The organism is Paenibacillus phytohabitans (assembly GCF_013141775.1).
GTDB classification, from domain to species: domain Bacteria; phylum Bacillota; class Bacilli; order Paenibacillales; family Paenibacillaceae; genus Paenibacillus_AQ; species Paenibacillus_AQ phytohabitans.
The window spans coordinates 173015-273697 of sequence record NZ_WHOB01000012.1 but is presented as its reverse complement, the minus strand read 5'-3'; the positions used below and the strand labels follow the sequence as shown (position 1 = coordinate 273697).

The 100683-nt window shown below is 49.6% G+C and carries 63 protein-coding genes; 55 read left to right on the top strand and 8 right to left on the bottom strand.

The window, feature by feature from the left end; all coding sequences use genetic code 11:
- Nucleotides 1–289 precede the first annotated feature (289 nt).
- On the top strand, nt 290–1840 hold the full coding sequence (locus tag GC101_RS01510; RefSeq protein WP_171715829.1) for a right-handed parallel beta-helix repeat-containing protein: 1551 nt from the start codon (nt 290–292) through the stop codon (nt 1838–1840).
- Nucleotides 1837–2646: an AAA family ATPase gene (locus GC101_RS01505; protein ID WP_171715828.1), complete on the top strand. Its 810-nt coding sequence runs from the start codon at nt 1837–1839 to the stop codon at nt 2644–2646. Before GC101_RS01510 ends, GC101_RS01505 begins: the two co-directional genes overlap by 4 nt.
- 43 nt (nt 2647–2689) lie before the next feature.
- Here GC101_RS01505 and GC101_RS01500 read toward each other — a convergent pair whose 3' ends face one another.
- A complete protein-coding gene (locus tag GC101_RS01500) occupies nt 2690–3619 on the bottom strand; it encodes a glycosyltransferase 61 family protein (protein WP_171715827.1) in 930 nt (309 codons plus the stop codon).
- A 723-nt stretch (nt 3620–4342) separates the two neighbouring features.
- Between GC101_RS01500 and GC101_RS01495 the strand changes: the two genes are divergently transcribed.
- From GC101_RS01495 to GC101_RS01430, 14 genes are all read left to right on the top strand, one after another.
- Complete coding sequence (locus tag GC101_RS01495) at nt 4343–5356, top strand: LacI family DNA-binding transcriptional regulator (protein WP_171715826.1); 1014 nt, start codon at nt 4343–4345, stop codon at nt 5354–5356.
- A gap of 21 nt (nt 5357–5377) precedes the next feature.
- Nucleotides 5378–6295 carry a ribokinase gene (gene rbsK / locus GC101_RS01490; RefSeq protein WP_171715825.1) on the top strand — a complete coding sequence of 306 codons (918 nt, stop codon included), beginning with the start codon at nt 5378–5380 and terminating at the stop codon, nt 6293–6295.
- A 151-nt stretch (nt 6296–6446) separates the two neighbouring features.
- Nucleotides 6447–7958 carry a sugar ABC transporter ATP-binding protein gene (locus tag GC101_RS01485; protein ID WP_171715824.1) on the top strand — a complete coding sequence of 504 codons (1512 nt, stop codon included), beginning with the start codon at nt 6447–6449 and terminating at the stop codon, nt 7956–7958.
- Nucleotides 7955–8917 (top strand): ABC transporter permease, encoded by a 963-nt coding sequence (locus GC101_RS01480; RefSeq protein ID WP_042213995.1) that lies wholly within the window; start codon nt 7955–7957, stop codon nt 8915–8917. The genes GC101_RS01485 and GC101_RS01480 overlap by 4 nt, the downstream gene beginning before the upstream one ends.
- Nucleotides 8914–9858 carry an ABC transporter permease gene (locus tag GC101_RS01475; RefSeq protein ID WP_171715823.1) on the top strand — a complete coding sequence of 315 codons (945 nt, stop codon included), beginning with the start codon at nt 8914–8916 and terminating at the stop codon, nt 9856–9858. The genes GC101_RS01480 and GC101_RS01475 overlap by 4 nt, the downstream gene beginning before the upstream one ends.
- 5 nt (nt 9859–9863) lie before the next feature.
- On the top strand, nt 9864–10901 hold the full coding sequence (locus GC101_RS01470) for an autoinducer 2 ABC transporter substrate-binding protein (protein ID WP_171715822.1): 1038 nt from the start codon (nt 9864–9866) through the stop codon (nt 10899–10901).
- Nucleotides 10902–10927: 26 nt separating this feature from the next.
- A complete protein-coding gene (locus GC101_RS01465; RefSeq protein WP_171715821.1) occupies nt 10928–11437 on the top strand; it encodes an ureidoglycolate lyase in 510 nt (169 codons plus the stop codon).
- Between the two features lie 70 nt (nt 11438–11507).
- A complete protein-coding gene (locus tag GC101_RS01460) occupies nt 11508–12821 on the top strand; it encodes a M20 family metallopeptidase (protein ID WP_246354112.1) in 1314 nt (437 codons plus the stop codon).
- Between the two features lie 65 nt (nt 12822–12886).
- Entirely contained in the window at nt 12887–13621 is a 735-nt protein-coding gene (locus GC101_RS01455) for a glutamine amidotransferase (RefSeq protein WP_171715820.1), read from the top strand.
- 197 nt (nt 13622–13818) lie between these two features.
- The gene (locus GC101_RS01450) at nt 13819–14769 is read left to right on the top strand and encodes an ABC transporter permease (RefSeq protein ID WP_171715819.1); all 951 of its coding nucleotides are present in this window, start codon (nt 13819–13821) and stop codon (nt 14767–14769) included.
- A complete protein-coding gene (locus tag GC101_RS01445; protein WP_246354110.1) occupies nt 14763–15659 on the top strand; it encodes a carbohydrate ABC transporter permease in 897 nt (298 codons plus the stop codon). The genes GC101_RS01450 and GC101_RS01445 overlap by 7 nt, the downstream gene beginning before the upstream one ends.
- A gap of 118 nt (nt 15660–15777) precedes the next feature.
- Nucleotides 15778–17385, top strand: coding sequence for an extracellular solute-binding protein (locus GC101_RS01440; protein WP_171715818.1), 1608 nt, complete (start codon nt 15778–15780; stop codon nt 17383–17385).
- A 118-nt stretch (nt 17386–17503) separates the two neighbouring features.
- A complete protein-coding gene (locus tag GC101_RS01435; protein WP_171715817.1) occupies nt 17504–18946 on the top strand; it encodes a response regulator in 1443 nt (480 codons plus the stop codon).
- Nucleotides 18947–18966: 20 nt separating this feature from the next.
- Nucleotides 18967–20817, top strand: a complete 1851-nt coding sequence (locus GC101_RS01430) for a sensor histidine kinase (RefSeq protein WP_171715816.1) — start codon at nt 18967–18969, stop codon at nt 20815–20817.
- A 451-nt stretch (nt 20818–21268) separates the two neighbouring features.
- Here the strand turns inward: GC101_RS01430 and GC101_RS01425 are convergent, their stop codons facing one another.
- A complete protein-coding gene (locus GC101_RS01425; protein ID WP_171715815.1) occupies nt 21269–21487 on the bottom strand; it encodes a hypothetical protein in 219 nt (72 codons plus the stop codon).
- 225 nt (nt 21488–21712) lie between these two features.
- Between GC101_RS01425 and GC101_RS01420 the strand changes: the two genes are divergently transcribed.
- The 4 genes from GC101_RS01420 to GC101_RS01405 all read left to right on the top strand — a co-directional run bounded on the left by GC101_RS01420 (nt 21713) and on the right by GC101_RS01405 (nt 32216).
- Entirely contained in the window at nt 21713–24802 is a 3090-nt protein-coding gene (locus GC101_RS01420) for a family 43 glycosylhydrolase (RefSeq protein ID WP_171715814.1), read from the top strand.
- Nucleotides 24803–24823: 21 nt separating this feature from the next.
- The gene (locus GC101_RS01415; protein ID WP_343049547.1) at nt 24824–29377 is read left to right on the top strand and encodes a glycosyl hydrolase 115 family protein; all 4554 of its coding nucleotides are present in this window, start codon (nt 24824–24826) and stop codon (nt 29375–29377) included.
- A gap of 2 nt (nt 29378–29379) precedes the next feature.
- Nucleotides 29380–31092, top strand: coding sequence for a hypothetical protein (locus tag GC101_RS01410; protein ID WP_171715813.1), 1713 nt, complete (start codon nt 29380–29382; stop codon nt 31090–31092).
- Between the two features lie 278 nt (nt 31093–31370).
- The gene (locus tag GC101_RS01405) at nt 31371–32216 is read left to right on the top strand and encodes a DNA-binding protein (protein WP_171715812.1); all 846 of its coding nucleotides are present in this window, start codon (nt 31371–31373) and stop codon (nt 32214–32216) included.
- A 273-nt stretch (nt 32217–32489) separates the two neighbouring features.
- Here the strand turns inward: GC101_RS01405 and GC101_RS01400 are convergent, their stop codons facing one another.
- Together GC101_RS01400 and GC101_RS01395 are read right to left on the bottom strand one after the other, a co-directional pair.
- Nucleotides 32490–33368 (bottom strand): carbohydrate ABC transporter permease, encoded by an 879-nt coding sequence (locus GC101_RS01400; protein ID WP_171715811.1) that lies wholly within the window; start codon nt 33366–33368, stop codon nt 32490–32492.
- A gap of 32 nt (nt 33369–33400) precedes the next feature.
- Nucleotides 33401–34336, bottom strand: a complete 936-nt coding sequence (locus GC101_RS01395; RefSeq protein ID WP_171715837.1) for an ABC transporter permease — start codon at nt 34334–34336, stop codon at nt 33401–33403.
- A 139-nt stretch (nt 34337–34475) separates the two neighbouring features.
- Between GC101_RS01395 and GC101_RS01390 the strand changes: the two genes are divergently transcribed.
- The 5 genes from GC101_RS01390 (at nt 34476) to GC101_RS01370 (ending at nt 44029) form a co-directional block, all read left to right on the top strand.
- Nucleotides 34476–36239, top strand: a complete 1764-nt coding sequence (locus tag GC101_RS01390) for a cache domain-containing sensor histidine kinase (RefSeq protein ID WP_171715810.1) — start codon at nt 34476–34478, stop codon at nt 36237–36239.
- Nucleotides 36217–37827 (top strand): response regulator, encoded by a 1611-nt coding sequence (locus tag GC101_RS01385; protein ID WP_246354120.1) that lies wholly within the window; start codon nt 36217–36219, stop codon nt 37825–37827. Before GC101_RS01390 ends, GC101_RS01385 begins: the two co-directional genes overlap by 23 nt.
- Before the next feature lie 111 nt (nt 37828–37938).
- On the top strand, nt 37939–39666 hold the full coding sequence (locus GC101_RS01380) for an extracellular solute-binding protein (RefSeq protein ID WP_171715808.1): 1728 nt from the start codon (nt 37939–37941) through the stop codon (nt 39664–39666).
- A 167-nt stretch (nt 39667–39833) separates the two neighbouring features.
- Complete coding sequence (locus GC101_RS01375; protein WP_171715807.1) at nt 39834–40979, top strand: hypothetical protein; 1146 nt, start codon at nt 39834–39836, stop codon at nt 40977–40979.
- A gap of 32 nt (nt 40980–41011) precedes the next feature.
- Entirely contained in the window at nt 41012–44029 is a 3018-nt protein-coding gene (locus GC101_RS01370; protein WP_171715806.1) for a beta-xylosidase family glycoside hydrolase, read from the top strand.
- A gap of 182 nt (nt 44030–44211) precedes the next feature.
- On the opposite strand, the gene GC101_RS01365 is transcribed toward GC101_RS01370, so the two are convergent.
- Nucleotides 44212–45492 carry an MFS transporter gene (locus tag GC101_RS01365; protein ID WP_171715805.1) on the bottom strand — a complete coding sequence of 427 codons (1281 nt, stop codon included), beginning with the start codon at nt 45490–45492 and terminating at the stop codon, nt 44212–44214.
- Nucleotides 45489–46151: a TetR/AcrR family transcriptional regulator gene (locus tag GC101_RS01360; protein WP_171715804.1), complete on the bottom strand. Its 663-nt coding sequence runs from the start codon at nt 46149–46151 to the stop codon at nt 45489–45491. The genes GC101_RS01365 and GC101_RS01360 overlap by 4 nt, the downstream gene beginning before the upstream one ends.
- A gap of 268 nt (nt 46152–46419) precedes the next feature.
- On the opposite strand from GC101_RS01360, the gene fabD reads away from it, so the two are divergent.
- From fabD to GC101_RS01320, 8 genes are all read left to right on the top strand, one after another.
- Nucleotides 46420–47649: an ACP S-malonyltransferase gene (gene fabD, locus GC101_RS01355; protein WP_171715803.1), complete on the top strand. Its 1230-nt coding sequence runs from the start codon at nt 46420–46422 to the stop codon at nt 47647–47649.
- Nucleotides 47633–50218, top strand: a complete 2586-nt coding sequence (locus tag GC101_RS01350; protein WP_171715802.1) for a non-ribosomal peptide synthetase — start codon at nt 47633–47635, stop codon at nt 50216–50218. The genes fabD and GC101_RS01350 overlap by 17 nt, the downstream gene beginning before the upstream one ends.
- A gap of 21 nt (nt 50219–50239) precedes the next feature.
- The gene (locus tag GC101_RS01345) at nt 50240–62092 is read left to right on the top strand and encodes a non-ribosomal peptide synthetase (protein ID WP_171715801.1); all 11853 of its coding nucleotides are present in this window, start codon (nt 50240–50242) and stop codon (nt 62090–62092) included.
- 23 nt (nt 62093–62115) lie between these two features.
- On the top strand, nt 62116–69084 hold the full coding sequence (locus GC101_RS01340; RefSeq protein ID WP_171715800.1) for a non-ribosomal peptide synthetase: 6969 nt from the start codon (nt 62116–62118) through the stop codon (nt 69082–69084).
- A gap of 86 nt (nt 69085–69170) precedes the next feature.
- The gene (locus GC101_RS01335) at nt 69171–70424 is read left to right on the top strand and encodes a macrolide family glycosyltransferase (protein WP_171715799.1); all 1254 of its coding nucleotides are present in this window, start codon (nt 69171–69173) and stop codon (nt 70422–70424) included.
- Nucleotides 70412–71659 (top strand): macrolide family glycosyltransferase, encoded by a 1248-nt coding sequence (locus tag GC101_RS01330; protein WP_171715798.1) that lies wholly within the window; start codon nt 70412–70414, stop codon nt 71657–71659. The genes GC101_RS01335 and GC101_RS01330 overlap by 13 nt, the downstream gene beginning before the upstream one ends.
- A gap of 120 nt (nt 71660–71779) precedes the next feature.
- On the top strand, nt 71780–72052 hold the full coding sequence (locus GC101_RS35925; RefSeq protein WP_246354109.1) for a hypothetical protein: 273 nt from the start codon (nt 71780–71782) through the stop codon (nt 72050–72052).
- A 330-nt stretch (nt 72053–72382) separates the two neighbouring features.
- A complete protein-coding gene (locus GC101_RS01320) occupies nt 72383–72685 on the top strand; it encodes a MazG-like family protein (protein WP_216626417.1) in 303 nt (100 codons plus the stop codon).
- Nucleotides 72686–72784: 99 nt separating this feature from the next.
- On the opposite strand, the gene GC101_RS01315 is transcribed toward GC101_RS01320, so the two are convergent.
- Nucleotides 72785–74389, bottom strand: coding sequence for a M4 family metallopeptidase (locus GC101_RS01315; protein WP_171715797.1), 1605 nt, complete (start codon nt 74387–74389; stop codon nt 72785–72787).
- 703 nt (nt 74390–75092) lie between these two features.
- Between GC101_RS01315 and licT the strand changes: the two genes are divergently transcribed.
- The 5 genes from licT (at nt 75093) to GC101_RS01290 (ending at nt 81975) form a co-directional block, all read left to right on the top strand.
- A complete protein-coding gene (licT, locus tag GC101_RS01310; RefSeq protein ID WP_171715796.1) occupies nt 75093–75950 on the top strand; it encodes a BglG family transcription antiterminator LicT in 858 nt (285 codons plus the stop codon).
- A gap of 246 nt (nt 75951–76196) precedes the next feature.
- Nucleotides 76197–78038 (top strand): beta-glucoside-specific PTS transporter subunit IIABC, encoded by a 1842-nt coding sequence (locus tag GC101_RS01305; RefSeq protein ID WP_171715795.1) that lies wholly within the window; start codon nt 76197–76199, stop codon nt 78036–78038.
- 34 nt (nt 78039–78072) lie between these two features.
- Nucleotides 78073–79806, top strand: a complete 1734-nt coding sequence (locus GC101_RS01300) for a carboxylesterase family protein (protein WP_171715794.1) — start codon at nt 78073–78075, stop codon at nt 79804–79806.
- 200 nt (nt 79807–80006) lie between these two features.
- Nucleotides 80007–81029: an AraC family transcriptional regulator gene (locus GC101_RS01295; RefSeq protein WP_171715793.1), complete on the top strand. Its 1023-nt coding sequence runs from the start codon at nt 80007–80009 to the stop codon at nt 81027–81029.
- Nucleotides 81030–81126: 97 nt separating this feature from the next.
- The gene (locus tag GC101_RS01290) at nt 81127–81975 is read left to right on the top strand and encodes an aldo/keto reductase (protein ID WP_171715835.1); all 849 of its coding nucleotides are present in this window, start codon (nt 81127–81129) and stop codon (nt 81973–81975) included.
- A gap of 118 nt (nt 81976–82093) precedes the next feature.
- Here the strand turns inward: GC101_RS01290 and GC101_RS01285 are convergent, their stop codons facing one another.
- Complete coding sequence (locus GC101_RS01285) at nt 82094–83026, bottom strand: AraC family transcriptional regulator (RefSeq protein WP_171715792.1); 933 nt, start codon at nt 83024–83026, stop codon at nt 82094–82096.
- Nucleotides 83027–83193: 167 nt separating this feature from the next.
- Between GC101_RS01285 and GC101_RS01280 the strand changes: the two genes are divergently transcribed.
- From GC101_RS01280 to GC101_RS01200, 17 genes are all read left to right on the top strand, one after another.
- A complete protein-coding gene (locus GC101_RS01280) occupies nt 83194–84360 on the top strand; it encodes an MFS transporter (RefSeq protein ID WP_171715791.1) in 1167 nt (388 codons plus the stop codon).
- Nucleotides 84361–84396: 36 nt separating this feature from the next.
- The gene (locus tag GC101_RS01275) at nt 84397–85128 is read left to right on the top strand and encodes a flavodoxin (RefSeq protein WP_171715790.1); all 732 of its coding nucleotides are present in this window, start codon (nt 84397–84399) and stop codon (nt 85126–85128) included.
- A gap of 21 nt (nt 85129–85149) precedes the next feature.
- A complete protein-coding gene (locus tag GC101_RS01270; protein WP_171715789.1) occupies nt 85150–85941 on the top strand; it encodes a stalk domain-containing protein in 792 nt (263 codons plus the stop codon).
- Between the two features lie 17 nt (nt 85942–85958).
- Nucleotides 85959–86597: an NAD(P)H-binding protein gene (locus GC101_RS01265; RefSeq protein WP_171715788.1), complete on the top strand. Its 639-nt coding sequence runs from the start codon at nt 85959–85961 to the stop codon at nt 86595–86597.
- Nucleotides 86598–86653: 56 nt separating this feature from the next.
- Complete coding sequence (locus GC101_RS01260; RefSeq protein WP_216626416.1) at nt 86654–87586, top strand: FAD:protein FMN transferase; 933 nt, start codon at nt 86654–86656, stop codon at nt 87584–87586.
- Between the two features lie 36 nt (nt 87587–87622).
- The gene (locus GC101_RS01255) at nt 87623–88606 is read left to right on the top strand and encodes an aldo/keto reductase (RefSeq protein WP_171715786.1); all 984 of its coding nucleotides are present in this window, start codon (nt 87623–87625) and stop codon (nt 88604–88606) included.
- Nucleotides 88607–88640: 34 nt separating this feature from the next.
- The gene (locus GC101_RS01250; RefSeq protein ID WP_171715785.1) at nt 88641–89003 is read left to right on the top strand and encodes a nuclear transport factor 2 family protein; all 363 of its coding nucleotides are present in this window, start codon (nt 88641–88643) and stop codon (nt 89001–89003) included.
- 25 nt (nt 89004–89028) lie between these two features.
- Complete coding sequence (locus GC101_RS01245; protein ID WP_171715784.1) at nt 89029–89703, top strand: response regulator transcription factor; 675 nt, start codon at nt 89029–89031, stop codon at nt 89701–89703.
- Entirely contained in the window at nt 89681–91135 is a 1455-nt protein-coding gene (locus GC101_RS01240) for a sensor histidine kinase (protein ID WP_171715783.1), read from the top strand. Before GC101_RS01245 ends, GC101_RS01240 begins: the two co-directional genes overlap by 23 nt.
- Before the next feature lie 146 nt (nt 91136–91281).
- Nucleotides 91282–91989: a flavodoxin gene (locus GC101_RS01235; protein WP_216626415.1), complete on the top strand. Its 708-nt coding sequence runs from the start codon at nt 91282–91284 to the stop codon at nt 91987–91989.
- A gap of 21 nt (nt 91990–92010) precedes the next feature.
- Nucleotides 92011–92688, top strand: coding sequence for a DUF4405 domain-containing protein (locus GC101_RS01230; protein WP_171715782.1), 678 nt, complete (start codon nt 92011–92013; stop codon nt 92686–92688).
- A 16-nt stretch (nt 92689–92704) separates the two neighbouring features.
- Nucleotides 92705–93448, top strand: coding sequence for a flavodoxin (locus GC101_RS01225; protein WP_171715781.1), 744 nt, complete (start codon nt 92705–92707; stop codon nt 93446–93448).
- Between the two features lie 14 nt (nt 93449–93462).
- Nucleotides 93463–94734 (top strand): prolyl oligopeptidase family serine peptidase, encoded by a 1272-nt coding sequence (locus tag GC101_RS01220; protein WP_171715780.1) that lies wholly within the window; start codon nt 93463–93465, stop codon nt 94732–94734.
- Between the two features lie 167 nt (nt 94735–94901).
- Nucleotides 94902–95750 (top strand): aldo/keto reductase, encoded by an 849-nt coding sequence (locus tag GC101_RS01215; protein ID WP_171715779.1) that lies wholly within the window; start codon nt 94902–94904, stop codon nt 95748–95750.
- 148 nt (nt 95751–95898) lie between these two features.
- Entirely contained in the window at nt 95899–96948 is a 1050-nt protein-coding gene (locus GC101_RS01210) for an alpha/beta hydrolase (RefSeq protein ID WP_216626414.1), read from the top strand.
- Between the two features lie 393 nt (nt 96949–97341).
- A complete protein-coding gene (locus tag GC101_RS01205; RefSeq protein ID WP_171715778.1) occupies nt 97342–98967 on the top strand; it encodes a carboxylesterase/lipase family protein in 1626 nt (541 codons plus the stop codon).
- A 479-nt stretch (nt 98968–99446) separates the two neighbouring features.
- Nucleotides 99447–100544, top strand: coding sequence for an alpha/beta hydrolase (locus GC101_RS01200; protein WP_216626413.1), 1098 nt, complete (start codon nt 99447–99449; stop codon nt 100542–100544).
- Nucleotides 100545–100683 lie beyond the last annotated feature (139 nt).

The window sequence follows — 100683 nt, the reverse complement described above, 5'->3', positions numbered from 1 at the left end:
GTAGACGGATTATTCTTGTATTTCATACAACAATCCTTACGAATACCCTGCTGTTTACGAATCAAAGTTGTAAAACGTACAACATTTATGTCTACCTCTACATGCGATCTATGCAGATGTCTCTCGAATTATACGCACACAGATCCTATCCGGGTCTGTTTTTTTGCTATATAGCCCTTTTTATAGAATACGACTCTCTTGGTTTGTCTTGATTAGGGTTATCAATTATGATAATCAATGGAATGAATTACCGCAATTATATAGAAGTGTAGTTGAGAGGACGGCGAATATGCTCAGAAACTTCCGGCGATCCGCCATTTTACTTTGTTTGCTTATGATCTGGGGATGTTCCGGCAGCCAGAATCCACCGCTGCCGGATACAACCTCCCCAATCTCTTCCATTCCGCCCATCTCACCAGCTTCGCCAACTGTAAATACAGATCCGGAGGATGCCGCTAATACCTACTACGTATCTATAGTTGGAGATAACACTAACCCGGGAACAATAGATTCGCCCTGGAAGACGCTTCAGTATGCTGCCGATCATGCCGGTCCGGGGAGTTACGTCTATATTCGCGGAGGCGTGTATCATCAGAAGCTGCGCATCTCAAGAGGAGGCTCAGCGGCGGCGGGACCTATCGTGTTCGCCGGTTATCCCAATGAGACAGCAGTCCTTGACGGGGCAGGTCTGCCGGTTAACGGGCTGGAGGGACTTATCGAGATCGGTCAGGCGGGCTATGTAACCATTAGGGAACTGGAAATTCGCAATTATAAGACGTCAACCAGAGGTGAGGTGCCTGCAGGCATCTATATTCACGGCTCAGGGAAGGACATCTCGTTACTGAATAACCGCATTCATTCCATCGCCAATACCGCCATTCCTGAGGGGGACGAGCTTTCCGGCAGAGATGCCCACGGGATAGCGGTGTACGGTACTGAAACAGACGCAGCCCTGGTTGGCCTGACCATTGACGGCAATGAAGTGTATGATTTGGTCCTCGGTTCCAGTGAAGCGCTGGCTGTGAATGGCAATGTGGATGCTTTTGCGATTACGAACAATATCATTCATGACAATGACAACATCGGGATTGACCTGATCGGCTTTGAAGGCACGGCCGGGGACATGGCGGTAGATCAGGCTAGGAACGGAGCGGTACGAGGTAATGTAGTCTACGGGATTTCATCCAATACTAATCCGTCATACGGCGCTTCTGTGCCGAACGGCAGCAATGCAGCGGGCGGAATATACATCGACGGGGGCAGGTCAATTCTTGTCGCGGAGAATCGCGTATACGACAATGACATTGGGATTGAGCTTGCTTCCGAGCATAAGGGACGGCTAACCAGCAGCATCACGGTACAAGACAACCTGATCTACCGCAATCGCCTGACCGGCATTGCAATGGGCGGTTATGACGGAGCGCGCGGTGGCACCAGCGATAGTACGGTTGTATCCAATACGCTGTACAAGAATGACCTCTTGGGCGACGGCAATGGACAATTGTATCTGCAAGCGAACTTAAGCGGCAATACGATTAGTAAGAATATTATTGTAGCTGGAGATTCCAGCGTCTTCATCAGCAACGAATACACGAGCAACCGGAATAACACGGTGGATGGTAATCTTTATTACGCTGAGGCTGGAGCAGATGAGGCGTACTGGGTCTGGAAAAAGAAACCCTACACCGGCTTCACCGCTTACCAGCGCGGCACAGGGAACGATTCCGGCTCACGATTTGCCGAGCCACTGTTCAAAGATGCCGCCCGTGATGATTTCCGGCTGGAGCCGGGTTCTCCGGGAGCCGATGGCGGAGCAACAGAGGAAGGAGCACAGCCATGATTTATTTGCGGAGCTTTAAGCTGTCTGATGAAATCGAGCGCAATCCCAACATCTACCCTGACCATGTTTTTAAGCATATCGCCGGAGAGGTGCTGTTGTTTGACCGGATCACGGTGCTCTATGGCAATAACGGCAGCGGCAAATCCACGTTACTTAATGTAATTTCGGGCAAGCTGGAGATTCCGGGAGCCGAAAGAATGACCAGCTATGGGCATAGTATTTATGCTCAGCGGTTTATGGAGAGAAGCAGCTATCAGCTCGGGCAGGATGAGCAAGAGCGTGCAATCAGGCGGCTCCCAGAAGGAAGCCGGTATCTGAAATCAGAGGATATTTTATATGAGGTCAAGAAGATCCAACAAGCCTCCGTCCTGCGTGAGGGACTGTTATATGAGCAGATGAACAAAGGAATGAGCAAAGAACAGGCAGCAGAATATGAAGCAACCTATGCGTTTAAGAAGAAGCTGGACGACATTCAGTTCTCACAAGAGAAATACTCGAATGGCGAAACATCCATGCAATTTTTCGAGGAGCATCTGCTGCCCGGGCAATTGTACTTACTGGACGAGCCGGAAACATCACTGTCTCCAGCCAATCAGATAAAAATGGCCGAGCAAATCAATGAGCTGGCGCGTTATTTGGACAGCCAATTCATCATTGCTACTCATTCACCCTATGTTCTAGGCACACTACAGGCAAAAATATACAATCTCGATGCAAAACCGCTTCAGACAGCAGAATGGTTTGAGCTGGACAATGTCCAATTCTTTTATCAGTTTTTCAATAAGCATAAGCAGTTGTTTGAATGAGAGTGGAATTTGTAATGACGGTCTGCTTCACCTGAACGGCTGCTCATGCGCCTTGCTTGTTCAGTCCTGCCATACCGAGTGTTTGCTCCAGCCGGTCCAAATCCACCGTGAAGTCTGCAAGTCCCGGAAAACGGTCATGTGCCGTACCCTCATCTTGTCCGTACATCATGTAGTAGTCAAGTTTGTTGTGGTTGCTGATCATCCAGTAAGTAGGCACTACATGCCGGAGATGAAAAATTTCGATAACAACGGTTCCCTTCATGCAGAAAGCAAGATTGGCCAGTCCGGCACCATGCGGCGATACTATCGCTTTGGCACAAGCAAAGAGCTGAACCTGCTGGGCCACGGTCCAATCCTCCAGACAAATAGGAACAAATCCGTACGCCTCCAAATACCGGATGACTTCATTCTCGTTAATGAACCGGCGGGCAGAAGCTTGGCCCCGGGAAATGAAAATACGGCTTGGTGATTGGGGTGTTGTGCCGCTTCCGGGCAGCATAAACCTCTGGAGGGTAGCAGTGGTCCAAGGCGGATAATGGGAATTCATCATCAGGGAAGGAACTACCAGCCGCTCGGCCTGAATTTCCCGGTCATCGGCGGCGTGAATTACGGACGATTCCGGTACGTCAAACATAGCTAAGGTCTCTTCCACGAAAGCCCCATAAGGATTCGGATTCATGATGAGGGTTTGAAAAGATATATTTAGAGTCCTGAGCATCCCCAGCCGCGGCAGCACATCATATAACCAGTGAAAATAGTTATGACTCCCGCAAAAAGTCAATGCAGCAGCCGTTCCAGGGACCTCCTGAAGCTCCCGGGCCTTCCGCCGCTGCAAAGCCGGATGTTCTTCCGGCGTTAGCATTCTGTGTAGTTGTCCATCGTATTCGGGGGACAGGTCGAAAATCAGTTTGCTGTCTGATGTCAGGATAGATCCAGATCGTCCCCACACACGCCCGCTCGGAATACATGCCACATATCCGCCTCCGGGTTGAAGGGTATAGGGTTGCAGGTAAGGGTGAACTTCCTGTTCAAGTGTGTTGGGGGCCCTGTATTCAGCGGCTCCTCCAAATTCAAAAGGTACAACCCTTTCCCCGGCTCCAGATGGAGCGGAAGCTGCCCATTCCCACACATCCCGGTAGAACCCGGACTCTCTCAGGCTTGTGCCTGCCGGCTTCTCGTTTCCGCAGATTTCTTCCACTGATCATCCCGCCATTCCCTTTAATCTCATGAAGTTATTTTATGCGGGCCTAGCTTAACGGGCGCGAAGACAGGAAAAAAAAGGCGGACATTCCCTAAGAAATGTGGGGGGGATATTTGCGTAAACGTTTTTACAAATATGTGGTTCCCAACTTCACCCGCTTGAAATTTAAATTCCACAAAATCCGCTCAAACCCATCCATTCAAAATCGAAGGCTGCAAAACCCGAATATGTCATATTAAATAACACCAAAAAGAGATTATTTCCATTATAAAGAAATTTTTAATCACATACCTAACGCATTCATGTTATAAATGACATTTGTAAGCGTTTTTATTTTAAAATTTTAAGTATTTCCTATTGTAATCTATGAATTCCTGTACTAAAATGAACCTAGAAATTGCGAAAACGTTTTTGCAAATAAATATAAACTCACTGATTATAACGTTGATATAAAGGTTTAATTCTTGCGTAAACGTTATGACAGAAAGGAAAATTATGGCGGATAAAGAACTTACCATCAAAGATGTGGCCAGACTTGCGGGCGTCTCGGTGGCCACTGTCTCAAGAGTAATGAATGGCCGGGATCGTGTAAGTGATGCAACCCGCAAAAAAATCCTGAAGATGATCGAAGAGCTTAATTTCGTTCCGAATACGATGGCTGCGTCCATGGTCAACAAGAAGACCCATATGATTGCAGTGGTCGTCCCGGAAATCCAGAATCCGTTCTATACGGCAGTCATTGGCGGAACCGTGGAAGCAGCCAAGAAAGAGGGCTTCTCCACACTCGTTGTTTCTACATATAACGATGAGGCGGAGGAGGAAGAGTTCTTCGAAGGTTTTCTGGGACGCAATGTTGATGGCATTATTCTTATCGGTACGCACAAAGAGGCCGGATTCTATCGCAACATCCGCAAGCCTACCATCCTGGTGGACCGGTTTATCAACGATTGCGGGCATGACGGTGTTCTGATTGATAATTTCCGCGGGGCTTATGAGGCGGTCAGGCATTTTGTGGACTATGGCCATGAACGTATCGCAATTATCGACGGAGCGCATGACTTCAATGACGGCAAAGACAGATATTGGGGTTATCATCAGGCTCTGCATGAGAAAGGCATCACTCCAGATTCCAATTATCATAAGCAAGGCCGGTGGCTTGAGGAAGACGGATACAGGTTTACGATAGAGCTTATGCAGGCTGAACGGCCGCCGACAGCAATTTTTGCTACCAATAATGTGATCTGTACAGGGGTTATTAAAGCCATCCGGGATTTGAATCTGCGGATTGGTGAAGATATTTCTTTAATTGGTTTTGACGAGAACGAACTCGCCCAGTTTGTCCAGCCCCAAGTGACTGTTGTGGGCAGGCCGATGAGAGAGATGGGGCTGCACGCGACGGAAATGCTTATTCAGAAGATCAAGATGCCGACAAACGGGGCGTCCAAGCTAAAAAAAGTGATACTGGATGTGGAGCTGATCAAGCGGGGTTCCGTTAAAAAGCTAAAGTAGAGTAGCACGGGAGGAAGAGGTATGGCCAACATTCTTGTCGTAGGCAGCATGAATATGGATATTGTGACCCGGGTAGATCGGCTTCCTGTTCCCGGTGAAACGTTACATGGTATGGGGACTGGCTTTCATGCAGGAGGGAAAGGAGGCAATCAAGCCTGTGCCGCAGCGAGATCCGGGGCCAAGGTAGCAATGGCGGGAGGAGTAGGCTCCGACGCCTTCGGCATAGAGATATGCCGGAAGCTTGAAGATGAGGGGATCGATATCACAGCCATTGCCCGCAGGCCGGAAACGACCGGAATCGCACTCATTACCACGGATTCCTCAGGGGAGAACAATATTATCCTGTCGCCGGGAGCTAACTATAGTTATGGCGGAGACGATCTGGAAGCTCTGGATCTGTCCCCCTATGATGTGATCCTCCTGCAGAATGAAATTCCCGGCTCCGTGAATCGCAGGATAATCGATAGGGCTGAAGCTGCAGGCGTCCCCGTATGCATGAACCCGGCTCCGGTAACCGGATTTGACCGTGACCAGCTCAGAGGAATCCGCTTACTGATTATGAACGAAACCGAAGCGGAGGTACTGAGCGGGATGCAGATTGTAAGCTTCAAGGAGGCATGCAGCGCGGGCCGGTTGTTATTGCAGGATGGAATTCCGCAATTGATTATTACACTGGGCAGCCAAGGGGCTGTATACATGGATGGTGACGGGAAGATCCTTGAGATCCCCGCCTATCCGGTTGAAGCCGTGGATACAACAGCCGCAGGGGATACATTTATCGGAGCATTCGTTGCCGCCTACTACGGGGACAACGAATTGGCAGACAGTCTGCAATATGCAGCTGCTGCTGCTGCGTTAACCGTCTCCGCTACCGGAGCTCAAAGCTCTATTCCTGCCAAAGAACAGGTTTATGCTTTTCTTGAACAGGCCGGCTCCTAGTCGAAGATATCTGTAATTTACCGTAGGAATATAGATTTTCTTCGTGAAAAAGGGTTCTACGTACCCGGATGCTTTCGTGAATTAACGCTTCTAATTGTTAAAGGATCTATAAAACCATGTTTCAGTATCGAAAGAAAAAGGGGGTCTTAGCATGACTCGTCCAGTATTGACCATGGAGGGAATCAGTAAGGAATTCCCGGGTGTAAAAGCTTTGGCAGATGTCGGTTTCGAGCTGTATCCAGGCGAAGTCCACGCACTTATGGGTGAGAACGGTGCCGGTAAATCGACGCTGATGAAAATTCTCTCCGGTGTATATCCGCCAACTGGGGGAACCGTCAGGTTAAAAGGCGCGGAAGCTGTCTTCGGCAGCCCGCTGGATGCCCAGCGCCAAGGCGTATCCATCATCCATCAGGAGTTCAACCTGTTTACGAATCTGTCCGCAGCGGAGAATATATTCATCGACCGGCCGGAAATGGCGGGACGGTTCGGCCGGATCAAGTGGTCCAGAATGGTTGAAGAAGCCCAGGCACTGGTCGATTCCATCGGAGGCGGGGACATTGATGTCCGTGAAGAGGTGCGGCATCTCGGTGTGCATAGCCAGCAGGTGGTTGAGATTGCCAAGGCGCTGTCCTTCAAGGCAGATGTGCTGATTATGGACGAGCCGTCGGCGGCATTACCCGAGAATGAAGTGAAGAAGATGTTCGAAGTCATCCGCCGGCTGCGTTCGCAGGGTGTAGCCATCGTGTATGTCTCCCACCGGATGAAGGAGATCTTTGAAATCGCAGATAAAGTCACCGTTCTAAGAGACGGCCGCAAAGTTGCTACTCAGCCTATCGGGGAAGTCACGGAACAGAGCTTAATTCAGATGATGGTGGGTAAAGAGGTCCAGCAGCTGTATCCTGTCCGCAAGCAGCCGCACGGGAAAGAGGTAGTGCTGAAGGTACAAGAGCTGTCCTTGGATGCCAGCCACAAGATATCGTTCGAGCTGAGAAAAGGAGAGATTGTGGGACTGTTCGGTATTCCGGGGTCAGGCTCGCATACGGTTGCCGAGCGTCTATTCGGATTGAAGCGGGGAACCGGGGAGATCGAAATTAATGGACGACCCGTTAAAATTACAAGTCCCAGTGATGCCAAAGCTAAAAAACTGGCCTATGTCCCCCCTGACCGGCACCGCCAAGGCATCATTAAGCCGATGTCGATCAGGCAAAATATATCCTTCGCCATGCTGCCTGAGCTGTCCAAAGGACTGGTTCTGGACCGCAATGCCATTCAGCATGTGAGCGCGGAGTATATGGGGAAGCTGCGGATCAAGGCGCCGGATGATAGCCAGACCGTGGATTTCTTAAGCGGAGGCAATCAGCAGAAGGTTGTGATCGGCAAATGGCTTGCAGCCCATCCGGACATTCTCATTCTTGAAGAACCGACGCGGGGCGTAGATGTGGGTGCCAAAGCGGAAATATACAGCATTATTCACGAGCTCGCCCGTGAAGGGTTAAGCATCCTGCTTATTTCTTCCGAAATGCCGGAGGTTATCGGACTCAGTGACCGGGTGCTGGTGATGTACCAGGGGGATATTGTGCATGAATTTGCCCATGGCGAAGCGGATCAGGAGCAGCTGCTGCAGCGGGCATCACATCCGCGCGGGAAGGGAGGCGCCTTATGAAACGCATTTCTAATATACATGAAGCACCTATCATGATATTCACGGTCCTAGTCATCGTGCTTTTCTCCATCATTACACCGGACTTCTTCGCCATTAATAATCTCAAGCTTATTCTGGATCAGAATACGACCATGTTTATTGTGGCCATCGGAATGACCATGGTCATTCTGCTGGGAGGCATGGATTTATCTGTAGGCTCTGTCCTGGCTGTGACGGCAACTTCAGTCGGGCTGTTTCTAAGTAAAGGTGTCCCCCCCATAATAGCAGCCCTGCTTGGTGTAGTTATCGGTGTGCTTTGCGGAATGGTGAACGGATATTTTATCGCTGTAAGGAAAATCCCCGACATTATTGTCACTTTGGCTACCATGTATATTTTCCGGGGAGTCGCTGTTGGGATAAGCGGCGGAACGTGGATGAACAATTTCCCGGACAGCTTCCGCTTTTTCGGTCAAGGGATAGTGCTGGGGATTTCGTTTCCGCTGATTATAGCCCTGCTGCTGATCGCCGTATTTATCTATTTGCTGAAATACACCCGTGGAGGAAGAAGAATATATTCCGTCGGAGGCAACAGCTCCGCAGCCAAGCTGGCGGGCATTAATGTGGCCGGTACCAAGTTCAAAGTATATGTGTTAACCGGAATGCTGGTCGGAATCGCCTCCGTTATCTTTGCAGCCAAGGTAGGGAGTGTTCAGGCATCGACCGCAGGCAACAGCCTATCCTTCGAAGTCATGGCCGCTGTGCTGATTGGCGGAGGCAGCATCTTTGGTGGCGTAGGCACCATCGGCGGAACGATGCTCGGCGTACTCTTCATGGGCATCGTCAAGAATGGCCTGATTATTGCGAAGGTATCTCCGTTCTGGGTAGATGCAACGACCGGGTTCCTGATCATCCTGGCTATCGTTATCAATACGCTGCAGCGGGCTCGACAAAATAAAGGGAAAGAAGGGGATCTGGTATGAAAGCCTGGACAAGCCGTCTGCCGCTCAAATCGAATACGCTGCTCGTTCAGCTATCCCTGCTGCTGTTCATTCTAATCCTGTTCAACTTCCTTTCCCCCTATTTCTTATCTGTCACCAACTTTATGAATGTGCTGAACCAGATGGTGGAGGTCGGGCTTATCGCCATACCGATGACGCTGATCATTATATCCGGTGCGATGGATCTGTCGGTCGGGTCGATTCTTGCTTTCTCTGCTGTCACGATGGGAGTTGCCTTTGAGCGCGGCTTCAACATCTGGATATGCGTCATATTCGGCCTGCTGGCGGGTCTGATGTGCGGAGCCGTTAACGGTTATCTTATTGCAAGGCATAGGATGCAGGCAATTGTCGTCACCATCGGGATGCTGGTTATGCTCCGGGGTCTGGTCTATGTCATCAATGAAGGCAGACCGATCAGCGGCTATCCCGATTCCTTCTACTTCCTTGGACAGCATTACATTGCCGGCATTCCATTTAATGCAATTGTGCTGGTCGTGTTGTTCCTGATTGCCAGCTTTGTTATGAAGAAAACGAAGTACGGCACCTATATTTACGGAATCGGCAATAACGAAGAGGTTGTACGCTATTCCGGTATTCCGGTAGTCCGTATCCGTTTTGCACTCTTTATGCTCAGCGGGTTATTCTCTGCACTGGCGGGTGTATTCCTGGTATCACGGCTGGCAAGCGCCGAAGCGACATCGGGTACCAATATAGAGCTGGATGTCATCACAGCTACTCTGATAGGCGGCACTCATATTTTTGGAGGGAGGGGAAGTCTTACCGGCACATTCGTCGGTCTGCTGATTATTGTGTTCTTGCGTAACGGTCTGAATTTGCTGGGCGTTTCGGTGCTGTATCAGGCAGTCATTTTAGGAGCCCTGCTGCTGCTTGCGGTAGGAAATAAAAAAATTAGTGGAGAGTGAACCCTATGAAAAAAATGACATTAGCGTTACTGACTGGCGTACTTGCTTTGAGCTTGACTGCTTGTGGAAATGCGGGGAATTCTCAAGCGGATACCGGGTCCCAGGGCAACAATGGGGCTGCGGCTTCCGGCACTAGAACCTACTTCATCAACCCGAAATCGATCGGGCCCGCTTACTGGGCTGCTGCGGAGAAAGGGGCCAAGCAGGCGGCTGAGGATATGGGGGTTGAGGTTGTATTCAATGCACCAACCGAGGCGGATTCGTCCAAACAGATTAACATGATTCAGGACATGCTGACCCGCAAGGTAAGCGGAATCGGGGTATCTCCGAATGATGCCAAGGCGGTGGGGCCTGTCTTCAAGAAAGCGGCTGACCAGGATGTGAAGATCGTCACCTGGGACAGCGATGCGCCGGATACCGACCGTCAATATTATGTTGCCCCGGCCACGGACGAAGAGGTCGGAGAACTGCTGGCTAAGACAATCGGGGAAGAGATGGGCGGCAAAGGGCAGGTTGCCTTCATGGTGGCAGGTCTCGGCTCCCAGAATCAGATTGCCAAATCTGATGCGGCCAAAGCCTATTTCGCAGCTAACTATCCTGACATCGAACTGGTAACAACGGTATCCAGCGACGATGACCAGCAGAAGGCCTATGCCAATGCGCAGAACTTAATCCAGACCTATCCGGATCTCAGCGGGATTATCGGGTTCGCGGGCGGTGAACCGCCGGCAGCAGCTGAGGTCGTTGAACAGGCGGTGAAGGCGGGCACCATTGAGCAGGGGCAGATCGCCATTACAGGCATTGCTGTTCCAAGTGTTGTGAAGAACTATATCTCTAACGGCACGATCAAAACAGATATTATCTGGGACCCGGCCAAGCTTGCCTATACTACCGTTTATATTCTGGATCAGCTGGCCCAGGGCAATGAAATTAAGGACGGGATGGAAATCCCGACCGTGGGCGCTGTCAAAGTGGACGGACAGAACGTATTCATCGGCACGCTTGAAGTCACCAGTGAGAATGTGGACAGCTTTGACTTCTAGTCAAAGCGGGAATGGAGGCGGCTTAAATGGAGCACAAAGTCATTATTGAAGATTTGACGGGCACCGCGTTTGCCCCGTATGGCAAAGTTATTGATCTGCCCGCAGATGAGCCGTCCAAGACAGGTGACGGCTGGAACTGCTGGAGTTATATTCAGATGCTGGACGTGTCGGAGCCCATCGGCTTCGGCCTGGTTGAAACACAGCAGCGCGCGTTCGAGGTTACTGCGATGGAGCGGCATGTAAGCCGTGAAGAGCTGCTGCTCACCTTCGACCGGGAGATTATTCAGCCTGTTGCCTGCTGCAACGACATCGACGACCCGGAGGAGCAGCCTGATCCTAGGGCGGTGAAATGCTTCCGCATTAAGCCGGGACAAGCGATTGTCATCGGCCGCGGAGTCTGGCACAGCCCGGCCTATCCGGTGTCCGAAGATGCCCGTTATCTCTTCGCCATCGAGAAGAAGAAGGACAAATTCGGAGATGAGATGGTCAATCCGTGGGTGGATTTCATCGGCGGTGACACCATCCGGTTTGCATAAACGTTAAGACTACAGCTGACGCCGTTCCGCCGGGAACCTTCCCGGTGAAGACGGCCAAGAAGGAGCAGAGATGATGAATCAGGAACAGCAGGTCATGGAATGGATTGAGGATCATCAGGAGGAAATTCTTGAATTTTTACAGCAGCTGATCCAAATTCCCAGCGTCAACCCTTGGTTCTTCGATGAACCGGGGCCATCCAGGGAGAAGGAGGTTCAGGAATTTATCTCCCGTAAGCTGGAGAGCCTTGGTGCAGAGACCGAGATGTGGGAGCCGGATGCGGATGAGCTGAAGCAGTATGAAGGAATGGCGGGTTATTACCCGGGACGTGATTTCACCGGCAGACCGAATCTGGCAGCTACGTTTGGAAAAGGAACACCGGGTAAGTCATTGTTGTTGTTCGGTCATATCGATGTTGTTATGGCCGGCTCGAAATGGACGGTTGATCCGTTCGAAGGCACCATCATTGACGGCAAAATGTATGGGCGCGGTACTGTAGATATGAAGGGCGGCGTTGCCGCAATGATTATGGCAGTCGAGGCTGTTCTCCGCAGCGGATTGAAGCTTAAGGGACCAGTCGTTGTAGGAACTGTAGTAGACGAAGAAGCGGGCGGCATGGGCGCACTTGATTTCATCCATCATGGCTACCGGGCCGATGCCTGCATCTTGACGGAACCGACCTCGCTGACGATTGCTCCGCTGTGCAGAGGAATTCTGTGGGGCAAAATCAGGATTCAGGGCCGCAGCGGCCATATCGAAATGCCGCAGGCAGACTGGAAAGACGGCGGTGCAGTGGACGCCATCAAGAAAGCGCGCTATATCCTGGATGCGTTCGACCGGCTGAATGAAGAGTGGGCAGTAAGCAAGACTCATCCTTATTTATCGATTCCGTGCCAGGTGCATGTGGCCCAGCTTAATGCAGGTGAATATCCGACCTCCTTTGCAAATGAGGCAGAGATTGTCTTTAATGCACAATACCTGCCGTCCGAGCGCGACGAGAAGCTGGTTGGAGGGAATGTGAAACGGGAATTGACGGACTTCCTGCGCCAGGCTGCCCTGCAGGATCCATGGCTGAGTGAGCATCTGCCGGAAATCGAGTGGATGGTCGACGCGGACTGTGCGGAAACGGATGTAGCCCATCCGTTCGTGCAGACCTGTGTCCAGTCGCTGCAGGCGATTGGCGAGACAGGCACGATTGAAGGGCTCGGCTTCCACACCGATATGGGCTGGCCGGTTAATGTAGGCATTCCGACAATTAACTTCGGGCCCGGTGATCCCAGCCTGGCTCATCACAGCGACGAATTCACCCCCGTTCATGAAGTAGTCCAGGCTGTCAAAATGATGGCCAAGACGATTATCGACTGGTGCGGAACAGAGAAGGCTTAAGTATGCAATTTACAGGCGTTCAGGCCTTATTGATAATATGAGGAATATGGAGGTGCCATCATAATATGAAGATTTTGTTTGTTGGAGAATCATGGGTAGTGCATATGATTCATACCAAGGGGTATGACAGCTTTACATCCACCAAGTATGAAGAAGGGGCAACATACCTGCTGTCCTGTCTGCGCAAAGAAGGTATTGAGGTAACCTATATGCCCGCACATGAAGTACAAGTCCGATTCCCCCAGTCACTGGAAGAACTTAAAGCGTATGATGCCATCGTGATCAGCGATGTAGGAGCGAACACATTCCTGCTGCAGAACCCGACCTTCTATCAGATGCAGATCATACCAAACGCTCTGGACAATATTAAGCAGTATGTAGAAGAAGGCGGCGGGTTGCTGATGGTCGGCGGTTACCTGACATTTATGGGGATTGAGGGTAAGGCGAACTACACGAATACGGTTCTGGCTGAGGTGCTGCCGGTTATTATGCAGAGCGGTGACGACCGGGTGGAAATGCCGTCCGGATTCTCTCCTGTAATCGCCAAAGAACATCCGCTTGCAGACTACGGCGAATGGCCGAAGCTGCTGGGATACAACAAGCTGGCGGCCAAGCCGGATGCTGAAGAGCTGCTGAGCCATAACGGCGATGCCATTCTTACCGTTGGCACGTACGGCAAAGGCAGAACCGCTGCCTTTGCCAGCGACTGCTCGCCGCACTGGGGCTCCACAGAATTTATGGAATGGGAGCACTATTCAGCGTTCTGGGCTAACCTTGTCAAGTCGTTGAAGCAGGGTTGAAATCAGATTTTGACGAGAGAATTCAATGTACAGCAAGAACAGCGTCTTCCGTAACCGGAGGATGCTGTTTTTTTATATTACTTTTAGCCTTTTAAGTTATTACCAAATTCATTTAAGGGAGTACATTTTCTTATTTGCCCCGGAAGCTATAATGAAGGACATGAGAGCTCCTTAATACAGCCGGAGGGATGAGAGAAATGAAAGCGGTTTTATACAATCAGCGAAATCATGTCGGAATAAACAAGAGAAATAATTTTTGGTTCAGAATAAAAAGAGATGCCATCCTGTATGCCCTGTTGCTGGTGCCTCTGTCGTACATTGCCATTTTTAAATATGCTCCCATCTATGGCTTGATTATGGCATTCCAGGATTACAACATCTTCGCAGGAATAAGGGGGAGCGAGTGGGTTGGACTCGATGTGTTCCGGTTTATTTTCCAGCAGGACAGCTTCTATCGTGCACTGAAGAATACGTTGGTGCTGAATGTTCTGGATCTGATCGCGGGATTTCCGGCACCGATTCTGCTGGCCATTCTTCTGAATGAAGTAAGGCAGGCCAGATTCAAGAAATTAACCCAGACGGTCCTGTATCTGCCGCACTTTATGTCCTGGGTGATCATTGGGGGGATTGTATACCTGATGTTCTCGAACAGCGGGATGGTCAATCACTTCATAGCTGCCCTCGGACTAGAGAAGATTGAGTTTCTGTCGCAGAAAGTCCCCTGGCTGATCACCTACATCTTCGTTGGTGTCTGGCAGAATATCGGCTGGGGGACGATCATCTATCTGGCGGCGATCACCGGGATCAATAAGGAATTGTATGAGGCCTCCGATATGGACGGGTGCAGCAGGCTCCGCAAAATGTGGCATATTACTCTGCCCGGCATTAAGCCGACGATCAACATTCTGCTGATCCTTCAGATTGGGCGGATGGTGTCCATCGGGTTCGACCGCCCCTTCGTGATGGGGAATTCACTGGTCAGTGAATATTCCGATGTAATCAGTACCTTCGTGTATAGAGTCGGCATCAGCTCGGGAGACTTCTCCCAGGCAACAGCGGTAGGCTTATTCCAATCCGTGGTCGGTCTGACCCTGCTCATAGGCGCCAACTATATCGCGAAGAAATTAGGTGAGGATGGAATATGGTGAAGCTGATGAAGAACGTGCGTCCAGGGAAAAAAATGAGTGTAGCCGATGTTGCGATTATAGTATTCATTGTGGCCTTGTCCTTCACATGTATTGTTCCGTTCTTATATATGATTGCGCTTTCGCTAAGCTCTAACGAAGCGATTGTAGCCCAGAAGGTAGGGTTGTGGCCGGTTGGCTTCACTACAGAAACGTACAAAACGATCTTGAGCGATATGGATATGCTGTACACGCTGGGATATAGTATTGTGCTTACCATTTTCTTCACCGTCGTGTGTATGTTCCTGACCATTTGCGCGGCATATCCGTTAACGAAGAAGCGGCTGTGGGGAAGAAATTTCATTCTGTCAGCCCTCGTCTTCACGATGTATTTCAGCGGCGGACTGATTCCTTCCTATATTCTGGTTAAAAACCTCGGTATGATGAACACGGTATGGAGTCTGATTCTGCCGGGCGCCATGAGTGTCTTCAACCTGATCATACTGAAAACGTTCTTCACCTCGCTTCCTGAGAGTCTGGAGGAATCAGCGTCCATTGACGGGTGTTCGGATCTGGGCATTCTCATCCGGATTGTGCTTCCGCTCTCGCTGCCTTCCATTGCCACATTAAGCCTTTTCTATGCTGTGGACCGGTGGAATGGCTTCCAGGATGCCTTGTTCTATATTACGAAGAAGGAGCTGTACCCTATGCAGCTCAAGCTGTACCAGATCATTTCGGCCAATCAGCAGCTGGATAGCCAGCAGGGGGGAGAAGGAAGTATAGGCTCTTTCATTGTGCCTGAATCCCTGAAAGCAGCGAGCGTGATGTTTACAACCGTTCCGATTCTATTGATCTATCCCAAACTGCAGAAGTATTTCGTAGACGGTGTGATGACAGGGGCGATCAAGGGCTGATAGAACAACATATTAGATCAAAGGAGGGGATTCCAGGACAGTTGAATGATAAATGTAAAGCTAAGGGTTTACAGCATGAACGATTTCAATAAACAGGGGCATGAAAGGGTGGTTTATAGTGAAGACGGACATGAAGAAAATAGCAGCAGTTCTGTGTAGTACAGCTCTTCTGGCCAGTGTTGCGGCAGGCTGTGGAGGCAATGACAACAAGAGCGGGGAGACATCATCGTCAGAGGCATCAACGACTGCATCTGGCGCCCCTTCCGGTGCTCCGGTAACCTTGACGGTAGAAGTGTTCGACCGCGGGGTTCAGGGACAGCCGGATTTGAACAACAACAAATGGACCCAATACGTTAATGAGAAATTCGGCAAGCCCAATAACGCCATTGTAGAATTTGTTCCTGTCCCCCGCTCCCAGGAAGTCGACAAGCTGAATGTGTTAATGGCCGCGAACCAGGCTCCTGATATTTCCTTCACCTACGACGGGACCCTGGTCACCCGCTTCGCCAAAAGCAAGGGACTCTATACGCTGGACGAATTGCTGGAACAGCACGGCCAGCAATTGAAGTCGTACCTGGGTGACAAGGTGCTCTCCTACGGAAAATATGACGGCAAACAGGTCTCCATCCCGGGCAAGCGGACCCTGCTGGCCTGGAACGGAATGTTCATCCGCAAGGATTGGCTGGATAAGCTGGGCCTGCCGGTTCCGACGAACCGGGACGAATTGTATGAGACGCTGGTAGCCTTCCGTGACAAGAACCCCGGTAATGTTGACGGCGTCATCCCTTGGGCTACAGCGGCTGCCGGGATGAACTACACCTTCGGCAACCTGGTGCAATCGTTCTGGAAGACCATGCCGGAGGAGGAATTCATCACCACGACTAACTGGCTGAAGCCCGGTAACAAGGAGGCTTACCAATGGCTGAACAAGCTGTACAATGAGAAGCTGATCAGCCCCGATTTTGCCCTGGACAAAACAACCAAGCAGGCGGATGCTGATGTAACCAACGGCAAGGTAGGCTTCTATGCCGCCAACTGGGATTATCCGATGACACAAAAAATCCGTGTTCCGCTGATGCAAAATTCACCGGAGGCCAACTATGTTCCGATTGATACCTTCAAGAATGACGAAGGCAAATACCTCAAAGAGGTATATAATGAGAATGGTATATTCTCCTTCATTCCCAAGAGCAGCAAGAACGCGGAGCTGGCGATTAAATATCTGAACTGGATGGCTGATCCGGAAGTGATGTTCTTCCTGCAGTTCGGTGATGAGGGCGTTAACCACAAGATGGTAGACGGCATCCCTCACGGGATTGCACAGACCGGCGAGAAAATGCAAATGAGCAATTTGAATATGGATTATACGATGATTGTAAACGGCGCTGAGCTGGGCGATACCGAAAAGAATGTCAGAACCTATGCGGCAGCGCTGGCAGCTGGGGACAAGAGTTATGAGAAGCTGGCGATTGACTCCTATGCAATCAATACAACGGACGGCTATAGCAGCTACAACTATGGCATACCGAACGAAGCCAATATCAAGTACGGCAAAACGCTGGGCGACATGAACAAGCAAATGATTGACAGGGTGATCGTTGCCAAGCCTTCAGAGTTCGACGCCCTGTACGAGAAGCTGGTGAAAGAATATATGGACGCCGGCGGGAAAGCTGTTCAAGAGGAGAATGTGAAGAATTACAGAGAGAGCCAAGCCGCCAAAAAATAAGCTCATCATATTCGGATAAGCCATTGAGAGTTTCATCATGGTTTATCCGAATTTCGGTTGCTATTCCCGGACAATTTCACTATTATTCAGAGGAATCCATAGGTTCAGGAGGCTACCCATGTACAAGGTCATGATTGTAGATGATGAGTCGTGGGCGATAAGAGGAATACAGAACGCCTTCGACTGGGAGAAGTATGGCTTTGAAATTGCAGGACAATATACAAGCGCTTACAAAGCGTGGGAGGCCATACGCACACAGCAGCCGGACTTGGTGTTTACGGATATCCGGATGCCGGATATCTCCGGGCTGGAACTGATGAAGCGGGCCAAAGCTCAAGGGCTGAACATTGAGTTTGTCATCGTAAGCGGATATGGGGAATTTGAATACGCCCAGGAAGCGATACGCCACGGGGCGCTCGATTATTTCCTGAAGCCTCTGGATGTCGATATGGCGGATACATTCATTGCGAAGCTGGCCGCTCACTTCTCCCGGAGAAGCGCAACGCGCAATCACCTTCTTCTGGATGCGCTGACCTCGGGGGATGAGACCGAGATCAGGCGATTCCTGCCGCTTCCGGCCAGCATGGCTGTATGCTATTACCAAGTGTTTGCGGTCTATTTGCGGAGTGATATTAAGGGTATCAGGAAGCTGTTGTCTCCGGAGGGCAGGAACATAACTGCCGTGGAGGTTGAAGCCGGGTCCCGGAAGCTGCTGGTCGTGCAGATGGCTGAGCATCTGAGCAGCTTGGAGTGGACCCCGTATGAAGGGGTGCTGACAGAGACGGGAATCCAAAGTGTGGGCATCAGCAGCATCAGCAGCCAGCTTCAGCAGGTGAGCAAACTTATCAAAGAAGCTGACCTGTCCGCCTCGCATATTTTTCTGGAGCAGACTTCAGCAGCCGTTCACTATGAGCCGAAGCTTCATCTCATGAAACCTTGTATTGATGGACTCTATACCATCATTCACGGGAATTCGCTTGACGATATGGATGTGTACATTACAGGACTGCAGAAATACTTCAGGAACCATCTTCTGGGCATGGGTGAGGTGGTCTACTTATGGAATCAGGCTGTCGGGATGCTTATAAACACGTATGCTGAGGAACTGAGGGACATGGAGCTGGAATTCCTCAATTATTCCGAGATCAAGGAACGGTTCGAAGACTTTGCGTCTCTGTGCAGCTTCTTGCATGACGTCCTTACGGTCATCCGGCATGGCAGCAGCCGTTCCTTGCAGGAAGGGGATATCCTATCCTGCTTCAACCGGATGGTCGCCTATATCGACCGGAACTTTGAGCAGAAGTTGTATCTGAAGGATTTGTCTGTCCAGTTCTTCATTAATCAGGTGTATTGCTGCCAGTTGTTCAAGAACAATCTGGGCAGAACCTTCTCCGAATATGTGGCAGAGCTGAGGATCAGGAAAGCCCGGGAGCTGCTGAAGCATACGGACCTGTCCATTGAGCAAATTGCCGTTAAGTCGGGGTATGTGGATTATTATTATTTCAATAAAGTGTTCAAGAAGCATTGCGGGATGACGCCCACCAAATTCAGAAAAAGCTAATCGGATCGGAGCGGTAAGCCATGAAGACCAGTAAAGTGAAATTAAAACATCAGATATGGCTTATCTTTTTTTTCTCGATCGTTATATTTACCGTCATGGAGATCTATTTCTTCCATAGCTTCTCTAATTTAACCCAGAAGCGGGCTGCCACTTACGGCAACCAGATGATTGAACAGACCCGCCACAAGATTGATACGGTGTTCAATGATATCCGGGTCAGCACCGGAATTGCAGTCAACAGCAAGCTAATTCAGGAATTCTCCGTGGAGGTTGATGACTACAAAAGAGCGTTCGACAGCGGTCCGTATGCACTGGATCTTATGGAATACATGAGATCCTTCAATTCCTATGTGAACGGCATCATCATTAACGACATCAAGGGAAGGCGGCTGCACAGTCTGGACTCGGCAAGCGGCGATATTTTTTTCATCAACCCCTATGATACTTTTATTCAGAAATATAAGGATGACCCTGTGCTGCGGGAGCAGGGGATGTTCACCACGATTCTGAAAGACGAACGGACAGGTACGGAACAGTTCTTCTATATCGCGCCGATTGTGGAGAATATTGGGGGAGTCTATTTCTCCCAGATTACAGGTTACTGCACCGTGATGGTCAATATGGACAAGCTGCAGGGGCTGGTGGAAAATACAGAATTAACAGCCAATTCCACCTTGTACATACTGAATAACCGGGACGAAGTAATCGCCTCCACGAATTCTAATGCCCGCGGTACCTTGTTCAGGGATGTGCTGTCTATGGATAAGGATATCCTGCTTAATGGTGTAAAAGAAACCATCGACGGGGAGGAGATTCTCGTTCAGGTCAAGGGTCTGGAGGAGGCTGACGGATGGCGGGTTGTTAGTATGATTCCGGTGCGTGAACTGACTGCGGACATGGCCCCGATGCGGAAGGTTAGTATTATCGTCGGCATTGGCATTATTCTAACCATGCTCTTAACCGGCAGCTTCTTCATGAACAATCTGATGCGCCCGCTGATGGGACTTGTGATGGATATGAAGAGGGTGGGGAGACGGGACATGGGCTTCCGTATTAAAGTCCGGTTCACCAATGAGGTGGGCTTGCTGGCCCGTGACATTAACCGGATGATGGATGAAATGGAGGAAATGGCCAGAGACATGTTTGGTACCCAGGCCAGACTCTATGAATCCGAGCTGAGCCAGAAGCAGGCGGAATTCTCTGCCCTGCAGAGCCAGATTAATCCTCACTTCCTCTATAATACGCTTAATTGTATCAGCAGCATCGGATTGGAATACGGAAGCAGGGAGATTGCGCAAATTACATTCTGCATGTCTAAAATCTTCCGGTACAGCATCAAGAAGGATAATCTTGTACAGATCCGGGAAGAAGTGGACTGTATTCAGGCCTATATGAAGATTATCTTAATCCGCTACGAGAATAAATTCTCCATGGAGCTTGATGTGGAGGACAGGCTGCTATCTATGAAGACGCCCAAGATGATCCTCCAGCCTATAGTGGAGAATTCCGTCTACCACGGACTGGAGCGGATGGACGAAGGTGGACGGCTTCTTGTTACAGGAAGCATCGATGCGAATGGAGATGTGTGCTTCTGTGTTACAGATACAGGGAAGGGAATGGAACCGGAAGTACTAGCCGCCCTCCAGGCCAAGCTGGACACGGATTCCCCGGCGCGGGCATCAGACGGACAACCGGTACAAGGTATTGGGATCACCAATATTCATAACAGGCTCCGGCTGCTGTTCGGAGAAGGTTACGGGATCACTATAGAAAGCCGGTTCGGGCATGGAACCACAGTGACCGTGAAGATTCCGCAGCTGGCGTACGACCGCGATACGATTGAAGAGTTTAGACAATCTGAGGGAATGTGAGCTATGACGACGCCGATCCTGCGGACAGAATAATCCCGTCCGTAATTCGTAAGATCCGACTGGATTCCCAAGGTTCCCCCTGGAGGACATCAGACAGATCTTTACCGGGAAGGGCAGATAGGCTAATCGAATGTGCAACCAGGACACTTCCTTAAATCGGGAGGTGTCTTTTTGGATTGCATAGCTTCAGAAGCTGGCAACAGTATGGACAAGGATGTGGCAGCGCCTGTCGTCGCCGGAAATAGTTGGATTAACTACACTTGCTCATGAACAGAGGTGTCCTTCACAGGGAACAGTTGGAAAAATAGCACTTAATAGGCGGCAAATCGAGCAGAGTAGAGGAAATCTCTGGAATTAAATGACGTTTTTCCAACTAATTCTCTCAGATGCTGCAAACCGTCCAAATTAAGATACGTTTATCCAACTAATCATTTATTCCATATAAGAGGCACTAAAGAAATAAACAAAAAGCAAAAGAAACGGAGGGGAAATTTGGAACTGTAGGAGCGGTAGCGACCGCCTGAAAGCTTTCCGCAGGAAAGCTAGCATCGGAAGCAGCAGCAGTCACCGGATTTCCACCGCGAAGAGCCGTATTTATCAAGAAATCTGGTGACAACAGCGGCCGGAAGTCCAAATGTTCACCGCAGTGACGACGAAGCTTCAAGTTCAATACTTAAGTGCCTCTTATATAACCTCAGATTCACCCTCCGGTTGATTTTATGGTTTCCTGCCACAGTGAAGGCACTTTTTCTAAAACGGTTACAAAAACCATTTAAGATAGTACATTTTTTAAAAGTTCTCCAGAAGGTAGAATGAGGACGCTAACCCGAAAAATCTAAACAAGAGGGAGATGAAAAAAATGAAAGCGTTTTTATCTATCGAAGGAGGGCTGCACATGCCTGGCAAAAAATCCAGAGTGCTGCTGCTGTGTCTCGCACTGCTGCTGATGCTGCCACAATGGGGCGGGGTGGCTGCTGCGGAAGAGTCAACGCCAGCTTCACCGGGGCCGGCCGCTGTACAAGGAGGGAATAACGTGTCCGATTTCTACAATGTTATTATGCAGACGGGAGCCGATCCCTGGGTATACCAGCATACGGACGGCTATTATTACAACGTATTCGTCAATGCCAGCGGGATCATGATCCGCAGGGCGAAGACCATCACCGGCATTGAAGCAGGTGAACGGAGCCTGGCCTGGACACCGGTTAAGGGGACCCAGTATAGCTCCAATGTGTGGGCGCCGGAAATGCACTATCTCAAAGATACGGACGGAGCGTACAAATGGTATATCTACTTCGCGGCCGACAACGGAACCAACGCCAACCACCGTATGTACGTGCTGGAGAACGCCAGTGCAGATCCGCTGAGCGGAACCTGGGAGTTCAAAGGTAAAATCACCGATCCCACCGACCGCTGGGCGATCGACGGCACGGTGCTGACGGTGGGTGAGCAACACTATTTCATCTGGTCCGGCTGGGAGGATACGGACGGAAGCTTCCAGAATCTATACATCGCCCGGATGAGCGATCCGCGGACCATAAGCTCGCAGCGGGTACTGATATCTACGCCTGAACATGATTGGGAGACGTCCCCGGGCAGAATCAATGAAGGCCCGCAGATCACTATAAAGGGCGACACCATTAATCTGATCTATTCTGCCAACGGAAGCTGGACAGACAGCTACTGCCTCGGGCTGATTACCGCCAAACTCAGTGATGATCCGCTTAATCCGGGCTCCTGGATTAAGCGCGAGCAGCCGGTCTTCACCAGTGCGAATGGCGTGTACGGCCCGGGCCACCACAGTATCGTCACCTCTCCAGACGGTACAGAGGACTGGATTATCTACCATACCGCCCGCTGGCCGGGCTCAGGCTGGACCCGCAATGTCCGTGCGCAGAAGTTCACCTGGAATGAAGACCATACGCCGAACCTGGGAGAACCCGTCAATCCAAACAGTCCGCTTGCAGTGCCTTCGGGTGAGCCGGTGCGGACGCGGTATGAAGCGGAAGCAGCTCTATTGGTGCAAGATCCGGCTGGTGAATCTTCCCCGGCTGTCCGTCGGGAAGCCTCCGCTTCCGGCGGGGTGAAAGTCGCCAACATCAGCAGCGCCAATGATTATGCCCAGTTTACAGTAAACGCACCGGAGGCGGGATTTTATGTGCTGTCTGTGCGTAATGCCAATGGCTCACCGGGTGCGGGAGATGCCTCCCATATCCTGTCGGTCAACGGTGGTTCCGGAGCCGCTATGAACATCGTCTATTCGGGTGATAACCGCTGGGGAGCCTCCACGGCGAAAGTCTATCTTCAGCAAGGCGACAACCTCCTCCGTTTCTCGAAAGGGAACAATGTGGCTGAGATCGACAGTATGGACGTATTCCGGCTTGATACGGCGGAGCTTCTATTTGAAGCTCCCGGGTTCACGCTAGGCTTGGGGGAAACCCGCAGCTTGCCACTGTATACGGTAACAGGCACTACCTATTCCGCTGTTAACACGGGAGTTGTCCTCAGCTCTTCTGATACGAAGGTGGCTGTTATTGACGGCGGGAATCAGATTAAGGCTGCCGGAGCAGGAAATGCCATCATTACCGCTTCATACAACGGGAAAATGGCCACAGCCACAGTTAATGTTGCTGCTGAATCTAGATCTGTACATTCCGTAGTCTTCAGCGGGTTGAAGCCCATTCTGACCAGCGGGCTGACCAGCTTACCCCTTCAGCTAACAGCACATTACAACAACTATGAAGTACAGAATGTGACACAGAATGCCCAGTATACCAGCAGCGATCCCGAAGTGGCCCGGATAGATTCTAATCCAGTCACCCGTTCAGTATACGCGGTTAAACCGGGTACAGCCCTCATTACAGCCGCATATAGCGGCAAGCAGGTTACCTTCCGCTTAAAGGTAATTGCAGCATCGGATGCGGTTCAAGTAACTTCAGTAGTGAGGACTCCTTCTGGAGTAAGCCCCACGCTGCCCGGCGTTGTGGATGTTGTCTACAACAACGAGCCGAAGCAGGCCGCTGTCGTCAGCCGGGAGCTGACAGGACTTGATTTCAGTTCAATTGGCACCGTTCAGGTGCCTGTTACCCTGAAGCTGGCCGGACGTGAGTTCTTCTCCACCGTTTCCGTAGAAGTTGTTCCGGGTTACGGTCTGGATGAGATTGTGAATCAGCTTCGCAGCAAGCTGGTCAATTTCTCCTATCCTTTGGGCGACGGGCTAGGTAACTATAGTCAATCCAAGTATAACGCCTTCGTGGCCGAAGTGGATCACGCGGAGGAACTGGCCGAGGACGCGGATTTGACCAAAATGCAGTTTGACGGGGAGCTTAATAAGCTTGCTGAAGCAGAAGCGGCCCTGTTAGCTTCGCTTAACACTACACAGGATGGTGTGTTCTATAACGCTTACCGGGATTTCTCCGGCGACACGGCGGGCAAATACCCTTACGGCATTGTCAGCGAAGCTCTCACTGGCGGTGCTGCCGCCACTGTGCAGGAGGAAGGCGGGAATAAATTCCTGCGGCTGACAACTGCAGCTACAGCGGGTAAGGTCAATCTGTTCCTGCCGTATATAGGTGAAGTCAAGGCCGGTACGAATCAGCGCGTCGTCATCGAATACCGCGTCAGATTAAACAGCAGCTTCCAGTACGCCAATGGAGCCATGGTGAGAAACGACAGCGGTACCAGCAATTATTCCATGGTCACGGCGTTTGATACGGGTAAAATCATCGTGCAGAATGGAGCCTCTACTAAGGTTAAGGTTAAAGACTTCAGTCTGAGCACATGGTACAAAATCAAAATGGTGGCTAACTGGGATGCCAAGACTTATACCGTCTATATTAACGATGCTCCGGTTCCGGTGGCCACGGACTTCAGCTTCCGCCATACCGGCGGCAGCAAGCTGACCGGCCAGCTGTTCGGCATCGACGGCTACGCTAATGCCTCCATCGACTTCGACGATTTTAAAGTCAGGGTTACCGGAGATTAACCAATAATGGGGTGAGCTGAAGTGATCCGATATTCAAAACGTTTGTTTGCAATGATGATCACAATCGTACTTTTGGCCGGGGGGATGCCCGCCTATGCTGCCAATACTCCGCTTTCAGAGGACGGAGGAATGCTATCTGAAGCGGGGAAGGCCGGCGATTTCCCATTAGCGGCTAACGGAACGGCCGCGGCCCTCTGGGTTGACGCCGGGGAGAAAGCTCCGGTCAGACGCGTGGTGAATGACTTGAAGGAGGATATCAAGCGGGTCACCCGTCTGGACGCCCATGTGAATAGCGGGGCCGCCTTGCCCCAGGGCCCCGTCGTGATCGTGGGCACACTGGCTGACAGTGCTCAGATCCAGGCGCTTATTACCGAGGGGAAGATCAGCGCAGCTGAAGTAAGCACAATTAAAAACAAATGGGAAGCCTACCTGATCAAGGTGGTAGACGGCAATACGCTGGTCATCGCCGGATCGGATTCCCGTGGAGCCATCTTTGGCGTATACGAGCTCTCGGAACGGATGGGGGTAGACCCGTGGTATTTTTTCGCGGACACTGCAATCCAAACCAAGGATGAGGTATATATAGCGGCCAATACTTCGGTTACTGATATGCCGGATGTGCAGTACCGGGGCGTATTCCTCAATGATGAGGAAAAGCTCAGCCGCTGGGCCAAAGAGGTCTTCCAAGACCCGGACACGATGGGGCCGCAGACGTATGCCAGAATTTTCGAGCTCATTTTGCGGCTGAAGGGCAATTACCTCTGGGCGGCCATGCATGTCAATTCAATCAACAATGTTCCGGGCAATATGGAGCTGGTGCAGGAATACGGCATCGTGCTCGGCTCCAGTCATCCCGATATGCTGCTGCGGACGAACACCCACGAGTGGGATGAGTGGAAAAAGAGCTATGCTGCCCGGAAGGGGGTTAACCCCGACACGATCCAGTACGATTACACCGTGAGCAAGGAGGCCGTGCTTCAGTACTGGCGGGAAAATATTGAACGCCATCAGGACACCGAGGCGCAGTGGACGCTAGGGATGAGGGGAATCCATGACGAGGCTTTCAATGTAAAGAATCTCATGGAGCCTGCTTTTAATTACCTGGGCGGTGATTTGGATGAGCGCAAAGCTGCCCTTATGAATGAGATCATCCGGGAACAGCAGAAGCTGCTTCGGGAGATACTGGGCCAGGATAAATACGAGAATGCCTTCCAGGCGTTTATCCCTTACAAGGAAGTTTTGCCGATCTATAATCATCCCAGATTTGATCTGCCGGGGAATGTGACCGTGATCTGGTGCGATGATAATCACGGGATCATGCGGAGTGTTCCGGAGGCCGAAGAACGTGCGCGCAAAGGCGGACACGGTCTATACTATCATGTCTCTTACTGGGCACCTGTTGACCAGAGCTATCTATGGCTCAATTCAATCCCTCTGGCCTTGATCGGCGAGGAGCTCAGCAAGTCGTGGGATCATCAGATCCGCAAGTCCTGGATCCTCAATGTGGGCGATATCAAGCCGCAGGAGGCCGAGATGACCTTCTTCATCCGTTACGGGTGGGACACAGAGAAGTACAAGAACCGCGCAGATCAATTTCTGAAGGACTGGGCTTCCGAACATTTTGGCAGTGCGTACAGTGACGAGACCGCTGATATTTTGGGCTCCTTCTACCAGCACACCAATGTCCGCAAGCTTGAGCATATGAAGGTGGGCCTGTTCAACCAGACGGACTATGGAGATGAGAGCTCCAGGCGCATGGCAGTATATCAGGACTTGTTCAACCGTACCGCCGCTATCTACAATGCGTTGCCTGAGGCGCAGAAGCTGAGCTTCTATGAACTGGTGCAATCCAAAATAAACTGGGCCTATTACGTCAACAAAGCCTACTATTATGCGGATCGAAGTAATCTCGCTTCTGATCAGGGCAGGATGGCTTCCGCTGATACGTTCCTCAAGCTCTCTCAGGAGGCCGATCTGGCAAAAAAAGACGAGATTGCGCGCTATAGTTCGATGGCAGAGGGCAAATGGAAGGGATTCATCGATCCCGAGATTGCGCCGCCTCCGGTCATTAATCAGCTTCCGCCCGGCACACCGGCGCTGGTGCTGGGCGACCCGTCCATGGGGGTGGTCGTGCAGGGTGAGGTAATGCCACAGGCGGACTCCGCTCTGGTCTTCTCCCCATACAACCAGGATGGCAAGTTCGTTCTAGTCTTCAACAAAGGAGCCGGCAGCATCAGCTGGACGGCCGCCGCCGATCAGCCTTGGATACAGCTATCTGCTGCGGCAGGAACCGTAAACGACGAGACCCGGCTCTGGGTGACCGTGGATCAGATGGAAGCCCACCAGGGCGCAACCGCAGCAATTACGATTACCGATACTGCCGCAGGCACGAATAAGACCATTCAGGTGGTCATTGAGAATCCGGCAGTGCCCCTGTCCGCCATCCAGGGCTACGCGGAGGCTGACGGCTATGTCTCGATCGAAGCCGAGCATTACAGCCGCTTGAATCCGAAGGGCGGTAAGACCTGGAAGATCGTCCCTGATCTGGGGCGTGCTTTTGGCGGTGATGTCGTGCGTGCCTCTGCTCCTGACCTGAGTGCCGTAGAGGAGAGTGCAATTCTCTCATCTGCTCCCAGCCTGGAGTATGACATTAATCTGACCTCATCAGGCCAGTTCCCGCTGGAGATCTACCGGATTCCCACGCTCAATTCCAAGGGGAAGGTACGCTTTGCAGTATCTGTAGATAACGAAGCCCCGATGGTTGTGGAATCGGCCGCCGCCGATGAGGGTCAGGGCACCGTCTGGGTGAGCAACATTTTCCATATGATCGAGAAGCATGTGGTGAATCTGCCCGCTCTGTCAGCGGGACAACACACTATTAAGCTGTGGATGGTAGATAACTTTATCATGGTTGACAAAATGGTGCTCTACACCGGTCCGGAGGGTATTATTCCAACTGAGCTGGGTCCTGACGAGAGTTACAACCACGAATACAACACATCCTTCAGCTCCGGCACTGATCTTCTGCCTTGGACCCTGGCGGCAGCGCAGGCGAAGAATATCCCGGCCGGCTGGGGCGGGGGAGCTTTTGTAGAAGCGGATGGAAAGGTGGGCATTGAAGCCGATTACGCCATGGAGCATGTGCTTGAAGCCGAAGATCAGATTACCGCGGATATGAAGGCGTACACCGTCTCTAAGCGGGATAAGGCCCAGGCGGCAGGGAAGCTTCCCAATGCCTGGCGCCTGACTCAATCAGACACCGGCATGGCCATGCGCCTTCCCGATCTGGGCGCACAGAGGTCAGAAGATGCCGAATTCCCTGTATATAGTCCGGAATTGACGTACACCATCCATTTCAGCAACACGGGTACGTACAATGTCTGGGTCCGCTGGCGGTATGTTGACAACGCTTCCGACTCCATCCGCGGCGGGCTGGACGGCACGCTTGGCAACTTCCCGGCAGATGTATTCTTCAGCAATAATCTGGATGAGAAGTGGCACTGGAAAAACGTGGGTAAGGTTACCGCCGCCACAGCGGGCGAACATGACTTCAGCCTGTGGATGCGCGAGGACGGTCTGTATATCGACCGTATCTACCTGACGAAGAGCGGCGAAACGCCGACCGACACCCTCTGGACGCCCTCCCTCCGTACGGAGAGTACTGTAGGCCAGAGACTCCAGACAGCTGTGAACGCGAAGCGCACTGCAATGTCAGGGATCTCTTATCCCTTAGGTGACGCTCCCGGTCATTACAGTCAGGCGGCATACGCCTCCTTAATGAGCGCGCTTGCGGCGGCGGATGCCTTGGCCATGAGCGGTACAGCTTCGCAGCAGCAAGCGGATGAAGCCCTGAATGCCATTACTGCCGCTGAGACAGCGCTGGATAACTCTCTCCTCCTTACAGGGGGTGGCGTGACCTATAATGTATACCGGGATTTCTCGGTTGATACGGCGGGCAAATATCCTTACGGCTTTAACGTAGAGGGGATGACTAATGGTGCTACGGCCACTGTGCAGGAGGAGAATGGGAATAAATTCCTGCGGTTGACCACAGCTTCTGCTTCCGGCAAGGCTGACCTGTTCCTGCCCTATACAGGTGAGGTCAAGGCTGCTGCGAATCAGCGTATCGTTATCGAATACCGTGCCAGAGTCAACAGCAGCTTCCCGTACGCCAATGGCGCCATGGTGAGAAATGACAGCGGGAGCAGCAATTACTCTATGGTCACGGCGTTTGATACGGGTAAAATTGTTGTGCAGAATGGAGCCTCCAGCAAGGTTAAGGTGAAAGACTTCAACCTTAACACCTGGTATAAAATTAAAATGGTGGCTAACTGGAACGCCAAGACTTATACCGTCTATATTAACGATGCTGCGGCTCCGGTGGCCACAGACTTCAGCTTTCGCCATACCGGCGGCAGCAAGCTGACCGGCCAGCGCTTCGGTATCGACGGCTACGCCAATGCCTCTATCGATTTCGACGACTTCAAGGTTTACATTACTAACATTAACACTACTAATGCCCGGCCGGAATCGAAGGATCAACCAATTGAAGCGGCGGGAGTCATGGAGGGATAGATATGTCAACTCCGTTATATGAGAAATTCGAGCCTTTACGAAATGCTAAGCTTGTTCTGGGATATCTGACATCCATGGTAGATGAAAAGGAAGATAACCTTCCGTACTGGCTGGTGCTGCCTCATAAAAAACCAGCTGAAGCCGCTCATTGCCGGGTGGATGATGCCGAGCTGGTCGGCTCATGGTATGAAGCCATTGACGCCGTCCGCAAAATGCTGAAAACGGAAGAGGGAGCAGAGGTTCAGTCCTCCTTTTCCCGCCATCTCATGAAGTCCTGGGGAGAGCACGGGCTTCGCTTTCATGAGCCATACCCCTGGACCCATACGAATCACAGCTCATTTCATGAAATGGGCTATATTCTTCCGGCGCTGAACCGGATGGTGGAGAACAATCCTCTGGACCCGGAGCCGGATAAGAGGGCGTCCGAGCTTGTAAGAGGGCTCCGCTCCCTGGTCATCGAAAGAAAGGTCCGTACCTTCTGGTCAGGCGATTATGAGGAAAAGGAGCCGGTGTACGAATTCCCCAATGACGTGTATTTGAAAGACGGCGGGTTCGATCTGTCCCGGCATACCGGGCGGGGGGAGCAGGCAATCCGCAATGCTATTATTCTTCACTCCCTGGTGCGCAGATATGAGATCGCCGGAGACGGGGTAGCGCTTGATCTGGCGGTCGGCATTGCCAACCACCTCTTAGGACCTTCACGGTATTTTAATTACAAAATGGAGTTTTTCGGCCATGTCCATTCCGCGGGCTGGGTGGCCTCGGGTCTGGTCCGTCTTGGACGTATCACAGGGACCGGGCAGTATATTGCCGCAGGCAAAGGGATATATGATTATATCCGTTCCCTGTCCTCCTCCTTCGGCTGGGTGCCCGAATATGCCCAGTGGCATCCCCAGCATGAAGAGCACTGTGAAACCTGCTGCATCAAGGATATGATTGAATGCGCCAATGAATTGATTCTGGCCGGGTACGAGGAATACTGGGGTGATATGACCCTGTTTGCACGGAACCAGCTGGTGGAGAACCAGGTCAAGGTATCTTCCTATGTAGTGACAGACAATACCCTGCCTGACGGGGAGGGAGTCACCTACAGGGAGATTGACAAGAGAATGATTGGCGGCTTCACCGGCGGTTCCCTCGTTAACTCCATCTCATTGTCCAAATTCCGCTCTATTGCGGGCTGCTGCGTCGGCATGGCTCCGGTGGCACTGGAGATCGTATGGAATCGGGCCGTGGAATTCTGTGATGGGAGAGTACTCGTCAATATCCCCGTGGATAAGGAGACGGAGGAATCGACGGTAAGCATGAATTACCCCGATACAGGCTATATTTCCATCAGGCCCAAGATGCGCTGTGATGTAGCGGTACGGTTGTACGACTGGATGGGGCAGGACCTCAGCACGAAGATTAATGGAGTAGAATGCGCAGCCTCAAGGGAGGGTAATCTGGCGGTATTCCGCAATGTAGCTGCGGGAGATATTGTCGAGCTGGAGCATCCTGTCGAAACGGCGGTGGTCCAAGAAACGGTGCGGGGCAAAGAGTATTCGGTATCCTGGAGAGGCTGTGACGTCATCGATATGCTTCCGCGCGGAGAGCACTTGAGACTGTACCAGCGGGATTTACAGCTACCGAAAACCTATCCGTCTGCGGTAGATGTTCACTTCACCGGAGCCGCCAATTATGGTCCTACCCAGCAGGCGCAGGACAAAAAGTAACGGCAGCCACAGATACAAGTTTACAAAGTTACAAACAGAAGCCACAGCCGGAAAAAGCAATGTCCCGGTTGTGGCTTTTTTGTTCCGTTTCATTGCAGAGGAGTTGAATGCCTTTCTTGCATTTAATGCAGGTGAAATGTGTCACAATTGTTAATTATATGGGTTATTATGGTAAAATAATATAGGTTTAGGGGATTTTTTATGCAAAATAATTGACCGTAGGAAGAACGAGGTCTATAATCTGGTATATAATGGAATGTAAAGGAGTGAAATAGAAATTGCTACAACTGGATGGGATGGATTCAGATTCTTTAACAAATATGATTAAAGTCTCGTTTTCATGGGAAAACTGGGCAGCAATCATCGAAATTTCAGACAAGCTCTTTGAACTCGCGGCCATTACATATGACTCCACACAGCAACATAGCGCCAACAGCAAAAACGGAAAAAGACACATAGCCTATTACTTTGGTTACAGTTCGTGCATGAAAGGGATTGCTTATCAGAAATTAGGTGATTATTCTGAGTCAAGGAAATGCATCAGCCGATATGCAGACTTGAGCTGGATTAAAGAATTAAACGAAGAGGGGCTTGCAGAGGTCGAATACTATAAGAATATTGCTGTAGCAAACACCTACGTTCTGGATCTGCTTGAAGGAAAAACGAATGTTCTGTCTGACTATGTGGAATTTATCCTCAAGAGTGATAAAGAAGAACTTCTGGCAGGCTTAATCACAGTGTTAGAATCCGCAATTAAATATAATTACCCTATCGATTGGGTGCTTGAAGAATTTAAGGAGCAAGTCGAAGAAATAGGCAGCAAAGAGAAACGGGAAGATGTAAGGTACTATATAGATTACATCTATTTACAATCCATTTATTTATATAAGAGGGAAAAAATTGTCGATGCCATAAACCTAATATTGGATAATTTGATATTAAGTGATAATCTTGAAGACGGGACAGGCTTTAGGAAGACGACTGCATTTTATGAACTCGTCAGGCCCTATGCTTCAACCTCACAACTAGAGAGACACCGTAGGATCATGCAAAATATCTTAGAGAGGGAGTTTTTAAAAGATGAAAAGAACATGCTTGTTATTAACAGTCGCATTGTTGATTAGTTCTGTCGTAATCTCAACTTCCGCAAGTGCAGCAGATAGTAGCAGTCCAAATGTAAATACGGCATCTAACCTTATTACCATTAATAATCACGGGGCAGGACACTGATCTGAGCTTTGTCAAAAGAAATAACTTAAACGCAGAAAAACCCGCGCCGAGCGCGGGTTTTTCTGCGTTTAAGGGAACAAATATCTCATATAAGCTAAACATGCTGAGCTGATGAACGTAGAGGAAATCCGACTGATTATTTGCTGTAGAACCAGGACTGGCTCATCTTACTCCTTAACGGCACCAAGCACGATGCCCTTGACGAAAAAGCGCTGGAGAAAAGGATAGACCAGCAGGATGGGCAGCATGGCGATGAAGATTTGCGCGGATTTGACGCTACGGTTGGAGAGCGTTTGCAGATCCTCGAAGCGGATGCCGGTCTTGCTGAAGTCCTGCACAACGACGATGGTCTGCAGCAGCGTGGCGAGGGGCCAGCGGTCGGGCGAGGTCATATAGAGCATACCGTCAAACCAGGCATTCCAATGGCCGACAAGGGTGAATAGGGACAGGGTGGCGATGGCCGGGAGCGATACGGGCAGATAAATTCTGGACATAATCTGGAAGGAGGTTGCACCGTCCATAATCGCGGCTTCATCCAGGTCGCGCGGCAATGCCCGGAAGAAATTCATCATCAGGATGATATTCCATACATTGACCAGGCCCGGGAGGATGAAGATCCAGAAGGAGTTGATCAGATTGATCTTCTCCATCAGGATATAATGCGGGACGAGCCCGGCGTCGAAGATCATAATAATCAGAAAGAACCATACATAGAAGCTGCGTCCGCGGAATTCCTTGGAATTCCGCGAGAGGGGGAAGGCGGCCAGCACCGTTACGCACATGGCCAGTATCGTGCCGACAGCGCTGCGCAGCACCGAGATTTTAAGTGCCGACAGGAAATTACTATTCTCGAAGGTACGCAGATATCCATCCAAAGAGAAATCCACGGGGATCAGTCCGACCAGGTTGGAATCTGCTGCCGATTTACCGCTGAGGGACACCGCAAAGATATGGAGCAGCGGCAGCACGCAGACCACGGATATCAGCACAAGAAAAGCGATATTGAACAGATAGAATATGCGGTAGGTCGGGTTTTTATGGTACATGAGGCCTTTCCTCCTTCAAATTGACAAGCATGTCAGAAAATCCGGTAATTTGCCCACTTGTAGGCTGAATAGTAGCCTCCTCCAATCATGATAAAGCCGATTACTGACTTGAACAGGCCGACGGCGGTGGACAGGCTATATTGGCCTTCCTGGAAAGAACGGTAGACATACGTATCGATAATATCGCCCTTGTCCAGCACCAGGGAATTGATCAGATTATAGATCTGGTCGAAGTTGGCGTTCAGCATGTTACCCAGCGACAGGGTGAAGACCACAACGATGATCGGCAGCATCGAGGGGAGCGTGATGTAGAGAGTCTGCTTCATGCGGCCCGCCCCGTCAATCTCTGCCGCTTCGTAGAGCGCGGGATTGATGCCGGACAGCGAGGCCAGGAAGACGATGGCGCTGAAGCCGAATTCCTTCCACAAGTCGCTCAGAATGACAGTGAAGCGGAACCAGTTCCCTTCACTGAGGAACATCACGGGCTGCATGTGGAAGAAGCTGAGCAGCTGGTTCACAATCCCTTCCAGGGACAAGAGATCAAGGAGAATGCCGCCCAGAATCACCCATGACATGAAATGGGGCAGATAGACCAGGGTTTGAACCGAACGCTTAAGCCCCGTCTGGCGGATTTCGTTGAGCAGAAGGGCGAATATCACCGGAACTACGAGCCCGAAGGCGATTTTGAGACAGGAGATAATCAGTGTGTTGAGAATGACCTGCCGGGAATCATGCATCGAGAAAATCAGCTCGAAATTGCTCCAGCCCACCCACGAAGAGCCGGAAATGCCCTTCCAGGGCTTGAAGTCCTGAAAAGCAATGATGATGCCCGGCATAGGGGCATATTTGAATATCAGCGCGACGAGCACTGCTGGCACCAGCATAAGATGCAGCCTCCATGTGGCGGCAAACTGCCTGGCTATTGTGCCGGTTCCGGGATTGGCCTTGGGAGCGGCATTGGCCGCCATATCTGTGCCTGGCTTCATACGGGTCTCCTCCTAAATGTCCGCCGCTTGCGGATTCTACAACCATATTAGGCTTGACAATCCTGAACTGTACAGATATAGATATTTAAGGTAACTGTCAATTTGTTAAGGGGGTGCTGCCATGCGAAGATACCGGCCGGTATTTGTCAAAATCACTGCTGTTATTTTTATGCTGATTTTGCCAATGGCTCTGCTCTATACGTATTTCAGTGAGAAGAGTCTTGAAGTCATCGATGGACAGATTACAGATAACAACGAAAGCCGCTTGTTTTTCCTGAAGAATCAGATTGAGTCGAACATCGACCGCTTGTCCTTATCCTCCAGTGTGCTGACGAGAGATTCCTCCATTACGGATTTGCAGCTCAATCTGCTTACCGAGGATTATTATCAGACGCTATACTACCAGACACAGGTCAAGGAAAAGCTGCTGCTGCAGAGTCTTTCCAGCAACTGGCGCAACGATCTGTCCGTCTATTTGCCGGAGAGCCGGCGACGTATATCCACCAATCCGGGCGACACGTTCGACATGAAGGAGATGAAGCTGTCTCCCGCGGGTGTATGGAGGCTGCATCCGGGCACCGGTGCGGTGAATCCGTATTATCAGATGTTCGTCTGGGACCCTTATCTTTCGCAGGAGCAGAACCAGGAGCCCGTTGCTGTATTCGAGGTACGGTTCACGGTCGACAATATCCGGCGGATGCTGGGTGACTACAAGCAGGATAATCCGGGCAAAGCTTTTCTGCTCACGGCTTACGGTACAGCTTACGGTGCCGTATCGGCAGACGATGCGGCCGCAAGGGAAACCGGGCGCCGGCTGCTCAAAGATCCGCTGGAGGAATCCGGACACCGGAGCCTGGAAATCGGCGGGGAGGATACTTTTATCAGCTATGCGTATCTCTCTTCCCTGGATGCCTATCTGGTGGATTATGTCCCGCTTGATGTTATTCACGCACCGGTTGTGCAGAGCCGCAGAATGTTCTATCTCAGCTTTGTCGTCTTGGCCCTGCTGGCGCTTATTGCCTCTTATCTGCTGTACCAGCATGTGCAGAAGCCGGTGTCAGAGGTGGTCAAAGGCTTGCGGAGCTTTGAGCGGGGCAATTATTCCTTTCGCATAAGAAAGCGCTTTAATAACGAATTTGACTACATGCGCCTGCGGTTCAATGAGATGGCCGAGCAGACCCAGCATTTGATCAATGACGTCTATGAGGAGCAGAACCGTTCCAGGCTCGCAACACTGAAGCAGCTGCAGTCCCAGATTCATCCCCACTTTCTGTACAATTGCCTCTCCTTCATCGCCGCCTGCGCCAAGGCAGGGGAAACGGAAACGATCCGTGAGATGGTCTATCATCTGGGTGATTATTACCGCTATACGACACGGGTGGAGAACCAGCGTCCGCTCCTGGAGGAAGAGGTACAACAGGCCAGGAACTATCTGCATATCTACGCCTTCAGACTGGAGCGTCTGGATTTCGGGCTGAATATTCCGCCGGACATGCTGGCTGAGCCGGTCCCCCGGTTGTTTCTGCAGCCTGTAGTGGAGAATGCCATTATCCATGGTGTGGAGCCGCAGCCGGGAGCGGGCACGATACAGGTCACAGGTGTACAAGAAGGGGAGTATAATCTGCTGCAGGTTGAGGACAGCGGGGCGGGCATGACGGAGGAGCAGATCGCCGGCTATATGAAAGAGCTGGAGCTGCCCATGAATGAGCAGACAGGCTGCGGCCTGTGGAATGTCAATCAGCGTCTGAAGCAGCAGTACGGTCCGGGGTCCGGCATCAGGCTGGACGCCTCGCCGGGTCTGGGCGGTTTACGGGTCACCCTGCGCTGGAAAAGGGAACATGAAGGAGGACAGCCAAGTGAAAATGCAGCTGATGCTCGTCGATGACGAGCCAATGATTCTTAAGAGCATGGTCCAGAATGACTGGGCTTCCGCCGGTGTGGAGCATGTGTATCAGGCAGCATCCGGTCTGGAGGCGGCAGAGCTGCTGAAGCATCATCCGGTCGATATTGTGGTCACGGATATCCGCATGCCCGGGATGGACGGTTTAGCCTTATGCAAGCATGTGCATGAGCATTATCCAAGAACCCGCTGTGTGCTGCTGTCAGGCTTTGGCGAATTTGAATACGCCCGGCAGGCGATTGAGCACCGGACGGTAGGCTATCTGCTGAAGCCGGTCAAGGATGAAGAGCTGCTGGCCGAGGTGAAGCGGGTTGCCGCCGGCCTCCGCACGGAATGGGAGCAGATTGCTTCCCAGGAACGGGCGCGGCGGACCTTGCACCAGCATATGCCGATGCTGCGGTCGGGATTTCTGAATGATCTGCTGTCAGGCCAGCTGCCGGAGAATGGAGCGTTAGCCGAGCGGTTGAAGGAGTACCAGCTCCCCTTCCATGCGGAGGATTCGCTGCTGCTGGTGATGGTGCGGCCCGAGAAGGTATTCGGCAGCGGAGAAGAACCGGATGCCCTGCTGTTTGAATATGCGGTGCGGAATATTGCGGCAGAGATTCTGGAGCCGGACTGTGATGTCTGGCATTGCCGTGATGCCTATGGCTATCTCATCTTTGCGCTGCGCAGCCGGGAGCAACCGCAGGAGATGGGTGAAATGGATGTGAGGGCTCTGCATACCAAGGCACATGAACTGCAGCTGAAGGTGTCCGGCCTACTCAAGGGGCAGGTCTCGCTTTTGCTGAGTGAACCGCTGCGCTTTCCCTTGGAGCTGGCGCAGGTCTACCGCAAGTCGCTGAACGAATTCCGGAAAATCCCGCGCAGTGAGCAGGAATTCCTGGCTCTAGCGGGCAGCAACCGGACGGTTGACCGCACCTTGACCTCACTCTATGCGCCGCCGGCATTCCTGCGGCTGATGGAGGGAGGCCGGTGGGATGAGGTGCGCAGTAAGCTGGTCGCCATTGTCCGCGAAATGGAGGAGAAGCTGCTCGATTCCGAAGAGCATCTGGCCGAGCTGTACCATACGCTGGTGAGCGCTTTCCTGGCCATTGCCCACCAGCAGGGAAAGACCCTGATGGAGGCGACATCCGGGAAGGGAGAGCTTGGTGAATCAGCCCGGATCATGCGCAGTGCCGCCACCATTGCGGACTGGGCGGAGGGGATATTGTCCTGTCTTGCGCAGTCGGAGAATGCGGAATACAACGATCACAAGCGCCAGCTGCTGGCGAGAATCCACCGCTTCATTGAGGAGAATCTTGCCCGGGATGTCTCCCTGCAGAGCATTGCCGACCACGTGAAGCTCCATGCGGTATATCTGTCCTCCATGTACAAGCTGGAGACGGGCGAGAATCTGAGCGATTACATTATGCGTTACCGGATGGAGCAGGCAGCGGTGCTGCTGCGCTCTACGGAGATCCGGATTTATGAGCTGGCCGCCCGGCTGGGCTTCCAGAATCCTCCGTATTTCAGCAAGCTGTTCAAGAACTATTACGGGATTACGCCGCAGGAATACCGGGAACGCCTGCTGTAACAATGCTTAAGAATTTACCATATCACCTTAAATCTTTCTCTCTTACTCCCGTGAAAGCGTTGTAATAAGATGAATGCGTCAGAGATTACAGGAACACAGGGAGGCTCTTGCATGAAGAGGACAAAAAAAAGGTTCGCGCTGCTATTGTCGGCAACGCTGCTGCTGTCGCTGCTCACAGCCTGTTCACCGAACGGCAGCAACGGAGCTGCCGGCACAGCGCCGCCGTCATCCGCCCAGCCGTCTACGCCTGCGGAGGCGGAGGGAGACGCTGCCCGGATTCAAGGGATCAAGGACGGGACATACCGCTTCGAAACTCCGGTCACCATCACTACCGTTACAGCTACGGATTCCAGCTTCAAGTACAAAAACGGGGAGACACTGAGTGACAATGTGCATACCCGTTGGGCGAAGGAGCAGCTGGGGATTGATATCCAGCATCTGTGGGAGGTGCCCGGCGAGCAGTTCGCCACCAAGATGCGGCTGATGCTGACAGCCAAGCAGGAGCTGCCGGATGTCGTCACAACGATGGATATCGGACTGATGAATGAGCTGATCGAATCCGGAGCCTACAAGGATGTTTCAGCGGATTTCGACAAGTATGCCTCGGACCGCGTGAAGGAGATCTTCAGCTCCCACCCGCTGATCTGGAGCCAGGTTACCTTCGAGGGTAAGCATATGGGCCTGCCTTACTTTGCCAACGCCGGGAACGATAATGCTGTCATGTGGGTCCGCCAGGACTGGCTGGACGAACTGGGGATGCAGGCACCGTCGACCTTTGAGGAGCTGGAAGCCTTCATGCAGGCGCTGCTAGATAAGAAGCCGGGCAATACGGATTCTATCATTCCGCTTGGCGTGAGTCTTGGCTCGGGCGGCGGCCACCCGAATCCGCTGGCAGGCTGGCTCGGGGAGAGCACCTGGATCTTCGGGCCGTTCGGAACCGTTCCTTACCAGTGGAACCAGGGCGCGGACGGTAAGCTGGTGCATGGTTCGACCGTACCAGAGATGAAGAAGGGCCTTGAGGTAATGCGGAACTGGTACCAGAAGGGCTATATCTCCAAGGAGGCCGGGCTGCACGATGAGAACAAGCTCGCCGAGCTGATTGGCCAGGGACGGGTAGGGGTCGTGGTGGCTCCGTATTGGATGGGCAGCTGGCCGGTTCCTGACCTGCAGAAGAACGTGCCGGGAGCAACGATGAAGCCCTACCCCATCCCCACTGAGAATGGCAAGGCAGGAGCGCGTGATACCACGTTCCTGAAGGGAGGGATGCTGGTAAGGCAAGGCTTTGAGCATACCGATGCTCTGTTCCTGTATCTCAACCGTCTGTTCGCCGGAGTGGACAAAGAACCAGGCAGCGAATTCGAGCACGGCTGGGCTGAAGACTATGACTATACCCTTAAGGCGGACGGAACGGTCTCCACGGTTAGCGAGGATATCCCCGGAGGCTCGGTAGGGGTCTACAAATACTTCCTGTATGAGCCGAAGGACCCGTTCAGTGTGCTGCAGCAATCCGCAGACAAGGGGGATTTGCTGGAACAGGGAAATCTTACAGAGGCTGAAGCTGCGGCTCTTGGCAATCCCGATATTCTGAAGGCGGCGCAGATCGTCGTCGATGGATGGGCCAAGGACAGCTACTGGGCGCCCAAGTTCCTTGGAGCCAGTACACCGGCGATGCAGTCCAAGGGAGGCATCACAACGAAGCTTGAAGGAGAGGCGATCATGGCGATCATCTACGGCCGCAAGCCGCTGGAGGATTTCGATACATTCGTCAAGGAATGGTACAGCATTGGCGGAGAGCAGATGACGAAGGAAGCCAATGAATGGTTTGACAGCACGAAGTGACAGGCGAACCCAGCAGGAGTTATCTGGGCTAAAGCTGCAGGACTGCTGTTGCCGGACGCTAGCCGGAAGGAGGAGGAGAAACGGACGGGAAGCCGGGATCATCCTCCTCCTTTTTGCTGCCTGGTGAATATGCAATGTATACCTGTTAAGGAAGGTGGGAGAATGCGGTGAAATGGACAAAAAGCAGAGCTGCCGCAGCTTCGGGTGTCCCGCTGTGTCTGGCCGTTGTCCTGCTGTTAAGCGGAGGCGGAGTCCCGGAAAGGCTCGTTGGGCCTGAGGGAAAGGAGAATGCTTCCACCAAGGCTCAACTGGGCATAACGGAGCGGATGACAATGGACACCGAGGTGGCACGGATCAACGGGCATGCAGTGACGGCGGCGGAACTGAAGTATGCGATGGGACTCCAGCGCACGCAGGTGATTGAATACTTCCGGGATACTTACCATCAGGCGTATGAAGAGAACTTCTGGGAGCTGGAGATTGACGGGGTGAATCCGCTGGAGCTGCTCAAGCGTGAGGCGCTTACGTCCTGGACACGAAGCCGGATTCTGCTGGAGATGGGGTATGAAGGAGGGCTTGTTGACAGCACGGACTTTGACGGGCTGCTCTCTGAGATGGAACGCGAGAACAAACGGCGGGCTCAGGCAGCGGCTGCCGGGATAGCGGTGTTTGGTCCGGCCGAGCTGGATGAAGGCAGCTTCATCCCGTACTATCTGAGCAATCTGGAGGTTGCGCTTCGGGAGAGGATGACAGTGCCTGGGGAACACGGACGGGAAGATGAACCGGCACGGGAGGATCAGGTTAGCAGCATTTCTGAGGAACAAGAGCTTACGTTTACCCGCATTTCCATAGCATACCGGAGCAAAGGGCAAGGTGTAGCGGATAACAAGCCGGGAACACAACAGCTTCTGTCTGAGGTGCGTCAGTTGCTTCTTGAGGGCAGAAGCCCGGAAGAGGCGATTTCAAAACTGAGAAATGATAACGCTTCCTTTCCTGACTTGACTCTAAGCAGTGAAAGTCTGGACAGCGCAAACGCCAGAGTGTATTTCCGCGAGCAGGGCCAGCTGTACACCTGGCTAACCAGTGAGCGGGAGTCCGGCGAGATCAGCCCGGTCATGGATGAAGGCTTCACAGGGGAATGGGTAATGGCGGTGCTTGGCGATGTAAAACCGCAGAAGCCAGAAACAGCAGCGGCGGAGCGGAAAGGGAAAGCGGCGGCGGAGACAGGCTTCGGGCGGGAACTGGAGCAGCGAATCCGTTCCGCCCGGATTGAGCTAACGGAGCCGGGATATTCCGGCCTGCAAATGCAGTAGCATACCATTCATATCGGGAGGTTTAAGACAAGATGACAAGAAGACCATGGCATCAGATGAACAAGCTGATTTTGACGGCAATCCTGATTCTGGCATCTGTACTGTCCGTATTAGTCCCGTCAACGGTCCGCGCAGACGGTACATCCTATTATGTCGATTCGGCAGGGGGCAGCGACAGCAACACAGGCAGCTCCGAAGCCCAGGCCTGGAAGACGCTGGACAAAGTGAATGCTACCGTCTTTCATCCCGGCGACCGTATTCTGTTCAAGGCGGGCGGAGTCTGGACGGGGACGCTGTCACCCCAGGGCTCCGGCAGCGAAGGCAGCCCGATTCAGATTGACCGGTACAGCGAAGGGGCCAAGCCGTTGATTGCAGGTGGTGGTGCCGCCGCTGCCGTATATTTCTACAATCAGGAGCAGTGGGAGGTCCGTAATCTCGAGATTACCAATAATGCAGCCAGTCCGGGCGAGCGCAGAGGCATTCATGTCAGCGGAAGCAGCGGAAGCTGGACCAATCCCAAGGTCTATAAGCATTTCGTGTTCGAGAATCTCGATATCCATCAGGTCAAAGGGACAACAGCCACCGATTATGTGCATAACGGCGGAATTATCGTCTGGGGTCCGGACTGGGATCTGCATGTGTCGGACGTGGTCATCAAGAATAATCACATCTATTCGCTCGACAGTGTAGGAATCTATCTGAATGGAGCACAGCGCACCTACTCCACCGGTCTTAAGGTGCAGAATAATGTCATTAACGATGTGGCTGCCGACGGGGCGGTTGTGCTCAATACGACGGGCGGGGTCATTGAGCATAATGTGGTGTACGATACCCATGTCCGCGCGTCCGGATACCATGTGCCGCTGTGGGTATGGGGCACGAAGGATGCGGTCATCCAGTACAATGAAGTCTACAACACCGCCCCCGGCGGCGACGCAATGGCCTTTGATGCGGATTATAACAGTGACGGCACTATTATCCAGTACAATTACAGTCACCATAACGCAGGGGGGATGGTACTGGTCGTCAATGACGGGACAACTGCCTCCAATTACAATACCAATGCGGTCGTCCGCTATAATATCAGCGAGAATGACGGCGGTGCGGTGTTCAATCTGAACGGCCCGGTCAACGGCGCGAAGTTCTATAATAATACGGTCTATCTGCCGCTCACTTCCAGCACCAAGGTGGTCAATTACGGCTTTTGGGATGGCTATGCTTCAAATACGGCCTTTTACAACAACCTGATCTATAATCTGGGCACCGGGGGATACCAGTTCGGCTCCAGCACCGGCAACATATTCGATAATAATCTGTTCTACGGCAACCATCCATCCAGCGAACCGGCTGACCCGCACAAAATCACCACTGATCCGAAGCTCGCTTCGCCAGCCTCGGGTGGCATCGGACGCGGCACGCTGGCCGGTTATCAGCTGCTGAATACCTCTCCGGCCATTGGCAGCGGCAGAATCATCAGCAGCAACGGCGGCAGCGATTATTTCGGCAATTCTGTTCCGGCAGGCACTGCTCCCAATATTGGGGCCTACGAGGGAGCGGGGCTGGACCCGAACAATCTGCCTCCGCTGCCACAGCCGCCTTCCCAGAGTAATCTGCTGCTCAATCCGGGGTTTGAGACAGGTGATTTCAGCAACTGGCCGCTTCATTACAATGGAGCTTCTATCGTAAACACCGGAGCACATACCGGAACCTATGCAGCGGCACTTACCGGCAACTATGCAGGAATGGAGCAGAACATTGGCGGACTGCATCCGAACACCATGTATAAGCTATACGCTTATGGCGCAGCCAGCGGCGGCGGCTCGGCCGTATTCGGAGTGAAGAACCACGGCAACGCCGAACAGAGTGTCTATATGACTGCAGCTGCATATACCCGCAAGGAAATTACATTTACTACAGGGGCCTCCAGCACCAGCGCTACAATATTTCTGTACAAAGCCGGAGGGGCGGGGCAAGTGACGTTCGACGATCTGGAATTGATTCAATTCAGCGCATCTCCTGCCGGTCCCGCCGAACCGGTGTTCACCGAAGGCGGAAGTGACGAATTCGCCGGGCCCGATCTGGATGGTCAGTGGACTTGGGTTAGGGAGAACAGCGCAGCCTGGTCGCTGACGGCAAATCCCGGCTCTATGCGGATAACAGCAGAGAGCGGGGAAATCGCAGAGGGGGCTGCAACGGCCAAGAATCTTCTGCTCACCGGAGCGCCTGAAGGGGACTGGACCTTAGAGACTAAGCTGACGGGATTACCGGCGTCCCCATGGGCCCAGGGCGGCCTGATTGTCTATGAGAGCGATGCGACCTTCGTCCGGATTACCCGGATGTACGGCACCGGCAACGAATTCCAGTTCACCGCACAAAAAAATACCGTGCGGCAGCATGTCGAAACTGCCGATACTCTGGGCTCGGCCGTATACCTCAGACTCGTGAAGACGGGCAATACGTACAGCGGCTTCTATTCCGCTGACGGTGTGAGCTACCAGCAGGCCGGAGCGGATCAGACAGTGGAAATTGCGGAGCCGAAGATCGGCCTGTTCACGGGAGGCGGTACAGGATTTACGGCGAACTATGATTATTTCAAGTTCATTCCGGCGGAGACCGAACCGGAACCGGAGCCTGTCAACCTGCTGCAGAACCCCGGCTTCGAGAGCGGTGATTTCACCGGCTGGGCAGTCCATTATAATGGTGCTGCGATCTCAGACACTGCCCCGTATACAGGAGAATACTCCGCAAGGCTAAGCGGGCCGGCTTCAGGCATGGAGCAGACGGTCTCCGGCCTGCTTCCGGACACGACCTACAGGCTGTCCGGCTTAGGACAAAGTGCAGACGGCGGTGTAGCGGTATTTGGGGTCAAGAATTACGGCGGCACATTCACGGATGCCTGGGGCTTCGAGCAGGGCACAGGATATGTGCACAAAGAAATTGAATTCACAACAGGAAGCGCCAGCACCAGCGCCACGATTTATCTGTATAAAGGCAGCGCCGCCGGTGAAGTCCATTTCGACGACCTGGTGCTGACGGCGGTGCAGGAGTAGCCGATACATTCAAGGAGTCAGCTATAGAATTGAAGCGGTGAACCGGATTACGATAGTTACTGTGATATAGAGAGGCAGCAATTCAAAAAGGACGGTTCTTCAAGTCACTTCAGTGACTTAAAGGACCGCTCTTTTTTTTAACGGGGCTAACAAAGGGCGTTAGTTCAACAAAGATAGTCATCTCAAGCCGGTTCACTGTGCGATGCCTCGTGTTCTGCAGCCGTTTGAACCCCAAGCCTGCGGACGAGGGAAGGAAGTGAAAAAAGATAGAAGAAGCTGACGCCTACTGTACAAAGCGCGAGTATATAATGCAGCCAAGTCACTGAAATCCAGGCCGGAAAGGCCAGGGCGACTATGCTTAGTGCCATGGAGTGGCCCAGCATCATAACCGGATCAATCAAAGCATTAACCCGGCCCATATTACGGGCGGGAACCAGTTCAGGCATCCAGCTGCCAAGAACGATATTAATTGGCGCAATAGCAATACCCGCGAGCAGGACAATAGCCAGGTATACCTCGACCTGCCCGGCAAAACCCAGGCCGCCGATAAGCAGGCTTGCTGCGAATAATCCCGTTATAAGTACCGGAGTCCGCGTGAAGCGGGCAATGAGACGCGGGCCGAGAATACTGCCCACCAGGAAGCCGATGCCAAGAAAAACGGTAATCATCGAGGAATAAACAACATAATTATCCGGGCTCAGCTTATACTTCATTGCAAAAATCGGAAGCACTGCAAACACACCATTTACGATCCCAAAGAACAAAAACCCGCTGATCAGTACGAGAAGCAGCCGATTTCCGGCGATATAGCGAAGACCTTGCGAGAAATCTGTAATGAGGTGCGAAAAGCGGAGCTCGCGAATACGGTTCTTACCGTTAGGCATCCGGGCATTCTCGGGGAAATCCCCCCAGGCCAGCAGCAGACCCGAAATTAGAAAACTGACACAATCAACGATGATAGCGCCTTGAATTCCAATAAAATGATAAGCGGTCGCTCCCAGACTCATCCCGAATAACATGAACATTCCCATAACGATCTGGTTCAAACCGGAGGCCTGAACATACTGGTCATGACCTATGCTTCCCTGCAGCAGCCCCATCTCAGCCGGACCAAAAAATTTGGAGATCGAGCTGCGCAGAAACAAAACCAGAAAACATAGCACAATTAAATCGTAATGTACGAATAACAGCAGCAGTAAGGTCAATCCAGCACGGATCCAATCACTGTATGCAGCGATATGCTTACGGTCGAACCGGTCGGCCGCAACCCCAACGATCCAGAATACAGCCAGCGTAGGCAGGGAATACATCAGCTCCGCAGTGGTTGCCAGGGAGGGGCGTTCGCTGAACCGGTCTACCAGATAATAGGCAAAAGCCATGTTGCCAACCACCGTACCCAGCTGAGAAGCAAAAGCTGCAAAAAACAGCTTGCAGAATACAGGATTGCGAAAAAGTGACTTCATAATAGTTCCTCCCCCAAATCAAAGAAATCCTTTGCTTTACCCGCTGACGGTTGAAGCAGACTGTACAGATAGTTAAGGAGTGCATTGAATTGCAGGCGGGTACCCGCTTGTCTGGTGCCCACTGTAATAGAATGTGTAACGATACCTTCCTGAAAGGATGAGACCAGTCTGGATATCTGACCAAGATCCATGACCGGATTGAATTCGCCGCGGCTTACCCCCAACCGGAGCAAATCTGCAAAGCGGACAATGCCTCTTTCATACCGTTGTTTAAGCATCTCTCTGCGTGAAGAATCGCGCCAGCCGACTAGAAAATATTCATAAAAGGCAGGCACCATTCCACCGCCCTCCGTTTGCTCCAAATCATGAAGCTGCTGGGTATATAGTGTGACAATGATTTGCCAAACGGGTGATGAAGCAGCCGTCAAATATTCAAGATACTGTTCATACTCAAGATCCTGATGATCCAGCAATGCTTCAAAAATCTCTTCTTTCGTTTGATAATAGAGGTAAATCCAGCCCCTGCTCATGCCGGTTTCCTCGATAATATCCTTCAGAGAGACCGATCCGTAGCCTTTTCTGATAAATACGCTTTTAGCAGCATCTAATATCTGCCGGCTTCGCTGTTCTTTCCGGTGATCCGTCAGTCGGGGAGACATTTATCCGCCGCCTTTCCTATTATCCAAAATGAATGATGTGTCATTATTATCTTAATGACACATCATTCATTTTGCAACTAAAAAATAGTGTAATAAGCTATTTATTTTAATGATTGATATTAATAAGATTATCTTGTTATAATGTCTTTAAATTCCATTTTATTCTCCAACATCTTCCATATCTCGCGTTTTTGTCAACTGAATTGCCAATTTGTCGTTTTGAAATCCATTATCTTGCCACCATCTCAAGTAAGAAAGGGAAATGAGTATGAAAACGGTGCTGCTGTTTCCGGGACAAGGGTCACAGTATGTAGGTATGGGTAAGGAAATGTTTGAGCGATTTGAAACGGCACGAAGGACATTTGAAGAGGCTTCCGATTTGCTTGGTTACAGCGTATCCCGGTTATGCTTTGACGGGGATCATGAGGAGTTGACACGAACTGACAATGCTCAACCTTGTATCTTGACGGTAAGCATAGCTGCATACCGGGTAATGCTCGAGCATCTTGATTTGGAGCCTTCCTATTTTGCCGGCCATAGTTTAGGAGAAATATCCGCCCTTAGTGCTTCTGGAGCCATACCCTTTTCCGAGGCGCTTCAGCTTGTGCGTCTAAGAGGACAGCTGATGCACGAAGCCCAGACGCAGGAAGCAGGCGGAATGCTTGCGATTAGCGGCGCAAATCTCTCCGCACTGGAAGAGGAATGCAGTCTCCCGTCCTTCCGTGGCCATGTCGTAGTCTCGAATTTGAATTCCAAGGGTCAGACTGTTGTTTCCGGCAAAAAAGCGGAGCTGGAAAAGTTCAGGGAAAAGGTGCTTACCATGGGGGCCAGAGCAGTTGCAATTCCGGTCGGCGCCGCCTTTCATAGCCCATTAATGAAACCGGTAGCAGAGGTTTTTGAAAATGCATTATCTCGTATGCGCTTTCAAAAAATGCGTTATTCTGTTTTATCCAATGTAACCGCCAAGCCTTATGCCGATTCCTCAAGCATCCCGTCACTTCTTTCTGAGCAAATCGTTTCTGTAGTCAACTGGCAGGGATGTATGAAATACCTGTATGGACGGGGAGTTGAGCGTTACATCGAAACCGGTTCCGGTATGGTATTGGGAAATTTAGCGAGAAAAGATATTTCTCCGGGAAGCCTTATTCAAGCAACAGATGGGAATAAAGATTGGAATACCCTTTTGGCTTCCGGTGGACGAATAGATACAGGTATTGATTTTGCAGCGATTCTAAAAATGGCTTTGTGCAGTAAAAATCATAACAAAACGGACTCCAATTCGATCTATATGAGCAAAATCTCCGGCCCCTTGCGAGAGCTTGAACTATTCGCCAGCCAGACGGGCCAAGTAAAGAGCACCGCTGAAGAGGAAAGCAGAAGTGCATTCATGGCACTCCATAAGATTATGGAGATCAAGCAGTTGCCGGAAGTCGTGCGCAATCGAATGCTGGACGATCTGACTGAGGGAGGAGGGGGCCTTGATGTTAGATACGCTTAATAATGCTCTTATAAAGGCGGCTTCTCTCTCTGATAAGGGCATTACCTTCGTGTCCGGTGAATCAGACAGCGGCTTTTACAGCTATAAAGAGCTTTTTGCTTCCGCAAAAGACATAAGTTCTCAGTTGAAACAACTGGGAGTGCGACGAGGCGACGAGGTCATTTTGCAACTGGACAACAATCGCGAATTTTTAACGGTTTTTTGGGCCTGCCTGCTTGGCGGATATATTCCGGTTCCGCTTGCAGTCGGCAACAATGAGGAGCATCTGATCAAGACTCTCCGGATCGCTGGGATGCTGAATCATCCTGTTGTCGTCTCAAATGACAAACATTTTGAGAAGCTCGATGAAATAGCCTCCCGTCAGAACTACGCAGCAGTGTACCGGATTTCTGTAGTGGCATTGCTGGAGCCATGGAAGGGTGTTGTAACGGACCTTACGCCTGTACAACCCCAAGATATTGCCTTCATTCAATTTTCCTCCGGTACAACTGGTGATCCCAAAGGTGTGATTCTAACCCACAGCAATCTTTTGGCGAACATAGAGGACCTTAGAGAACGCCTGGGTGCAGCTCCCGAAGATGCTTTTCTTAGTTGGATGCCGTTAACCCATGATTTGGGCATGATTATGTTCCATCTGCTGCCGCTGCTCTGTGGAGCCAGCCAGCACTTGATGCCTACCTGGCTATTCATCAGACGGCCTATGCTGTGGATGCATAAAGCTGATCAGGTTGAAGCCACCATTATGGCCTCGCCGAATTTCGGACTGAAATATTTTATAAACGCTTACAAAAAGGCTTCGGCTCAAACTGATATCAGTTGGAACCTTTCCGCTATCCGGGCTATCGTCGACGGTGCGGAACCGATTGATGTTGAAGTAAGCAGATCCTTTCTTGATGAACTCAGCCGTTTCGGCTTGAAGCCATCAGCTATGAAGATGGGTTATGGAATGGCAGAAGCGTGTGTCGGAGTCTGTATTCAGGAGCAGGATGTAGAGTTTACAACGTTCCATGTCAGAAGAACCGCTTTAAATGTTGGCGATACGGCAGTATTTCTAACAGATAATGAGGAGGAGGTGCTGACTCTAGCCGGATCGGGCACACCTTTACGGAATTGTCGCATCAGAGTTTGCGATGACTTCGATCAGCAACTGCCGGAAGCCACAGTGGGGCATATCCAGATATCCGGCCCGAATGTAACGGCAGGCTATTACAACAACCCTGAAGCAACGGAACGGCTGTTCACACCGGATGGCTGGGCGCGCACGGGGGATCTCGGCTTTGTATCCCGCGACCGCTTAGCGGTAACGGGAAGAACCAAAGACATTATTTTTATAAACGGAGCCAACTACTTCCCCCATGATATCGAACGGATCGCCGAGAATTGCTCTGATCTCAAGATCAAACGTATGGTTGCATGCGGAGTCTATAACCAGAACACAGGTACAGAAGAAGCGGCGTTATTCGTGTTGTATAGGGACAAGCTGGAACACTTCATGCCAGCGGCTGATCAAATCCGCAGGGAACTGAGCCGGAAGATGGGACTGCAGGTATCTATTATTTTACCGGTTTCGAAGATTCATCAAACTACCAGCGGCAAGCTGCAACGATATAAATACGCGGCCCAATATAAAGAAGGGTTATATTCGGATCTTGAGACAAAGCTCAAACATCTGGAGCAAAATCTGCAGATTACCGCCCGTGTACATAAAAAAGAACCGGAAGGTGAAATCGAGCGAGCCTTATATCAGATTTGGAGTGAGCTCCTGGGCATACAGAATTTCGATTCGGAGGACAGCTTTTTTGAAATCGGCGGCACCTCTATGCTGGTTATGCAAATGTCCGAGCGAATTGAAGAACTCTACCCGGGTATCATTTCCCCGACGGATATCTTCGGTTCGCCTTCCATCAACCGCTTATCCCTTCTGATTGCAAAAAATAGCGGCTTGGCGAAGGAACCTATTGTGCTGCAAAAAGTAGAGCTGCCTATAACCTATTTCAATGCGGAGGCGGAAGGCGCAGGGAATTACTACCAATTGACCTTGTCCGGATCTGATCGAAACCGGTTACGTTCCTATTGCGAAAAGCTTGATGGTTCCGAAATTTCCGTCTATCTGGCCCTTTTTGCTTACTGTTTATACGCACATTCTACGGAATCCACAATAACGGTCTATACCATGATTGACAGTCCCGGCTGGCTGATTCCTTTCATCGCTGCCATTGATTCCATTGATTCCATCGGGCAGCTTGTCCAACTGGCAGGAATTAAAGAAAAACCGGGAGCGGCAATAGTGCATCATATCGGCGATTTAGCTAAGAATGCCGCCGGTTATACGGCAGGTCAAGCCTGTTGCTATCTGGGATACAGAACGTGGCTGCAAAAGGAAAGAGGATTCGAGTTTGATCTGATGCTTGAAATTGAAGATTTTACGGATACCACCGTCCTCTTGTTCCGCTATAACGCTTCAAGAATGAACAGCCCCCTCATGCGTGAGGTATTTCAGGGGTTTGCAGATTCCATGGAGGTTCTGATCAGTGCGGAGGAAGTCGCGTTTGGACTAGCACCACAATAAAGAAAGGAGGAGGTGTGAACGATGAAAAAACAGTTGCTGACACGATCAACAAATGAACGTAAAACACTTCCGGTCGAGGAGCTCTCAGGTAAAGAGATCGCTATAATCGGTATGGCTTTAAAAGTGCCTGGCGCTGAAACACTGGATGATTTTTGGAGTAATCTGTGCCGCGGCGAGGAATGGATCGGCGAAGCCCCGATGGAACGAATGGCTCTGACCGGATCCCGAACCACCGGTAATAAGCCTCCTCTAGCCGGTTATTTGACTGAAATCGATGCGTTTGATTCATATTTTTTCCGTATTCCGCCTAAAGAAGCGGATATGATGGACCCTTATCAGCGCTTGTTTCTTGAAGTCGCATGGGGTGCAATGGAGGATGCGGGTTATGGCGGAGATCGGCTCAAAGGGAGCCGTACAGGGGTTTATGTAGGATCAGGTCATGAGCATGAATATAAGCAGATTATAGGCTTCGCCCATCCCGAGTTGTTATCCCAGTCTGCGGTGGGGAATTTGCCGCCCCTTATTGCCAGCAGAATTTCATACCTGATGGATTTGAAAGGCCCAAGCCTGGTCGTCGACACGGCCTGCTCCTCCTCCCTTGTAGCTGTCCATCTGGCCTGCCAGGCATTGGTGTTGAGGGAATGCGAGATGGCTATTGCCGGGGGCATTCAATTAATGCTTGATTTGTCCAGGCCCTCGCCCAAAATCGGCATCGAGTCCGCTTCATCTGCGGTTAAAGCTTTTGACGCAGAAGCAGACGGTACAGTCAGGGGAGAAGGGGTTGGAGCGGTGCTGCTAAAGCCGTTGTCACGGGCAATCACCGATAACGATCCCATTTATGCAGTTATCAAGGGAAGTGCATCCAATCAGGACGGAAAATCAATCGGTATCACATCTCCCAATATGTCCGCCCAAGAGCAGCTTCTGATATCGGCGTGGAAACAGGCGGGCATTCAGCCATCAACACTTTCTTATATAGAAGCTCATGGAACCGGAACGCCCATTGGCGATCCCATTGAAATTCATGCGATTCAAAATGCTTTTCGCGCTTTTACAGACAGGGCGCAATTCTGCGCCATTGGCTCGCTCAAGCCTAACATCGGACATTTGTACCATGCAGCCGGCATTGCCGGACTGATCAAATCTGCCCTGGCGTTGCAGCGCGAACAAATCCCCCCTTCGTTACACTTTAAGCGGCCCAATCCGCGCATTAATTTTGCGGAATCGCCAGTGTATGTCAATTCAGAGCTGTCCGAGTGGAAGCGCAGTGACGAAATCCGCAGATGCGGTGTCAGCTCATTCGGGATGAGCGGGACAAACTGCCATGTCGTTCTTGAAGAAGCGCCGCTTAGAACAAATTCAGGTAATGCAGGTGGGGAACCGGACGTACCGGCTTTGCTTACGCTATCTGCCAGGTCATTGACCTCCTTGCACTCGCAGATCGAGAAGTACCGCCTTTATCTGATTACATCACAGCCCTACGAATTCAGAGACATTTGCTATACCTCAAACCTCGGAAGAGGACAATATGAATATCGTCTTTCCGTCATTGCCCATCATTCAAGAGACATGCGGGAAAAGCTGGCAGCCCTACGTTATACGGATTTTGCTGTGGTTACCGGCAACCTCGGCGCAGGCATTTGGTTCGGGGGACCCGAATCCGGGACCGCTGACGCACAAACCGTTTCAGAACAAACGCAATGTGCGGACGAGAACAGCAAGTGGGAGAGAGCTGCGGCTCTTTATGCAGAAGGACACGGCGTCAATTGGTATGCTTTGTACGCCGGTCAATCCCGAAAGACGGTATCCGCACCCACCTATACGTTTGACAGGCATAAACATTGGATGGCTGGTACCCAATCGGATGAAGAGATTATAAATGATATGAAGAACAGGGAGGTCCGGCCCAAAATGAGGGAGAGGGCAGTAAGCGATGATGAGCTGAGGGGAGTTACGGAACAACTGAGAAATATAATTGCCGATGTATCCGGTTACAGTCCGGCGATGATTCATACCACCAAAAGTTTTATGGAGCTGGGAATGGATTCGATCCTCCTGGTTAACGCAAGACATGCCATTAAGGAACATTTCGGCATCGATATTCCGATGCGGCGTTTTTTTGAAGATCTGTCAACGGCAGCGGATGTCGGCCGCTTTATCGCCGAGACCGGTGCAGGAATGACAGCGCAAATGGAGAAAGAGGCTGAAGTATCTGGAGAAGAGAGAACTGCTGCCTTAGAGGAAGCTGCAGCCGGTGCTGCGGCAGAGCATACAGTAGCGCTAGTCCAGGAGTCTGGCAGTGTAGCCTTCAATTCAGGTCTCGAAAGTATTATTCATAAACAGCTCGACTTAATGAACCGGCAGCTGCAAATCATGGGAACCAGCCCCGGTCAAGTTGGGCTACCTACTTCTGTTTCTTCTGTTTATCCGCCTGCCGTCCACACTCCAAAGCAGGATGAATGCGCGTCTATAGGCCTCAATGCGAAGGATCGTCCTTATATTCCTTATCAACGGCTTGAAACTATTGTTAAATCAGGCTTTACAACCGTCCAGCAACATTTTCTGAATAGCTTTATTGCCCGTTATACAGAGAAGACACGCAAATCACAGCTGCACACCCAGTTCTACCGCAAGGTCGCGGCCAATAACCGCAATGTGGCAGGCTTTAGACCTTATTGGAAGGACATGGTGTATCAGATTGTAGTCGATCACGCCGAGGGCTCCGCCATTACTGACATTGACGGAAACAAATATATTGATGTAACCATGGGTTTTGGCGTCAATTTGTTCGGCCATCATGCCCCCTTCATTGATCAGGCAGTGGAAGAAGCTCTGCAAAAAGGAATGTGCATAGGCCCGGTCAATGCCACAGCAGGTGAAGTGGCTCTAGCCATAAAAGAGCTTACAGGAATGGAACGCTCAGCATTTTTCAATTCTGGAACTGAAGCGATTATGGTTGCCGCCCGCTTGGCACGGGCAGCTACAGGCAGACCCAAAATCGCCATCTTCTCCGGATCGTATCATGGGACTTTCGATGGTGTACTGGCGATGAGCACCGGAACGGATGGTACAGCAACACCTATCGCACCGGGAATTCCATCCGGCATGATAGGGGAGGTTATCGTGCTGAATTATAACCATCCTGATTCTCTTCACATCATTAAGCAGCATGCCAATGAGTTGGCAGCCGTTCTGGTGGAGCCGGTTCAGAGCCGGAAACCGGACTTGCAGCCCGCAGGTTTCCTGAAAGAGCTTCGTTCCTTGACCACACAATGCGGCATTGCGCTAATCTTTGACGAGGTGATTACCGGATTCCGAATTCACCCCGGCGGCGCACAAGCCTGGTTTGGAATCCGGGCCGACATGGCCGTGTACGGTAAAATCGCGGGCGGAGGTCTGCCTATTGGGATTGTTTCGGGCAGCTCCGAGTTTTTGGATTGCATAGATGGAGGCATGTGGACGTTTGGTGACGACTCCGTGCCTTTGCAGGAGGAACGGAGAACATTTGTGGCAGGAACCTTCTGCCAGCACCCGCTGGCGATGAATGCTTCCCTTGCAGTCCTGCGGCGGCTGCAAGAGGAAGGTCCCGCCTTGCAGGAAGAGTTGAACCGGAAGACACTGTGGCTTGCCGATACCTTAAACGCTTTTTTCGAATCGGAGCAGGTGCCTCTTTCCATAGTAAGTTTCGGTTCGCTGTTTCGGGTGGTACAAAAATCGGATGCAGAGTTGCTCTACTATCTATTAGTGGAGAAGGGGATATACATTTGGGAAGGCCGGAATTGCTTCTTGTCGCTCTCACATACGATGGAGGACATTGAACAGATTGTGAACGCGTTCATAGACAGCGTACGAGAGCTGCGCGAGGGCGGTTTTCTTCCGCCTTCACCGCCCCCGGAAGGTGGAAAGAGGCTTCCGGAGCGGCCAATGTCTAAAAGGGAGACTAAGTCTATCCCGCTGACTGAAGAACAGCGGCAGCTTTGGTTCGTTTCACAGATGGACCCGGACACCAGTGAAGCTTATGCAGAAACCGCCGTATTAAGGCTGCATGGTTCGTTAGATGTAGGCCGGCTGCGGGCCGCAATCAGGCAAGTTATCGGCAGACATGAGATGCTGAGGACCCGTTTTGCCGAAGACGGCAGCCTACAGATTATCGGTTCCGCCGGTGAAGCTGATCAATACTATGGCTGGTATGAAGAGGAGACGGGCAGATACCCTGAGGATACAAGCAGACTTTGGAAGCTGCTTCCCGGAATAAGTGACCCTTTTAATTTGACGAGTGGCCCCCTCATCCGGTTCGGTCTGCTCCATTCCGGGCCCGGGGAGCACAGGTTTATTGTCCGGGCTCATCATATTGCCGCGGATGGCTGGTCTATCCTGCGTATTGTGGAGGAAATCGCTGGATATTACTCGGGAATCAGAGCGTATAATCCTCCTGCACCTGTACCCTTCTCCGCATTCGCAGAGTGGCAGCGGACAATCCCCGAAGCGGATATTCGCCTTGCCCGGGATTACTGGAGGGCCCGGCTTGAATCTCCGTTTCCGGATCTGTCCTTTCCCACAGGCGGAATCGGACATTCAACTGCCCGATTGGGGAAGAAATGCTGCATAACTATCGGTTCGCAGCTGACCTCTGAGCTCCGGGCTGCCGGAAAACGCAGCGGAGCTTCGCTGTTTATGCTGATGCTGGCCGCCTATAATATTCTGCTCTCCAGATTGACCGGAAGCCGGGATATTACCGTCGGTATTCCGGTATCCGGCCAGCTGGCGATGGGCGCTCCGCATTTGATAGGACAGTGCGTGAATCTGCTTCCGTTTGCCAGCAGCATTCCACGAACAGCCCGTTTCGGGGACTACGTCTCCCAAATGAGAAAAGAGCTTCTCGAATGTCTGGAATACCAACATTGTTCCTATGCGGATATTGTAAAAAATCTGAGTATAGCCGGAATTTCACTTCAGCCTCCTGTAATTCGTACAATCTTTAACTTTGACAAGCCTTCCGCATTTTATTTCGGAGATATGGAAGCAGGCCTGGAATCGTCTCCGTCTTCCAGCATTAAATATCCGTTCAGTCTGAATGTGCTGGAAATGGAACATGAGCTGGTTCTGGAATGGGAGATGGGAGATACCTTATCCGTCAGCGATACTGCCCTAGAGTGGATAGAGGCTTACTGCCGTCTCCTCGAAGAGATCGTTTCGGACGGAGGAGAAACTCTGGCATTGCATGATGTAACCTCTGCAGGGGAACCCGAAACGATCCTTCCGGGATCCGGAATGAAGCAAGAAGCGTATGCCGGGTTAACCGGAACCGTCCGAGATGATGATGGAGTGCCTTGTCTGGCGGGCGTACCGGGTCAGCTCTGCTTGATACGCGCGGACCTCTGTGACGAGATTCCGACAGAAATGGCCGCTGTCAGGCAGGGTAAAGGCGGCATACAAATACTCGGTTTGATGAATCGACTCATCTGTGTCGGCGGTTACCGGGTTCATTTGGACCGGATTGAGGCACTGCTAAAGGCGATTGGCTCCTCGGACATTGCGGTGATACCGGGACCGGAAGTTGCGGGGTCCAAACTGTTAACCGCCTTTTATGAATACAAAGACGGACAGCAACGGAATGAGTATGCAGGAACTAAATATGCGGAAAAGGTTCTGCCACAATCGTTAGTGCCTGCCAAATGGTACCCTATCGAAGGCATTCTACCGCAAAATGAAGCCGGCGAAACAGATTATGAGCGTTTGTCCGGCTATGGCAAGAGCCGAGAGTCATCTCCTGAGCCTCCAGCTTCGCCGGTACAAGAGCTGATTCTAAGGATATGGCAGGAAGTGCTTAAACTCAAAAACATCGGAATTCATGACCCGTTTATTCTCTCAGGCGGCAATTCACTGGCGGCAACCATTATTGTGGCGAAGCTGGAGAAGGAATTGGGTATTATCGTGCCTCTTAATCTTATGTTCCAGCACCCGACGATTGCCACTTTCGCCGCAGCCCTGGACGGAAGATCAAGGAGTTCAAGAACCCATATCCCCGTAGCGGAAGAGGCAGAATCCTATCCTTTGTCACCGGAGCAACGTTCCATATTCGCAGAGGAGCGAATGGGCGGAGCAGGAACTGCCTACAACATTACCGGACTGGTTGAAGTGGAGGGCTCTCTTGATATCGGCCGCATGCAAGAGGCTGCACATAAACTGGTTCAGCGGCACGAACCTCTCCGCACCTCTTTTCATCTGGAAGAGGACGGGCCGGTACAAACCATTCACCGGGAGGCACACCTCGGGATTCCTGTTCATACATGCTCATGTACAGCCGGCGAGGCCAAGGCTCAGATTCTGAATGCCGTAAGACCGTTTAGCCTCGAAGCTGAACCCTTGCTGCGGATTGAAATATGGTTGAATGAATCACAACCCGGCGCGGCTTTTCTGCTGATGGATATGCATCATTTGATTGCGGATGGTATTTCAGCCACCATTCTGTTCGAAGAGCTGATCCGTTTATACAGTGGAGAAGATCTCCCTGAGCCTCTGCTTCATCATAAGGATTATTCCCAGTGGCTGCTTGGCAGAGCAGGTGCCGGATATATGCGGGAAAGCGAAAAATACTGGAGGCGGAAACTTGAAGGAGACCTTCCGCGGCTGGCTTGGACTACCGACTACCCCCGATCCCCAGTTCGCAGCATAGCGGGTGAGCGTTACGCGGTCAGCCTGCCGTCCGGATTATTTAAGGATATCAGAAACTATACGGCTCGGAACGGATTCACCTTATATAACTATGTGTTGTCGGCATTTTATCTGCTGCTCTCCAGCTATGCCAATCAGGAGGACTTGGTCATTGGGACTTCCGTCTCGGGCCGGGTACACCAAGACATTGAACGGGTTCCGGGAATGTTTGTTCATACAATTCCGCTAAGGCATACCTTAAAAAGAGACCAGCTCTTCTCCGGTCTGCTCCAGGACGTTCAAACCGAAACGCTTGAAGCGTTCAGCCACCAGGAATATCCGCTGGAACGGCTGAAAATTTCTCCAGACACCAGCAGAGGGATCGGCCAAAACCCATGGTTCGATACAGTCTTCTTATATCAACATACTGCGGTAGGAACCCGGACCATGCAGGTTGGACATACGAACTTCACCGCCTTGGAGCAGAAAAGCCGGACCGCCAAGTTTGATTTGACGCTTGAAGCGGTAGAGACAACGGATCAGCTTACGCTGCTGCTGGAATACAGCACGGCATTATTCGATCCCTTAACCATCGAAGCTATGGGCAGCCAACTATTGACCATCCTTGAAACGGTATCCGCTCAGCCGGACATCCATGTATCGGACATTGAGCTTCTGTCTTCACTGGAAAGGGAGCAATTGCTGCACGGGAATAACCGGACGACAGTTGTATATCCGGAAGACAAGCCGGTGTACAGACTCTTTGAGGAGCAGGTTCTCCGGACGCCGGATGCGGTCGCGGTCTCCTGTGAAGGTCAGCATTTCACCTATGCCGCAATCAATGACAACGCGAACCGTCTGGCAGCACGTCTTCACAACAATGGCGTATCCACCGAAGTTCCTGTCGGACTGGTTATGCACCGCAGCCCGGCACTGGTTGCTGCAATTCTCGGAATATGGAAATCTGGCGGCTGTTATGTACCGATTGATCCTGTATACCCGAAGGAGCGGATTTCCTATATTCTATCGGATAGCGGAACGGGCTGTGTCATTGCGGACGGGTCATATGCTGAACTGGCTGAATATAAAGGACTGGTAATTCAGGCTTCAGAGGCGATGGCAGACGGGCAAATACCGCCGGAGAATCCGGAGCAAATGAGCGGCCCGGATAATCTTGCATACATTATGTACACATCCGGTTCAACAGGTAAACCTAAAGGCGTCATGGTAGAGCATAGAGGATTAACCAATTATATATGCTGGGCGGATCGGACGTATATTAGGGGCGATGAGCTCGCCTTTCCCCTGTATTCCTCCATCTCCTTTGATCTGACGGTGACCTCGATGTTCACACCGCTTGTGTCAGGCAACCGAATCATAGTCTATCCGGAACCGGTGGAAAGTGCGCTGGAGCGGATCATTTGCGAAGGCGAGGCCAGGATTGTAAAACTGACGCCCTCTCATTTAAAGCTGCTTCATTTATACGATACAAGACGTTCGGGGTTGAGACGCTTCATTGTGGGAGGAGAAGCGCTGGAATCCTCTGCTGCGGCAGAGATCCTGAAGCTGTTTGGTCCCGGAACAGAGATTTACAACGAATACGGTCCGACAGAAACGGTCGTCGGATGCATGATCCACCAGTTCAACCCTGCCGGGAAGCGAAGTCAGGTCCCGGTTGGAATACCGATAGACAACATCAGGCTGTATATCGCTGACACTGCGGGCCGGCTGCAGGCCAGGCACCTTCCAGGAGAGCTTTGTATTGCCGGTGCCGGAGTAGCCAGAGGCTACCGGAACCGTCCAGAGCTGACACAAGAGCGGTTTGCTTCCGGATGGTTCGGAGAAACGGGAAGCGTGTACCGCACAGGAGATCTCGTACGCTGGCTGCCGGAAGGCATCATGGAATACATGGGCAGATTAGATGACCAGGTGAAAATCAACGGATTCCGGATTGAAACCGGAGAAATACAGAACCTGCTGCTGGAGCATCCCCTAATCCGGGAGGCGGCGGTCATTGGCCAACCGGAAGCAGACGGCAGCAAGCGTCTTTACGCATACTACACATCGGATAATAAGCTAACCTCTGAGCAGTTGACGGCGTTTTTGTCTGCTCAGCTTCCTTTGTACATGCTTCCGTCCGGGTATATCCGTTTGGACAGGCTGCCCCTTTCCGCCAACGGGAAGCTGGACATTAAGGGCCTGCCGGAAGCGGTACGCGGAATGCGTCATGAACAGGAAGCAGGATTGCCTCAGAATCAGGTTGAAACAGAGCTTTTGGACATCTGGCGTTCCGTTCTAAGGGTCTCCGATGTCCGGACGGATGACGATTTTATTCAAGCAGGCGGGGATTCCATTAAAGCGATCCAAATCGCCGCTCAAATGAAGAAGAAAGGCTACCGCGTCGACATCGGAGATATTATGCGCGGACAGACTGTGCGCAGAATCGCTCAGCTTACCTTACTGAAACAAACTGAGCAGGATACAGAGCAAGGACCGATGGAAGGCGAGGTACCTTTAGCTCCGGTTCAGCGCTGGTTTTTTGATCAATCCTTTACAGATATGAACCATTGGAACCAGAGCATAACCTTGAACCGTCCCGGCCGGTTTGACGAAGACCTAACCCGGCAGACGCTGGAAAGACTGATCTGTCATCACGATGCATTGCGAATGACATTCAAACAGACCGCCGGGGGGATTCGGCAGCGGTGTCAACGAAAAGAAAGTCCGGCTTTCGGGTTCCGCACAGGCGGCTATTCAGAAACAGCAGACCCGGAGACAATACAGGCAGGCTTCGCTGACCGAGAACGGTGGATCGAGACAGCTCATCAAGCCATCAATCTGGAGCACGGTCCGCTGGTTCAGGTAATTCTCTGGAGAACCCCGGAGGAAGACGCATTAACGCTGATTGTTCACCATCTGGTGACAGATGCGGTATCCTGGCGGATTTTACTGGACGATTTCTACGACATCTATACCGCTCTCGAGAACAAGCGGGAACCCAAGCTTCCCGATAAGACCAACTCGTATAAACATTATGTGAACATGATGAAACAATACACCAGCAGCGAAACAGCGCAGCGTGAACTGATCTATTGGGTGGAACAATCTTTGCGGCCCGCGTCGCAGCTCCCAAGAGACCTTGCCACCGGAAACGGAACGGTTCGTGACGCGGAAGTCTCGGTGCTTCATTTTACCGAATCGGCTACAGCGCTGATTAAGAATTCGGCCTTACGCTGCGGAGGGGATATCCCTGCTTTACTTCTCACTGCATGGGGATATGCGGTTTCCTGCACCGGCGTTAAAGACGGTATATGGGTACACCTGGAGGGACATGGGCGAGAGGCGTTAGCCGGACATCCGGATTACACACGGACAGTAGGCTGGTTTACATCACATTATCCCGTATATCTTAACGCCGCTGCAGCTGCGGAGCCGGCCGGGTATGCAGCTCAGCTGCACAGCGAGCTTCAACAGCTTCCGAACAAAGGCGCGGGGTATAACGCCATTAAATATGCTGAGGAAAATATAAAAACACAACATAAGATACTAAATATACTTCCCGAGCTTTGCTTTAACTATATGGGTGAACTGAATGATGAGGCCTACCGCTCTTTATTCCGGGTGTCAGATCTTTCTATGCACGGAACGGAGAGCCCGGAGTCGGAACGCCCATTCCCGGTTGTGCTTAACGCAATAATGAAGGATCAGAGGCTGCTTATCGAGGTGGATTACAACCGGCATGGGTTTGGAGCAGAGTCAATGTTGGCCTTGCTTAAAGATTTCTTAACCGGGTTGGAATTACTGCTGTCATCAGGCGGCGAATACATTGTCCCGTATACGGAGCCACAGCAGTCAAGGCTTGTTTCAGAGGCTGAGCTAGCTGCGCTTCACACAGTCTCCAGTGTTGATTTCCATAAGGCCTATCCGCTGTCACCTATGCAGGAGAGCATGCTGTTTCATCACCTTCGCTATCCCGGTTCTCCAGCCTATTTCGAGCAATGCGTAATCAGGCTGAAAGGTGTCCTTGACCCGGAGCGGATGCGGAGCTGTTTCCAAATACTCACGGATCGTCATGATATTCTACGGACAAGCTTCGTTGTGCAGGGACTTAATCGTCCGCTTCAAATTGTCGCGAAGAGCTGGGAGGCCGCATTTCGCATAGTAGATATAGCCCTGAATCAATTTCTTGAAGAGGATTTAAGCAAACGGTTTGAGGTAACAGGGGAAATTCCTGTTAGAGCGGCGCTGATCCATACGGGCCATGACGAACACATCCTCGTCTGGAGCTTTCATCATATTTTGCTTGATGGCTGGAGTGTAGGTCTGATTCTTCGGGAATGGTTCAGTCTCTACGCTTCCAAGCGTTCACATTCCGCCCATGTCCGGCCGGCTCCCGCTTACGGCGATTACATTGAATGGATTGAGGGCAGCGAACGGCAGGAAGCTGAGGCTTATTGGAGAGCTTATCTGTCTGGTTACGGCAACAAGAATTTACTGCCGAAAGAGACCGGAGCAAACAGTACACCTTACTGTCAAGGCGAGCTGAAGGAAGCTCTGAGCAGCAAACTGTATAAGGACCTTAGCCGGCTGTCCGCCGAACGCAGCATAACACTGAATAATCTGTTCCAGGCTGCATGGGCTGTAGTTCTTCAGAAGCTGAATGATGCCGATGACATTCTGTTTGGTACAATTGTTTCCGGACGGACACCGGAGGTCCAAGACATTGACCAAATGACAGGTTTATTCATTAACACTGTTCCTGTACGGGTCAAAGACGGAACCGGCTCGTTTCTTGAGCTGGCTTACCGGCTTCAAAGAGAAATGCTAGACAAAGAACCCTTTTCTTATCTGCCGCTATCAGCTGTCCAGAGTGCTGGAGGAGGGACGAGTATCAACCATGTCGTTATTTTTGAAAATTATCCGCTTCAGCTGGAATTACCGGACCGTCTTGAACTGGTGGATTATGAGTGGCACGCGCATACGAATTACGATTTCAACCTTGTTGTGGAGCCTCTTGACGGTCTCACGATTAAATTTGTCTATAACCGGTCTGCCTTCGACGAGGGAGAACTCCGCTTCTGGCTTGCATCATTGATGACTGTTCTGGAGAAGGTTACAGCGTATCCAGAAGTTTCATTGCAGGATATCGTCCTTGAACATCTGCCGGAAGAGGCGGAGGACAAGGGGCAAAGCGGAAGTGTCATTGAATTTCATTTCTAGCCAAACGGGAGAGGGATAAGTGTATGAATAAGGGTGAATGGACACATGAAATTCCGGCAGGGTCTGAACTTAGAAAACAAAAGAAATATTGGCTTAAAAAAATGCTGGATCTGCAGGAAGAAGAACCGCTGCTGTCACTTTCCGTTCCACGGATGGAACTACCCTTTAAGATTCACAAAGCCGAGTCCAGTATACCCTCTGAGCTCGGAGAAAGACTGTTTCGGATGAGCGGTAATTCCCCGGAGGCGTTATATCTGATCATACTTGCTGCCTTGAAATGCCTGATTCATAGATATACAGACGGAAGCTCGGTTACTGTGGCCTGCCCGAATCGTATACGCATTGCTGCCAGTTCAGACCTGTCTGAAGCTCAATGGATTCCTCTAATTGATAAGAAGCCGGGAAAGAGTTCCTTTCGTGAATGGCTGAATGAGGTGATGGACACTTACACGGAAGCTTTTCGAAACGCAGACTTCCCGATGGATAAGGTCATTGCGGATATGAAGGTAATCCATGACCGGGATTATTCGTTTCTTCGCCATATCCGGTTAGGGATGAGAGAGCTTCATGGTGAGATGGAAGCGAACATCGAAGCGGATGTTACCGGATTGCTTATAGAGATCGAGCTGATGGGAGAGCACCTGCACATTAAGCTGTGCGGATCAAGCCGATATTGGCCTGAAAGTACAGTTGACCGATTGGCGGCTCAATTTATTCATCTCCTGCAGGAGCTTACCGCGTATCCGGATCGACCGGCTGCGGAGTGCTCATGGCTTTCTGAAGAAGAACGCAAAATAGTATTAGATCAATATGCTTCAGGCCAACCAATGCATTCGAACGGAAATGTAATCGAGATGTTCGAAGCACAAGTCCTCCGAACACCAAATGCTGAGGCAATCATTACACCTGAAGAAGTCATGAATTACTCGGGGTTGAATCAGCGTGTTAATCGTTGGGTGAACGCGCTGAACCGGAAAGGAATCCATAGCGGGGAAGCGGTAGCCCTATTTCTGGACCGAGGATCGGAAGCAGCAGTGGCTATTCTGACTGTTTTGAAAATAGGGGCTTGCTTTCTCCCTGCTGATATCAATTCTCCGGGTGAAAGAATCCGGTTTATGTTTGCAGATGTTGGCGTCAAACGGGTGATTACTCAACACAGATATGCAGACAACCCGCTATTCACCGGTATTGAAGTGATCGAATGCGAGGATCTTGATGCTGAATGGGAAGAAAGAGAAGTCTACCCTCCGGTTACAGGCGAATCGCCCGCCTACATTATTTATACTTCCGGTACGACCGGCACCGCTAAAGGCGTTGCTGTCTCTCACCGGGGACTGGCCAATTCCATCCATTGGAGACGGGAAGAATATCGCCTGGATGAACATGATCGGACCATTCAACTGTTTTCTTATTCCTTTGATGGTTTCCTGACCGCTTTCTTTACTCCACTGGTATCCGGAGCGAATGTATTTATGGCTAATGAAATTCAGGTCAAGGACCCGCTTCGGTTAAAACAGCTGCTTATCGTTCATCAAATCACACATTTTATTTGCGTTCCCGCGCTGTACCGCCTTTTGCTCGAGCAGATTAAGGAGAATGATGGCCTCCGGCTCCGGATAGTTACGCTGGCCGGTGAACGGATTACACCTGTTCTTGTGCGAGAAAGCCGGTGTCAGTTACCCGATGTAGAAATTGTTAATGAATATGGACCTACGGAAACCAGTATCGTAGCCTTGTGTAAAAGAGAAGTTTACCCTTCAGAGCACATCGCGATCGGCCGGCCGATCGCCAATATGAAGGCATATCTACTCGATGACCGTCTGGAGCCGGTTCCCCGGGGCATAGCAGGGGAGCTCTGCCTATCCGGACCGGGACTGGCTGAAGGTTATCTCAACCGGCCGGATCTAACCGCGCAAGCCTTTGTCCCTCATCCGTTTATCCCCGGAGAACGGATATATCGAACAGGCGATATGGGGAAATGGACCGAAGACGGGGAGATCATCTGCCTCGGCCGCAAAGACGCCCAGGTCAAGCTGAGAGGCTACCGCATTGAATTGTCTGAAATCGAAAGCCGGTTAGCAGCGTATCCCGGCGTTCAGTCGGCAGCTGTACTGTGCGAAGAGGAAGACGGCGTACCAGCAAGGATTGTGGCCTATCTGGAATGCGATTCAGTCCAGGCTAAAGAACTTCGGGAGCAATTGCGTTCGGAACTACCTCATTATATGATTCCTGCCCGCTATTTCCGGGTTGAACGCATGCCTTTGTCCGAGAACGGTAAAATTGATAGAAAGTCACTTCTCCTTCTCGAAGATCCCGCTGATCTCGATGCAGAAATTAGGGAGCCAGAGAATGAAACCGAGCGGCGGTTAAGCGATATTTTCAGCGATGTCCTGCAAGTAAGCAAAGTATCGACAGATGTTAGCTTTTTTCATGCCGGCGGTCATTCCTTGAAAGCGACCATGCTGATGTCACGCATCCATAAAACGTTTGGTGTCGAAATCGGTATCGATGATATTTTTGAATTGCAAACCATCCGGGCTCTGGCAGCTTCCATTGCAGAACAAGGAACGGCGGCTTACCACCCGGTCACACCCGCCGCCCCGGCCGGTGATTACCCGCTTACTTCGGCACAAAAGAGGATGTATGCCCTTCAAAACCTGGAGCCGCAATCCGTTGCATACAACATGCCGGAGGCGCTGATTGTGGAAGGTGATTTGGATCAGGAACGTCTGTCTGATGCCGTCTGCAACCTGATTAAGCGGCATGAAGTTCTCAGAACTACCTTTAAGATGATCTCCGGGGAACCTATTCAGGTGATACACGATGAATACCCCTTTATTCTGGATGTTTCTACTCCACAGACAGCTAATCCCGAAACGGAAATAAGCAGATTTATGCGGCCGTTTGACCTTGGAGCTTTGCCTTTATTTAGAATTGGACTTCGGCATCTAGGTAACCGCAAGCATTTGCTGCTTATTGATCTCCACCATATCATTTCGGACGGTGCTTCCGTGGGCCTTTTTATTAAAGAACTCGCGGAACTATACAACGGGCAGGCTTTGACGGAAGCGCCGCTGCAATATAAAGATTATGCTGTCTGGCAGCTGCTGGGCAAAGAACGTGACGAAGTGAAACAACAGGAAAAATACTGGCTGGAGCAATTTGAAACCGGCGTTCCCGTGCTTAATCTTCCCTATGATTATAGTAGACCTAAGTTAAAAAGTATGAAAGGCAGCCGAGTTTCCTTTACCATTGACGCGGCACGCACAGCTTCCTTAAAGAAGGCGGCCTCCGGCCGTGGTGCAACTTTGTTTATGATATTATTGTCAGCCTATCATCTCTTACTGGCTAAATTATCCGGTCAGGAGGACATTGTCATAGGTTCACCAGTTTCGGGCCGTACCCAAGCCGAACTGGAAATGACGATGGGGATGTTTGTCAACGTGGTCCCCCTCCGTAATATGTCCTCCCAGGAGCTTACATTCACTTCGTTTCTCGAAGCGGTCAAACGGAGCACGCTGGGGGCTTTTGAACATCAGGCCTTCCAACTGGAAGACCTGGCACACAGTCTTGGCGCCAGCCGGGACCCGGGGAGGAGTCCTTTGTTTGACACGATGTTTGTGCTGCAGAACATGCCGGAAAACCGCTTTGATTTTCGCGGTCTTCATTTTACGCACTACGGCATTGAGCATTCCGTTTCCAAATTCGATTTAACTCTGGCAGGTTTCGAAGGCGGCGACGGTATACTTTACTTTGATCTGGAGTATTGCTCACATTTATTCGCTAAACAAACGGTGGAACATTTTGCCGATTATTTTAAGCATATCGTACAAACCGTGCTGGATCAGCCCGGTATCCGGCTCTCAGACATCACTTTATTGCAGAGAGAACAACTGCTCCAGCATTGGTCTTCATTCGGAAATGTTCATGCAGCCGAACAACCGGTTCTAACCTTTCCTGAGCAAGTCATATGCGCTGCAGAGCGATATCCCCACCACGATGCTTTAAGAATGGGCGAATCGCGTATGACTTACAGCACGCTGGTTAACCGGGTTGAACAACGGGCGAACGGGCTGATACGTAGCGGCATCGGATCTCAAATGGTGGTAGCTGTAAGGCTGGAGCGATCTTTCGAAATGATCATTTCTTTTCTTGCAGTCTTACGTTCAGGGGCCGTTTATCTGCCTATTGATCCTGCATTCCCTGCAGAACGAGCAGAGTATATGCTCCAGGATGCACGAGCTGCCTTGCTAATTACGGATCAGGACGAAGATCAGAGGCTGGCCTTTGACGGAGAAACTATCCTGATCTCTGAGCTGGATGGACCTGCATCTTCTCTGGACATTCCGGTACGGAGACCACAAATGAATAGCCTTGCCTATATTATTTATACTTCAGGAACCACGGGCAAGCCCAAGGGGACAGCTTTGGAGCATGGAGGTTTGGCCAATCTTCCATTCTATTTCCAAAGCAGTCTCGGGGTCGGACCGGATGACCGGATTATTCAGTTTGCACCATGCACTTTCGATGCATCCATCTGGGAATTCGTTATGGCTCTGTCGGCAGGAGCAACACTGTGTCTGATACCAAAGGAAACAATCGGTGACCCGGAACAGCTTGAGCAATATGCAGAAGAGTTATGCGTTACAGTAGCGACGTTGCCGCCTGCTTACATGGCGCGGCTGCGGCCGGAACATCTCCCCGGCATGCGCCTAATCATTACGGCGGGTTCGGAGCCTTCTGCTGTCCTATTGTCCAGATGGTGTCTTCACATGCGCGTAGTCAACGCTTACGGCCCTACGGAAGCATCGGTATGCGCAACTGCATGTGAGGTAACGGAAGACCTGCAATCTGCAGCGGTACCTCTCGGAACCCCTATCCCCAATGTCCGGATCTGTATAGTTGATTCGGCCATGAATCTGCTGCCTCCCGGAGTCACGGGAGAGCTGTGCATCAGCGGAATAGGGCTGGCCAGGGAGTACCTGAATCAACCGGAAATCACCGCCCGGCAATTTGTAACCTTGGATATGCCGGGATTCGAACGTATGTACCGAACAGGTGATTTGATAAAGCAGCTTACTGACGGCAGCATTCTGTATCTGGGCAGAGCCGATAATCAACTGAAGATCAGAGGCTGCCGGGTTGAACCGCGAGAGGTAGAGGCGCAACTACTCCGGATGAACGGAGTCGAGAGTGCAGCAGTTCTTCCCAAACGGCAAAGCGGGGGGGAACAGGTTCTTGCTGCTTATTATACCGGCGATTCAGCTCCGGAGCCTAAGGAGATAAAGGCACTGCTTACTGGCCGGTTACCTGATTACATGGTGCCGGTCTTCATATTAAAGCTTTCAGCACTTCCGCTAACCCGGAATGGAAAGATTGACACGGAAGAGCTGCAACGTCTTTCGGTGAATGGCCCAACCTCAGATATAGTTAAGCGTCCACCGGCCAATGATTATGAAGCCGCCATTCTGAACGTGTTCAGAGCCGTCCTGGACACCGATGGAATTGGCCCGGATGATCATTTCAGTGAGCATGGGGGCGATTCGCTTTCAGCGATGAAAGCCGTATTCCTGCTGAAGGAGAAAGAGCTGTTTGTCGAAGTGAGAGATTTGCTGCTGCAACAGACGGCTGCTGCATTAAGTCATTGTGTGCTTCAGCGCCTCTCGGAAAGCAGTTTTTATGAACCCCGGGCAGGTCAAACCAAGTCTGATAGCTTGAAGCAGTCTATCGGCAATGATACAGGGGTAACACCGGAACTTACGGAAATGCTCCGGCTGCTGGAAGATCAACAACAGGACTATGCCGCATGTTTACACGAATGCACTGTGATTAGCCACATTCCGGTTAATGCCGTACAGGCTATGCACTTACAACGTTCCGAAAACGTGGGTGCCGTTATTCCGGTCCCGCTGGGCCTATCCTTGGAAGATATCCATCTGGCTGTGCTCCGGATCATTCAAGAGCAGGATATGCTAAGAGTATTCCTTGCCGGTGAAAATCGCAGATCCTGGGTACTCCTTGACCGGCCGAAGCAGATCATACTACCCTTTATCAAGGTGCGGGGGGCAGCTGCCGGGGAACAGATGAAACAGCTGATCCATGAGCAATATTACACACCCTTTGATTACGATATTCCAGGAAGTCTTTTATACCGCTTCGCATTGATCGAAGATGTAACCAATAACAACAAGGTGCTCGTATATGCTTCCCACCACGCATTGTCTGACGGACTCAGCTGCAGCCTGATTGCAGAAAGCCTGTTTCAGCAGAGCCCATCTGCCCCGGCGGGCAGACCGGCTACCGGTTATCCGGACTTTGTTCGTTTATTGGAGAATGGCCCGCAAGACATCAGTCTTATGGAACTTGAACAACGTTTCGAGCTGCTGTCATACCGCCAGCTGAGTACGGAGCTTGAACACAAGACCTCCCATTTCCAGAAAGGCAGTTCATCCTTTTCTCTTAACTACAAGCTCTCCAGTGAACAGCCGGAGGATGGCTGGCATACGGTACTTCAACTATTGATGATATTGGGCCGGGAATTCCTTCAGATGGACCGGCTGCCTGTTCGGCTCATCAGTGCCGGCCGGAGATACGGAAGAGAGACCTTTTATCATGTGGCCGGCAACTTTACCGATTATATACCGCTTGTCCTCTCCGCTGCGGAACCGGCGGGTCAGACGCTACACCGGATCAGAAATTTAACACAAGCTGCCGGGGATCATTTCATCCGTTTTGCAGATCTGGAGGATAATGCTGCGGAACAAGGGATTATGCTTAATTATTTCGGAGCCATGCAGGCAGACAAGGATGAGGAGTGGATGCCGGAAGGCGGTCCGTCTATTGATGAAATGGCTATGCACTATGGCATCAGTTGTTATGTGCGTCATGAAGAGAACATGCTTAAGGTTCATATTGCACTTCCGTTCCAAAGAGATGTTGAGACCTTGAAATTACGTTTGGCGGATAATGCACTGCGCGAATCCTTGTCCTAAAAAACATGTATAAAGAGCCTCCGTTCCCTTCGGATATATTCGAACGTTCGGAGGCTTTCTACTCTACAAGGAAAGGCCGTGAAGCTATGGGTAGAGTTGTGGTGTTCAGTTATCCTTATTTTGGCCATGTCAATCCGACAATCGGGCTCGTGAGAGAGTTGGCAGCTAGAGGAGAAGAAGTCTATTACTATACAATAGAACCGTATATGAAATATATAAGCATGAAAGGTGTCTTTTGCCGCAGCTATGGTGATGTGCTTAAAGAGCTTGAAGAAGAAATTACTATAACTACAACGGAGCCGTTGGATGTTCTGAGGCATATCGTTCCGCATAAACTGGACAAGCACAAGCGTATGAGCAACCTGCTGATTGAGCGGGTTATGGCAGATGACCCGGACTATATTATCCGGGACTGCGAAGCTTATTGGGGAAAAATGTTGGGTACGATACTGGATGTTCCTGTTATCTGCTATATCACAACGATTGCCTTGAGTGAGGCGATGATGGATCAACAGCCTGAATTTTTTCTCAAAAACGTATTAGGCAGCCGGACGGACAGCTTTACTCCAGTGACAAGCGGACTACGCTTCAGTGAATATTTAAACCAGTACACAAGGGAGCTGTCTCAGCCCTATAAGGTCGATTTCAAGGCCATTGATGCTTTCTCGGGCGCGGATGATCTGAATCTGGTTTTTACCACACCTGAATTCCAACCGTTCGGAGAGTACTTTGGACCAGACTATGTCTTTATAGGGCCTGTGATCAGAACGGACGAAGATGAGGAAGACGAAGGTCTAGCACAAGTTGCTGGTTCATATACGCTCATCTACATATCAATGGGTACGGTGTACAATGAATGCCTTTCATTTTATAAGAAGTGCATCGAGGCCTTTAGGACTAGCAACTATCGTATTATCATGTCAATAGGGATGCGGATTCATCCGGATGAACTGGGTGATCTTCCCGCCCATTTCACAGTGCAGCCGCGTGTGGCACAGAATCGTATACTCAGACAGGCAGATGTCTTTATCACACATGGTGGACATAACAGTGTTAATGAGGCATTATACCATCATGTTCCAATGGTTTTGTTCCCCCAGGCCGCAGATCAGTTCGTCGTTTCTGGCCGGGTTGAGCACATTGGCGCGGGTATTTCTGGGGACAGCAGGACTTGTTCGGCGGAGGAGATCGCTTCAATGACACTTCAGGTTCTCGATAACCCCTCCTACCGCCAGGCTTGCCAGAGAGCAGGAGCGTTCATCCGTCAGACTAAGGGGCCTCAACTGGCTGTCGATAGGATATCCGCTCATTTGAAAGGAGCCGGACTATGGGAAGAGTAGCAATATTCAGCCTGCCTTTTTACAGTCATGTAAAGCCTACTTTGCCTCTAGTGGAAGAGTTAATATCCAGAGGAGAGGAAGTGATATATTATTCGGATGACGCTTTTAGAAGCCTCCTGGCGGATTATGACGTAACCTTTAGGAGCTATGGTGATATGCAGGGTTTGTTTACCGACAACGATCCGGGCATTTACCTTAACAATCCCAAACGAATGCTTGACTACCTTGTGCCAGGCGTCATCAGTAAAAGCAAAGCAGTCTTGAATGCGATTCTGCCGCAAGTCATGGCGGACTCTCCCGACTATATCCTGAGAGATTGCGACGCCTTCTGGGGAAGAATGCTCGGAGAATTGCTTGATATCCCTATAACCTGTTATACCCTAACCTTTGCATTGAACAAAGAACTACTAAAGCGGGACCCCGAGTTTCTGATCCGGCAGGTGTTCAAAATTCGGGAACCGGAACAAGCAGGAGCGGTATCGGTCAGTGAACTGGATAAATACGCTGAATCTATCGCCGAGAGGCATCACGTTCGCGGCTTTGGTCTGATCGATGCCTTCAGCGGCAACGAGCAGGTGAATTTGGTCTATACGTCCAAAGCTTTCCAGCCCCATGCCGGGGCATTTGACGGGCGTTTTGTCTTTATCGGCCCCCAGTTTCCCGGTATATCTCCGGAACATCTGCATGCTCTGCAAACCACCCCGAGAAAGCAAGATTCGGAACGCAAACAGCCGCTTATCTATATTTCTTTCGGTTCGATTTACACAGATAAGCTGGAGTTCTACCGGACATGCTTAGAAGCTTTCGGGGACAGCGGGGCAAGAGTTGTCATGTCGGTAGGTACAAAAACGGATGTAGCGCTCTTAGGGGAGGTTCCCAGTAATATTCAGGTATCCAATTTTGTTCCCCAGCTAGAAATCTTAGAAGAGGCTGATGTATTCATCTCTCACGCCGGTTATAACAGCGTGTGTGAATCGCTAATCCTTGATGTGCCCATGGTACTGCTTCCCCAGGGTGCCGATCAGTTTGCCATCGCGTCCCGTCTGGAAGAGCTGGATGCAGGCTGTTATCTGCATGATATCAATATTTCTGCCGGGCAGCTTAAAGAGATTACCTTCAGGACCATGCGAAATGAGCGGATGAGAACCCAAGCGAGAGCGCTGGGATGTTCCTTTAAAGATCGGACGGGGATCGTGAACGGGGTGGATTCTTTACTTGCATTTGTAAAAAGATAATATACTATTGACCCACAAGCACGGGCAGATCAGTTCATTAAATATCACTAAAGCTATAAGTTTCAACATACCGATAGCTTCTTCTACTGCCACGGAACGATGGTACAAGCCAATGCAGCGTTGAACAGAGGCATTTATTATCAGAATCACAACGATGTCTATGTATGCCAGTATTTCCATTCAGAGCTGACCACAGAGATCAATGGAGAGAATATCCGCATTCATCAATCTCAGGATCATATGAGCGGAGGCATGCTGAACTCTTCGAATACCGCAGGACAGCAGGAATTGAATGAGATTACAGCTCTTCACGGGAAATCTGCGGATCACAATGCATTCAATATCATACAGCGGTATTGGAAGGACGGCGATCGAGTCAGTTTACACAGCTAGAAGATGTTGCCTCTGAGTTGATCATGGAAAATGTACGGGAGAGGGGCAACTGGCGCTGTTTCTTCAAAACGGCCAATCAGGATCCGGGAATTCAGCTGAGAAGAATTCGCGATATCGGTCATATGAGTTACCAGAAGTATGAAGACAGGAATTATAGTACGTACCGCAGAATCTATCTATATAAACCGGACTTAAACAACAACTATTCAAATGACTGGTTGTACGTCTTGCAACTTTGTCACTGAAATCATTGCTATACGGAGAACTTAATAGGCCGTCCAGCATGCTCTATTGCAAATAAAAATTATATATAGAATAGGAGAGAATAAAATGATTGATTTATTACAATTACAAAAAAGAGTTTATCAGAATAAAGTTGCAAAAGGATTTAATGTTACAGATATTTTCCAGGAATTCTGTTTCATATATGGCGAATTATCAGAGGCTTGCGAAGCTTATCTGAAAAAGAAAGACGATTTGGGCGAAGAATTGGCTGATGTTGCACTCTACTTAATAGGACTTTCGGAACTTCTGGGAATTAACCTGGAAGAAGAGATCCTACATAAAATGGAGAAAAACGAAAAAAGAAAATACGAAAATAAAGATGGTGTGCTTACAAAAGTAAGCGAATAATATATAGATTTCCTGCAATATGATTTTCAGCAGTTGATCGATCCCTTTTACACCAAACAGGCCAATGATCTTGAGGATCATTGGCCTGTTATTCTGTTCTTAGTAGACGCCTACCGCATTGTAAGCTTTGGTTACGGCAGTTACTTGAGCCGAGCCTGCTCCAAACAATTCCGTTGCCGATTGAATGATTGCTGTGCGTGCAGCAGAGAAGTTGGATGAGGTCGTAAGGTAATATACAAGTGCATTGTAATAGATTTGAACGGCATCCTCACGGCCGATACCTGTGACCGTTACACCGTTAAACGTACCGCCTTGGGCAGCCAGATAGAAAGCTTTGTTATTGATTCCGCTGTTCGTATGCACACCGCCTTCATCACCGGTACCGGTATAGCGGTCGCTGTATTTGTCAGGCTGTCCGTACAATGGGGGATTAGCCAGTGAGCGGAGTGCGTCACCCGCTACACCCGGTGTATATACTTTATCGCCGATCAGCCAGTTCGCACCTTCAATTGAATTTCCGATAATGTCGGAGAAGGACTCATTCAGTGCCCCTGGTTCTCCATAGTATTCAAGATTGGATGTTTTCTCAGTTACACCATGCGTCAGCTCGTGGCCCACAACATCCAAGTCACCGGACAGCAGTGTAAAGGTAGATCCATCTCCATCACCGAAAACAATTTGCGCACCGTTCCAAAATGCGTTGTTATAGGAAGTGTAGTAATGGACGGTGGAACGGATCTGCAGTCCGTTGTTGTCCAGGCTGTTGCGGCCGAAATGCTGGAGATAATAATCATAGGTTCTCTCAGCATACGTGTGGGCATCAACCGCGGCTTTGTCAGTCCAGACATTGTTGGTGCTGGTTAAGAGCGTCCCCGGAAGAGAGGTCTTGTTTTTGGCGGTATACGTCACAATGCCCTTGCCGCGGGTACTGTCATAGAGCTGATAGGTTGAACCCGAGAGGCGTGTCTCGAACGTTTTGGTATCTCCAAACACTCCAGTACCCGTACCCGTCAGGTTCTCTAAAATATTATATTTGAACAGTACGCTGCCATTCTCCGCAGAAATGAAGTACCGTATCCGCAAAGGCTCGGGCTCCAGAACATTCACTTCCGTTTTATAGGCTAATTTAGGTTCTCCGTCAACGATGAAATAATATAAATCCGCTGTAGGAGTAACCTGCGGCTCACCAAGCGGTCCATGTTCCAGCGTCGCATCCTGCTCGGCTGCCAGAATGGCATCTGCTCCGGAAATGGTTTGGAGCTGAATCAGCGGCTGCGGAATCGTCTGGTAAACATCTTCAACTACGCTTCCCAGCAGGGAGGTAACGTTGCCGGCTTTGTCGATATGCAGAGTTTGATCAGCTCCATATACCGGTATCCCCGAGATATACTGGCTTAAGCGGTAATGCTGGCTGCCGGTCTTGCTGTTTGTATTTTGCTCTGAAATTTTGAATTTTCCCCGAATATCCTCTTTAGCCGAAAGATTCAGGTTACCTTTCACACTTTCAAGATATCCCCATACTTTGTCCTCAGAAGCGGAGCCAGCAGGAGCTTTCCAGGATTGGTCCGTAATCGAAATAGGGGACGAGCCTGAGAAGAGTTCTACAGGATTATTGCGTTCATTGTTTTCAGCAGCAGTGCCCACCGAGGCAAAGGATCCAAGTGCTACAACACCTGCAAGAAGTGAAGCTACAGTCTTTTTCATATTAATACTCCTCCGATCAAAATGGTTGGTTTTAAGTTATGCCGGGTTCTTGTAGACATCCTTTTATCTAGCCTGTGTACTCAAGCTGCGATCTGGGGTGCAAGGACTTAGGCGGCGAACAACCTTAAATGTACGGAGGGAGAGAGTGTGGAGACGGCAAAACCCCTTTCATGAAATTTACAACTACACTCTTGTTCACAGACCCCTGAAATGGATATATATGAAAATAATGTAATTATAGTGTTTTTATTATATTTTGGAAATTGAATATCAACTGTGATAAGAATCACAATTAATGCAATAAATTTAATAATCGATAATTATGCAATAGAAACAAAATAATCATTTCTCTGGATGTCTTTACAGATATCGAAGCAAAACAACCCCTAAGGTAAATATTAATGACAGGTATAGGCAATCATTTAATAGAATTAGGCTATCGGTCAAATTCAGGATTCATGCATAATTAGTCTGTAAATGAAGAGGAAGGAGGAACTGATAAAGGAGATGCCCATTCACTCTACACCACGGTAAACGCAACCGTTGTAATGGAAAAAATGCGAGTTTGAAAGCGCAATCATCTGGGCATAACCTCAGTTATCCACTGCAACCAGTAATTCTAAATGGTAGGGTATAGGATTTTCATGCAGAAGGAAGCCGTTTACTACTTAGTCTCGCATAATTTTTATCAAGGGGTGTCTGTATGAAGATAAAGAAGCTGCTGAATAATAACGCGATTACTGTCATGAACGAGCAGAATAAGGAAATCGTAATCATGGGGAAGGGGATTGCATTTAAAAAGAAGTCTGGAGATCTAGTGGAGGAAGAAAAAATAGAGAAAATCTTCTCATTAGACAACCAGCAGCTCTCTGATAAGCTGAAGGCGCTCCTGTCAGAAATACCGATAGAGCACATGGAACTGTCTGAGGAGATTATTAACTATGCGAAATTGCATCTGGCCAAAAAACTCCATGACAACATCTATGTCAGTCTAACGGATCACATCAGCTTTGCGCTTGAAAGGCATGCTAATGGGCTTCCCATTAAGAACGCCATGCTGTGGGAGATCAAACGATTCTACAAGGACGAATTCGATATTGGTAAAGCGGCTCTTCTGATTATTGAGGCTAAGATGGGCGTCACATTGCCGGAAGATGAGGCGGGATATATCGCCCTCCATCTCGTTAATGCTGAACTTAATGAAGAAATGCATAACATAGTCAGCATAACGAAGATTATGAACGATATTTTGAATATCGTGAAGCATCATTTTCGGTTGGAGTATGATGAGGAGTCGTTGATTTATTACCGGCTGATCACCCATCTGAAGTTCTTCGCACAGCGGCTTCTAAATGATTCTCCTGCTGTCAATCAAGAAAGTGCCCTATTCGAAATGATTAAGCAGCAGTATGCGGAGGCATTTACCTGTGTTGAAAAAATCAGGGTGTACATTCACAGTATCTATAACCGCTTTTTGACCGATGAAGAAATGCTATACCTTACCATTCATATAGAGCGAATCACAAAAGAAAAACAAAAAAAAGAAATAGGAGACACTTAATCGGAATGTAAGCGTTGCAATTATCGGAAGTTTATGATACCTTGTATTCATAACCGAATAACAATCTATTAGGATTGTTACTGCTCAGCAGGCAAGACCTAAATTGACGACCACAATCTCTGTGGACGGACAGTTTAGGTTTTTTTGTTGGGATAGGCAAGACCTAAATTACATTTATGTTGGGGTATGTTCCCATCATGATGTAGTTTAGGTCTTTTATTTTATCTTAAAGAAGGAGTGTTAGACATGAGTTACAGAGAACTGGGAAATGATGTAGTGAAACTGGTAGGTGGGGAGCGTAACATCGGCAGTGTGATTCACTGTGCTACAAGATTGAGATTTAATCTTAAAGATGACAGCAAAGCGCAACAAGAGGAGTTGAAAAAGCTGAGCGGAGTCATGGGCGTCATGAACAAAGGCGGCCAATTTCAAGTCGTGATTGGTACCCATGTTGCTGAAGTTTATAAGGAAATCAGCAAGATTATATCTGTCGATGGCAATGCTGGAGGCGGGGCGAAAAAGTCAATTACAAACCAGATCTTTGAGATTATTTCAGGGAGTTTTGCTCCATTGCTCGGAGCATTAGCTGGCGCGGGTATGTTAAGGGCACTTTTAGCCGTGCTCACTGCTCTTGATTGGATGTCTGCAGAAAGCTCGACTTACAGAGTGCTGGCAGGGGCGGGAAATGCTGTATTCTACTTCCTGCCCATATTCTTAGGTATTACAATTTCACTTAAACTAGGTGTTAACGCTTACGTTGGCGGTGCCATTGGTGCGGCCTTGCTTGAGCCTAATATCACGGGCCTTGCCGCTGCTGAACAGGGTACTACTTTCTTGGGGATTCCACTAATCCTTTCGGATTACTCTTCAACAGTATTCCCTATTTTTATCGCCATTTTAATTTATGCTATGTTGGATAAGTTGCTAAGAAAAGTCATACACAAAGATTTGCAAATGTTCCTTGTACCCATGATTTGCTTGATGGTTATCGTACCTTTGACACTTCTTGTTTTCGGGCCGTTTGGGGTTAATGTGGGTAATGCGATTGGTTCAGGCATCACTTTCCTCAGTACAAAAAGTGGCATCATTACAGGGGCTGTGTTGGGGGCAGGTTGGACATTCCTAACAGTATTTGGATTACATTGGGGAATTGTACCGATTATTCTTGCTAATCTCGGCCAGGGCGGAGATCCGATAAGCGCAATGGTCGCGATGGGTGTATTTGCTCAGATTGGTGTGGTAGGGGCTGTGTTCCTCAAAACAAAAGATAAGCAATTGAAGACCTTAGCCGCAAGTACCTTTTTGCCAGGTGCACTGTCCGGTGTTACGGAGCCGATTATCTATGGTGTATTAACCCGCTTCAAGAAAACATTTATCTATGTTGCAATTGCAGGGGCAATAGGTGGAGCTATAAATAATCTGTTCGGTGTTCATGCTACAGTTTTCGCTTTCCCAAGCGTCTTGAGCATTGTGGCATTCTCCCCAATGGCAATGCATGCCACCAGTGCGTTGATTACTTTCGGAATTGCCTTCGCACTTACTTTCATTCTGGGCTATGAAGAAAAGACGGGAACAGCATCTGTACAAGGAAATACATCCGGTAAGGACCAAAGTAGTATAACTCCTGGTATTAAGAATCTAACTGTAGTTAGCCCGCTTAAGGGCCAGATTATTCCATTAAGCTCTGTTGATGATGCTGCCTTCTCATCGGGCGCAATGGGTAAAGGCATCGCTATTGAGCCTACCGAAGGCAGAGTGTACTCTCCGGTGAATGGTGTTGTTTCTACAATTTTCCGAACCGGCCATTGTATTGCATTGGTATCGGAAGAGGGAACTGAAGTTTTGATTCATGTGGGAATCGAAACCGTTAAGCTTAAAGGCCAATTTTTCACGATCAAAGTACAGGAGGGGACAGACGTCAAACAGGGAGATCTGTTAATTGAGTTCGATATCGAACAAATAAAAAAAGCAGGATTTCAGACAACTACACCGATTATCATCACTAATACTAACGACTATAGGGATGTAATTGGTTCGGATAAGGCTACAATCGAACCGGGACAACATTTGATTAGCGTAATTGGCTAACACGTACTCATTAAAAAATGGAGGGAAAATAAATATGAAAAAAACATTTGTGTTACTTCTTTTCTTAACTATGGCTTTCGGTATTGTTGCTTGTGAAGATAACGATACAGCTACTAATACTAAAGGCAATAATGTAAACGAATCTACGAAAACAGATTCCATTGCGAAATCCGGTTCGGAGGATTCTACGAAAGTAATTTCAGAGGAAAAGCAACCGGTAATGCCAGCTGTCGTCACAATGGACAAAGGGTCTATTATGGGCTACGGAGACAATGGAATTTATACTTTTAAGGGAATCTCTTATGGCAATTACGAACGTTTTAAATATGCTACTGCTGCAGAATCTTATGGTACTGAAGAACGACCTAGCTTCGCATTAACGAATGGCTCGGTTTCACCTCAGAGTAATACACGAACTGAATATTCCAACTGGGCAGCAGCTGCTGCATTTATGACACCCTCAGAATCTGATATGTTCAGTACAGAGAGTGAGGCTCTTAACTTGAATGTATGGACCGATTCTCTTGATGAAAACGCTAAGAAGCCTGTTATGGTATTCATGCATGGCGGTGGACTGGAGAATGGTGGAGCCTTGGAGTTGAAGACTTATAACGGTCAGTATTTTGCTGATTACACAGATGTTGTCTTTGTATCTGTCAATGCTCGTCTGAATTATGTGGGGTATTTGGATCTCACTGCTATCGGTGGTGACGAAAATCTTGGCGTTGCGGATATGACGCTATCCTTGGAATGGGTTCGTGACAATATTTCTAAATTTGGCGGCGATCCTGACAATGTGACGATTATGGGACAGTCTGGTGGAGGAACAAAGGTAACTGCATTGGCCTCTGCTCCGGCTGCAGAAGGATTATTCAGTAAAGTCGTAATTGCAAGTGGCGGAATTGCTACTGGAATTACACCGGAAGCTTCAACTGGAAATGCCAACAAGCTGGTTGAGTATATTAGAAAGAATGTACAAAATATGAAAAATTCTAGTGACGCGGATGTGTTCGAGTATCTGCAAAATATCAAGTACGATGATCTCGTTGATATTTGCGAAAGTGCTGAAGTCAGCTATGGTTTGACTACTAATTCTCCGTATTTCAAGGCGGATTTCTATGATAAAAATGGAGTCGTTAATGATGTCGCTTCCCAATATACTTATATGGTTGGTTCTGTATGGGCTGAAATGGGCGGGAAAAATTCCGCTGATGCAGTATTAGGCGATTGGGGAAAGGGAGGTGCGAAACCAAATGATGCGAAAGGAAACCTCTCCATGGAACAGCGTGAAGAAATTATGAGAAACCAGTTAGGTGATAATTATGATAAGGCAGTGGAAATTCTTGGAGAAGCTTATCCTGGTCATGACATTTATGATTTGCGTTCTCTTGTATCCTTTGCTGGCGAAGAACAGGCAGATCATATTGCAAAATCAGCACCTGCAGTATATGAATATATTGTTGCCTATGAAATGCCATATTTTGGCGGAATGACTATGATTCATACGGGCGATATGGGATTCTGGTTCCATTCTATTGATTCAGTACCTTACCAAATTGCCGGAGATGAAAAAAATGCCCATAAGTTAGCTGATACAATGACCTCTGCTTTAGCAGCATTTTGTACTACGGGCAATCCATCCACTGCTGAATTGAAATGGGAGCCTTATACTAAAGATTCTCATCGTACCATGGTATTAGATGTCGACAGTGTAAGTAAGAATAGTTCTTATGATGATGAGCTTTTGAATATACTCAATGTGGAATAAAGGACTCCGCAACAGAAGTTCTACACATGATAATATGTAATTGATGGGTAGCGGGAGATCATTCAAAGCAAGGCAGCAGTTTAAAATGAACTGCTGCCTTTTTTCATCCATTTGGCGCAACGTGATAGTATATTGGCGTCTCAAGTTGGATACGATAACATTCTTATCCGGTAAAATAGTCATAAGGAGGTGAACTGTTCATGTCATCGCATTCTTTAGATCGTATAAATATAACGGCGGGCTTTTGGAATAGCTTACGTCAATCCGGCGTATCAGTCCAAGACATACTTCGTAAAGCAAAATTGCCGCTAACCATTTTTACAGAATCTCAATTTGTAAATACTGCTGAGTATTTCGCCATTTGGGAGGCCTATACCGCATTGGTTGATGATCCTGCTTCAGCGATCACCAAACAAATGAATGACTTGGAAATATCACAGCTTCCCCCGAGTGTCCTGGCCCCTTATCATGCACGTGATTTTCGGGATGCCCTGAAAAGATTGGCCCGTTACAAACAACTGTGTGTCCCCGAACGGTTTCATATCACGGAAAAGGACGGGCTCGGCACCATTGAATTAGAATGGTTATATAGTGAACAACCAGAGCCGGCTATGCTCGCCGGAATCATGTTAACTTCGCTGCTTGAGATGGGACGGCGAGGAACCCGGGGTGCAATACAAGCATACTCCGTAGAACTCTCTTGTCCAGAAGGCAGAATTGCAGAGCTTAATTCCTATTTCGGGTGCGCTATTACGTTCGGTGCCAAGCGCAGCCGTTTAATCTTACGCCACAACGATCTGGAGCTTCCTTTCGTGTCCTACAATGCAGAACTACTCGCTATTCTAACCCCGGCACTAGACCTTTCACTGGCAGAACAACAACAAGTCAGCTCTGTTACTGAGAAGGTGAAGTGGATTATGAAACGGAGTTTATCCGCAGGGCGACCCGATGTTCAGGTCATTGCCAGTGAGCTTGGAATGAGTGATCGTACGTTACAGAGAAGACTCAATGAGGAAGGGACGAACTTCAAGCAATTGCTTACGGTTGCACGGCGGGAGCAGGCACTGCTCTATTTGTCTGATCCAACGATTGATTTGAAGGAAGTAGCTTATTTGCTGGGCTATGAAGAACAGAATTCCTTTTACCGCGCTTTCCGCCTATGGGAGGGCGATACCCCTTCACATTGGAGAGAAAATAGGATTGGCGCCTTAGGATATAATTAAGGCGCCTAGCGATAATTACATGGGGTGAATTAACAACTACAATCAAGTTATCCAGTACATGACTGGTACAGATGAAGCTCAAATAGGAGGAATAATGATGCACAATGTTACTTTGAACAACGGTATAGAGATGCCAATTCTTGGCTTTGGTGTTTTCCAGGTTACAGATCCGGGCGAGTGTGAACAAGCTGTAGTTGATGCCCTGCAGGCAGGATACCGCCTGCTGGACACCGCTGCAATATACCAGAATGAAGAAGCTGTGGGCAGAGCCATTAAACGGAGCGGCGTCCCGCGGGAAGAAATATTTGTAACAACTAAAGTGTGGGTGCAGGATGCCGGTTATGACAAGACCAAAGCGGCATTTGTGAAATCTCTTGAGCGGCTGCAACTGGAGTATCTCGATTTGTATCTGATCCACCAGCCTTTTGGGGATGTATATGGTTCCTGGCGTGCGATGGAGGAATTGTACCGTGAAGGGAAAATCCGGGCGATCGGAGTAAGCAACTTCCATCCGGATCGTCTGGTTGATCTGATCGTCCACAACGAGATCATTCCTGTTGTGAACCAAATTGAAACCCATCCCTTCAACCAGCAGATTGAAAGCCAGATCCTAATGCAGGACAATCAGGTTCAGATTCAATCGTGGGCACCTTTTGCAGAGGGTAAAAATGATCTATTCCAGAATGAGATATTGGTTTCTGTAGCTACAAAACATAATAAATCAGTAGCTCAAGTGGTATTACGCTGGCTGACACAAAGAGGTGTTGTTGTTATTCCAAAATCAGTCCGCAAAGAACGTATTATCGAAAACTTCAATATCTTTGACTTTGAGTTAAGCGAAGAGGATTTGAGTGCGATTGCTGGGCTGGACACGAAGGAAAGCTTGTTCTTCTCCCACCGTGATCCGGTAATGGTGAAGGCAATTGGCAGCAGCAGAGCTGAATAACTGATTTCCAACCGCTAAGCAGATGAGTAAATTCCGCTCGTAGCATGTTATAGGCAGGCCAACTTGGCTTGCCTTTTTCAATAGATTTTTATACATGGCTGGCAGAGATTTCAGTCATTCATTCCCCCAAGAAAACGATGCTATTAGCAGGATCATACATTTCCTTCAATTGTTTCACATCAGATCGGGGCGGCGAACCAAACATACGGGAATATTCCCGGCTGAATTGGGAAGCACTCTCATAACCGACCCGGAATGCAACTTCAGCAGCTTCTGCAGATTCGGAGAGTAATAACCTCCGCGCTTCCTGCAATCTCAATTGCTTCTGAAATTGAATAGGGCTCATTCCTGTCACTTCCTTAAAGTTACGGTGGAACGAGGAGAGACTCATGCTCGCTGCTTGGGCAAGCTCTTCAACGCGCATGGATTGAATGAAATTTGTACTAATGTGATCTATGGCTTCTCTGATCCGGTACGTGTTACTGCCTTCCATGGCTATTTGACCTAATGTCACACCATAAGGTCCCTTCAAAAGGGTATAAAGAATTTCCTTTGTGAACAGCGGGGCAAGGAACGGAATGTCTTCCGGCCGGTTCAGCAATTCCATGAGTCTTAGCGTCGCATCCATTAAGGTATTCTCCATCTGACCTACAAACAGGGCACGCTTGGCATTATCATTCGGTACCATACGAACACTAGCCTCGTGAATCACCTCTAAAATCTGATCATGTGAAAATTCTAATTTGATGCTCAGGTATGGGATATCGGTTGTAGCTCTAATAATTTTGCCAACTACTGGCAAATTCATTGAAGCAATCAAATAATCCGCTGAGCCATATTCAAATCGTTCCTCCGCTAAGAGCACTTCTTTTAACCCTTGGGCAATTACACAAAAAGAAGGTTTATACACTCTGTAAGCAGGTTCAGATATCTCAGAGTATTTGATTAAAAACAGATTGGGAATAGCGGTCTCAAACACACCATCTTTTGGTGTGAATTGCTGAATGAGCTCCGCCAGTTTTTTTTGTTGGATCAGCAGTGCCTCTGACATGATGAATTCCTCCAATTATCTTTTCTCAATTATAAACGAAAAGGACAAGGATAGATAACGCTATGACAGGAATAGGCAACCATTTAATACGATCAGGATAACGCTTATATGCCGTTTCCTGCATAATTAGATTAGGACATAATCGAAATTGGAGGACACGTAAGGAAATGAATAACAACTGGAAAATATACATGCTTGCCTTAATCAGTTTCCTGGTAGGGACAACACAATTCAGTATCGTAGGTATGCTTGATAAAATAGCCGCTTCCGCTGGAGTATCTGTATCTACTGCCGGTCAGCTGATCACTGTATTCGCACTTGGTAATGCGATTGGAACCCCTATCGTAATGATAGCCACAGCGAAGATGAATCAGCGCAAGCAATTGTTAATGGCGCTAATGGTCATCTTGCTCGGAATTGCTGCTACACTGCTTCTTCCCGGCTTTGGTTTATTAATGGCATCCCGGGTTGTCCTTGGGCTCGGAACAGGAATCTTCGTAGTTACTGCATATTCGCTTGCCTCTAAGCTGGCTTCTCCCGGAAGACAAGGCTCTGCGATGTCGAATGTAGCTATGGGCTTCAGCTCCTCGCTTGTGTTCGGAGTTCCAATCGGCCGGATCATGGCAGCCTCCTACGATTGGAAGACCATATTCTGGGTTATAGGCCTATTATGCCTGCTGGCCGTTTTCTTAGTGGCGAAAACGATTCCGGCAATGGAAGGGGAAGCCTCTATTCCACTGTCGCGGCGGTTGGCTTTTCTAAAGAATCCACGGATTGCATTCACCCTGGGCATCACCTTCTTTGTATTTATTGGCTTTTCAGTGGTCGACACGTACATTACACCTTTTCTCGCTGCAGCTATGCCCTCTATGGAGAGCAGTATGAGTGTTATCCTGCTTACTTTAGGGTTAGGAAGTTTAATGGGCTCCAGATTGGGCGGCTTTCTGGCGGACCGGATTGGTGTGGTTCGTACGCTTTTCTGTTCGATGGCTGTTCAAGTTCTCGCATTGGTTCTGCTATCCTCCGTTCTCGGCTGGGTAACCGGAATCATCATATTCCTGGTGGTCTGGGAGATCGCTGTATGGACATTTGGCCCAACTCAGAATTTCAATCTGGTCTCACTGGCTCCTGAATCCTCCAGTATTGTACTAAGCCTCAACAGTTCGTTCGTACAGCTCGGGTTTGCAGCAGGAGCGGGAATAGGGGGAATTTCGATTGGAAGCTTTTCAATACTGGATATTCCTTGGATCAGTACCGTCTCGGTAGTGATCGCAGCTGCAATTGCTATTTTATCCTTAAGTCGCGGGCACTCGGTTGTACGGTTAGAAGGATGATATTCGAAGGAGTAAATAAGGAAGGAGGCTGCCAGTTTGACAAAATGCAGAACGATAACCATGCTGCTACTGCTTGTGCTAACAATGTCCCTGCTTGCAGCATGTGCTGACAAGAACGCCGCAGAACTGGAGAATGCCGTGCCCAGCCAAAGTGAAGTCCCTGTTCCAACTGAAAGCCGTTCTATTCATACAGGACAGACTAACCCTCGAACCGGTAAAGTACTCGTAGTTTATTTCACCAAAGTAGGAAATGTAGCTCCTACCGCAGATGCAGATGCGATATCCTCAGCGAGCCTAAGGGCCAATGATGCAAGCACAGCCGGAACTACGGAAGTCATTGCAGAAATGATACATGAACAAGTCGGCGGCGATCTTGTCCGGATTGAAACTGTGGAACCGTACCCGGAAGATTATGAAGCCACGGTGAAGCAGGCGACTGAAGAAAGAACCGCAGGCTACAAACCGCCGCTACAAACCAAGATCGAGAATATCGATGACTACGATGTCGTGTATGTGGGACATCCCATCTGGGGAATGAGTCTCCCTGCGCCAATAGTGTCGTTCTTAACCGAGTATGAATTTTCAGGCAAAAGCATTATCCCTTTTTGCACGCATGCAGGGTATGGGCCGGGACAGACAGTCTCAGCCATTAAGGAGCTTGTCCCAGGGGCCACTGTCCTTGATGGGTTTGATATCGAACGGACTGAACTCTCAAATGCAGACGAAGCTGTATCTGCATGGCTGCGTGAAATCGGAATGGATATGTGAATTCGAGAGGCGGGATTAATAATGCGTGAAAACTGGAAACCTTATGTAGTTACTATTCTACTACTGGCTACTCCCCTAACCTTCGGATGGAATCAAGCGGGAGCAGAAGGGACGGACCTGAAGGAGATCGTTCTTCGGGCTGGCGATCCTACGGTTAAGATCAATGGCAGCGAGATCCTGCTGGCTACAGCACCGAAAATAATAGGTAACAGTATATATGTACCGCTCCGCTTTATCGGAAACCAGCTGGGAGCTGAGGTTCAGTGGCTGCAGCAGGAGAAATCCGTGAATGTTCAGACACCAGAAATGAATATCCAGTTGTGGATGGATCAGAAAAAGGCGATGGTGAACGGAAAAGAAATTTTGCTTGAGACGCCGCCGGTTAACGTCAAGGGGACATCCTTGGTGCCTTTACGTTTTGTGAGCGAGAACCTGGGCATAGCAATCTCCTATAATCCCGTGAATAAAGAGGTGACACTTCTGAGCAGGACTATAGAAGAAAACTCTGCTTATGCAGACGGTAAATATACGGCTACAGGATTTTATGGAGGACTCCCATCTTCAATTACCGTAACCATAACACTGGATGATGACATCATTATCGCAGTGGAGGTCACTCCGCATGCGACGAACGAGACATCGCTGGATCTGCAGCGCCGGTTTGCTGAAGCGGTCCCGTCAGTCGTCATCGGGAAACGCATCGATGAAGTCAACGTAGGGCGACTCGCAGGGTCAAGCGGAACCCCGGACGGGTTCAATGCGGCGATAGAACAAATTAAAGCCGAAGCTGAGAAGAAGGCAAACAGTTTATAAAACAGGAGGATACGAATATGAAAATTTTAATTCTTGGAGCAGCAGGACAAATCTCCCGGCTGGTTACCCGGAAGCTGCTAAACGAAACGAATCACTCGTTAGTTTTATTTGCCCGAAACGGAGCGAAGCGGCTTACGATTTCCGATGCCGGCAGGGAAGAGATCATCGATGGAGATTTTACTGACAGCAATATGGTGAAGAAGGCACTTGAAGGCATCGATGCCGTCTATCTTAACGATGTAAATTCGCTCACAGGCGTAAAGACAGTTGTCGAAGCAATGGAAAGCAGCAACGTTAAGACTCTAATTGCGGCGTCAATCTTGGGGATATATGATGAAGTGCCCGGAGCCTTCGGGAAATGGAATGAACGGATGGTGGGCAGAGCCGGTATCCAGCACCAACGGCAGGCTGCAGATATCATTGAGAATTCCAGCCTGGACTATACGATTCTCCGTTTAACCTGGCTCTATAATCAGACCGGAAATGAAGCTTATCAGGTAACTCAGAAGGGGGAACCGTTTGAAGGCGCTCAGGTGACCAGAGAAGCAGTAGCCCGTCTAATCTTCGATATTACCCAGGACCCGGCAGGTTATGCAAAAACGAGCTTAGGTGTCAGTGAACCGAATACGAATTGGGCGAAACCCTCGTTTTACTGAGTTGTGCCAGGCAATGCCCTATGAAGACCTCATGTAAGGGAGGCATAGAATTCACAGTGCCCTTTAATACTTATAAAGCTTGTTCCATTAAGGCTGAAGCCGGGAAGTATCTGTTCAGATTTGAGGCGATTGGCACACAATGGGAGATTGAAAGCGGTGTGCCGCTAAGCATCAGCTTGCAACAGGATATCCTGGAGCAGATGGGCCGGTTCAACAGGACGTATTCGCGGTTTCGTTCTGATTCTCTTGTGTCACAGGTTGCTGCAGCATCTGAAGGGGGAAGCTTTATGTTTCCGGACAATTCCGGTGACCTGTTTGACATCTATGACCGGCTCCATAGTGCTACTCAAGGTGCTGTGGACCCGCTCGTCGGCAAAGATCTAGAACTGCTTGGATATGATTCCAAGTATTCACTTACACCCGCAGCGGATTCAGTCCGGGCGGAAGCGCATGTTCACGGTAGAGCCAGCTGGGCGGAGGATGTTACTCGTAAAGACACAACGCTCATTACTAATCGCCCGCTTTCACTGGATTTCGGTGCAGTAGGTAAAGGGTACTGTGTAGACATCGTTTCCAGGCTCCTTCTTGAAGCCGGAATGGATGACTTCGTTGTTGATGGAAGCGGAGACCTCCGCCACATAGGAAAGTCAAGCATAGAGGTAGGTCTGGAACACCCGCTCGACCCTGAGATGGTAATTGGGGTAGCGGAACTGAGGAATGGCAGCTTGTGTGCATCTGCCGTTAACAGACGTGCGTGGGGAGAGAATCTTCATCACGTACTGGATGCGCGGACAGGCGATCCGGTGCAGGATGTCATTGCCACATGGGTCATTGCTAATGACACTGTAACAGCAGACGGGCTGGCTACCGCCTTGTTTTTTACACCTGGGAAAGAATTGGAGAAGCTCTTCCGCTTCTCATACGTACGCATGTTTGCTGACGGCCGTGCTGAAATATCGCGGAACTTCAGTGGAGAGCTCTTTGTATAAATGCAACTAATCGAAATGAAGGAGTGAGATTTAACAATGCAAACACGTAAATTAGGTACAAGCGGGCTGGAAGTATCGTCACTTGGACTTGGCTGCATGGGAATGAGCCATGGCTATGGTCCGGCTTCTGATAAGACAGAAATGATTGCACTGATCCATGCGGCCTATGAAAGAGGCATTACTTTTTTTGATACAGCGGAGTTCTACGGTCCTTTTATCAACGAGGAACTGGTAGGTGAGGCAATTGCCCCCTTTAGGGATAAGGTAGTTATTGCCACTAAATTCGGAATAAAAATGGCGGATGGCAAACTAGTCGTGGACAGTAATCCGGCACAGATCAGAGCTTCTGTCGAAGGGTCGCTGAAACGTCTGAAAGTTGAGACTATCGACCTTTACTATCAGCACCGGGTAGACCCGAACGTCCCGATTGAAGAAGTGGCCGGAGTTATCCAGGACTTGATGAAAGAGGGGAAGATCAAACATTGGGGACTTTCTGAAGCAGGTATCGGGACGATCCGCCGGGCTCATGCGGTTCAGCCGCTCACTGCTGTGCAAAGTGAGTACTCCATGATGTGGAGAACACCTGAAGAAGAGCTGATTCCAACCCTTGAAGAGCTCGGTATCGGCTTTGTCCCTTTTAGCCCGCTGGGTAAGGGATTTTTGACCGGAACGATCGATAAGCAGGCTTCGTTCACTAGTTCTGATTTCCGGAGTACAGTGCCTCGTTTCAAACCGGAGAATCTCGCAGCGAATCAGGTTCTAATTGAGTTAATTGAGCGTATTGCTGCTATGAAAAAGCTAAGCCCTGCACAAGTTGCCCTTGCCTGGGTGCTCGCTCAAAAACCTTGGATTGTACCGATACCGGGTACAAGGAAACTCTTACGGCTAGAGGAAAATCTCGGATCTGCCGATGTTGAACTCACCTCAGGTGAGCTTGTGGATTTAAACCTTGCGCTCTCGAAGATCGAAATTGCAGGTGATCGATATACGGGAGAATACGCGAACAGAGTAGGTAAATAAACCAATAAGTGAACAAAAGGGGAGGGTTACAAATATGGAACAAGCAATTACAGAGCTTTCAAAGAAAAAATGGAATTGGATGATAAATAGACAAGTAGAAGATTTAAGCAATCTCTTTCATGAAAAAGCTGTTTTCGTGCATATGGGAGCAACATTTTCTAAAAACGAGGAAATTGAGGTCATTAAAAGCGGCTCTATCCTTTATAAGAATGTAGATATTCAGGAAACTTCGGTTCGGATCATTGGCACCACTGCGATTCTCCTAAATAAGATACGCCTGATAGCTGTTGTCGGGGGAAATGAAGTGACGAATCCTTTTGTAGTTACTGAGGTATATGCGCTTCAAGAGGAGCAATGGAAACTGGTATCCCTGTCCTTTACAAGACTGTTAACATAGAGTCCATCCGGGAAGCAGGTGAATTATGCCAAAAATGCTTATTATCGATGATGATTTACATTTGCGGAAATTAGTCTTGACCTACGCGGAACTGAATGGCTTTCAGTGTAAAGAAGCCGAGAACGCAGAGCGGGCGCTGTCCATTGTCCATGAGTCAGATTTCGACATCCTGCTTCTGGATATCATGATGCCGGGGATGGACGGATTCGAAACCCTGGCGGAGCTGCGCAGATATAGTCAGGTTCCCGTCATCCTGCTCACCTCCCGCACTGAAGAATATGACAAGCTGCTCGGGTTTAACCTTGGGGCAGACGATTATGTGTCCAAGCCTTTCAGTCCGAAAGAACTCATGGCCAGAGTGTCTGCGGTCTTAAGACGAAGCGGCGGCAAAGCAAGCGATACCCTGCAATTCGGCAAGCTAAGTATTCAGCCCGCTGCCAGAACCGTTCTGCTGGAGGACCATGCTATTAATTTGCCGCCAAAAGAGTTCGATTTGCTTGTAAAGCTGGCGCAAAATGAACATATTGTACTCACCCGCTCCCAGCTTTTGGAGAAGGTCTGGGGATATGCCTATTCCGGGGATGTCCGGACTGTAGATACCCATATCAAATCCTTGCGTGAGCGCCTTGGCCATTACCGGAAGACTATCCTTACCGTCTGGGGAGTGGGTTATAAGTTTGAGTACAAACAAGAAGGTTAAACAGAACATTCTCCGCTCCAGGATGGCGCTAAGGCTATGGGGGACTATGATGGTCCTGGTGCTGCTCGCTGTTGCTTTTATGTGGGCCATTCAAATCTTTATGCTTGAGAAGAATTATGCGAATGCCACCATCCATGAAGTTCAGGAACAACTGAATCCGATCATGGAGGATCTCAAAACAGAAGATCTCGCTTATGATGCGAAGCTGATCCCTTATCTCAGTAAATCTATTAATGGAAAAATGCTGCTGGTTAGCAATCAGGGTGAACCCATCGAAATGTATAGCTACGGGCATCCGATTAATCTGCAGGAAGCGCACACGGAAAGTTTAGTTTGGCAAGGGATAAAGGCGAGCGGTGAATATCAAAAAATCCTTGCAGGTGAGCCGTACAACAAGGAGATTAGATATGAAGGCCGCTTAAATGCATACGAGATCGGGATCCCGGTGGTCTATTACGGCCAGCAGGCCTACGTCATCCTGTTCCGCTCATTCGGCGAATTATATACGGTCCTGGAGATGAACCGCGAGCAGCTCATTGTTCTGAGCATTATCCTCAGTATTGCAACTGCTATTCTGGCTGGAATACTGTCTCTCAGATTTACCAGACCTATTCTTGTAATTAAAAATACCGTAGACCGTCTGGCCAAAGGAGATTTAGCCGCCACACCCGGACTTAAGCTCAAAGATGAGCTGGGGCAATTATCCGGCTCTGTTGAAGAATTAGGCCGGGCCTTGCAGCGCGTTGATTTGCTCCGCAAAGAAATTATTGCCAATGTGTCCCATGAACTGCGGTCGCCGCTGGCGCTGATTAACGGCTATGCCGAAATGGTACGGGATATCCACTATAAGGATGACATCAAACGTGAAGAAGACTTGAACCTGATCATTAAAGAGGCAGGGCGGATGAGCGAAATGGTGAACGATATCATGGACTATTCCCAGCTTCAGGCAGGATATTTGCAGCTAAGTAAAGACTGGTACAATCTGCATGAAATTATTGAATCGGAGATCGAACACTGTGAACAGAGTGCGGCGGAGCATCAGAGTAAGATCACCCTTGAAAGTCCGGAGGCCGAAATTCCTGTTCTCGTGGACGCACTGAAGATTAGCCAGGTCTTGCGCAACCTGCTGTATAATGCCATCAATCATACCAAAGATGGCGGCAGCATAGTGGTTGCCATTACCGGGTTAGACCGCAGCTATAAAATATCAGTTATTAATCAGGGGGAGCCTATACCAGTTGAAGAGCGGGAAGCCATATGGGAGCGGTATCAGCGCAGCCAGCACCAGGCCGGGCGCAGACAGGGCACAGGTATCGGTCTGTCGATTGTCAGCACCATTCTTAAAGCACATGACATGCCTTATGGCGTAGACTGCGCTGATGGAAACACTGCTTTCTGGTTTATCTGCCCCACAACCCAGAGAAATTAACTTAAAGCCCTCCATCTTTTGAGAGAAAAGAATGGGGGGCTTTTTGCGTGTGCATAGGGTTAAGCCACACAAAAACCTGCTGCTTTTCTCACAATTCTCTCACAACTATCATTTATATTGTTTGAAGGACTACTTAGGAGAGTGACATGATGTTGATGAAAAAGAGTTTAACCAGCCTGCTGCCAGTGCTCATGCTTAGTATTCTGGCTGCCTGTGGCCGCTCTGCCAGTGACACAGCGGAGTCAACGCCGATTGCAGAATCCTTGCCTGCCACATCAGGAACACAGACAAATGCTGAAGCGGGTCAGAGCAGCCATTCTATCCTGATTGCCTATTTCACAATGCCAGAAAGTGATGGCGTAGACGCCGTCGCATCTGCGAGCCGTGTGGTAACGGATGATGAAATTTTGGGGAATACCCAGTTTATTGCTCAAGCGATACAGTCAACGCTAGGGGGCGACCTGTTTGCCATTGAAACTGTACAAGATTATCCCGGAGCGCATGATGATCTGCTGGATTTCGCAGAGAACGAACAGGATGAACAAATGAAGCCGGAACTCGCAACCCATGTTGATAATATGGAGAATTATGATGTGATCTTCCTGGGTTATCCGAACTGGTGGGCGGATATGCCCATGCCTCTCTATTCCTTCCTTGAGGAGTATGATCTGAGCGGCAAGCGGATTATTCCCTTTGTGACTCATGACGGAAGCCGGTTCTCCCGGACGATCCGTACCATCGAAGAGCTCCAGCCGGATGCGACCCTTGTGTCTGAAGGCTTTAACGTTTCCAGGAATAATATTGTGGAAGCAGAAGGCGATGTGAGTGAGTGGGCGTTAGGCCTTGATTTATAAACAGGAAAGGAAATAAACCCGATGAAGCCCAAAACAATCGTAAGATTGTCTATTGACACAATAATGACCGTACTTTTCCTTTTTATGATGGCTTATCAATGGACAGGTAATCTCGCTCATGAAATTCTGGGAACGTCGCTGTTGATCCTGTTTATCCTTCATAACGTACTGAATTTGAACTGGTACAAAACCATAACCAAAGGCAGGTATCCGCTGATCCGTGTGATTCGCACAGTTATCAATCTGCTGCTCTTGCTGTGCATGCTGGGAATGATGATAAGCGCGCTTGTGATCTCGAAGACGATCTTCTCCTTCTTGGGTGTAATTGACATCCCCTATGCCCAGGAGCTGCATTCGCTGTCCGCGTACTGGGGATTTGTGATTATGGCTGTCCATCTGGGCATGCACTGGGTGATGGTTATGGGGGCAGCACGGAGGATGATGAAGAAGCGGAAGCCCAGCAAAATTCGCTCCACGGCCATCCGGTCAATTGGCATATTGATTGCCGTATATGGGATCTATGTTTTTTTCAAAAGAGATGTCGGCCATAACCTAATCCTCTATTATTCGTATTCCTTCTGGAATTATGATGAACCGGCCTTGTACTTCTTCCTGGATTATCTGGCCCTGATGGGGCTGTTCGTCTGCATTACCCATTATGTTATGAAGCGGATTCAAGCCAAACCGAAGCTTAAATAAAGAGGGGGATCAACCCATGAAATTGTCACATAAAAAATTCCCATACAGCATTGGGGGCACGATCTTGCTCTCATCCGCTCTACTGTTATCGCTAAGTGCCTGCGGGACAGCCGGTAGGCAGGCTGCTGCTCAACCTCCGGCGGATGCAGGGCAGAACGAAATCGATTCTGATACAGCTTCCGAAGATTCGGCATCCGCTGAGGGCAAACTGGCTATTAAGATCATCGGGAAGTCCTTGATCACCTACTTTGCAGTGGCCGAGAACAGTAACGTAGATGCCGTCTCATCGGCAAGCGTACTGCCGGACACTGGACTAGGGCTTGTCAGAACCATTGCAGACGATATCCAAAGCGTGACCGGCAGCGAGCTTTTTTCCATCCAGACCACTGTAGACTATCCTGGAGACATCGATGATCTGCTTGATTATGCGGAAGACGAACAGGATGACAATGCCCGGCCGGAATTGACCGATCATATCGCGGATCTGGCTGACTATGATAACATTTTTATCGGTTTCCCCACCTGGTGGTATGATCTGCCACAGGTGATGTACAGTTTTTTTGACGAATACGATTTCTCGGGTAAAACCATCATTCCGTTCAACGTCCATAATGGCAGCCGTTTCTCCGGCACCATCAAAACGATCCAAAAACTTGAGCCGGAAGCGAACGTCATCACAGACGGCTTCACTGTCCATCAAAGCGATGTGGGAGCAGCTGGTGGGGAGGTTACAGATTGGCTGCGCGGGCTGGAACTTTAATGGGGAGACGTGAGATGAGAACCTTGGTAATGCTTCTGCTGGCATGCAGTCTTCTCCTGAGCGCCTGTGATTCCCGCAGCGGCATAGCAAAAGTTCAGACAACGGGCAGCGGAATCCTGGATATCATAGCGAATAGCGCGACTTACTTATCCTATTCGTTGATTGATTCAATCATTATTGAATACAGTGACGATATAGAGTTGCCGGACGAAGCGCCTGGCGCTCTATATACATTCACAGATAACAATGCCTCGCGTGAAATCGCGGCTGTCTATACCAACAACAAACTTGAAACGAGAGAAGAGAAAACCTCGGTGGCGGGTTCTTATGTCATCGTGCAGCTTGCACGAATCGAGAATCCGGACCCGGTAAGCCATGCGGCCTGGAGGCCGGACAGCACAGCAGGCCGGGCGGTAGAATGGACTGGGTCACATGCTGCGCTGCGTATGGACTATTCCGGTGTGGAGCTGATTCAGAATTATGATGCCAGAACCGCTGACGGGCAGCTCGTCCAGGCAGACGGACCGGTGATGGAGCTGACGAAAGACGCTATCCGCTGGCCAGAATTTGAACACTTCACCATTGATGCTGTGCTGGCAGGCAGTGATGGCGATATCCATTACAGTTATTATCTTCCGGAAGATTACGACGCATCGCGCGAATACCCGATGATCCTTGTTTTGCCTGGTTATGACGGGCTGCTGCTATCTACGGGTGAGAGTATGCGCGGTGTGAATGTGTTCTCGAGCCGCGCCGTTGTTGCATGGACGCAGCTCGGTGAAGAGATGATCGTTGTCTCCCCGCAGCTGACTGACTGGGGCGAAACGTCAGCCCGCCAGACGATAGAATTGACTGAATACTTTATCGGTAATTTCGCTGTAGATCCAAACAGAGTGTATGCATCCGGCTTTTCCGCAGGCGGTGAAACGTTGTCCCGTGTGATGGGTACTCGAGCCGATTTGTATGCAGCCTATCTGCATACCAGTTCCCAGTGGGATGGTGATTATGCTGATGTGGTTGACAATAGAATGCCCGTCTATATCTTTATGGGGCAGAATGATGAGTACTACGGCAGTCAAAAGGCTGTCGAAGCGTATGATGCCTTACGCTCACGTTATATAGTAGCCGGTTTGACAGAGAGTGAAGTCGGAAAGCTGGTGGTGCTGGAATTGCCGGATAACGCCTACTTCAACCGTCTGGGGATCTATAACTACCATGGCGGCGGGCAGGCTGTGGTCAATGATGACCGTATTTTGAATTGGGTGCTGGCCCAGCACCAACCATAGTTCAATTACACAATAATAACGGTGAGAGAATTAGGCAATTATTTAAGATGAATGAGATAACGCTTGTTTTTCCATTTATTTTATAATTAGAGCATCGAATGGCTTCTATGACTTTATTGTCATGAGGCATGCAGTGGATGAAGCAAATTATAAGGAGGAACAGGTAAATGAAAACAATAAAATTGAACAACGGTGTAGAAATACCGGTATTAGGATTTGGGGTATTCCAGATTCCCCAAGCAGATACCGAACAAGCCGTAGTAGATGCTGTGGCAGCAGGTTATCGTCACATTGATACAGCGCAGTCTTACATGAACGAGACGGAAGTTGGCAAAGGCCTGCAGCGTATTACCGTCCCGCGTGAAGAATTATTTATCACGACTAAGATTTGGGTCGAAAATGCCGGATATGAAAAGACAAAGGCGAGTGCAGAACGTTCACTTGCCCGCTTGCAGCTCGACTACGTTGACTTGCTCTTGATTCACCAGCCATTCGGCGACGTGTATGGCTCGTGGCGTGCCATGGAGGAGTTATACGAAGCAGGGAAAATCCGCGCCATTGGGATCAGTAATTTCACCATTGACCGCGTAACGGATCTATTCTCATTCAATAAAATCAAGCCTGCTGTAAACCAGATTGAAATCAATCCATTCCAGCAGCAATCGGATGCTGTGGACTATCTTCACAACGAAGGCATTCAACCTGAAGCGTGGGCACCGTTTGCCGAAGGAAAAAATGGCATTTTCCAAAATGAAGTGCTCACTGGAATTGGTGCGAAATATGGCAAATCAGTTGCTCAAGTTATCTTACGCTGGTTGGTTCAACGGGATGTTGTCGTCTTAGCGAAAAGCGTAAAGCCGGAACGTATGGCAGAGAATCTGGATGTTTTTGATTTTGAATTGAGCGATGAAGAAATGGCCACGATCAAAACACTTGATATGGAAACAAGTCAATTCTTCAGTCACCAAGATCCTGAACGGGTAAAATGGTTTGCCGGCAGAACGCTCAATGTTTGAGCTGAAGCCTTCATAATCGAATGCATCAATCAACCGGCACAATTCGCTTATCATAGCAGATTGTGCCGGTTTTGGAATAAAGGAACCTCAACATTATGCTTCTCGAACGCATATGAGTGAGAACCCATGCAGAGGAGGGGAGTGGAGAATGAACGTCAAAAGATTACTCGCTATTATAATAGTCTCACTAGTTCTTACCGGTTTATTAGGAGCATGCAGCAGCTGGAGAACAGCGGATGTAACGGTACCGGATCTTACAGTCCGTGAAACAGGACAGAAGGCGGCAGGAGTTAACATGAACACGGGGAGCAGTACTGGGCATCCAGTTCCGCAGGAACTTAAGAAAATACCACAGGCGTACTCCCAAGCAGCCGATCAGCAGGGAACCTTGGTGGAGCTTACTTACAACACCTATGAATCCACAACCTACGAACAGAAAAGCAAGAAGCTTACCAAACGGGCCATCGTATATCTGCCATACGGGTATTCAGAAGACCAGAAGTACAACGTATTATACCTGATGCATGGCGGCTGGAGTAATGAAACCTCGAATCTGGGCACTCCGGAGCAGCCGAATTCCTTTAAGAATGTCATTGATCATGCTATTGAGAATGGAGAGGTACAGCCGCTGATCATTGTATGTCCCACCTACAATAATGAAAGTCCGGAAGACAGCGGAGATTACACACTCGCATTCTATACCCTGACGGTTAATTATCACAATGAACTGGTAAATGACCTGATTCCTGCAGTGGAAGGAACTTATTCGACCTATGCGGACAGTACGTCCCCGGAGGATATTAAGAATTCTAGAGACCACCGTGCATTTGGCGGATTTTCGATGGGATCGGTGACCACATGGTATACCTTTGTGAATTGCCTGGATGAATTCCGGTACTTCCTGCCGATGAGCGGTGCGATGGATTATGAGGGAGATGATGTAGATGCGGCAGTCACAGCCTCCGGTCACAGCCCGGATGATTTCTTCATCTATGCGGTTACCGGAACGGATGACTTTGAACATGGACATTTCACAAGCCAGATTGAAGGAATGTTTAGTATGCCGAGTGGAAATTTCATAGCGTCCGATCGGGAAGAAACTGGAAATATCGCATTTCGTGTGAAGGACGGTTATTCACATGACGGCCGTGCAGCAACGGAATATATCTATAATGGCCTAATGTGGTTTTGGAACTAAGAAGAAGGATTAGTATGGAACTTATTGATGGCAAGCCTCTGTGGCTTGCCTATTTGTATTAACCCCATAATCTTATAACAGAAAAATCTACGTAAATCGCAGCTTTAATGGTGCAATACTGTAACGTCTGTTTCGGCAAACACGTTATGACTCTGATATTATGCATTATAAAAAAATGTAGAATTCCCACTCTTTTATCACATATTTCACACATTTTGGTATTATGATTTGACCAGTTGGAGATATGTTTTTCCGGTGACATGTACTCTGATTTCGATTGAAAGTTAAAAAGAATAATAGAAGGAGGAACGATATGGAAAAGAGGAAGAAGAAGTGGGGGAACAGTAAGGATGAAATAGTAGCCTAGTAGAGTTTAATAAAAAGGAGACTCATATGAAAAAGCTAAATTCATTAAAGACAGTAACGATTATAGTGATTTCTTCTATCCTTTTGGCAGGCTGCACAAGCTCTACAGAAAATCAGGCAACGGCAACTAATGGAGTATACACGGAAACCGTAAATGCAGCAGAGCCAACCAATGCTACTGAAATAAACAGTCCTTCGGGACAGACAGATGGGGTTGTGAAAACAACAGCTGGACTTGTACAAGGAACAAATAATGATGGTGTTTACGCTTATCTAGGAGTACCTTATGCTGAGGCAACAGAGCGATTTGTCCCTGCTGGTGAAGTTAAACCTTGGAATGGTGTTCGGATGGCAGATACTTATGGTGCAATGTCACCACAGGGTGCCATTCTTGGCATGGAAGCAAACGCTGATGAGACCGGGACAGATAATAATTGTCAGAATCTGAACATTTGGACTCCCGGAATAGACAACGCACAGAAGCGTCCAGTTATGGTATGGCTGCACGGCGGCGGCTTCTCTACAGGAACAGCCAATAATGCCATGAATGACGGGAAAAATCTAAGCCAAAGTGGAGATGTTGTGGTGGTATCTGTCAATCATCGCCTGAATGTATTTGGTCATCTGGATCTATCAGCTTATGACGACAAGTATAAATATTCCGGAAATGTCGGTCTTACAGATATTGTTGCCGCATTAGAATGGATTCAGAATAATATTGAAGCATTCGGCGGTGATCCGGATAATGTTACTGTTTTCGGTCAGTCCGGTGGCGGTGCAAAGGTGCTTTCTCTGATGACCAGCCCGTATGCAAAGGAACTTTTTGAAAAAGGAGTCGTACAAAGCGGAGCAACAGAAACGATGGGAGTTACATTCTCCACCAAGGAAGAAAGTGAAGCTTTAACAGAACGTATCCTTGACAATCTTAGTATTACTCCGGACAACATTGAAGAACTCCAGAATGTACCTACCCGTGATCTCCAGGACGCTTCCGGCAAGGCGCTGCAGGATACGGCCAATGAATATAAAATCCCTGCAGCCTTTACCGATGATTATGCCATGGAATGGGGACCGGTTGTTGATGGGGATTATATGCCTGTAAGTCCTGTAACTGAAGACGGCTTTGCCGATGCTGGACAGGATATCCCGCTTCTTATCGGAAGCAATTTGAATGAGTGGACCACTTTTGTGCCAGCGTCAGCTCATACCAATATGACAGAGGAACAAAGAAATGCCTATGCACAGGCTTATCCTAATGAGGAGGCATCCGGAGCAGAGAAGGTAGACACCTTTATCCGTTTGCCGATGCTGAAAATTATGTCATATAAGGCAGATCAAGGCGGAGCGCCTGTATATGCCTATATGTTCACATGGGAGAATGGCGGTACCGGCTCTAATCATGGTGCGGAAATTCCATTTGTATTTGATAATCTTACCGGCGGTGATGATGCTGCGCAGAAACTGGCTGAAACCGTGAGCCAGGCATGGATTAACTTTGCAAAAACAGGAACTCCAAGCGCTGAGGACTTACCCGAATGGGAAGCCTATACCCGCGAAAATGGTGCAACAATGATCCTGGATACAGAATCCGAGCTGGTGCATAATCACGACAAAGAACTTATGAAGCTATTGGAACCGGATTATATGTATTAAATAAACGTTGGTCCCGCGGGTAGGACGGGAAATATAGAAATTCTTTTCAGCTAGTTTTCCCAAAACCCAAGAGAGAGGAACTTACACGCCCTCACCTTTTTATTTGAAAGGATGAGGGTTTTTGCGCGCGCATGATGTTGAGCCACATAAAAACCTGCTATTTTCATCACAAAATTCTCACAAATATCTTTTATATTACTTTTAGGACTACTTTCTTGAGAAATATGTTTTTCTCACGAGAGAAGTCGTTTACTATTCAGTTTTGTATAATTCACTGTTTCAACAAAAAGTAAGGTGAAGAATGGAGGCGGATGCATGAAAGGAATGACAGAAGTATATTTAGCGATGGTTTTTCTCATGCCGCCTGCGGGCAGTCGCATGACAGCAGTTCCGGTGAGTAGAAGTCCCGGAGGATGGAAGCACTGACGGAGTGAATGCCAAGTGAATTAAATACTTTTTTAAGGAGAAAGAGGTTCATCATGAATAACAAAAAGATTATGAAATTGGCCACAGTGCTTGTGGCCGGAATGCTACTTGTAACAGGCTGCTCTAGAAATGCGTCAAATAGTACCGATACAGCAGTTAATACGGGTGCGCTCGTCATAGCGGAACAGGGTATATTCTCTGCTGGTGGATTCACAGTAACTTCTGATGGTACCTTTGACCCAAAAGATCAATGGGAAGAAAGTGGTGCTGGCCAGACCTCCCATGTAGATCATGCTAATGTACTCTATCAGCTTCCGGAAAATGAAACGGGGCTACCCATGGTGTTTCTGCACGGTTATGGACAATCCCGTATGGGTTGGATGACAACGCCGGATGGTCGTGAAGGATGGTCAGACATGTTTCTGAGAATGGGACATGGTGTATTCCTTGTGGATGAACCGAGACGGGGAGAGGCTGGAATGACTTCTGTCAGCGGTGAGATCAGCACCAAAACATTGGATCAACGGTGGTATACGCAGTTTAGAATCGGACGCTGGGAGAACGGAAAATCTGTTACCAATGAAGGTTCGCAATTTCCCAATGATGAAGCGTCGGTGGATCAGTTCTTCCGCCAGATGACACCTGATACGGGAATGAAATCAGATATGGGAGCGGACTTTGACAACGAGACCGTTGCGAAGGCATTGGCGGAAACGATTGATGAAGTCTATACAAGAACCGGCAAGAATTCCATTCTGGTAACCCATTCACAAGGCGGCGGTCCTGGATGGACGGCGGCAAGGTATACGGATCATATTGCAGCTATCGTAGCTATCGAACCGGGCGGAGCGCCGGCAGCTGACTCCGAGGATTACAAGACGGTTACCGAGAAGAAGATCCCTGTTACATTCTACTTCGGTGACTATATTGACAACGGAGACCCGTCTATTCAAGCAACCGGTATGTGGCAGATGATGCGCCAGGCCTGTTATGATTTTGCAGAAGCCTATACTGCCCAAGGCGGAATCAGTACGGTAGTTGATCTTCCGAAGGAAGGCATTACGGGAAACGACCATTTCCTATTCCAAGACCTGAACAATGACGTGATTGCCAATCATATAGAAAAGTGGATACAGGCAAATGTGAAGTAAGTAATGTCAAAAATGTTAACCCGCATGAGGATAACGTTTAGCACTTTCTATCAAACATCCGTATTTCGATTTTCACTAAAAAGAATGGACACTAACTGAACGGGTTGAGAATCTCATTTCTCTACCCGTTTTTTCTTGG

Bases quoted from the DNA above. Each gene is read 5' to 3' on its own strand.
- GC101_RS01510 (WP_171715829.1), top strand. From the start codon at position 290: ATGCTCAGAAACTTCCGGCGATCCGCCATTTTACTTTGTTTGCTTATG.
- GC101_RS01505 (WP_171715828.1), top strand. From the start codon at position 1,837: ATGATTTATTTGCGGAGCTTTAAGCTGTCTGATGAAATCGAGCGCAAT.
- GC101_RS01495 (WP_171715826.1), top strand. From the start codon at position 4,343: ATGGCGGATAAAGAACTTACCATCAAAGATGTGGCCAGACTTGCGGGC.
- rbsK (WP_171715825.1), top strand. From the start codon at position 5,378: ATGGCCAACATTCTTGTCGTAGGCAGCATGAATATGGATATTGTGACC.
- GC101_RS01485 (WP_171715824.1), top strand. From the start codon at position 6,447: ATGACTCGTCCAGTATTGACCATGGAGGGAATCAGTAAGGAATTCCCG.
- GC101_RS01480 (WP_042213995.1), top strand. From the start codon at position 7,955: ATGAAACGCATTTCTAATATACATGAAGCACCTATCATGATATTCACG.
- GC101_RS01475 (WP_171715823.1), top strand. From the start codon at position 8,914: ATGAAAGCCTGGACAAGCCGTCTGCCGCTCAAATCGAATACGCTGCTC.
- GC101_RS01470 (WP_171715822.1), top strand. From the start codon at position 9,864: ATGAAAAAAATGACATTAGCGTTACTGACTGGCGTACTTGCTTTGAGC.
- GC101_RS01465 (WP_171715821.1), top strand. From the start codon at position 10,928: ATGGAGCACAAAGTCATTATTGAAGATTTGACGGGCACCGCGTTTGCC.
- GC101_RS01460 (WP_246354112.1), top strand. From the start codon at position 11,508: ATGATGAATCAGGAACAGCAGGTCATGGAATGGATTGAGGATCATCAG.
- GC101_RS01455 (WP_171715820.1), top strand. From the start codon at position 12,887: ATGAAGATTTTGTTTGTTGGAGAATCATGGGTAGTGCATATGATTCAT.
- GC101_RS01450 (WP_171715819.1), top strand. From the start codon at position 13,819: ATGAAAGCGGTTTTATACAATCAGCGAAATCATGTCGGAATAAACAAG.
- GC101_RS01445 (WP_246354110.1), top strand. From the start codon at position 14,763: ATGGTGAAGCTGATGAAGAACGTGCGTCCAGGGAAAAAAATGAGTGTA.
- GC101_RS01435 (WP_171715817.1), top strand. From the start codon at position 17,504: ATGTACAAGGTCATGATTGTAGATGATGAGTCGTGGGCGATAAGAGGA.
- GC101_RS01430 (WP_171715816.1), top strand. From the start codon at position 18,967: ATGAAGACCAGTAAAGTGAAATTAAAACATCAGATATGGCTTATCTTT.
- GC101_RS01420 (WP_171715814.1), top strand. From the start codon at position 21,713: ATGCCTGGCAAAAAATCCAGAGTGCTGCTGCTGTGTCTCGCACTGCTG.
- GC101_RS01410 (WP_171715813.1), top strand. From the start codon at position 29,380: ATGTCAACTCCGTTATATGAGAAATTCGAGCCTTTACGAAATGCTAAG.
- GC101_RS01400 (WP_171715811.1), bottom strand. From the start codon at position 33,368: ATGTACCATAAAAACCCGACCTACCGCATATTCTATCTGTTCAATATC.
- GC101_RS01395 (WP_171715837.1), bottom strand. From the start codon at position 34,336: ATGGCGGCCAATGCCGCTCCCAAGGCCAATCCCGGAACCGGCACAATA.
- GC101_RS01390 (WP_171715810.1), top strand. From the start codon at position 34,476: ATGCGAAGATACCGGCCGGTATTTGTCAAAATCACTGCTGTTATTTTT.
- GC101_RS01385 (WP_246354120.1), top strand. From the start codon at position 36,217: ATGCAGCTGATGCTCGTCGATGACGAGCCAATGATTCTTAAGAGCATG.
- GC101_RS01380 (WP_171715808.1), top strand. From the start codon at position 37,939: ATGAAGAGGACAAAAAAAAGGTTCGCGCTGCTATTGTCGGCAACGCTG.
- GC101_RS01370 (WP_171715806.1), top strand. From the start codon at position 41,012: ATGACAAGAAGACCATGGCATCAGATGAACAAGCTGATTTTGACGGCA.
- GC101_RS01365 (WP_171715805.1), bottom strand. From the start codon at position 45,492: ATGAAGTCACTTTTTCGCAATCCTGTATTCTGCAAGCTGTTTTTTGCA.
- GC101_RS01360 (WP_171715804.1), bottom strand. From the start codon at position 46,151: ATGTCTCCCCGACTGACGGATCACCGGAAAGAACAGCGAAGCCGGCAG.
- fabD (WP_171715803.1), top strand. From the start codon at position 46,420: ATGAAAACGGTGCTGCTGTTTCCGGGACAAGGGTCACAGTATGTAGGT.
- GC101_RS01350 (WP_171715802.1), top strand. From the start codon at position 47,633: ATGTTAGATACGCTTAATAATGCTCTTATAAAGGCGGCTTCTCTCTCT.
- GC101_RS01345 (WP_171715801.1), top strand. From the start codon at position 50,240: ATGAAAAAACAGTTGCTGACACGATCAACAAATGAACGTAAAACACTT.
- GC101_RS01340 (WP_171715800.1), top strand. From the start codon at position 62,116: ATGAATAAGGGTGAATGGACACATGAAATTCCGGCAGGGTCTGAACTT.
- GC101_RS01335 (WP_171715799.1), top strand. From the start codon at position 69,171: ATGGGTAGAGTTGTGGTGTTCAGTTATCCTTATTTTGGCCATGTCAAT.
- GC101_RS01330 (WP_171715798.1), top strand. From the start codon at position 70,412: ATGGGAAGAGTAGCAATATTCAGCCTGCCTTTTTACAGTCATGTAAAG.
- GC101_RS01320 (WP_216626417.1), top strand. From the start codon at position 72,383: ATGATTGATTTATTACAATTACAAAAAAGAGTTTATCAGAATAAAGTT.
- GC101_RS01315 (WP_171715797.1), bottom strand. From the start codon at position 74,389: ATGAAAAAGACTGTAGCTTCACTTCTTGCAGGTGTTGTAGCACTTGGA.
- licT (WP_171715796.1), top strand. From the start codon at position 75,093: ATGAAGATAAAGAAGCTGCTGAATAATAACGCGATTACTGTCATGAAC.
- GC101_RS01305 (WP_171715795.1), top strand. From the start codon at position 76,197: ATGAGTTACAGAGAACTGGGAAATGATGTAGTGAAACTGGTAGGTGGG.
- GC101_RS01300 (WP_171715794.1), top strand. From the start codon at position 78,073: ATGAAAAAAACATTTGTGTTACTTCTTTTCTTAACTATGGCTTTCGGT.
- GC101_RS01295 (WP_171715793.1), top strand. From the start codon at position 80,007: ATGTCATCGCATTCTTTAGATCGTATAAATATAACGGCGGGCTTTTGG.
- GC101_RS01290 (WP_171715835.1), top strand. From the start codon at position 81,127: ATGCACAATGTTACTTTGAACAACGGTATAGAGATGCCAATTCTTGGC.
- GC101_RS01285 (WP_171715792.1), bottom strand. From the start codon at position 83,026: ATGTCAGAGGCACTGCTGATCCAACAAAAAAAACTGGCGGAGCTCATT.
- GC101_RS01280 (WP_171715791.1), top strand. From the start codon at position 83,194: ATGAATAACAACTGGAAAATATACATGCTTGCCTTAATCAGTTTCCTG.
- GC101_RS01270 (WP_171715789.1), top strand. From the start codon at position 85,150: ATGCGTGAAAACTGGAAACCTTATGTAGTTACTATTCTACTACTGGCT.
- GC101_RS01265 (WP_171715788.1), top strand. From the start codon at position 85,959: ATGAAAATTTTAATTCTTGGAGCAGCAGGACAAATCTCCCGGCTGGTT.
- GC101_RS01255 (WP_171715786.1), top strand. From the start codon at position 87,623: ATGCAAACACGTAAATTAGGTACAAGCGGGCTGGAAGTATCGTCACTT.
- GC101_RS01250 (WP_171715785.1), top strand. From the start codon at position 88,641: ATGGAACAAGCAATTACAGAGCTTTCAAAGAAAAAATGGAATTGGATG.
- GC101_RS01245 (WP_171715784.1), top strand. From the start codon at position 89,029: ATGCCAAAAATGCTTATTATCGATGATGATTTACATTTGCGGAAATTA.
- GC101_RS01235 (WP_216626415.1), top strand. From the start codon at position 91,282: ATGATGTTGATGAAAAAGAGTTTAACCAGCCTGCTGCCAGTGCTCATG.
- GC101_RS01230 (WP_171715782.1), top strand. From the start codon at position 92,011: ATGAAGCCCAAAACAATCGTAAGATTGTCTATTGACACAATAATGACC.
- GC101_RS01225 (WP_171715781.1), top strand. From the start codon at position 92,705: ATGAAATTGTCACATAAAAAATTCCCATACAGCATTGGGGGCACGATC.
- GC101_RS01220 (WP_171715780.1), top strand. From the start codon at position 93,463: ATGAGAACCTTGGTAATGCTTCTGCTGGCATGCAGTCTTCTCCTGAGC.
- GC101_RS01215 (WP_171715779.1), top strand. From the start codon at position 94,902: ATGAAAACAATAAAATTGAACAACGGTGTAGAAATACCGGTATTAGGA.
- GC101_RS01210 (WP_216626414.1), top strand. From the start codon at position 95,899: ATGAACGTCAAAAGATTACTCGCTATTATAATAGTCTCACTAGTTCTT.
- GC101_RS01205 (WP_171715778.1), top strand. From the start codon at position 97,342: ATGAAAAAGCTAAATTCATTAAAGACAGTAACGATTATAGTGATTTCT.
- GC101_RS01200 (WP_216626413.1), top strand. From the start codon at position 99,447: ATGAATAACAAAAAGATTATGAAATTGGCCACAGTGCTTGTGGCCGGA.